Origin of the sequence: Holtiella tumoricola (assembly GCF_027857615.1) — a bacterium.
Lineage (GTDB): Bacteria > Bacillota > Clostridia > Lachnospirales > Cellulosilyticaceae > Holtiella > Holtiella tumoricola.
Genome location: NZ_JAQIFT010000046.1, coordinates 57672 through 173014, shown reverse-complemented (window position 1 = coordinate 173014; position 115343 = coordinate 57672). Strand labels below are relative to the sequence as shown.

The following is a 115343-nucleotide window of genomic DNA, read 5'->3' as shown; positions in this document are numbered from 1 at the left end:
ATGGAAAACAATATTCCAAATGACAGAGCAATTGGATCAATGAACTTTGGTGCACGTGTGGATCAAATCTATACTCAATTTGCACAAGGCTCATTAGTAAAGACAGATGGCTTAGTGGATTTGGCTTTACAAGGAGACGGCTTCTTTACAGTACAAACACCAAATGGAGTGGCTTATACCCGTGATGGGAAATTCTCTATTAATGGTGAGGGTGCACTTGTAACCAAAGAAGGTTATGCGGTTATGGGAGAAGATGGCCCTATTGAGTTTGGAGAAGATTATTTAACCAATGGTGGTAAGCTTGCTGTCGGAGAAAAAGGCACAATTACTGTAGATGGTAGGAAAATTGATACATTAGCTTTAGTAAAGTTTAATGACAATCAAGGTTTAACTAAAAGAGAAGATAATCTTTACTTAGCAAATGGTGGTGCAGAACCTTTTGAAGGTAGTGTAATGCAAGGGTACATAGAAGCTTCAAATGTTAATCCAGTAACAGCGATGGTAGATATGATCACTGTTTCAAGAGCATATGAAGCTAATCAAAAGATGATTCAAGTTCATGATAATTTACTTGGTAAAGCGGTAAATGAAGTAGGACGTGTATAGGGGGTATAAGACAAATGATGAGATCATTATGGACGGCTGCTTCAGGTATGACAGCCCAACAAACAAATGTAGATACGATTTCAAATAACTTAGCAAACGTAAATACAGTAGGTTACAAAAAAGAAACAACTAATTTTAAAAGTTTACTTTATACAAAAATGGGCAATCAAGCAGAAACAAATGCCCCAACGACTATGCAAGTAGGACATGGTGTACGTATCGGTTCAAGTAGTCGTATGTATACACAAGGTACCATCCAAAGAACAGGTAATCCCACGGATATGGCCATTGAAGGTAAAGGTTTTTTCACTATTATGCAAGATGATGAATATATGTATACAAGAGACGGTAACTTCAGAATGGCTATGTTAGATGATGGGAACTATGCTCTCGTTACAACAGATGGACATCCAGTTGTATCTATAGATGAAGAACCTATTGTTGTAGATGGTGGAATTGGTGTAGATAAACTTATCGTTGGTCAAGACGGTATGATTTCTTACATGGATGAAGAGACAGGGATGCGTATGGATATTGCACAATTACGTATTGTACAGTTTTCTAATACAGAAGGTTTAGAAGCAGCAGGAAGCAACATGTTTATGGAGACAGCAGCATCGGGTGTAGCACGTGTTGAAAGTGAAGAAGATGGACTTACAAGAAGTATTATTAAATCAGGTGTATTAGAAGGTTCAAACGTAGATGTAGCTAATGAAATGGTTAATCTAATTGTAGCCCAAAGAGCTTATGAACTTAACTCTACAGCGATTAAAACAGCAGATACTATGCTTCAACAAGCAAATGAACTTAAACGTGGTTAAGTAGGAGGAAGCTAAATGAGTATTTCAGGGATTAATTTAAATGCAACGCTTACAAGTCAACTAGAACTTCAAAAAACACAAAATGAAAATACAGATTTTGAAGCAGTGCTTCAGGATGCTATTGCAAGTAAAGATGATGAAGCATTAAAAGATGCATGTAAACAAATCGAACAATATATGCTTTCTAGCCTGTTTAAACAAATGAAATCTTCAACAGAAATGGGAGAAAGATTGATTCCTAAAGGTGACTATGAAGAGATGTTTGAAAGTTATTTAGTGGATGAACAATGCAAAATTATGTGCGATGCTGGTGGTATTGGTTTAGCTGACAGTATGTATAAACAGATAACAGGTGCTTATAACACACAACAGAACTATAAAAAATAAATTACTTGACAAATAAAAGTAATCACTTATATAATAAACTCAACAATTAAATAGCGATGAGTAATTCTTATCCAGAGAGGTGGAGGGACAGGGCCCTATGAAACCCGGCAACCAGTGTAGATCGCGGGTGCCAATTCCCACAAGTGCAGTAGCATTTGTAAGATGAGGATGTATCGTATTTACGATCAAGCAGACAAGGCCTCATTTAGTGAGGCCTTTATTTTTTTAGCTTAAATCAAGCATTCAACCATCTAACCTTTAAAATACATCGCTTATGTTGAATTCACAACCGTATTAAAGGAGGATTTTGAAAATGGCAAGAAGATTATTTACATCAGAATCAGTAACAGAAGGGCATCCAGATAAAATCGCTGACCAGATTTCTGATTCAGTTTTAGATGCAATTTATGCACAAGACCCACAAGCACGTGTAGCGTGTGAAACAGCTGTCACAACAGGTTTAGTACTTGTAATGGGAGAGGTTACAACAAACTGCTACGTAGATATCAACAAAATTGCACGTGATACAATCAATGAGATTGGTTACAACAACCCAGCCTTTGGCTTTGATGGCAACAGCTGTGGTGTAATGGTAGCGCTTGATGAGCAATCACCAGATATCGCAATGGGTGTAGATACAGCATTAGAAAAAAGAAATAATGAAATGTCAGATGAAAGCATTGAAGCAACAGGAGCAGGGGACCAAGGTATGATGTTTGGTTTTGCTTGTGATGAAACACCAGAGCTTATGCCAATGCCTATTTCATTAGCACATAAATTAACACGTCGTCTTACAGAAGTACGTAAAAACGGTACACTTAGCTACCTTCGTCCAGATGGTAAATCTCAAGTAACTGTAGAGTACGATGGAGATAAAGTAGTAAGAGTAGATGCAGTTGTTATCTCAACACAACATGCTGAAGAAGTTTCACAAGCACAAATTCATGAAGATCTTATGGAACATGTTATTAAACACGTCATTCCAGCAGAACTTTTAGATGATGAAACAAAATACTTTATCAACCCAACAGGTCGTTTCGTAATCGGTGGACCAGTAGGGGATTCAGGTCTTACAGGACGTAAAATTATCGTAGATACTTACGGTGGTTATGCAAGCCACGGGGGTGGTGCTTTCTCTGGAAAAGATCCAACAAAAGTAGACCGTTCAGCAGCTTATGCAGCACGTTATGTAGCTAAAAACATTGTAGCAGCAGGACTTGCAAATAGATGTGAAATCGAACTTGCTTATGCAATCGGTGTAGCACAACCAGTTTCTATCTTAATCAACACACATGGTACAGGCGTAGTAAGTGATGAAAGACTTGTAGAAATCGTAAGAGAAACATTTGATCTTCGTCCAGCAGGTATTATCAAAATGCTTGATCTTAGAAGACCAATCTACAAACAAACAGCAGCTTATGGACACTTTGGTCGTACAGATGTAAGCCTTCCATGGGAACAAACAGATAAAGTAGAAGCGCTTAAAAAATTAGCAGCTCACTAAGATATACAAATAGATATAACGGGATAGATTATGAATAGAAAGGGCCTACTTTGAGGGAAGTAGGCCTTTTAATATTGTAAGAGAAGGCCTCTACATTTCTGTTATGTACTTAAAAAGTTTGTCTACATATGATAAAATAAAAGTACTAATAAAAATAGTAGAGGAGCTTGCATGAATACAATTAAGATTACGAGAGAAAAAGAAGTATCAAGAAGTACCATGTATAACGTACTCTATATCCTTCCATTAGCGATGGTACTCTTTGCATTGATTACAACGAGTCCCAAGGAGCTTATTGAAGGGATAGGAACTATTTATAAGTCAAATGATATTTTACTAACGGATTACTTATTGATTGCTGGAACAGGCGCTACATTTTTGAATGCAGCAGTGGTATTGTTAGTAAATTTATGGCTTATTAAGCGATTGGAATTAAAGCCGAATGGGATCATTATTGCAGCATTATTTTTGCTAACAGGATTTAGCTTTATGGGTAAAAATATGTTTAATATATGGACATTCTATTTTGGGGGCTATATATATAGTAGATATCATGGTATATCTTATAAAAATGTAGTCATCATTAATATGTTTTCCACAGCTTTTAGCCCTGTTGCAAGCCTGATTGGCGAGATGATGGGACCTAATGTAATCGCAGCCTTGGTGATCATGGCATTAGTAGGTGGATTCATTGGATTCATTATGCCAACCGTATCTTCTCGTTTTGTAACATTTCACTCAGGATATAACCTATATAACATGGGAACTGCAGCTGGATTTGTAGGGATGTTAGTCTATGCCTTAATTAATGAAGCAAATATTGTAGTAACAAAAAATTATGCACTACTTGAAAGTAATGATTGGCGTGTGGTTATTTTCTTATTGTTATATTGTATAGCACTGATTATAATAGGTTACTGTATTAATGATAAGAGCTTTAAAGGCTATAAACATTTAATGAAGCATTCAGGTAGATTGATTACAGATATGATCAAGCAAGATGGTTTTGGGCTCAGTTTAATGAATATGGGATTTTTAGGCCTCATGTGTATGGGATTTATATTCATATTAGATGGAAGTTTTAATGGACCAGTTGTTGCAGCGATGCTGACAGTAATGGGATTTGGAAGCTTTGGTAAGCATCCAAGGAATGTATGGCCCATTGTAGCAGGTGTAGTACTCGGATGGCACTTCTTTAAGATAGATACTTCTACCTCTATGTTGATTATTTCAGCTCTATTTGGGACAACCCTTGCACCTATAGCTGGTGAATATGGATCAATTATAGGGATGTTGGCAGGTATATTACATGCTACACTTATACAAAATATAGGTGCTTTGCATGGTGGATTAATGTTATATAACAATGGATTATCAGGAGGTATCATAGCAGCTATTTTAATACCTGTTATTGATGCATTTAAGAAGGAGAATAAAGCGTGAGACATGAAGTAAAAAAGATTTCTAAGATGGTAGATGAATTAACAACCTTTTTCTTAGAACATCAAGCACAAAGTTTAGAGATTAAAATTAATAATTTAGTAGATCGTGAGATCATAATGGTAGAAGCAATAGCCTTAGATGATATAGCACTCTGTGTCAAACGTTTACAACGTTTTCTAAGTTACCCAAGAGAACGAGAAATGGAAGAATACTACTGGGAGCTTGCAGGTGAAACAGATAGTTCAGAGGAATTAGGACTTGTAGGAACCATGATTGATGAAGCAAATATTGGTTATGATGAGGAGAAGATACAACTAGAACTTATACGTAGGAAATAGCAAAGGATAGGGTGGATAAATTGGAAGAACAATTAGTTATAGAAGGTGTCGTCGATGACATCATATATCAAAACGAAGAAAATGGTTATACAGTATGTACAATTGAATATGAAGGAGAAGAAGTGTCTTGTGTAGGAAGTATGCTAGGCATTCATCCTGGAGAAGAAATACGTATTGTGGGCCAATGGGCTACCCACCCTATCTATGGAAAGCAACTCAAAGTGGATACTTTTGAAAGAAGTATTCCAAAGACTGTACAAGGTATAGAACGTTATCTGGCTTCAGGTGCTATTAAAGGGATTGGACCTAAAACAGCAAAGAAGATTGTCAAGCATTTTGGTCTAGATACCTTCCGTATTATAGAAAGTGAGCCAACAGTCCTTTCTCAGATTCAAGGGATTAGTGAGAAAAAAGCGTTAGAGATTAGCGAAGTCTTCCGTGCACAGCATGAACTACGTAATGCCATGCTTGTCTTACAAGAGTTTGGGATTACACCAACCTATGCCATCAAAATTTATAAACGTTACAAAGATAAGACTATAGAAGTGATTAAGAGTAATCCTTATAGATTAGCAGAAGATATCTTTGGTATTGGTTTTAAAAAGGCCGATGAGATTGCCGCACAGATTGGAATCGATAAGAATGATCCACAACGTATTAAGACAGGGATTCTTTATATTCTTAATACGTATACGTTAGAGGGACATACTTATATGCCAAGAGATATTCTTGTAGAGAAGAGTTTACAGTTACTTGGTGTGACAGAAGATTTTGTAGACCATGCCATGATGGAACTTGGAATACAAAAAGCAATCATTGTCAAAAATTATAATAATGTAGCTTGTGTTTTCTTAAGTAGGCTTTATCACTGTGAGGTCTCTATTGCAAGGAAGCTGATCGATTTAGCAGCGACTTATGACAAAGAAATGCCTTTTGACTTTGATAAGGAACTTAAGCAAACAGAGAAAGAACTTTCTATTCAGTTAGTTGAAGAGCAGAGAGAAGCAGTGCGCTACGTATTGATGCATGGGGTCACCATCTTAACAGGGGGGCCAGGTACAGGGAAGACTACAACTATTAAGGCAATCCTTCATATGCTAGAAAAGGCCAATGAAGAAGTACTCCTTGCAGCGCCTACAGGACGTGCGGCAAAACGTATGAGTGAAGCTACTGAGATGAAGGCACAGACTATACACCGTCTCCTTGAAATTGGTTATCTTAAAGAAGATAGTAGTAGACAAATGTTCAACCGTAATGATGAAAATCCATTGGAAGCAGATGTTGTCATCATTGATGAGATGTCCATGGTCGATGTGAATTTAATGTATGCCCTCTTACAAGCAGTACAAGAAGGGCAAAGATTAATCCTTATTGGAGATGCTGACCAGCTACCATCAGTAGGTGCTGGGAATGTACTTAAAGATATGATTAAGAGTGAACGCCTTCCAGTTGTACGCTTAACTCAAATCTTTAGACAGGCACAAGAAAGTGCCATTGTTATGAATGCCCATCGTATTAACCAAGGGAAAGAACCTGTATGTAATGAAAAAGATACGGATTTCTTCTTTATGAATAGAAGTATGCAACAACAAGTTCAAGAGACTATTGTAGAACTGATTATGAAACGTATTCCGAAGTTCCAAAAAGTAGATTTCCTCAAAGATATACAAGTTCTTGCACCTATGCGCAAAGGTTTATTGGGAGTCAATGAACTCAATAAACTCCTCCAAGCAGCTCTTAACCCACCTTCAGTAGGCAAGATTGAGAAGGACTACCGAGATAATATATTCCGTGTAGGGGATAAGGTCATGCAGATTAAAAATAACTACAATACCCCATGGAAGATTTATGCTCATACAGGCTATCCGCTGGATGAAGGGATAGGCGTCTTCAATGGTGACTGCGGTATGGTTAAAGATATTGACCTAGGTAGAGAAATACTAACTGTTATCTTTGATGATCAAAAAACAGTAGAATACGAATTTAACCAGTTAGATGAATTAGAACTGGCTTATGCAGTTACCATTCATAAATCACAAGGAAGTGAATACCCTGTAGTCATCCTACCAATCCATAGCGGACCACCTATGCTTCTTAGCCGTAACTTACTCTACACTGCAGTAACTAGGGCAAAGAAAATGGTTGTCATTGTAGGGATTAAAGATACAGTAGGGCGTATGATTGAAAATAATAGAGAGCTTGAACGTTACTCTAGCTTAGCGATACATTTGAAGCAACTTATATAAAATCTAGGGAGTGAGGGCATGTAGTCAAGCTTGTTGTATTCCAACTTTTAGTCTAACAGTCAAAACTCGAAAAAGAACAACACTTTTTCTCAAACATTTCCCTAAAACCAGTTTGATTACATTTTCTAAGCCTCTCTAAAAAGGTTGCGGAGAAAGTCTCCATACAACAACTTGCCTACAGCCCATCACCTAAATTACTAAGTTTTCACTCCATCAGAAACTTTTAAGAAATGACCCGTTAATTAATGAAATATAAGGAAAGTGGGAAAAGAGATGTTCTTAGAAGTAGTAAGAGAGTGGCTGTGCCCTAATAAATGTATCGTATGCAGGAGTTTTATAAAAGAAAATAGTGAAGTAGGACTGTGCCTTCATTGTGAGGAAGCATTATTAGAAAGGAATCTATGCCCGAGGTGTGGAAAGCCTTATAGTGTGGATTCTAGTGTGTGCAGCTACTGTAATGAAGTGCCAAGAGGTGTAACACGTATTCTGGCACTTTTTCCCTATGTTGACTTCTATAAAGAAAGTGTATTAAGATGGAAATATACGGGTATTCGGAAATATGCAAAAGGTTATAGTGTTCTCATGGCTAATCTTATTCAAAGAGAACATTTAGATATTGATTGTTTAATTCCTGTACCAATTGCTAGGCATAGATATTTTGAAAGAGGTTTTAATCAAGCTTTTGATTTAGCGCACGAAGTGAGTAATGACACAAGTATACCTGTGTTGGAGTTACTTGAAAGAGCTTATGATACAAAGCCACAGTCTGCGTGTAAGAAAGAAGAACGTGCAAAGAACATTCATAAAGCCATTAGGGTTAAAGAGGATACGAAGCAGGACTTACAGATAGAAGGTAATGTGCCGATTAATATTGCACTTATTGATGATATCTATACAACAGGAAGTACTGTAGCAGAATGTATTAGAGCACTTAAACAAGAAACATCTATTCAAATTCAAGATATTTATGTATTAACAGTTTGTTTAGCTATATAGGAGGGATGAAATCATGGAAGTTAAATCATGTAAAAGATGCGGGAAAATCTTTCAGTACATTACAGGTGCACCACTTTGCCCAAAGTGTAAGAAAGATGAAGAAGAACTTTTCCAAGTAGTAAAGGCTTATTTAAGAAAAAATGTAGGTGCTACCATGGAAGAAGTGTGCCATGAAACAGGTGCAAGTGTGAAAATGTTAGAGCGTTACTTAAGAGAAGGGCGTCTAGAAGTTATGCCAGGCTCACCTATTACACTAAGCTGTGAACAGTGTGGTACAAAGATACGTACAGGGAGACTGTGTGATAAATGTCGTGCTAAATTAAGCTCAGACTTAGGAAGTGCAGCAAAAAGTATTAGAGATACACGACTTACAGAACAAGAAGCTACGGCAAAAATGCGTTCTTTTAACCCAGGTGTGAGAAGATAAATATAAAAAGGTACATAAAAAATAAGGATTTAATAGAGTGTATAGTATACAAGTGTATACTTCTCTATTAAGTCCTTATTTATTTTTTAAAAGAAAGGTATACTTTAATATTATAAAGTATCAAGCTAAAGGACCGATATATATAGTACAGTTGAAAAATGGAAGAGAAGGAAGGAGTCTAAGACATGAGAGTGGCAGGCATAAATCGTATTGGAGAAATTTATAAGACTCAACAAATGAAGATGGAACCAATCAAAACAAAAAAGCAAGATGAAGTTCAACTTTCAACGCTAGCAAAAGACTATCAATATGCATTAAATGCAGCAAAAAAACTACCAGATGTGCGTCAAAAGGAAGTGGATACGATTAAAGAACGTATCAGTTCTGGAACTTATAATGTAGACATGCAAGAGGTAAGTGAAAAAATTATGAGTAGATTCGATATGAAGGGCTAGAAAGATAATGGCAGGAATTGTATACGATTTATTAGAAATATTAAAACACCAGCAAGAATGCTACGAGGGTCTTGTGACCCTCGCTACATATAAAACAGAGTCTGTACAAAACAAAAACTTAGAACTCCTTAGTCAAATTGTAGAGAAGGAGGAAGAGTTTATCGGTAGACTGAATCTTTTAGATAAAAAGAGAGAAGGTATGCTGAAGGATATTGCACTTGTAACAGGGCTCAAATATGAACAACTCACTTTAACAAAACTCATGGAAAAGATGGGGATGGAGCTTGAAATTAGCCAAGATTTATTAAAGGTAAGAGAAGAAATCTTAGAGCTTATGGAACAGCTTAAAACTCAAAATGAAATTAATAAGATGGTTCTAGAAGAATCACTGGATTACGTGAACTTTACTATCAATGCTATAAAAAGTACGAAGATGACTCAAATTCCAGTCAATTATGGCAGACCAGGAGAAGAAGAAACACTTCAAACACGTAGTTTATTTGACAAAAGACAATAGGAGGTGGGAAGATGTCATCAATTGCTAGCTTAGGCCGTGTGACATCAGGTCTCAAGGCGGCACAGACCGGGTTACAAGTTACAGGACATAACATAGCCAACGTCAACACAAAAGGTTATACAAGACAACAAGCACTACAACATGATTCAGGCTATATGACGGTAGGACAAAATGGTGGTAGACTTCAGCAAGTAGGGATGGGTGTATCCGTTACAGAAATTAGACAAATCAGAGATGAATTCGCAGATAAGCGTTTTCGTACGGAAAACTCTGTGCTTAATTTCTATATGGCTAAACAAAGTGCTACATCAGAGATTGAATCCATATTAGATGAACCTTATGGGGCATCTATTAGTGGGATGCTTGAAGACTTCTGGAAGCAAGCGCAAAAGTTATCTACCAATCCATCAGGGGTAGAAGAGCGTCTTGCCTTTATTCAAACAGCAGATGTTTTGATGAAGCGTGCCAATCAAATTATGGGTGGCTTAGGTGACTACCAACAACACGTAAATACACAAGTTAAAGATGCTATTAAAGAAATCAATGATATGCTTTATAGCGTTAGAGATTTAAATGATAAAATTGCAAAAGCAGAAGTTAATGGTGATCGTGCCAACGATTTAAGAGATCAACGTAACCTGCTTTTAGATGAACTTTCAAATTACATAGATATTGATTACTCTGAAGATAAAGATGGTAGAGTCAATGTGAAAACAGAAGGAAGAAACTTAATAGATGGACCTTTTGTAGTTGAGTTACAAGCGAAAGTCCTTCCAAATGGTTCAGGATTTGTCGTACCAGTATGGAGTGATACGGGCAAAGAGGTGTACAACCTAAACTCTGTTGTAAGTAGTAGTACAGGTGATGATACAGGTTACTTAAAAGGTTTACTTATAGCAAGAGGGCCTATGGCAGCAGATAGTAATACAAGCTGGGATAATATTGCCCTTAATAATAAAGAAAGTGTAGATAAATTAGGGAATAGCTTCGTTATTCCTAAGTTACAAAAACAACTTTCTGAGCTTGTTGGAGAGATTGCTAATGTAGTCAATGATACGTTAAGTGGAACAGGAATAGGGGATCATAAAGGTGCAATGGGGATTCCTATGTTTGTACCAAAGAATTCTACAGACGGTACCAAGTTACCTGCACAACCAAAACTTGAAGACTATCCAGATGATGTAGAAGCCTACAATCAAGCTATGAAAGATTATCGCGTGGCTATTAAAAAACATCTTACAGCAGGTAACATTCAAGTGAATCCAGAGCTTCTTCAAGATGGTGGCTACAATAAACTTGGAACGGTAGATGGTGATCCAGATAATATTGGTGATAATAGTGTGGTAACCAAGCTTTTAGATGAATGGTCTAAGACACGTGAGTGGCCAAGAGAGCCAGAAGGTGGTTGGGGTACAGCAGATGGTAAGGCACCAACAAGTGCACCAAATGGTAAAAACTCTAACTTCATGGACTTCTATGCTGAGATTGTATCTGAAGTAGGTTCAGAAGGCTCAGAATACAAGAATAAGATCAAAGAGAAAAACACTCTTGTAACAAGCATTGATAATGATCGTATGGCAATGGGGGCTGTTTCACAAGATGAGGAAATGTCTAATATGCTTAAATACCAATATGCCTATAATGCAGCAGCCAGAATGGTCAATATGCTAGATGGGATGATGGATACTATAATCAACAAACTATAGGAGGAACTTATGGGATCGGCTTTTTTTGAAATGAATATAGCGACAACAGGCCTCTTTGCAGCACAAAGAGGGCTAGCTGTAACTTCTAATAATATTAACAATGCAGCAACAAAAGGTTACTCAAGACAAGTACTTGATCAACGTGCTTCTAGTGCTATGCCAGGTTACGGAAGAGGAATGATCGGAACTGGAGTAGATACTACACAAGTACGACGTGTAAGAGACTCTTATCTAGATCAAAAGATGTGGGGACAAAAACCAGCGTTAGGTGAATATAAAATCAAAGCAGAACAAAACAGTATTATTGAAAGCGTATTTGGTGAACCAAGTGATACAGGCTTTACGAAGGTATTTGATGACTTCTTTACAGCAATCGATAACCTTTCTAAGTTGCCATCAGAGGGAGAGCGCCAAGAAGCCCTTAGACAAATGTCTATTAGTTTTACTAAATATTATAATTCTGCAGCACAGAAGTTAACAGAGTATCAACGTGACTTGAACTTTGAGATGAAAGCTAAGGTAGAAGAAATCAACAACCTTGTGACACGTATTACAAGTTTAAATGATCAAATTTATCGTGCAGAGCTAAATGGTGATATCGCTAATACATTAAGAGATGATAGAGAACTCTGTGTGGATCGTCTCTCTCAAATTGTAAATATCGATGCTAAAGAAGTAGATGTTACAAGACCAGATGGTAAGGTGGATAAGCAATTCCAAATTAAGCTCAATGGTCAAGTATTAGTAGATGGCACCTATGGACGTTTACTTAAAGTTTCTGCAAGAACAGAGGGTCAGAAGAAAAATCCAGAAGATGCAGATGGTTTATATGATATTAAGTGGGAAGATGGTCTTCCTTTCTATATGGATGATAAGGACCTTTCGGGAGAGCTAAAAGGGATTATCGACATGCGTGACGGTAGAGGAAGTAGTAGTTTTACTATGAATGGTGAACAACAAGATCCATCTATCACTTACAAAGGTATTCCATACTATATCAATAAGTTAGATCAGTTCGTTCAAACCTTTGCAAAGAGCATGAATGATGTCTATAACCAAGCTGGAACAGATGGCGGACAAGTTTATACAGACTTAACACTAGATGATGGTACAATCATAAAAATTCCCAAGCATGCACTCTTTAGCTATACAGAAGGTAACGGTAAAACACCAGTAAGTATAGAAAATATGCTTTTAAAAGATGCTAAAGGCGATATTATTGTGGACCCAGTTACAGGTGCAGCACAAATTGACTACAGCAAAATGACAGCTAAGCAATTTTCAGTGTCTGATACGGTTTATGAAGGTGCAAGTAATATCCGTACTAACTTTGAACATGACCCAGTTGATGGGAGCAATCCAAATCCAAGTAGCAATGACTTACTCCTTGCTCTAGGTGCACAAAAGAATAACAATAAAATGTTTAAAGATGGCGATCCAAAAGACTTTATGATTTCTATGTTTAGTGAACTTGGGATCAATGCCAAAGAAGCAGCCATGTATCAAAAAACACAAAAAAATGTGACGACAACTATAGAAAATCAAAGGTTAAGTGTTTCTCAAGTAGACCCAAATGAAGAATTTATCAACTTAGTTAAATATAATCAAGCTTATCAAGCAGCAGCCAAAGTACTAACAACGATGGATGGCATTTATGAAACAACTATATTCAAACTTGGTAACTGGTAAGCAAAAATAATAACATAGAGATTTTAGGCACTTGAGTTAGCTATATATGATTTTTAGATAAAAGAAGAGTAAAATAGCACACATTAATAAGAGCAGAGTATGTTTAATTAGAATAGACGACGAGACAAGGTGAATTGATAAATAACCAATTAAGAAAGAAGGTGCAACATGCGAATTACACAAGGAATGATTCAAAACAGCTCACTGAATACGATGTATAACAATATGGGCAATCTGAATAACCTTTATAATCAGATGAACACACTTAAGAAGATTCAACGTCCATCAGATGACCCAATCATTGCAGGACGTTCACTTAAATTAAGATTAAATGTAATGGAAGCTACACAACATGCAAGTAACGTAGATGAGGCTACATCTTGGATGGAAGTGACAGAAGCAGCATTAAAGAATGCAACAGAGATTATTAAGGATATTCGTACACGTTGTGTACAAGCAAGTAATGGGACACTTACATCAGAAGATAGACAAAAAATCGTATCTGATATGAAGCAACTCTATAATCAGCTTAAACAAGAAGCTAATGTTACTTATGCAGGGCGTTATGTATTCTCAGGGTATAAAACAGATCAGCCTGTATTTTTAGAAAAAGAAACAAAGTTAGAAAAAGACTTAGAGCTTAAAGCAGACCTTAAACTTACAGGAGATATGACACTAAAAAGTGATTTAGAGTTATCAGCAGATACTATTGTTACAGAAGATATTACGCTACCAGCTGGTACAAAAGTGACAGTGGATCCAAAGGACTCAAAAAGAGTTGTAGTCAATGATGATGGTACAGTAACGATTAAAGCAAGTACAGCTAACCCACCAGAAAAGCTAGGTGTAACCGTTACGATTCCAGCAGGAACAGAGTTAAAGGTAAATACGACAATACCAACAGGTACCACACTCCCAGCAGGTGAGATGTTTCCAGCAGGGGTACTTAATCCAGCAGTACATGGCTATACAGAGGGGCAACGTATTGAATATGAAATAGGTGTTAATAATACCTTAGACGTGAATACGCTTGGTATGCCAGAGATGATGAATAACTTACTTAATAATATAGAAGGTATGCTAGATAAACTCAGTGATAAGAGCTTAACAGATGAAGAACTCAATCAAATCTTTACAGATATGATTGAACAGATGGATAATCGTCTTAAAGAAACTTCAGAGATGACAGCAGAGTTAGGAAGTAAACAAAATAGACTTGAGTATACACAATCTCGTCTAAAAGATGATAAAACTAACTTTACAGAGCTTCTTTCAAATACAGAAGATGTAGATTTAGAAGAGGTGTATGTAGAATTCAATACCCAATACATGATTTATCAAAGTGGTTTACAAGCAACGTCTAAAATTATTATGAATACCCTTGCAGATTTCTTAAGATAGTAGTAGCTATGATTCTGGTTCTATCTTACTAAGAATCGAGTACTATATAGAAGAAAACGTGAATAGAAACAAAAGGATATCGAATATCTATAAAGACATATAAAATTGCATATAAGATATTGATTTCAAGAGCTATAGTACAAAGAAAATTGTCCTATAGCTTTTTGCATATCAAAACAGTACAATAAGGATAAAGGGACTATCCTAGAATTCAAACGAAAGCTAAACTTTACTCGAATTTAAATAATTAGATAAAATATAAGTATGATGAGAAAAGAGGTAGGAGAGTATATGACACTACAAACACGTTTTGGAAGAATAGAAATTGATAAAGATAAAATCATAGAATTTAAAGAAGGTATCCCAGGATTTGAGACATTAAGAAAGTTCATTCTAATCGAAGATGAAGAGAGTAAGTTCTGTTATTTACAATCTGTTGAAGAAGGGGCAATTGCTTTTACCATTATTAGTCCAGAATGGGTAAAATCAGACTATGCACCATGTATAGGAGAAAGTTATTTTGAGAAACTAGGTGGAGGCAAGACAGAAGACTTTGCACTCTACAATATAGTTGCAGTTAGACAACCTATAGAAGAAACAACCGTCAATCTACAAGCACCATTACTCATACATACAACTAGAAGGCTAGGTGTACAAGCTATTGTAGAAGGTAAAAATTATCAAGTGAGACATAAGTTGATTGAACTGATTCAAGAAAGGGGCTAAAGAGATGCTTGCATTAACACGTAAGAAGGATGAAGCTATTATGATTAATGGTAATATAGAAATACGTATTTTAGATATACGAGATGGAAAGGTAAAGCTAGGGATTACTGCTCCAAAGGATGTAAGTATTCACAGAGAAGAAGTTTATATAGAAATAGAACATAATAATCAAGAGGCACTTATTAGCTCAGTAGATACTATGAAAAGCTTACAACAACTTTTTAAATAAATTTATAAAAAAATTGTCATAGCCTATAAACTTGTCCCGCAATAAGTCGATATATATTTTGAACAAAAGTTAATAGCCATACTTAACTTTTGACAAAACAAATCTAAAAAATAGGCAAGGATGCCGAACATTCCAAGGAGGGAATATTATTATGATTATCAATCACAATATGCAAGCAATCAATGCACACAGACAAATGGGTTCAAACCAAGTAAATGCTCAAAAATCAATGGAAAAATTATCTTCAGGTCTTCGTATTAACCGTGCTGGGGACGATGCTGCAGGCCTTGCAATCTCAGAAAAAATGAGAGGACAAATTCGTGGTCTTGACCAAGCATCAAGAAATGCTCAAGATGGTATTTCATTAATTCAAACAGCTGAAGGTGCTTTAAATGAAACACATTCTATCCTTCAACGTATGAGAGAACTTTCAGTTCAATCTGCAAATGATACAAACACAGATGATGATAGAAAGGAATTACAAAAAGAAGTAAAACAATTAACAGAGGAAATTGATAGAATTGCTAATACAACAGAGTTCAATACTAAAAAACTTCTAAATGGTGATCTAGGTATTGCTGCTAATACAAAAGATGTAAGAGAAGTGGGAGAACTTGGAGAAGGTACATATAAGGTAAATGTTACAACACAGGGAACTAAAGGAAATGTACAAACAGCAGGTGATCTTGATACATTGAATGCAAGTTCAAAAGTTACATTTGAAATTGAAATAGCTGGTGAAAAGAAATCAATTTCAGCCTCAGGAGATACTCTTGATAATTTAGTTAACTCAATAAATGAAGCACTGAAGAAAGAAGGGATAGCATTAAAAACAGAAAAAGCTACTAATAAGCTTAAATTTGTAGCAGAAGAGTTTGGAAAAGATGCGAAGATTACAGTTAAAGATAGTAATATCAAAAATTTGAATGCAGGTTCAGTACTTAATCTTGATAGTACAGAAGTTGTAGTAAAATTAGAAAAACTGAATACGGATGGTCGTACATATTCAGAGGTAGTTAAAGATATTAAAATTAATAATGATATTATGGAATATGAAGGTACAGTTATTAAGTTAGATAATACTAAATTAGGTGCAACGGGAGATGTATTATCATTCGTAGTAAATGATAATAGTGCAAACTTACATATTGGTGCAAATGAAGGCCAAAATATGTCTATTAATATTGGTACTATTGACAGCAACTCTTTAGGTACAGCGGAAACAAGTATTAAAGAAATTAACTTAGAAAGTTCTAAAGGTGCAGACTCTGCAATTAAAGTAATTGATGCTGCAATGAAACAAGTATCAGCACAACGTTCTCAACTTGGTGCATTCCAAAATCGTCTTGAGCATACAATTAATAACTTAGGTACATCATCAGAAAACTTAACATCTGCAGAATCACGTATTCGTGACGTAGATATGGCTAAAGAAATGATGGCTATGAGCAAAAATAACATTCTTCAACAAGCTTCACAAGCTATGCTTGCTCAAGCAAATCAAGCACCTCAACAAGTGCTTCAATTATTAAGATAATTAAATTTAACTCTGTAAGAGGATTGAGAGAATCTCAGTCCTCTTTTTTAAAATAAAATATAAGTGAATACTCTAAAAAAGATTAAACTAAGTCTTGTTTAGAGTGGTTATTTAAAAGGAGAAAATATGAAAAAAATACCTATGCTTATCCCAAAATATATAAAAGAATTTAAATGTACAGGTACAGCATGTGAAGACACTTGTTGTGGATGTTGGAAGATTACAATTGATGAGAGAACGTATAAAAAATATAAAAAGATACCTGATTATGAAATGAGAAAAAAAGTAGAAAAATACGTAGGTAGAAATAGAGTAGGAGGAGATAAACATGAAGTAGCTAAAATAAGGTTACAAAATAGTTATTGTCCATTCTTAAATTCGGACAAGTTATGTGAATTACAGTTAAAACTAGGAGAATCGTATTTATCTAATACATGCGCTATGTATCCTAGATTACATACAAGGGTAAATGGTGTAATGGAGCAAGGTCTGACTTTGTCATGTATAGAAGCGGCTAGAGTTGTTCTGTTAAATCAGGATGTAATGGAATTTGATCAAGAAGAAAGAGAGTTTACAGATAGAGATATTTATCTTCAAGAGTTTAAGACAAGGCCAGAATATCTTAGTTGGAAAGATTATTTTTGGGATATGAGGATTGTAATGATTAGTATACTACAAAATAGAAGCTATACAATAGAAGAACGTTTGTTGATACTAGGATTACTGTGCAAAGAGTTAGATCAATTAGCTAAAGAACAGAAGGTAGATGATATTCCGTATAGTTTAAATAGATTTAAGCAAAAAGTGGATGCCAATTTGTATAAAAATATTCTAGATGATATTCCGTCTATAGTAGAAATGCAATTAAAATTAGGTAAAGAATTGATAGATATACGTTATGAGATGGGTATAAATGATGATAAGTATAATAGATATATATCAGAAATCATAGTTGGTTTAAATTTAACTGTAGATACGTCACTAGAAAAAAGTTCAGATATTTACCGTGAAAGCTATGAAAACTATTATAGGCCATTTATGAATGAACATGGGTATATTTTTGAAAATTATTTAGTAAATTATTTCTTCTTAGAGCTTCTTCCTGTAAATAAGGAATCAGTATTTGAAAGTTATGTAGGTCTTATTTTGCACTATATTATCATCAAATTACACCTTATAGGGGTAGCAAGTATTCATAAAGAATTAGAGGTAGAAAATGTTATAGACCTTATACATGTATTATGTGGTACATATGAGCATAATCCACATTATTTTAACCGAATTTTAAGATTACTAAAAGAAAATGGATATATAGATTTAGCTCATATGGCTATCTTAATTAAAAATTAGATTTTAGCTCACTATAAAATGGAATAGAAATTAGTCGATGTATTAGTAGAAAAAGATTATTTTATATAATTAAGGGAGAGTAAATATATGGGTATTGAATTATTGAATATAGCTACTACGTCTCAAATGACAAACTCATCAGATAATATAAATGAAATGAATAAAATGGTACATTCTATCCAACAAGTTAAACAGCAGATGCAAGTAGACCCATCTTATCAACCAACTTTTCAAGAAAAAACGATTTTAAATGCTATTGAAGAAGTGAATAGTAAGTTAGCGGGAAAAGGAGTAGAAGTTGAAGTTTCATTCCATGAAAAAACTAAAGAAATGTTAGTTAAAGTGGTTAATACAGAAAGTAAAGAAATTATTAGAGAAATACCATCAGAGAAGCTTGTAGATATGATTGTATCTTTTTGTGAGATGGCAGGATTATATGTGGATGAAAAAAGGTAGGAGGAAAGTATATGCGTACAACAAGTATTAAATTTACAGGTATGGCGTCAGGTTTAGATACAGAATCCATTGTTAAGAGTATGATTGCGCCTTATCAAATGAAGGTTGATAGTAAATGGCAACAACAAACCTTAATGGAAATGCAAAAGAATGCTTGGAGAGATATGAATAAGCAAATTTTTGATTTTCATGATAAATATATAAGTAAGATGAGATTAGAAAGTACATTTAATAAGAAAAATATTAGTTTATCAAATCCATCTATAATTACTATAGATAAAAATGCTACCTTACCAGTAGGTACACATACCATAGATAGAATTGATCAATTAGCTGAAGGGGCAAGAATTACTAGTAAAGCAATTAGCGATATTGATACAACAAAAAAATTATCTGAACAAGATGGATATAAAGATTTAGTGGGTAAAAAAATAACTATAAATGGTAAGGAAATTGAAATTACTGAGGAGCATACTATTTCTTCTTTGGCTAAAGAAATGCAACAAGTAGATCCCAATATAAATGTTAACTTTGATACAAATACAAAAGCATTTTTTATTTCATCTAAAAAGACAGGAGAAAGTCATTCTATTGCTTTGGGAGGGGACAAAGATGTATGGAACAAATTAGGTATCTTAGATGCATCGACAACAGCATTAAAGATAGATACAACAAAAGATACTACATTAACTATTAAAGGAAAAGCTATTTCTATTAGCGCAGGAGAAACTCATGAAAATATCATCACTCAGTTAGAGGCAGCATTAAATGATGGAGTAATTGATGATAAAGATAAGTCAAAAGTGATTTATAGAGATGGGAAATTTATAGTAGGAGCAAAACAGAAAGATATTAGCATAATAGGAGATGGCATACAGAAAGAAAATATAAGTATAGGTAAAAATGCTATCTTATCATATAATGGAGTAGAAATTAATTCAGAAGCTAATAACATTAGTGTAAATGGAGCTAATTTTATAATAAATACAATAACAAAAGACCCCATTACACTTGTAGCTACACAAGATACAGATGCTATTGTAGATTTTATGAAAGAGTTTGTAACAGAATATAATAAGTTAATTGAAGATATTCATAATAAACTTGATGCAGCAAGCAGCAAATCATATAAACCACTTACATCAGAACAAAAGAAGGAAATGAGTGAGTATGAAATTGAGGCATGGGATAAAAAAATTAAAGATGGGATATTTAGAAAAGATCCTGACCTAAAATATGTTGTAGATTCTATGAGAGAAGTACTTTCGGGAGTAGTTGAAGGTGGTACATTTTCTTCTTTATCAGAAATAGGTATTAGTACGGGTGATTGGAAAGAAAAAGGAAAGCTCCATTTTGATGAAGATAAGTTTAGAAAAGCACTAGCAAAGGATACAGATGGGGTAATCCAACTTATTGCAGGATCTGGTGATCCTAAAAGTGTTTTTGAAAAGGACTTAGCAAATGGAGTCATATCTAGCACTAAGTCATGGGAAGAGCTAAAAAAATCAGAATTAGAAAATGATAAAGCATTAGTAGCTAAATATGAAAATCGTACAAAAAGTATTGGTGATAGATTATATGACTCTATTAATAACGTGTCACGTTCTACTACATTAAGAAGTGCTTATTCTTTTTACAATGATAAAGCTTTAGATAAAAAGATTACTGTGGCAAAAGATGATGTGAAGAAATTGGAAGAACGTATGTACCGTATGGAAGATATGTATTATAAAAGATTTATGGCTATGGAAAAAATGATGCAAAAACTCAACAGCCAAAGTAGTTGGCTTACAAGCCAAATGGGATAGACCAATAGGAGGACAGTAATGATAACTAATCCATATCAACAATATCAAAACAATTCCGTTATGACAGCATCACCAGGGGAATTAACATTAATGTTATACAATGGTGCAATTAAATTTTGTAACTTAACCCTTGATGCGATGGAACAAAAGGATGTACAAAAAGCAAATCAATCTAATTTACGTGTTCAAGATATTATTACTGAACTTCAAGCAACATTAGATACAAAGTATGAAGTGGGTAAAGAAATGGATAGACTGTATACTTTTATTAGACAACTTTTAATAGAAGGAAACATTCAAAAGAACCCACAAAAGGTTATCGATGCGAGAGAACTCATTCGTGAGTATCGTGATACTTGGCAACAAGTCATCAAGATGGCAAAGTAGTATTAAATAGATATAGATTAAAGGATGTGATCCAATATGGATATCGCAGCATTATCAATGGCACTTAGCCAAATGAACGTAGGCACTCAAGTGGGTGTAGCTGTTACTAAGCTTTCTATGGATATGGGAGAGCAAACAGGACAAGCTATGGCAGATATGCTTAAGAGTATGGAGCTTTCAGTCAATCCGAACTTAGGTAGCACAATTAACGTTAAGCTTTAACGATTACATAACAACAAACAAAAAGAGAAATAGTCTAACTAGGCTATTTCTCTTTTTTATACTGGGAATTATTTTAATCTAATGTGTATTCCATTCATCTCATTATTTCAAACCACAAGAAGCCACCCTAAGACAGTCTTCTCCTCCCTGCTTGCGCAAAGATTGACTTAAGGTGGCTTCTTGTATGGTGTGGCAGGATTATAACTTATAGCATCTTCCGAGTATGTAGCAGTAACCGTTGTATAGACAGAGCTGCTCCGTAGACGTGGTACTCTTGGACTTACCGCGCTACATGCGTTCCACGTTGGTGTGCCTGCAGTGAAAGGGATCCCTAATGGATGTATCATGCCAGGTGTCCAAGGCTGACCGTATGTACGCCGGATTTACCTCATACGTTGTCTGGGTAACAGAGTGTGTATACATTAGGTATGGGCTATTTTGAGGTGGAAGACACTATTTAGTTATAAGGTGGCCAGTGACCTACAGTTGCCACAACCTATAGGACTGGGTGTCTAAGGAAGGTAAGCTTATAAAGGCCAGGGAGGAGGAGCCTTATGTGCTTAATTTTTCTTAGACGGGTATCAGAGGAACAAGGGGCCTAGGACTTGTCCTATAGGATACCTATAAGGTGTTTATACCTTATATATATACATACGCCGCAGCAAGAGAAAATTCGTCGCAAAGCGTTATAAAATTTTCTCTTATTCTGTGGCCTACAATTTTTAGCATGAAGCATGCAACATACCTCACTATAAAAACTGTATACCTATATATACACGAAAAATAAAAAAAGTCTCCCAAATGTAAAGCAAAAAGATTGAATTTGTTAAAAGTGCTTAGATGAGACTAGAGTATACTGTACAAAAACACAACAAAAAGAGAGATTAAATCATAAGCTAATACCATGAGGTAATACATAGAAACAAGCCAATAACTTTTACATTCTTTTTAAATGGGTTATACTGTAAGGATAGGTATTGAACAAAAGAGAATGTGTAAGGAGCAGGCGATGATTACATTAGAAGAGATTAAAGAGATGTGTTCAAGTGCGACAATCTTTAATGATGCTAAGCATTTGTACGGTTTGGGGTTTGTAAAGAATATTCAAGTTTTTAAGTCACCTGAGGGTTATGAAGTCCAAGGGTGTGTAGAAGATAGAGGAAGACTTATAGATGTTTTAGTGAAGCTCAATGATGCAGGACGTGTCACACATAAATGTACCTGTAATGGGCCTTATGGCAATTGGTATATTTGTGAGCATGTGGCGGCATTACTCATTGAGTTTTGTGTGCGTATGAAAGAGGGCTCGGTAGAAGTACAGCCTATCGAGCAGATTTATGGTGCACAGATGTTAGACTTCTATGAGAATGAAGTGACAAAACAAGTACAAGTGTTGAAGAAGGGTTATATTAGTGTACAGCCAAAGCTCAATCATTTATGGGGAGATCGTTACGGTCTCAGTCTGCAAATAGGAGAAGACCGTATGTACATTGTGAAGGATGTCATTGCTTTTGCTTCTGCCATTGTCAATGAGGAGCAGTTAGATTATGGCAAGAACCTTTCTTTTATACATCATATAGAAGCTTTTAAAGAAGAAGATAGACCTTTTGTAGAATGGTTTGTAGATGAGGTTATTGCTAAGCAGATGTTAACGGATCAAATCCTAATGAACGGAAAAGGGAGTCGTATGGATAAGAAGTTGTTAACTTTAACGACTCAAGGATTTGATAAGTTATTTGAACTTTTAGAAGGGAAGAGTATTGCCTATGAAGGGGGCGTAGGGAATAGTTTAACTTTAATAAGAGAGAATCCTGTTTTGTTCTTTAAGGCTGAGCAACAAGACAGTCAATTTATATTAACGTTGAAAAAAGAACCTTGGGAGCTGATTAAATATCCTAAGAGTAGCTATATTATGATGGAAGATAGGCTGTATAAGTGTAGTAAGACTTATGCAGATGCTATTATGCCGATTTTAATCTTTATGCATGACATGCATACTAATGTGTTAGCCTTTGATGAAAGAGGATGGCAGCGTTTTGTGCTGACCATATTACCTAAGATTAAACGTCAAGTGGCATTAGAAATTGATCAAAGACTTTTAGAAGAGTACGATCCACCTAAGCTTGAGATTAAACTTTTCTTAGATAAAGATAGCAACAATAATATAGTAGGAAAAGTCACCTTCAAGTATGGACATACCAGTTTTAATCCTTATGATTCAGGAGATAATGTACAGATTGAAGTAGCACGTGAAGTGGGTAAGGAACATGCCTTTAACAATCTTCTTGCTCAATATCCTTTCAAAAATCGTAATGGACAAATTCATTTAGATGAAGAAGAAGCCATTTATGATTTCTTAAATAAAGGAGTAGAAACTTTACTTGAATTAGCTGAAATTCATATTTCCGAAGACTTAAAGCAGATGAAGTTTAAGAAGCCAACTATAGGTGCCATTGGCATTAAGATAGAAAGTGATCTGCTTAAAGTGAATTTTCAAGAGATCAATATGACCGCTGAAGAAATAGAAGCCGTTATTTTCGCTTATAAACAAAAGAAAAAGTACTATCGTCTTAAAAATGGTGCCTTTATTAATACAGAGGCTCATGATGTGGAGCAATTAGCAGCTATCTTAGAAGGACTGGATCTAGATTATGATACTATCTTGCAAGGGGAAGTGGAACTTCCTAAGTTTAGAGCCTTATACTTAGACCAAATCCTTAAGAAAAGTGATGAGATTCAAGTTGAACGTGATAAGTACTTTAAGCAAATTATAAGGGACATCAAAAATGTAGAAGATACAGATTATGAAGTGCCAGCTACACTTAAACGTATTTTAAGAAGTTATCAAAAAGTAGGTTATAGATGGTTAAAGACTATGGCGGCCTATGGATTTGGTGGCATACTTGCTGATGATATGGGACTTGGTAAAACACTTCAAGTCATCGCACTATTCCTTTCAGAAAAAGCTGAGAAGGCTCATCCAAGTTTAGTTGTAGCACCTACCTCTCTTGTTTTAAATTGGGAACGTGAGATTATGAAGTTTGCACCAGAATTGAGTGTATTAGTACTAGCAGGTGATTTTGAAAGTCGTAGAGAGCGAATAGAAAGCATTGCAAATTATGATGTAGTCATTACATCTTATGATACGTTAAAGCGTGATATCGATTATTATGAGGACTTAAACTTTAGATTCTGTATAGCTGATGAGGCCCATTATATCAAAAATCCCAATACACAAAATGCACAAGCCTTAAAGATGGTTAAGAGTGAAGTGCGTTTTGCATTGACAGGTACACCTATAGAAAATACATTAGCAGAGCTGTGGAGTGTGTTTGACTTTATCATGCCAAGTTATTTATACAATTACTTAAGGTTCAAAGGAAGTTTTGAGACACCTATTGTGAAGTTTGAAGATGAACGTGCAATCAATCGCTTACGTAGTATGGTGGCACCATTTATTATTAGACGTTTGAAAAAAGAAGTGCTTAAAGAGCTTCCAGATAAGACTGAAACCATCATTATTAACCGTATGGAAGAGGAACAAGCAACCCTTTATAAAGCGCATCTTGCTATGATGCAAAAGGAATTTAATAAGGAAGTTAAAGAAAAAGGTTTAGGCAAAAGCCATATCAAAATTTTGGCTATGCTGACACGTCTGAGACAGTTATGTTGTCATCCAGGATTGTTCCTTGAAGATTATGAAGGTGGTAGTAGTAAATTGGATCAATGTCTTGAACTTATAGAAGATAGTATAGAAGCAGGACACAAAATTCTTCTATTCTCTCAGTTTACGACTATGCTTGAGAAAATAGGTGAAGAGTTAGAGAAGCGAGATATTCATTATTATAAATTAACAGGTGAGACAAGGGCAGATAGACGTCTTGCCATGGTAGAAGCCTTTAATGAAGATACCACACCTATTTTCCTTATTTCATTAAAAGCAGGTGGAACGGGACTGAACTTAACAGGTGCAGATATTGTGATCCATTATGATCCATGGTGGAATGTATCAAGTGAAAACCAAGCGACAGATCGTGCGTATCGTATTGGACAAGAGAAGAATGTACAAGTCTTTAAGTTGATTACTCAAAATACGATAGAAGAAAAAATCAAAGAGCTTCAAGAAAGAAAGATTGGTTTAGCGGATAACGTCTTAACAGAAGGACATACATTGATTGGGCAAATGACAGAAAATGAGATAAGAGATTTATTTACCTTAGATTAAGTCTATATAGAACTTCTCCTAATGTGACGATAAATACAATAACAGATTCTATTTATCAGCGGAGGCGTTATGAAACAACAACTTTTAGAAGCAATTTTAGCTCTTACTCTTAAGCAACAATCAGCGTTACAACAAGAAGATTTAGAAGCCTTTGAAAGCTTATTAGAGCAAAAGCAAGAGCAGATAGATGCATTACAGGCACTTCATGAAAAGATGCCAGAGGCAAAAGAAGAAAGACATGAGGATTTACTCAAACAAATCGTGGCATTAGATACAGCCAATAATGCGGAGTTTAATCGTCAATTTGAAGAAGTAAAGGCAAATCTTCAAAAAACACGTCAGCAAATTCAAGATTTACGCCAAAGACAACATGTGAATGATGTTTATAATAACCCTTATGATGTATCCGATGAAGAAGGGATTTTCTACGATAAAAGGTAGGTGAGAGATATGGAAGAACTTTTTGCAAGTCTTAATCAAATCATAGAGTATTTAAACCAAATCTATACGATTACTCAGAACCAAACGACCATATTACTTGATAGTAACCATGCAGGGGAAAGTTTAGATTTAATAGAAGAGATGGCAGCTTATAAAAATGAAGTCACATTAGAATTAGAAAAAACAGAGCAAATTTTCCAAGGGCTTTATAATAGGGATAAAGCTGAAATTACAGACCCAGAAATACAAAAGTTACTTAAGCAAACGGTCTCACATGTTTTAGGACTTAAGGATAAGGTCATTCAATTAGAACAGCAAAATGTCCTTATCATGCAAGATCTTCTAAGACGTCTTACAGAAAAAGTAGAAATCCCTAAAAGTCAGGCTCAAGTTGCAAATGCTTATAAGCAACATAGTAAAGAGTAAAAAATAGAAAAATAGAGTATAAGGTTATATAAGGAGAGGCATAATGGATTATAAAGGTTCAAGATTAGATGAAATTTTAAAGTACAATGCTCAGTTTGTTGATGAAAAAGCTTATGAGGCTTATATAACCACTAAAAATCCTGAGAAGAAGTTAGTTATTCTATCTTGTATGGATACTAGACTTACAGAGTTATTACCTAAAGCGATGAATATCAAAAATGGGGATGCAAAGATTATTAAAAATGCAGGCGCAACGGTTATGCATCCTTTTGGAAGTATTATTCGAAGTATCATAGTGGCAATCTATGAATTTGAGGCAAAAGATGTCATTGTGGTAGGCCATCACTGTTGTGGGATGAGTAATCTAGATAGTGATGTTCTTGTGGAGAAAATGAAACAAAGAGGTATTGAGGAAAATATAATCTCTACGCTTTATCATGCGGGTATAGATGTTAAGAAGTGGCTACATGGATTTGAATCTGTAGAAGAAGCTATTAAGGAAAGTGTAGAGAGTATCAAAAACCATCCATTAATACCGAAGGACATACGTATTCATGGTGTGATTATGGATCCTTATACAGGGAAATTAGATGTTATTGTAAATGGAGATCACTAGTTTATAAGTTGAACACGTAATCTATAAATGAGACATTAGGTTTATAGATTACGAAAGTCCATAGGATTGCATGAATCTTCCTATTGCTAAATACATAAAGTGATGTTAAAATACAAATCACATCACAATTAGTTTTTGAAAGTATGCAAAAAGCTAATAAATGATAAAAATTAACAAATAATTGAGGAATAATCCTCTTGACTGTGTATTTCACAGTATGCTATATTAGACTTGTACCTAAATAGGTCTTTTTTTTATGGCAATTTTTAAGAGCTTTAACTCAAGTGGAGGTGTCAATCGTGAGAGTACAAATTACTTTAGCTTGTGAGGATTGCAAGCGTAGAAACTACACCATGACAAAGGATAAAAAAGCACATCCTGATCGCATGGAAACTAAAAAGTATTGCAAATTCTGCAAAACACATACACTTCACAAAGAAACTAAAAAATAAGAGTGTATGAATCAGTATTAACCAGGGAGGATGAGAAAATGGTTGAATTTTTTAAAGACTTCATAGCAGAAAGTAAAAGAATAGTTTGGCCAAACAAATCAGAACTTATAGTTAAGACTGCAAATGTAATCATATTTGCACTAATAGTTGCAATTATAATTTTTGGAATGGATGCGGTATTTAGTTACGCTCTACAACTGTTACGTCAAGTAGTATAATTGGAGGAACAACAATGGATGAGGCAAGATGGTATGTGGTACACACATATTCTGGATATGAAAACAAAGTAAAAGCTAATATTGAGAAAGCTATTAAAAATCGTAATATGCAAGACTTAATCCATGTGGTTGAAGTTCCTATGCAAGATGAAGTTGAAGAAAGAAACGGAACTACAAGAACCGTACAGAGAAAAACTTTCCCTGGATATGTACTAATCAAAATGGTTATGACAGATGATACATGGTATGTCGTACGTAACACCCGTGGTGTTACAGGATTCGTAGGTCCAGACTCTAAACCGGTATCTTTATCTGTCGATGAAATCAAAAGCATGGGAATTGATATTAGCGTTTTACGCCCACAAGTGGAAATTGGAGATGCAGTGAAGATTTTATCTGGTGCTTTCCAAGATTCTGAGGGAATCGTAAGAGAAATTCATGAAGCAAAAGAGGCAGTTATTGTATCTGTTCATGGATTCGGACGTGAATTCCCAGTAGAGGTAAGCTTCGATCAGATCGAAAGATTTATCTAAAACAAGTTTAGTTTTATAATTTTACAAGCAACGCGCGAGTGGGAGGGAATTCCCCGCGAATACCACATTTTCTTTAGGAGGTAACTAAGATGGCTAAAAAAGTTACAGGAATGATCAAATTACAAATTCCAGCAGGTAAGGCAACTCCTGCACCACCAGTTGGTCCAGCTCTTGGTCAACATGGTGTTAATATCGTTGGTTTCACAAAAGAATTCAACGAAAGAACAGCAAAAGATGCTGGTCTTATTATCCCAGTAGTAATTACTGTATATGCTGACAGAAGTTTTACTTTCATCACAAAAACTCCACCAGCAGCTGTATTACTTAAAAAAGCAGCTAACATTCAATCTGGTTCAGCAGTACCAAACAAAACAAAAGTTGCAAAAATCACTGAAGCTAAAATCAGAGAAATTGCAGAACTTAAAATGCCAGACCTTAATGCATCAAGCATTGAATCTGCTATGAGCATGATTGCTGGTACAGCACGTTCAATGGGAATCGTTATTGAAGGTTAATTCAAAACTAATTTAAAAATAATTTGAGCGCGTATATAGTACGTGGGAGGGCATAGTCCCCGATAACACCACAAGGAGGTAACGTTATGAAAAGAGGAAAAAAATATATCGAAGCTGCTAAACTTGTAGATCGTTCAAGCTTATACGATACAAACGAAGCTTTTGATTTAGTAGTAAAAGCGTCAAGTGCAAAATTCGACGAAACAGTTGAAGCACACATCAAATTAGGTGTTGACAGCCGTCATGCTGATCAACAAGTACGTGGTGCGGTAGTATTACCACACGGTACTGGTAAAACTCATAGAGTACTTGTATTTGCTAAAGGTGCAAAAGCTGATGAAGCTTTAGCTGCTGGTGCAGATTTCGTAGGTGCTGAAGATTTAATCCCAAGAATCCAAAATGAAGGTTGGTTCGAGTTTGATGTTGTAGTTGCTACACCAGACATGATGGGTGTTGTAGGTCGTTTAGGTCGTGTTCTTGGACCAAAAGGCTTAATGCCAAACCCTAAAGCTGGTACAGTTACTATGGACGTTACTAAAGCAATCAATGATATCAAAGCTGGTAAAATTGAGTACCGTCTTGACAAAACAAACATTATCCACGTTCCAGTAGGTAAAGTTTCATTCGGTCAAGAAAAATTACAAGAAAACTTCTCCACATTAATGAGTGCAATCATAAAAGCAAAACCAGCTGCTGCTAAAGGTCAATACCTTCGTAGTATCTCTGTTTCTTCAACAATGGGCCCTGGTGTAAAAATCAACCCAGCTAAAGCTGAATAATTAACAGAAACTGGTAGCTAATAAATGTTGACAACTTAAGATGGACATGTTATCATCTTAAGTGTTGAAAATGAATACTGTACCGCAGACAGTAGGTGCCGAAAGGCATAACGTATACAACCTACCGAGGTCTATATCATACTATGGACGGATGTATCACCACTTTGCCTGCGGAAAAAAGCAAAGTGGTATTTTTTTGACATAACCTGGAATTAGGAGGTGTAACAATGGCAAAAGTTGAACAAAAACAAGTTGTTGTTGATCAAATCAAAGCAAAATTAGAAGGAGCTAGTTCTATCCTTTTAGTAGACTACCGTGGTCTTACTGTAGAACAAGATACAGTTCTTCGTAAAGAACTTCGTGAAGCTGGTGTTGAGTACAAAGTATACAAAAACACTATGGTAAACTTCGCAGTTCAAGGAACAGAATTCGAAGCAATTTCTAAACATCTTGAAGGACCTACAGCTATCGCTATCAGCTATGATGATGCAACTGCTGGAGCTAGAGTATTAGCTAAAGTTGCTAAAGCTAACGAAAAGTTAGAATTTAAAGGTGGCGTAGTAGAAGGTACTTACTATGATGCAAATGGGATGTTAGCTATCGGTAATATCGCACCAAGAGAAGAATTACTTGGTCGTTTACTTGGAAGCATCAAATCACCTATTGCAAGCTTTGCACGTGTTATTAAACAAGTTGCAGAAAAAGACGCAGAATAATCTGCCTAGAGTTAAATTTACATTAATAATTAATTAGTAATTAAAATTACGGAGGTGCTTACAATGGCAAAATTATCAATCCAAGAAATCATGGAAGCTATTAAAGAATTAACAATTTTAGAATTAAACGATTTAGTAACAGCTTGTGAAGAAGAGTTCGGTGTATCAGCAGCAGCAGGCGTTATGGTAGCAGCAGCACCAGGTGCAGCAGCAGAAGAAAAAACAGAATTCGACGTTGAATTAACAAGCGCTGGTTCAGAAAAAATCAAAGTAATCAAAGTTGTTCGTGAAATTACAGGTCTTGGCTTAAAAGAAGCTAAAGAAGTAACAGAAGGAACACCAAAAGTTCTTAAAGAAGGCGTTTCTAAAGATGAAGCTGAAGCAATCAAAGCTAAATTAGAAGAAGTTGGCGCTCAAGTAACTTTAAAATAATTCCGGTTATGCTAAAAGGCAGCAATTGCTGCCTTTTATTTTTTTCCATGAATAATTTAGAATTAAAGAGATAAAAAAGAGGCAGTTACCCCTTGAAAGTAACTACCTTGAATGTTATATTTAAAATTGCTTAGCCAAAAATAAGGAAAAAGGGTTGACTTACCCTTTTTTTTCTGATAGCATATTAGAATGTGTCAGTATGTAAATATTTCTGTAAATATTATATCATACTGGTAAAAACATTACAATACATAATCTAACTTAAATGTATAATGATGTAAAAATCTACAATAGTTTATAAGATTATGTCACTTTAAGATTTACTCGGAATAATGCAGCATGCTGCATGATTTATAAATTTTGCAAGGGGTGAGAGAACACATGCAAAAATCTAAGATTCGTCCAATTAATGTGGGCAAACAAATTCGTATGAGCTATGCTTCAACAGATGAGATTTTTGAAATACCAAACCTTATAGAGGTACAAAAAGATTCTTACAACTGGTTCCTCAAAGAAGGGCTTAAAGAAGTATTCCAAGATATCTCTCCAATTACAGATTTCAATGGCAACCTTAGTCTTGAATTTGTAGATTTTGTTTTAGACAGCAAACCTAAATACACAGTAGAAGAAGCAAAAGAGAGAGATACTAACTATAGTGCCGCTCTTAAAGTAAAAGCAAGACTTCACAACAAAGAAACAGGAGAAACAATTGATAATGATGTGTTCATGGGAGATTTCCCTCTTATGACAGAAAACGGAACCTTCATTATTAATGGGGCTGAGCGTGTTATTGTTAGCCAGTTAGTACGTTCTCCAGGGATCTATTATGCAATCGATTTTGATAAAATCGGTAAAAAGCTTTACTCTGCAACAGTTATTCCTAACCGTGGAGCATGGCTTGAGTATGAAACAGATTCAAATGATATCTTCTATGTAAGAGTAGACCGTACACGTAAAGTACCAGTTACAGTTCTTTTACGTGCATTAGGACTCGGCAGTGATGCTGAAATTCTTGATACATTTGGAGAAGAACCAAAAATTCTTCAAACTATCGAAAAGGATACTACTAAGACATATGAAGAAGGGCTTTTAGAAATATACAAACGTATTCGTCCAGGTGAGCCACCAACAGTTGAAAGTGCGCAAACACTTCTTGGCAATATGTTCTTTGATCCTCGTAGATATGACCTTGCAAAAGTAGGTCGTTATAAATTCAATAAAAAATTAGCATTAAGAAACCGTGTTACAGGTCATAAACTTGCTGAAGATGTAGTAGATATGTTCACAGGTGAAGTAGTAGCAACAGCAGGTGAAAAAATCACAGTTGCTTTAGCTGACAAGATCCAAAACACTGGAGCACCTCATATCTATATCGCAGTAGCAGAAACAGATCGTCCAGTTAAAGTTCTTACTAACCAAACAGTAGACTTTAATCATTTCTTCCCAGATATTAATGTTGATGAAGTAGGCATCAAAGATGCAGTTTACTATCCAGCATTAGTACGTATTATTGAAGAATTTGATGAAGAAGACGATATTAGAGCTGCAGTTATTGCAAGACATAATGAACTTGTTCCAAAGCATATCACTTTAGAAGATATTTTTGCTTCTATTAATTATAATATTCATCTTGAATATGATTTAGGACATAAAGATGACATTGACCACCTTGGTAACCGTCGTATCCGTGCTGTAGGAGAACTCCTTCAAAATCAATTCCGTATCGGTCTTGCTCGTATGGAAAGAGTAGTACGTGAAAGAATGACAGTTCAAGACTCTGAGAGCATCAGTCCTCAAACATTCATTAACATTAGACCTGTTACAGCTGCTATTAAAGAATTCTTTGGTAGTTCACAGCTTTCACAGTTCATGGATCAAAACAACCCTCTTGCTGAGCTTACACATAAACGTAGATTATCAGCATTAGGTCCTGGCGGTCTCTCAAGAGAACGTGCTGGCTTCGAGGTTCGTGACGTTCACCATTCTCACTATGGTCGTATGTGTCCAATCGAGACTCCAGAGGGTCCAAACATCGGTCTTATCAACTCACTTGCTACATTTGCACGTATTAATGAATACGGCTTTATTGAAGCACCATACCGTGTAATTGATAAATCAACAGGTACACCACGTGTAACTGATGATGTAATTTATATTACAGCTGATGAAGAAGAAAACTACACAGTATGTCAAGCAACAGAAGATCTCAATGAAAATGGCGAATTCATCAATAGAAAAGTAAGAGCGCGTCGTCGTGAAGAAATTCTAGAATTCGATTACAAAGAAATTGACCTTATGGATATTTCTCCAAAACAAATTGTATCTGTTGCGACAGCTATGATTCCTTTCCTTGAAAATGATGATGCGAACCGTGCCCTAATGGGTGCCAACATGCAACGTCAGGCAGTACCACTTATCCGTACAAATAGTCCTATTGTAGGAACAGGTATGGAACACAAAGCGGCAGTAGACTCAGGTGTACTTGCAGTAGCTCGTGAAGATGGGATTGCAGAAAAAGTAACAGCAGATGAAATTGTTATCCGTTCAGAAGACGGTAAAAAACACTCATATAAATTAACTAAATTCTCAAGAAGTAACCAAGGTACATGTATCAATCAAAGACCTATCATCAACAAAGGTGATGTGATCAAAAAAGGTGATGTACTTGCAGATGGTCCATCAACAGATCATGGTGAACTTGCTCTTGGTCAAAATCCACTTATCGGATTCATGACATGGGAAGGTTACAACTATGAGGATGCTATCCTTTTAAGTGAAAGACTTATTAAAGAAGATATCTACACTTCTGTTCATATTGAAGAATATGAAGTTGAAGCACGTGATACTAAAGTAGGTCCAGAAGAAATCACTCGTGATATTCCAAACGTAGGTGAAGATGCACTTAAAGACCTTGATGAAAGAGGTATTATCCGTATTGGTGCGGAAGTACGTTCTGGAGACATCTTAGTAGGTCGTGTAACACCAAAAGGTGAAACTGAACTTACAGCTGAAGAAAGATTACTTCGTGCAATCTTCGGTGAAAAAGTACGTGAAGTAAGAGATACATCACTTCGTGTACCTCATGGTGAAGCTGGTATTATCGTAGATGTTAAAGTATTTACACGTGAAAATGGTGATGAATTATCTCCAGGTGTAAACAAAATGGTTCGTTGTTATATTGCTCAAAAGAGAAAAATCTCTGTTGGGGATAAAATGGCTGGACGACATGGTAATAAAGGGGTTATCTCAAGAGTTCTTCCAGTAGAAGATATGCCATTCCTTCCAAATGGTAGAGCACTTGATATCGTTCTTAATCCACTAGGGGTACCATCACGTATGAACATTGGACAGGTATTAGAAGTCCATTTAGGTCTTGCAGCTAAAGCACTTGGCTTTAAAATTGCAACACCAGTATTCGATGGCGCTCACGAGTCTGACATCATGGAAACACTTGTAATGGCGAATGACTATGTTAATAATACATGGGAAGAATTCACTGAAAAATGGAAAGACCGTATTGATGAAAGTGTATACAACTACCTTGAAGAAAACTTAGACCACCGTAAAGAGTGGGAAGGTGTTCCTCTTGACCACACAGGTAAAGTACAACTTCGTGATGGACGTACAGGTGAAGCATTTGATAACCCTGTAACAGTAGGTTACATGCACTACCTCAAACTTCACCATTTAGTTGATGATAAAATGCATGCACGTTCAACAGGACCATATGCAACAATTACACAACAACCTCTTGGTGGTAAGGCACAATTCGGTGGACAACGTTTCGGAGAGATGGAGGTATGGGCACTTGAAGCTTATGGTGCTGCGTACACATTACAAGAAATCCTTACAATTAAATCTGACGACGTTGTTGGTCGTGTTAAAACTTATGAATCAATCGTTAAAGGCGAAAATATACCTGAACCAGGTATTCCAGAGTCATTCAAAGTTCTTCTTAAAGAGCTTCAATCACTCGCACTTGATGTAAGAGTATTAACAAGTGATATGGACGAACTTCAAATCAAAGAAAGTGTTGAAGATGGAGAAATCGTAGCTGTTAATATTGAAGGTATCGAAGATGCACCACAAAATCCAGAGTTTATCGATGATGATGTAGAATTAGCGGAAACTGATTTAGAAGTAGAAGCAGATCTAGAAGAAGAATCTTTAGATTTTGATTTTGATGAGTCAGTTGTCGATGATTTATTCGAAGAACCAGTAGATGATTTTGATTTATAAAAGCTTAGAAGGGAGTAAAGGTCATGACTAATATGGATCAATCAGTCCTATTTGAAGCAATAAGAATTGGATTAGCTTCCCCTGAAAAAATTCGTGAATGGTCTAGAGGAGAAGTAAAAAAACCAGAAACAATTAACTACCGTACACAAAGACCTGAACGAGACGGGCTATTCTGTGAAAAAATATTTGGACCTAGCAAAGACTGGGAATGTCATTGTGGTAAATACAAACGTATCAGATATAAAGGTGTAATTTGTGATCGTTGTGGTGTTGAAGTCACAAAAGCAAAAGTACGCCGTGAAAGAATGGGACACATCGAGCTTGCAGCTCCTGTGTCTCACATCTGGTACTTTAAAGGTATCCCAAGTAGAATGGGGCTTATTCTTAATCTTTCACCAAGATTATTAGAAAAAATCCTTTATTTTGCATGCTATATTGTTACAGATCCTAAAGATACAGGGTTATCATATAAAGAAGTACTTACAGAAAAAGAGTACAGAGAAGCAGAAGAAAAATATGGCTATGGCTCATTTACCGCAGAAATGGGTGCAGAGGCTATTAAAAAACTTCTTCAAGATATCGACCTTGAAGCAGAAAGTATCGAACTTAAAGCAGGACTTAAAGATACTACAGGACAAAAAAGAATTCGTATTATTAAACGCTTAGAGGTAATCGAAGCATTTAGACTTTCTGGTAATAAACCAGAATGGATGATTCTTGATGTTGTACCAGTATTACCACCAGACTTAAGACCTATGATTCAACTTGATGGTGGACGTTTTGCTACATCAGACTTAAACGACCTTTACAGAAGAGTTATTAACCGTAATAATCGTCTTAAACGTCTTCTTGATCTTGGAGCACCAAACATTATCGTTCGTAATGAAAAACGTATGCTTCAAGAAGCTGTTGATGCACTTATCGACAATGGTAGACGTGGTAGACCAGTTACAGGCCCTGGAAATAGACCACTTAAATCTTTATCTGATATGCTTAAAGGTAAAGCAGGTCGTTTCCGTCAAAACTTACTTGGTAAACGTGTTGACTACTCAGGACGTTCTGTTATCGTAGTAGGACCATCACTTAAACTTTACCAATGTGGTTTACCAAAAGAAATGGCTATCGAGTTATTCAAACCATTCGTTATGAAAAAACTCGTATCTGATGGCTTAGCACACAACATTAAAAATGCTAAACATATGATTGAAAGACTTCATCCAGAAGTATGGGATGTTCTTGAAGAAGTTATCCGTGAGCATCCAGTTATGCTTAACCGTGCGCCTACACTTCACCGTTTAGGTATTCAAGCATTCGAACCTGTACTTGTAGAGGGTCGTGCACTTAAACTTCACCCACTTGTATGTACAGCTTACAATGCTGACTTCGATGGTGACCAGATGGCGGTTCACGTTCCACTTTCTGTAGAAGCACAAACAGAATGTCGTTTCCTTCTTTTAGCGCCAAACAACTTACTTAAACCATCAGATGGTGGTCCAGTAGCAGTTCCTTCACAGGATATGGTTCTTGGTACTTATTATTTAACACTTGATAAAGAAGGCGAAGAAGGCGAAGGCAAATTCTTTAGAAATGAAAATGAAGCTATTTTAGCTTATACAAACGGTGTTATTACACTTCATGCACGTATTAAAGTACGTAGAACTATTGAAATCAATGGTGAAATGAAGACAGGTATTACTGAAACAACAGTTGGACGTATTATCTATAACGAAGTTATTCCTCAAGATCTTGGATTTGTAGATCGTACAAACCCAGAAAATGAATTTAAATACGAAATTGATTTCTTAGTTGGTAAAAAAGAACTAGGAAAACTTATCAAAAAATGTATCAATACACATGGTGCAACTAAAACAGCTATTCTTCTTGATAACATTAAAGATTTAGGCTTTAAGTTCTCAACTCGTGGATCATTAACCGTATCAGTATCAGATATGGTTATTCCAGAGAGAAAAGGCGAATACTTAGCTGAAGGTGATGTTGCAGTAGAACATGTAACAAAACTCTTCAAACGTGGTCTTATGACAGATGAAGAACGTTACAATAAAGTAATTCAAGCATGGAATACAGCCAATGATAAGATTACTAAAGCCCTATTTGAAGGACTTGGTAAATATAATCCTATCTATATGATGGCTCACTCAGGTGCCCGTGGTTCTAACAACCAGATTAAACAGCTTGCAGGTATGCGTGGTCTTATGGCTTCTCCATCAGGACGTATCATCGAGCTTCCAATCAAGGCTAACTTCCGTGAGGGTCTATCAGTACTTGAATACTTCATCTCTGCCCATGGTGCTCGTAAAGGTCTTGCTGATACAGCTCTTCGTACAGCCGATTCAGGATACCTTACACGTCGTCTTGTAGACGTTTCTCAAGATGTTATCATCAGAGAAAGAGACTGTCGTCATGACGCAGACGCTACAATTCCAGGTATGTGGGTTCAAGCATTCAAAGATGGTGCAGAAGTTATTGAACCATTAAGCGAAAGACTTACAGGTCGTTTTGCAGCTGAAGCAATTGTTCACCCAGAAACAGGTGAAGTGATTGTAGAAGCAAACAAAATGATTCGTCCACAAGTAGCAGAGTATATTGATGCTATTGGTATTGAAAAAGTTAAAATTAGAACAGCACTTACATGTAAATCAAAAATTGGTGTTTGCGCAAGATGTTATGGTGCAAACATGGCATCTGGTAACGAAGTAAGAGTAGGGGAATCTGTAGGGATTATCGCTGCTCAGTCAATCGGTGAGCCAGGTACACAGCTTACAATGCGTACTTTCCATACAGGTGGTATCGCGGGAGATGACATCACACAAGGTCTTCCTCGTATCGAAGAGTTATTCGAAGCACGTAAACCAAAAGGGCTTGCAATTATTGCAGAGTTCCCAGGTGTTGTAACAATTACAGAAACTAAGAAAAAACGTGAAGTAACTATCACAGATAGTGAAAATGGGCAAGCTAAAACTTACCTTATTCCTTATGGTTCACGTATTAAAGTACTTGATGGTACTTATATTGAAGCCGGTGATGAGCTTACAGAAGGTAGTGTTAACCCACATGATATCCTTAAAATTAAGGGTGTACGTGGCGTACAAGACTACATGCTTCAAGAAGTTCAACGTGTATACCGTCTTCAAGGGGTAGATATCAACGATAAACACGTTGAGGTTATCGTTAGACAAATGCTCAAAAAAGTTAAAATTGAAGAAAATGGTGATACAGATCTACTTCCAGGTAGCTTAGTTGACATTCTCGAATTTGAGGATGTAAACGATAAAATGGCTGCTGAGGGGTTAGAGGTTGCTACAGGTAAAACAACTCTATTAGGTATCACAAAAGCTTCTCTTGCGACAGAATCCTTCTTATCTGCAGCATCATTCCAAGAAACAACAAGAGTTCTTACAGAAGCTGCGATTAAAGGTAAAATGGATCCACTTATCGGTCTCAAAGAGAATGTAATTATTGGTAAACTTATCCCTGCTGGTACTGGTATGGACAGATATCGTAAGGTAGAAGTCGAAGTAACAGAAGGTTAATATTGGAAAAAGGTCGCTCTTTTGGAGAGTGACCTTTTTTTACCATCAAAATTCGACCTTGACATTTGCATGTGAGAATGTTAAAATCGTTCAGTGTGTGATAGTTTGCACAAGTAAATACTGCATAAGCAGGAATTATTCATTAAGCGAGGAGGTGCCAGAATGCCTACATTTAACCAATTAGTTCGTAAAGGCAGAAAATCAATCGAGAAAAAATCTACTGCACCAGCGTTACAAAAAGGGTTCAACTCTTTACAAAAACGCGCTACAGATATCTCTGCTCCACAAAAGAGAGGTGTATGTACAGCAGTAAAAACAGCAACACCTAAAAAACCTAACTCTGCTCTTCGTAAGATTGCCAGAGTACGTCTTACAAACGGGATCGAAGTAACAGCTTACATTCCAGGTGAAGGACACAACTTACAAGAACATAGTGTTGTTTTAATCCGTGGTGGTAGAGTAAAAGACTTACCAGGTACACGTTACCATATCGTACGTGGTACTTTAGATACAGCTGGGGTTGCTAAAAGAAACCAAGCTCGTTCTAAATACGGTGCTAAAAGACCAAAACAAAAATAGTTTTAAGATGAGTGCTTAGCACTTATCGGTGCCCGCTTATGAATATAAACTGCTTACTAAGCGTTTAATATAGATGAGATTAGGGCACGCACGATCCCCCTATAAAGGGGACGAGTACCTATGATTTATCATAAATTTAGTTAAGGAGGGAAGACCGTGCCACGTAAAGGACATGTTGCAAAAAGAGACGTATTAGCGGATCCATTATACAATAGCAAGCTTGTTACTAAATTAATTAATAACATTATGCTTGACGGTAAAAGAGGAACTGCACAAAAAATCGTATACGGTGCATTCGACATCGTAGCGGAAAAAACAGGTAGAGATGCTTTAGAGGTGTTCCAAGAAGCTTTAGAAAACATCATGCCAGTATTAGAAGTAAAAGCACGCCGTGTAGGAGGTGCTACTTACCAAGTACCTATGGAGGTTCGTCCAGAAAGACGTCAAACATTAGGACTTCGTTGGTTAACAACTTACACACGTAACCGTGGAGAAAGAACTACAACAGAAGCGTTAGCTGCAGAGATCTTAGATGCACTTAACAACACTGGTGGATCAGTTAAGAAAAAAGAAGATACACACAAAATGGCAGAAGCAAACAAAGCATTTGCTCATTACAGATTCTAGGTTTTATAACCTTAAGGAGGCATTACCTTGGCAGGAAGAGAATATCCACTTGAGCGTACCAGAAATATTGGTATCATGGCTCATATCGACGCTGGTAAAACAACCCTTACAGAACGTATCCTTTTCTATACAGGTAGAAATCACAAGATTGGGGAAACTCATGAAGGTGGCGCTACTATGGACTGGATGGAACAAGAGCAAGAACGTGGTATCACTATCACATCTGCTGCAACAACTTGTTTCTGGGATAACAACCGTATCAACATCATTGATACTCCTGGACACGTAGACTTCACAGTTGAAGTTGAACGTTCACTTCGTGTACTTGATGCTGCTATCGGTGTATTCTGTGCTAAAGGTGGGGTTGAACCACAATCAGAAACTGTTTGGCGTCAAGCTGACAAATATCATGTACCACGTATGGCGTTCGTTAACAAAATGGACATCATGGGAGCTGATTTCTACAATGCAGTAAACATGATGAGAGAACGTCTTGGTGCAAATGCTGTACCAATGCAATTACCAATCGGTGCAGAAGATGATTTCGTAGGAATCATCGACTTATTAGAAAACAAAGCTTATATCTACAAAGATGATCTTGGTAAAGATATCGAATGTACAGATATTCCAGCTGATATGGCTGATAAAGCTGAAGAGTACAGAGCTGCTGCTATCGAAGCTATCTGTGAAACAGATGAAGAGCTTATGATGAAATACTTCGATGGAGAAGAAATTTCTCTTGACGAGTTAAAAGCTGCACTTCGTAACGCTGTAATCAACGTTCAAATTATTCCTGTATTCTGTGGTACAGCTTACAGAAATAAAGGGGTTCAAAGATTACTTGATGCTGTTATTTCTTACATGCCAGCACCAACAGATATCCCAGCTATTAAAGGTATTGATCCTGATACAGGAGAAGAAATGGAGAAACATTCATCTGATGAAGAACCATTTGCTGCTCTTGCATTCAAGATTATGACTGACCCATTCGTAGGTAAACTTGCATTCTTCCGTGTTTACTCAGGTACACTTGAATCAGGTTCATACGTATACAACTCAACAAAAGGTAAAAAAGAACGTATTAGCCGTATCGTACAGATGCATGCTAACGATCGTAAAGATATCGACAAAGTATACTCTGGAGATATCGCAGCTGCTGTAGGTCTTAGAGGAACTACAACAGGGGATACACTTTGTGATGAAAATCACCCAGTTATCCTTGAGTCAATGGTATTCCCAGAGCCAGTTATCTCTGTTGCTATTGAACCAAAAACAAAAGCTGGTCAAGAAAAAATGGGTATTGCTCTTTCAAAACTTGCAGAGGAAGATCCAACATTCAAGACTTACACAGATACAGACACAGGACAAACAATCATCGCAGGTATGGGTGAACTTCACCTTGAGATCATCGTTGACCGTCTACTTCGTGAATTCAAAGTAGAAGCTAACGTTGGTGCTCCTCAAGTTTCTTACAGAGAAACACTTGGTGGTGACGTTGACATCGATTCTAAATTCGTACGTCAGTCAGGTGGTAGTGGACAATACGGTCACTGTAAAGTTCGCTTCACAAGACTTGATCCTAACTCTGAACACACTTATGAATTCGTTAACTCTGTTACTGGTGGATCTATTCCAAAAGAATACATTCCAGCTGTTGACAAAGGAATTCAAGAAGCACTTTCAAGCGGACCACTTGCTGGTTACCAATTAGTTGGTGTTAAAGCTGAGTGTTACGATGGTTCATACCATGATGTCGATTCATCAGAAATGGCGTTCAAAGTTGCAGGTTCTCTTGCAGTTAAAGATGCTATGAAAAAAGCTGGTGGTATCCTTCTTGAACCAATCATGAAAGTTATCATCACAGTTCCAGATGATTACATGGGTGATGTTATCGGTAACGTTAACTCACGTCGTGGTCGTATGGAAGGGATGGAAGCTAGAAATGGTGCTCAAGAAATTAGAGCATACGTTCCACTTTCAGAGATGTTTGGTTACGCTACAGACCTTCGTTCAAGAACTCAAGGTCGTGGTAACTACTCAATGGAATTCCATCACTATGAACAATGTCCAAAAAATATCCAAGATAAAGTTATTGCGGACAAAAAAGCTTAATTTTTAGATAGATTTACTTTTCCAGCTACTTGCAAAGTGGCTGGAAATTAAATATAATGAAATTAATCTGAGTAAAACTCAGCCAAATAAAAGGAGGAAATTCAAAATGGCTAAAGCTAAATTCGAAAGAAGTAAGCCACACGTTAACATCGGTACAATCGGACACGTTGACCATGGTAAAACTACTTTAACAGCTGCAATTACAAAAACTCTTCATGAAAGATACGGTTTCGGTGAAGCTGTAGACTTCGCGAACATCGATAAAGCTCCAGAAGAAAGAGAACGTGGTATCACAATTTCAACTGCTCACGTTGAATACGAAACACCAGCTCGTCACTACGCACACGTTGACTGTCCAGGACATGCTGACTACGTTAAAAACATGATCACTGGTGCTGCTCAAATGGATGGTACAATCCTTGTATGTGCTGCAACAGATGGTCCTATGGCTCAAACACGTGAACATATCTTATTATCACGCCAAGTTGGTGTACCATATATCGTTGTTTTCTTAAACAAATGTGATATGGTAGATGATGATGAGTTATTAGAATTAGTTGAAATGGAAATTCGTGAATTATTAAGCGAATATGAATTCCCAGGCGATGATACACCAATCATCCGTGGTTCAGCTCTTCAAGCTCTTAACGATCCAATGGGTCCATGGGGAGATAAAATTGTTGAGTTATTCGAAATCGTTGACGAATACATCCCAACTCCAGAACGTGACGTTGACAAACCATTCCTTATGCCAGTAGAAGACGTATTCTCAATCACAGGTCGTGGTACAGTTGCTACAGGTAGAGTAGAATCAGGTGTTCTTAAAGTTCAAGATGAAGTTGAATTAGTAGGTATTCATGAAGAAACTCGTAAAGTTGTTTGTACAGGAGTTGAGATGTTCCGTAAACTTCTTGACCAAGCTGAAGCTGGTGATAACATCGGTGCACTTCTTCGTGGTATCCAAAGAACAGAAATCGAACGTGGACAAGTACTTTGTAAACCAGGTTCAATCACACCTCATAAAAAATTCAAAGCTCAAGTATACGTTCTTAAAAAAGAAGAAGGTGGCCGTCATAAACCATTCTTCTCAAACTACAGACCACAATTCTATTTCCGTACAACTGACGTAACTGGTGTAATCCAATTACCAGAAGGTACAGAAATGTGTATGCCTGGCGATAACATTGAAATGACTATCGAGTTAATTCACCCAATCGCTATGGCTCAAGGTTTACGTTTCGCTATCCGTGAAGGTGGCCGTACAGTTGGTTCAGGTGCTGTTGCATCAATCATCGAATAATTTAAACCTTGTTTATAAAAAGCACATCCTTAGGGATGTGCTTTTTTTATGCCTATTTTAATGTAACAAATAAAATGTAACCTTTCATTACTGGCGAAATTAAGTATATTGTGGGATATCTCAAAAAGGTTAGTATAAGTATATGAGATCTGCCATTATATTGTATATATTTAGGGGAAAGGGGTAGAATTAAAAGAGTGAGTTCGAGTTTCTTCCTATTATAATGAATTATAGGAATGGTAATTACCAAAATCTTTCACTTTAAAAATCCTAAATAACGTATATAATAGAGAGTACATCGAGTTAAACATTCTACCAAAGAAGTTGGAAAAAATTATCGGTGAAAAAAGTAAAAAAAACCTTGTAATAACATGTAATATCATGTATAATCAAGATGTTGTGACATTGAGAACGATGATTCAGAAGGTTACCGCTTATAAAATAAGCAAATTTCTGAGGAGCGAATGTCCGGTTCATGAAACCAGACGACAAGTCACTGTATCATTTATATAGGTTTTGTAAAGCGAAAGTGCATAGGGGTTATCTCTGTGTAAGTTGAGCTTATGAAACACCTGGATGAGTGTACAGTTTCCACTAGTCGTGCTGCTTCAAATAAAGTACGAAAAGGAGGGGACTTTTTTTATGGCAAGCCCAAAAATCCGTATCACATTAAAAGCTTATGATCACAAATTAATCGATCAAACTGCAGCGCAAATCGTTGATATTGCGAAAAAAACTGGAGCAACAGTAAGTGGACCAATCCCACTTCCAACTAAAAAGGAAGTAGTAACAATCTTACGTGCAGTACACAAGTACAAAGACTCTAGAGAGCAGTTCGAAATGAGAACTCATAAGAGATTAATTGACGTTGAAGCTACACCAAAAACTGGTGATGCATTAATGCGTCTTGACTTACCAGCTGGTGTTGATATCAAAGTTGACGCTAGATAGTAAGAAAACACTTAAGGACGGTTATTAATCGTCTAGTATGATTATCCAAAGTGATAATCCGCTGTAGATATTAGGAGGTGTAAAGGATGAAAAAAGCAATTTTAGCTAAAAAAATTGGTATGACTCAAATTTTCAACGCTGATAACATGTTAATCCCAGTAACAGTATTAGAAGCTGGTCCATGTACAGTTGTTCAAAAGAAAACAGTTGATAACGATGGTTATGAAGCGATTCAAGTAGGTTTCGTAGATGCCAAAGAAAAACAACTTATTAAACCACAAAAAGGTCACTTTGCAAAAGCTGGTGTTACTGCTAAGAAACACTTAAAAGAATTCCGTTTAGAAGATATTTCTGCTTACGAAGTAGGCGCTGAAATTAAAGCTGACGCATTCGTTGCTGGTGATAAAGTAGACGTAGTTGGTATCTCTAAAGGTAAAGGTTACCAAGGAGCAATCAAAAAATACGGTCAAAGTCGTGGACCAATGGGTCACGGTTCTAAATCTCATAGAGTTGCAGGTTCAATGGGAGCTGCTACTAGCCCAGGACGCGTTATGAAAGGTAAAGGCCTTCCATCACACATGGGTAGTATTCAAATTACAGTTCAAAATCTTGAAGTTGTAAGAGTAGATGCTGAGAAAAACTTAATCCTTGTAAAAGGAGCTGTTCCAGGTTCAAAAGGAACAATCATTACAATCAAAGACAGCGTTAAAGCATAAGGCTGCTTGAGAAAGGAGGAACAAAGATGGCAAACGTATCTGTTTTAAATATGAACGGACAACAAGTTGGTGAAGTTGAATTAGTAGATTCAATCTTTGCTGTAGATGTAAAAGAAAATTTAGTACACACTGCTGTATTAGCTTACCTTGCTAATAGAAGACAAGGTACTCAAAGTGCTAAAACACGTGCTGAAGTACGTGGCGGTGGTAGAAAACCATGGAAACAAAAAGGTACAGGTAGAGCTAGACAAGGTTCTATTCGTTCACCACAATGGACAGGTGGTGGGGTAGTATTCGCTCCAAAACCACGTGATTACTCATTCAAAATGAACAGAACAGAAAAATTACTTGCTCTTAAATCAGCTCTTACAACAAGAGTTCAAGAAAATAAATTTATCGTATTAGATGAATTAGCATTAGCTGAAGCTAAGACTAAAGCAATGGTTAACGTTTTAACAGCGTTAGAACTTAAAAAAGCTTTAATCGTAACTGAAGATAAAGTATCTGAAGGTAGAGCTGCAGATAATAGTAAAAACGTTATGTTAGCAGCACGTAATATCCAAGGTATTAAAACTGCAAACGTAAACAACATTAACGTATACGACATCTTAAAATACGATACAGTTGTAGTAACAAAAGAAGCATTAGCTAAAATTGAGGAGGTGTACGCATAATGGCAGATTTAAAATTCTATGACGTCATTTTAAAACCAGTCGTTACTGAAAAAAGTATGAACGATATGGCAGAAAAGAAATATACATTCCTAGTACACCCAACTGCTACAAAATCTCAAGTTAAAGATGCAGTAGAAAAAATGTTCGACGGCGTTAAAGTTGACAAAGTAAACACAATGAACTACGATGGCAAAACAAAACGTCGTGGAAGATCAGTTGGTAAAACTAACAAATACAAAAAAGCAATCGTAAAACTTACAGAAGCAAGTAAAGACATTGACTTTTTCCAAGGAATGTAGTTAAATAGTAAAAGATGAAACACACGGCTATGTGTAACTTAAACGATTGAAAGGAGTGAACAGTAATGGGTATCAAAAAGTATAGACCATATACCCCTTCAAGAAGACATATGACTTCTTCAACTTTCGAAGAAATCACAAAAACAACTCCTGAGAAATCTTTAATTGTAACATTAAAGAAAAATTCAGGTAGAAATAATCAAGGTAAAATCACTGTTCGTCATCGTGGCGGCGGTTACAAAGTAAAATACAGAGTAATCGACTTTAAACGTAATAAAGATGGTGTTCCAGCTACAGTAGTAGGTGTAGAATACGATCCAAACAGAACAGCAAACATTGCATTACTTAGCTATGCAGATGGTGAAAAACGCTATATCTTAGCTCCTCTTGGTTTACAAGTAGGTCAAACAGTAATGAGTGGTGAAACAGCAGAAATCCGCATTGGTAACACTCTTAGAATGAGAGATATTCCAGTAGGTCAAACAATCCATAATATCGAAATGAAACCAGGCAAAGGTGGACAATTAGTTCGTTCTGCTGGTATGTCAGCTCAACTTATGGCTAAAGAAGGTAAATACGCAACAGTTAAACTTCCATCAGGAGAAATGCGTTTATTACCAATCGATTGTAAAGCTACAATTGGACAAGTTGGTAACATTGATCACGAACTTATCACAATTGGTAAAGCTGGACGTAAACGTCACATGGGTATCCGCCCAACAGTTCGTGGTTCTGTAATGAACCCTAACGATCACCCTCATGGTGGTGGGGAAGGTAGATCTCCAATTGGACGTCCAAATCCATGTACTCCTTGGGGTAAACCTGCTCTTGGATACAAAACAAGAAAGAAAAACAAACACTCAAATAAATATATTGTACGTTCACGTAACAAATAAATTTAAGTTTTTGAAAGGAGGCATCTTAAATGGCTCGTTCAGTTAAAAAAGGACCATTCGCAGACCAACGCTTACTTAATAAAATCGAAGCAATGAATGCTGTTGATGATAAAAAAGTAATCAAATCTTGGTCACGTCGTTCAACAATCTTCCCTCAAATGGTAGGACATACAATCGCCCTTCATGATGGTAGAAAACATGTTCCTGTATTCATTACAGAAGATATGGTAGGACACAAACTTGGTGAATTCGCATTAACAAGAACTTACCGTGGACACGGTAAAGACGCTGAGAAAAAATCAAGAGTTCGCTAATAAATAATATCGGAAGGAGGTCTTACGATGGCAAAAGGACATAGAACCCAGATAAAAAGAGAAAGAAATCAAAATAATGATAACAGACCAAGCGCAAAAGTAACTTTCGTACGTGTATCTAGCACAAAAGCGAAAATTGTACTTGATCAAATCAAAGGTAAAGATGTACAAACAGCACTTGCTATCTTAGCTTACACACCAAGATACGCTGCTGATGTTATCGAAAAAGTATTAAAATCAGCTATTGCTAACGCAGAACATAACAATGGTATGGACGTAAGCAAACTATTTGTTGAAGAAGCATACGCAACTCAAGGACCAACTCTTAAGAGAATCCGTCCTCGTGCTCAAGGTCGTGCTTACAGCATCCTAAAACAAACAAGCCACATTACTGTGGTAGTAAATGAGAGATAAGGAGGTTCGGTATGGGTCAAAAAGTAAATCCTCATGGATTAAGAGTAGGAGTTATCAAAGACTGGAGTGCTAAATGGTACGCAGATAAAGCAGACTTTGCTAACTACCTAGTAGAAGATGATAAAATTAGAAAATATATCAAAAAGAAACTTTACAGTGCTGGCATCGATAAAATCGATATCGAAAGAATGTCAAAACGTGTAAGAATTCATGTTCATACATCAAAACCTGGTATCGTAATCGGTAAAGGTGGAGCATCAATTGATGCACTTCGTAAAGAAGTAGAAAAACTTACAACATCAAAAGTTTCTATCAACATTGTTGAAGTTAAAAGACCAGAAACATCTGCTCAATTAACAGCAGAAAACATTGCATTACAATTAGAAAACCGTGTATCTTTCCGTCGTGCTATGAAACAAGCAATCGGTAAAGCTCAAAAATTCGGTGCTAAAGGTATCAAAGTTGCATGTGCAGGTCGTTTAGGTGGTGCTGAAATGGCACGTACAGAACAATATTCAGAAGGTACTATTCCACTTCAAACATTAAGAGCTGATATCGAGTATGGATTTGCTGAAGCAGATACAACATACGGTAAAATCGGTGTTAAAGTATGGATGTACAAAGGAGAAGTACTTCCTCAAAAAGTTAAAAAGGAAGGGAGCGATAACTAATGTTAATGCCTAAAAGAGTAAAACGTCGTAAACAGTTCCGTGGACGTATGAAAGGCCAAGCTACCCGTGGAAATAAAATCACTTATGGTGAATTCGGTATCGTTGCAATGGAACCAGGTTGGGTTAGATCTAACCAAATCGAATCTGCTCGTATCGCTATGACTCGTCATATCAAACGTGGTGGTAAAGTATGGATCAAAATCTTCCCAGATAAACCAGTAACAGCTAAACCAGCTGAAACACGCATGGGTTCTGGTAAAGGTTCAACAGAATACTGGGTAGCAGTAGTAAAACCAGGACGTGTTATGTTCGAATTATCAGGAGTAGCAGAAGAAGTAGCAAGAGAAGCGTTAAGACTTGCAATTCACAAATTACCAATGAAATGTAAGATCGTATCTCGTGCTGAACAAGAAATGGCAGGTGATGGTAGTGAAAACTAAAGCATTCTTAGAAGATTTAAGAGCAAAATCAGCTGAAGAATTAAATATCGAATTGGTGAATGCGAAAAAAGAACTTTTCAACTTAAGATTCCAAAACGCTACCAACCAATTAGATAATACAGCAAGAATTAAAGATGTTAGAAAAAACATTGCGCGTATTCAAACTATTATTACACAAAAACAAGCAGTGTAATAGAGAGGAGGAGAAATCGTGGCAGAAAGAAATTTACGTAAAACATTTGTAGGTAACGTAGTTAGCAACAAAATGGACAAAACTATTACTGTTGCCGTAGTTAATAATGTAAAACATCCTCTTTACGGAAAAATCATCAAAAAAACATACAAACTTCATGCACATGATGAAAACAATGAATGTGAAATCGGTGACCGTGTAAGAGTAATGGAAACAAGACCATTATCCAAGTCAAAGCGTTTTAGACTTGTTGAAATCGTAGAAAAAGTAAAATAAGTTTAGTAATCTTGAAAGGAGGGCACTTCTCATGATCCAACAAGAAAGTAGATTAAGAGTAGCAGACAATACAGGAGCTAAGGAAATTCTTTGTATCCGCGTATTAGGTGGCTCTACAAGAAGATATGCAGGTGTTGGCGATATTATTGTTGCTACAGTTAAAGATGCAACACCAGGTGGCGTTGTTAAAAAAGGTGATGTTGTTAAGGCTGTAGTAGTACGTACTGTAAAAGAAATCAGAAGACCAGATGGATCTTACATTAGATTTGATGAAAACGCTGCTGTTATCATCAAAGAAGATAAAAACCCAAGAGGAACTCGTATCTTTGGACCAGTTGCGAGAGAATTAAGAGATAAGAAATTTACAAAAATCTTATCACTTGCTCCAGAAGTTCTATAAGGAGGTGTAAGACATGAAAACTAAGTTAAAAAAAGGCGATAGAGTAATCGTTATTGCTGGTAAAGATAAAGGTAAAGAAGGCAATATCACTTTCATCGATCGTAAAAATGGACGTGTATTAGTTGACGGTGTTAACCAAGGTTTCAAACATCAAAAACCTAACGCAATGGGTCAAGGTGGACGTATTGAAAAAGAATTCCCAATTCACATTTCAAACGTTATGTACTCTTTAAACGGAGCTCCAGCTCGTTTAGGCGTAGAAATCAAAGATGACAAAAAAGTTCGTGTAGCAATTACTAAAAACGGTCGTTCTGTAATTGACTAATTGGCGAAAGGAGGACGTTAAACTATGAGTAGATTAAAAGATATGTACAATGAACAAATCATCGATGCAATGGTAGAAAAGTTTGGATACAAAAACAAACTTCAAGCTCCAAAAATCGAAAAAATCGTAATCAACATGGGTGTTGGTGAAGCGAAAGACAATGCTAAAGTATTAGAAAATGCTATTGGCGATATGGAAAAAATTTCTGGTCAAAAAGCTGTTACTACAAGAGCTAAAAAATCAGTTGCTGCTTTCAAACTTCGTGAAGGTATGCCAATCGGATGTAAAGTAACTCTTCGTGGCGAAAAAATGTATGAATTCCTTGATCGTTTAGTTAACTTAGCACTTCCACGTGTACGTGACTTCCGTGGTGTTAGTGCTACAGCTTTCGATGGTCGTGGTAACTATTCATTAGGTATTAAAGAACAAATTATTTTCCCAGAAATCGAGTATGATAAAATCGATAAAGTTCGTGGTATGGACGTTATTATTGTTACAACAGCTAAAACAGATGAAGAATCTCGTGAACTGTTAAGACAATTCGGAATGCCATTCCAAAAATAAGGAGGGTATCACATGGCAAAAACATCTATGAAAGTTAAGCAAGCTAGACCTGCTAAATTTTCAACTCAAGAATACAGCAGATGTCGCATTTGTGGACGTCCACATGCGTACATTAGAAAATATGGTATTTGTCGTATTTGCTTTAGAGAATTAGCATATAAAGGTCAAATTCCAGGCGTTAAAAAAGCAAGCTGGTAATACCAGAAAGGAGGTAACGAATTATGATGATGAGCGATCCAATTGCAGATATGTTAACAAGAATCAGAAACGCTAACGTGGCTAAACACGATACAGTAGAAGTTCCATCTTCTAAAATGAAAAAAGCGATTGCTGAGATCTTATTAAATGAAGGATACATCAAAGCTTATGATGTAACAGCTGATGGTGTTAAAGAAACTATCCGTATAACTCTTAAATACGGTAAAGATAAAAACGAAAAAGTTATTTCAGGGATCAAAAGAATCTCTAAACCAGGTCTTCGTGTATACGCTGACTCAGAAAACTTACCAAAAGTTTTAGGTGGACTTGGTACAGCAATTATTTCAACTAACAAAGGTGTTATAGCTGATAAAGAAGCTAGAAAACTTAATGTTGGTGGAGAAGTTATAGCATTTATTTGGTAATAAACAGCAAAAGTTTAAGGAGGTGCGAGCATGTCACGTATTGGTAGATTACCAGTTGTGATTCCAGCAGGCGTAACTATTACAGTTAGCGAAGCTAACGTTGTAGAAGTTAAAGGTCCTAAAGGAACATTAACAAAATCATTTGACAGTGCAATGAACATTGCGATCGAAGAAAATCAAGTGGTTGTTACTAGACCAAATGATTTAAAAAGAAATAAAGCTCTTCATGGTTTAACTAGAACACTTATTGCTAACATGATCGAAGGTGTATCTAATGGTTACACTAAAGTGTTAGAAATTAATGGTGTTGGTTACAGAGCACAAAAACAAGGAACAAAATTAATTCTTTCATTAGGATACTCTCACCCAGTAGAAATGGAAGATCCAGAAGGTATCACAACAACAATGGAAGGTAATAACAAAATCACTGTTGCAGGTATCAATAAAGAACAAGTTGGCCAATTTGCTGCTGATATCCGTTCAAAACGTCCACCAGAGCCATACAAAGGTAAAGGTATTAAGTACGTTGATGAAGTAATCAGACGTAAAGTAGGTAAAACAGGTAAAAAATAATCGCAAAGGGGTGAATTAAATGATCAGTAAACAATCACGTAGTAAAGTTCGTGTTCAAAAACATAGAAGACTTCGTAACAAGATCGAAGGTACAGCTCAAAGACCTAGACTTGCCGTATTCAGAAGTGAAAAACACATCTACGCTCAAATTATTGATGATGTAAAAGCTGTAACATTAGTATCAGCTTCTACAGTTGAAAAAGATCTTAACATTAAAGTTGGATCAAATGTTGAAGCAGCAGCAGCTGTTGGTACAGCAATTGCTAAAAAAGCACTTGCTAACGGTATTGAAGAAGTAGTATTTGACCGTGGTGGTTTCTTATACCATGGTAGAGTAAAAGCATTAGCTGACGCAGCTCGTGAAGCTGGGTTACAATTCTAGTAAAGGAGGGAACACAGATGGCTAAAAGACTTAATATTAATCCAAATGCTTTGGAATTAAAAGAAAAAGTTGTTACTATTAAACGTGTAACAAAAGTAGTTAAAGGTGGTCGTACATTCCGTTTCTCTGCTTTAGTAGTAGTAGGAGATGGAAACGGACACGTTGGTGTAGGTTTAGGTAAAGCTATGGAAATTCCAGATGCAATCAGAAAAGGAATTGAAGATGCTAAGAAAAACCTTATCTTTATTGAAAGAAATGATGCTGATAGTATCTACCATGAATTCGTAGGTACATTCGGTAGTGCACACGTTCTTCTTAAACCAGCTAAAGAAGGTACTGGAGTTATCGCAGGTGGTCCAGCTCGTGCTGTACTTGAACTTGCAGGTATCCGTAACATCAGAACTAAATCTTTAGGTTCAAACAACAAGAAAAACGTAGTTCACGCTACAATCGAAGGTCTTGCAGGACTTAAAACTCCAGCAGAAGTTGCAAAACTTCGTGGAAAAACTGTAGAAGAGCTTCTAGGATAGGAGGAATAGTCAGTGGCTAATTTAAAAGTAACTTTAGTAAAATCCACAATCGGGGCAATTCCAAAGCATAAAAAAACTATCGAAGCGCTCGGATTAAGAAAAATGAATAGTACAAACATCCACCAAGATAATGATGCTATCCGTGGTATGATTGCACAAGTAAGACACTTAGTAAAAGTTGAAGAAATCAACGAATAATTACTGATTTAGCAAAGGAGGTGCAAAGAATGAATTTAAGCTCATTAAGACCAGCAGAAGGTTCAAAAAAAGACTCTTTCCGTACAGGTAGAGGACATGGTTCAGGTAACGGTAAAACAGCCGGTAAAGGACATAAAGGACAAAAAGCAAGAAGCGGTGGCGGAGTTAGACCAGGATTTGAAGGGGGTCAAATGCCTCTTTACAGACGTTTACCAAAACGTGGTTTCACATGCCGTAACAGCAAAGATATCGTAGCAATCAACGTAGATATGCTTAACCGTTTCGAAGATGGTGCGGTTGTAACAATCGACGCTATGGTTCAAGCAGGTATCGTAAAAAATACTAGAGATGGTATTAAGATCCTTGCTAAAGGTGACCTTACTAAAAAACTTACAGTACAAGCTAACGCGTTTAGTGCTGGTGCTGTAGAAAAAATTGAAGCTGTGGGTGGAAAAGCAGAGGTGATGTAGGTGTTTAAAACTCTTAAAAATGCATGGAGAGTACCAGAACTGCGAAAAAAGATAATTTTTACCCTATGGATGTTTGCCTTAGTTAGACTTGGAGCTCATGTTCCAGTCCCAGGCATTGATCCAATTGCTGTTGAACAAGTATTAGGTCAAAACTCTAACGGTATGTTAGGGCTTATGAATGCTATTACAGGAGGAGCCTTTAGCCAAATGGCACTCTTTGCCTTTGGTGTAGGGCCTTACATTACAGCATCTATTATTATTCAACTTTTAACTATCGCTATTACTAGATTAGAAGAGCTATCAAAAGAAGGCGAAGACGGTCGTAAAAAGATCAACAAGTATACTAGATATGTAACATTAGTTCTTGCTATCATGCAAGCTGGTGGAACAACTTATATGTTATATCAATCCAATGTTTTGGTTGAGAAAAACTTACTAGTATTTGCTCTTGCATTCATTTCATTTATTGCTGGTTCTATGTTAGTAATGTGGATAGGAGAGCAAATTACAGAAAAGGGTATCGGAAACGGTATTTCCCTAATTATCTTTATTAACATCGTTTCTAGACTTCCACAAGGAGCTATAAGCCTACTAGCATATGATAATTATGTTAAAGTTGCTATTCTAGTTTTATTATTTGTAATTATGATTGGATTCACAGTGCTTATGTCACTAGGTGAAAGAAGAATCTCTGTACAATATGCAAAACGTGTAGCAGGTAGAAAAGTATATGGTGGTCAATCACAAAATATACCTATCAAAGTAAACCTTGCAGGTGTACTTCCTGTTATCTTTGCAATGTCACTTATTCAATTCCCTGAGACAATAACAAATTTATTTGTTAAAACACCAAGTGAATTTTGGCAAACAGCAATACAGTGGCTCAGATGGTCTCATCCATTTGGTGCAGTACTCTATGTAGTATTAATCTTTGCATTTGCTTTCTTCTATTCTACAATTGCATTTAATCCAGTAGAAATAGCAGCAAACCTTAAAAAAGGTGGCGGTTTTATTCCTGGTATTCGTCCAGGTAAACCAACATCAGACTACCTTTCAAAGACAGCAACACACATTACTTTAATGGGAGCTATCTTCCTTGCGATATTAGCACTTTCACCATTAGTACTGGGAGCTATCTTCAAGATGCCAGTACAATTTGGTGGAACTTCACTTCTTATCGTAGTAGGTGTTGCACTTGAAACAGTTAAACAATTAGAATCACAAATGCTAATGCGCCATTATAAAGGATTTCTATAAGAATTAAAATTGGGGGTTGCCGTAATGAGATTAATATTATTAGGTGCACCTGGAGCAGGTAAAGGCACACAAGCAGAAATGCTTATGAAACTATACAATATTCCAACGATCTCAACAGGAAATATTTTTAGAGAGCATATCTCAAAGAATACTGAGTTAGGTCAAGAAGCTAAAAAGTACATGGATGAAGGTAAGTTGGTACCTGATGAGCTCGTATTAGAACTTGTCAAAGATCGTATAGTTCAAAAAGATTGTGAAAATGGCATGATCTTGGATGGTTTTCCAAGAACTATACCACAAGCAAAGGCATTGGATGCAATGCTAAAAGAAATCGGTAAACCAATTGACTCTGTACTCGATGTAGAAGTACCAGACGAAGTTATTATCGAACGTATGGCTGGTAGAACTGTTTGTCCTAGCTGCGGCGCTTCATATCATAAACTATTCAAAGTAGAAACAGTACCAGGTATTTGTAATGAATGTTCTACTCATCTGATTCAAAGAGAAGATGATAAAGAAGAGACAGTTAAGAAAAGATTAGAAGTTTATCATGCACAAACTAAACCTCTTATCGATCACTATCAACAACAAGATAAAGTGCTTGTTATTGATGGAGTAGGAACTGTAGATGAAGTGCGTGCAAGGGTAAAGAAAGCATTAGGAGTGAACTAAAATGCCAATTCCCATTAAATCCGACGATGAAATTAAGTTAATGCAAGAATCAGCTCAGATACTTATTGAGGCACATGAATTGGTGGCTAAGCATATTAGACCAGGTGTAACGACAAAAGAATTAGACCAGGTAGCTTATAAGTTTATTACAAGTAAGCATGCTATACCTTCCTTTAAAGGATACTGTGGCTACCCAGCCTCAGCGTGTATATCTATTAATGAAGAAGTTGTACATGGTATTCCAGGGCCAAGAAAACTCAAACAAGGTGACATAGTAAGTGTCGACCTTGGGGTATACTATAAAGGGTATCATTCTGATGCCGCAAGAACTTATCCAGTCGGAGATGTATCACCTGATGTTTTGAAACTAATTGAAGTTACAAAGCAGTGTTTCTTTGAAGGACTAAAATACGCAAAAGCTGGCAATCATTTAGGACAGATATCTAAAGCTATTCAAGACTATGCTGAATCCTTTGGATACGGTGTAGTAAGAGACTTGGTTGGCCATGGTATTGGTGAAGAATTACATGAAGATCCTCAAGTGCCTAACTATAAGGCACCAGGTCGTGGTGTAAAGCTTGAAAAAGGCATGGCACTTGCTATTGAGCCTATGATTAACATGGGAACATACCAAGTACAATGCTTAGATGATGACTGGACTTTTGTAACTAGAGATGGATTACCATCAGCTCACTATGAGAATACTATTGTAATTACAGATGATGAACCACTTATTTTGACACTCAGATCAGAAGACGAGGGTGATAAATAATGAGAGACTTTGAAGTAGGTCAAGTGGTATTTTCAAAATGTGGCAGAGATAAAGGTCATGCATTTATAGTTATTAGTTTAGAAGAAGAATATGCTTACCTTGCAGATGGAGATCTAAGAAAATTAGCATCTCCAAAGCGTAAAAAGTATAAACATATTCAAGGGACTCTTGAAGTGATTCAAGATCTCAAACAAAATATAATCGAAGAAAACGTATCAGATGCTCATATCCGCAAAGGTATTAAAGCTTATCTGGTAAAGACTTCTATATAGAGGAGGTTTGTAACTTGGCAAAAGGTGATGTTTTTGAAGTAGAGGGAACAGTGATAGAAAAGTTACCAAATGCGATGTTCCAAGTTGAGATTGAAGGCGGTCACAAAGTACTTGCTCATATCTCTGGAAAACTTCGTATGAATTTTATCCGTGTATTACCGGGTGATAAAGTAACTGTGGAACTTTCTCCATATGATTTAACCAAGGGACGAATTATTTGGCGTTCTAAATAAATGGTAAACGGAAAGGAGAGCAGAAAATGAAAGTACGCCCATCTGTTAAAAAGATATGTGAAAAATGTAAAGTAATCAAAAGAAAAGGCCGTGTTTGCGTTATCTGTGAAAATCCAAAACACAAACAAAGACAAGGTTAATGCTTTACGAAATGCATTGATTTATGTCGCAAGTTAATATATAATATTACCTTGTGAGTTAACTTTAAGCGGCTGCGGCATTCATGGTAAATGCTGTATTATATATATATCAATCAATAGGAGGTGCAAATCTATATGGCACGTATTGCAGGTGTAGACTTACCAAAAAATAAGCGTGTTGAAGTTGGTCTTACTTATATCTATGGTATAGGTCGTCCAAGTTCTCGTAGAATCCTTACAGAAGCTGGTATCAATTTCGATACAAGAATTAAGGATTTAACTGATGAAGAAGTAAATAAACTTCGTGACATCATTGATAAAACTCAAATGGTTGAAGGTGACCTTCGTCGTGAAATCGCTCTTAACATTAAACGATTAATGGAAATCGGATGCTATAGAGGAATTCGTCATAGACGTGGCCTTCCAGTAAGAGGACAAAAAACTAAAACGAATGCTCGTACACGTAAAGGTCCTAAGAAAACAGTAGCTAACAAGAAAAAATAGTTAAATAAAGGAGGTTAAGGTCTCATGGCAGCAGCAAAAAAAGTGGCAAAAAAGGGAACAACTCGTAGACGTCGTGACAGAAAACATGTAGAACGCGGTATGGCTCATATCCAATCTACTTTTAATAATACAATGGTTACATTAACTGATACAAACGGCAACGCTCTTTCATGGGCAAGTGCTGGTGGCCTTGGTTTCAGAGGTTCTAGAAAATCAACTCCATACGCAGCTCAAATGGCGGCTGAAACAGCAGCTAAAGCAGCAATGGAACACGGTTTAAAATCAGTTGAAGTAATGGTAAAAGGTCCAGGATCCGGTAGAGAAGCAGCTATTCGTGCGCTTCAAGCAGCTGGTTTAGAAGTAACATTAATTAAAGATGTAACTCCTGTACCACATAATGGATGTCGTCCACCAAAACGTAGAAGAGTGTAATAGGAGGTGTAAATAGAAATGGCTAGATATATTGGAGCTAAATGTAAACAATGTCGTCGTGAAGGTAAAAAATTATTCCTTAAAGGCGAAAGATGCTACACAGCAGCTTGTGCTATTGAGAGAAGACCATATGCACCAGGTCAACATGGTCAACAAAAAACAAAATTATCTGAGTACGGCTTACAATTACGTGAAAAACAAAAAGCTAAAAGAATCTATGGTGTTCTTGAAGGTCAATTCAGAACATACTTTGAAAAATCAGATGCACAACCAGGCATCACAGGTGAAAACTTACTTCGTAATCTTGAACTTCGTTTAGACAACGTAGCTTACCGCTTAGGTCTTGGACGTTCTCGTACAGAAGCTAGACAAGTTGTTCGTCATAACCTTGTTACAGTTAACGGTAAAAGAGTTAACATTCCATCATACCAAGTTAAAATTGGTGATGTAATTGAAGTTAAAGAAGATGCAAAAAGCTTCGAACGCTTCAAACAAATTACTGAAGTAACAGGTTCTCGTATTGTACCAGAATGGTTAGAAGCTGATATCGAAGCTCTTAAAGGTACTGTTAAAGCAGTTCCAGCAAGAGATCAAATCGATACAGATATCCAAGAAACACTTATCGTTGAGCTTTACTCTAAGTAATAGTTCGTCACCCTCGAAAGACTATTTTAATATTAAAGGAGGGTTTATCGGGTGTTGGAATTTGAAAAACCACAAATTGAAATTAAAGAAATGTCACCTGACGGTAGATACGGCTGTTTCGTTGTAGAACCACTAGAAAGAGGATACGGGACAACTCTCGGGAATGGATTACGTAGAATCCTTTCTTCTTCTCTTCCAGGTTCTGCAGTAAGCAGCGTAAAAATCGAAGGTGTACTACATGAATTTAGTAGTATTCCAGGTGTTAAAGAAGATGTCCTTGAAATCATATTAAATATCAAAGGTCTTGCGATCAAAGATATTAGTGATAATATGGAGCCAAAAGTAATTTACATTGAGGCTACAGGTGAAGGTGTAGTAACTGCTGGGGATATTAAATGTCCTGCAGAAATCGAAATCCTTAACCCAGAACATCATATTGCTACATTAAGTGGCGATGCAAACAGTCGTTTATACATTGAACTCACTGTAACTCGTGGACGTGGGTACATTGGTACAAACAAACTTAAAAAGACTGATTTACCAATTGGTGTTATCCCTGTAGATGCAAGTTACACACCAGTAGAACGTATCAACTTTACTGTTGAAGATACTCGTGTTGGTCAACAAACTGACTATGATAAACTTACATTACAAGTATGGACTAATGGTACTTTAAAACCAGATGAAGCAGTTAGTTTAGCTGCTAAAGTATTAAGTGAACATTTAAATCTTTTCATAGACTTAAGTGAAAATGCACGTAATGCTGAAATCATGGTTACTAAAGAAGACGATTCTAAAGAAAAAACTCTTGAGATGACTATCGAAGAGCTTGATCTTTCAGTTCGTTCATTCAACTGTTTAAAACGTGCAGGTATCAACACTGTTGAAGACCTTACAAACAAAACAGAAGATGAAATGATGAAAGTTCGTAATTTAGGACGCAAATCACTTGAAGAAGTGTTCCAAAAACTTGAAGAGCTTGGATTTGCTTTAAAACCAAGCGAAGATTAGTGACAAACTAAAGGAGGTTACGGCATGGCTCAAAGAAAACTTGGTCGTGATGCAGCTGGACGTAAAGCATTACTTCGTAATCAAGTAACAAATCTCTTATACCATGGTAAGATTAAAACTACTACAGCAAAAGCTAAAGAGATTCGTAAGATTGCAGAAGGCTTAATCGCTATGGCTGTTCGTGAAAAAGACAACTATGAAGAAGTAAAAGTTACTGCAAAAGTGCCTAAAAAAGACGTTAACGGTAAACGTGTTAAAGAAGTCGTAGACGGTAAAAAAGTAACAGTATTTGAAGAAGTAGAAAAAACAATCAAAAAAGATAGCTCTACTCGTTTACATGCGAGAAGACAAATGTTAAAGGTATTATATCCTGTAACAGAAGTTAATGTAAACAAAAGAAGACAAGCTAAAACTGTTGATTTAACAGATAAATTATTCAGCGAAATCGCTCCAAAATACGCAGATCGTAATGGTGGTTACACAAGAATCATCAAAATCGGACCACGTAAAGGTGACGGTGCTGAAGAAGTTATCATTGAATTAGTTTAATGTCCAGGGATTAAGAATTTGCTCTTAATCCCTTTTCTGTATACTTTTTTATAATTTGCTATTTACATTAGTAGGTTATCACGTTATTTTATTAACTATAACCTATTTATTTAAGCAGCAAAATTATACAATAGGACTATATAGTAACTTTATATATTGGGTATCACTCCATGAAAGAAAGAGTGAATAGAAAAGAGGAAAGAGCATGACAGAGATTGTAAAAGCGAAAGACTTAACATACGAATATTATATCCACGATGAACAAGGTGAGATTCAGGATAAAATCGTTGCTTTAGATCATATCAATGCGACAATTAATGAAGGTGAATTTGTAGCAGTACTTGGTCATAATGGCTCAGGTAAGTCTACATTTGCCAAACATCTTAATGGTATTCTGTCACCAAAGTCAGGTGTATTATGGGTTAATGGAATCGATTTAAGTAATGGTGAGCATATTTGGGAAGTACGTAAAGATGTAGGCATGGTATTCCAAAATCCTGATAATCAAATTGTTGCAACTATTGTAGAGGAAGATGTGGCATTTGGTCCAGAGAACTTGGGGATAGAATCAAGTGAAATAAGAAAACGTGTGGATGAAGCTTTACATACAGTAGAGATGGATGACTATAAGCGTGTTTCACCAAATCAATTATCAGGTGGGCAGAAGCAACGTATTGCTATTGCAGGGGTTATTGCTATGGAGCCGAAGTGTATCATTTTTGATGAAGCTACAGCAATGCTAGACCCAATTGGACGTAAACAAGTCATGGAGACTATGGTAAAGCTAAATAAGGAACAAGGGATTACGATTATTCATATTACTCATTACATGCAGGAAGCTATTTTAGCAGATCGTATTTTAGTAATAGATGGTGGGAAGGTCATCTTATCAGGTACCCCTAAGGAAGTATTTAAGAACGTAGAACAGATAAGAGCAATTGGTTTAGATGTACCAGATTCAACCTACCTTATTTACTTGTTAAGACAGAAGGGATACAACTTAGATCCTACTATGTTAAGTACTGAGGAGGTTGTAGAAGCAATATGGCAATTAAGATAAAAAATTTAACACATAAGTATAATGAAGGAACACCTTTTGAAAAGGTAGCCCTTAAAAATATTAATATTCATATTAAAGATGGTACATTTCTAGGCATTATTGGTCATACAGGTTCAGGAAAGAGTACATTAATACAAATGTTTAATGGGCTTCTTAAGCCTACAGAAGGTCAGGTATTTGTAAAAGGTATAGACATACATGCTCAAAATACAAATAAAAAGCAAATTAGGCAGTCTGTAGGTCTGGTATTCCAGTATCCTGAATATCAACTATTTGAGATGACAGTATATGATGATGTAGCTTATGGACCTAAAAATTTAGGATTAGAGGGAGATGCACTTAAAAAACGTATTGAACAATCTTTAAGAGCAGTAGGCCTTAAGGAAGAACTATGGCAAAAGTCACCTTTTGAATTATCAGGTGGACAAAAACGCCGTGTTGCTATTGCAGGTGTACTCGCTATGAATCCAGATATTTTAATTCTAGATGAGCCAACAGCAGGCTTAGACCCAAAAGGGAGAGAAGAGCTTTTTGGACAACTTAAGAAGATGCATGAAGAAAGTCATTTAACCATTGTACTTATTTCACATAGTATGGAAGATGTGGCAAGATATGCAGAAGAACTTGTTGTACTTTACCGAGGGGAAGTTGCTTTTAAAGGTGAGACGAGAGAAATCTTTAAACATAGAAGAGACCTTGAATGTATTGGCCTTGGTGTGCCACAAGTAAGGCATATTATGGATGAACTTAAGGAAAAAGGTATGGATATAGATAGTGATGTACTTACTGTAGAAGAAGCAGCTGATAAGTTAGTACAGTACTTAGAAAGAGGGGGAAAGTAGATGATTAGAGATATTACCATAGGACAATACTACCCAGTAGACTCTAAGATTCATCGCTTAGACCCTAGGACAAAGATTTTATTAACTTTTGCCTATATTATTGCACTTTTTTTAGTAGATACCGTATGGGGATATCTAGGAGTAATGCTTTCATTAGCTTTAGCTATTAAGATAAGTAAAGTCCCACTTAAATATATGCTAAAAGGTTTAAAGAGTATTGTTTTTATCCTACTCTTTACAGTAGTGCTTAATATCTTCTTTACACCTGGAGAACATATTATTTTGGAGTGGGGTTTCCTAAAAGTCACATGGGAGGGCATACTGTTTGCTGTTGAAATGGGAACAAGATTAATTCTTTTAATCGTTGGTAGTTCACTGCTTACTTTAACCACTTCTCCAATTCAGCTTACCGATGGTATAGAGAGTCTGCTTATGCCATTTACAAAGATTCATGTACCAGCTCATGAAATTGCTATGATGATGAGTATATCACTTAGATTTATTCCAATTCTTTTAGAAGAGACAGATAAGATTATGAAGGCTCAAACAGCACGTGGAGCAGACTTTGAAACAGGTAATATTATGCAGCGTGCCAAAGCTATGATTCCAATTATGGTACCATTGTTTATTTCTGCGTTTAGAAGAGCAGAGGAATTAGCCATGGCAATGGAAGCAAGATGTTATCAAGGTGGTAAAGGACGTACACGTATGAATAAGCTACAATATAGTGGACGAGATTATATTGCCTTTGGTTGTGGTGTAGCTTATATTGTTATGTGTATCATTTTATAATTGAAGCGTATTTAACAGGATTAGAAGATTTAAGTTGATCATCTATAGAGTATTAATCTTATAATGTTATTTATAGGTGATGAGGTATTATAGATGCGAGTTATTTAACAATATATTTGTTATAAGATGATTTATAAACCGAATTAAGAGAATAGAGTCTACGTTAGGTTGATAACGTAGGCTCTTATTGATGAAAAGATATATAGTAATACTTTTAATAGGAAGAAAGTCGTACTAATATATAAATTAAGAGATTGATAAATTATTTTACATAGAGAAGATAAATAGAGAAATGAGGAGGATCTATGAGGAGAGTACAGCTCATAGTAGCTTATGATGGAACTAATTTTCATGGTTTTGCTAAACAAAATCATGCAGCAACAATTCAAGGAACAATTGAAAAGGCATTATATGAATTAACAAAAGAAAAGATTGATTTAGTAGGATCAGGACGTACAGATGCAGGGGTACATGCAAAAGGACAATGTTGTATTATTGATACCAACACTACTATTCCAACTAAGAATTTAGTAAAGGCCTTGAATGGACGTTTGCCTAAGAGTATTGTAATTAAAGATGCTATGGATGTAAAAGAAGATTTTCATCCACGCTTTATGGCAAAGCGAAAGACATATCGCTATCAAATTTTAACCAGTTCAGTAAATGATCCATTTGTAGGACCATTTAGCTATTTTTATCCTTATCCATTAGATATTGAAAGAATGCAAAAAGCAGCTAAGTATATAGAAGGTGAGCATGACTTTAAAGGTTTTTGTGCATCAGGAAGTTCAGTAAAAGGTACAGTGCGTATGGTATATAGTATAGAAGTTAGAAAGGTAGATGACCTTATACAGATAGATATATGTGGTAATGGCTTCTTATATAATATGGTGCGTATTATAGCAGGTACACTTATCGAGGTGGGCAGAGGAAAGAAGGCTCCTAGATGTATAGCTGAAATGATAGAGAAAAAAGATCGTACATTAGGAGGTCCTACTGCACCACCAGAGGGTCTTACTCTTCTAGAAGTATATTATGATGATGCATTACGTTATGAATAGTATGGAGATATGTTGAAAAATATTATTTAGACTGGAATAATCTTTTTCCTTATTCTATAAAGTATTAAATTATCATAACGTGTAACTACATGAATAGATATGTATTTCTAAGTTTATATAAGACATAAAAAGTAATAACAAGTATAAAATTATACGTTTTAAATGCATAATAATAGTTTAATTTAGACTTATAAATACAAATTCCACAGAGTATGTAGTAAAACTAGAAAAATGTGGATAACTACTCAAAAAAAATGGATAAAATGTGCATAAATAAATGAAGTGTAGTATCTTGACAGGCTATGTGACCTATACTATAATGTAATTTGTGTTAATAAGCCCACTTATAAAATCCAAATAGCCCCGGATTTTATATTAAATAGACGGTTTAACTAGCGAAGACTAGAATCCGAAGGAGGGAATTATATGAGAACAACATACATGGCAAATGCTCAAAATGTTGAAAGAAATTGGTATGTTATTGATGCTGAAGGTCAAACAGTAGGTAGACTTGCAAGCCAAATCGCGGCAGTATTAAGAGGTAAAAACAAACCTACTTATACTCCACACGTAGATTGCGGTGATCACGTTATCGTAATCAATGCAGAAAAAGTAGTATTCACAGGTAAAAAACTTGACCAAAAATTATACAGAAGACACTCTGGATACGCTGGTGGTTTAAAAGAGACTAAAGCACGCGATATGCTTAACACTCATCCAGAACGCGTTATTATGTACGCTGTAAAAGGTATGCTTCCTAAAAACTCTTTAGGTAGACAAATGCTTACAAAATTACGTGTATACGCTGGAACAGAGCACAATCATGAAGCTCAACAACCAGTAGAACTTAAATTCAACTAATAGTATCGAGAGGAGGAAATACAAATGGCAGCAGTTAGATATTATGGAACAGGTAGACGTAAAAGCTCTGTAGCTAGAGTATACCTTGTACCAGGAACAGGTAAAATCACAATCAATAAAAGAGATATCGAAGAATACTTCGGTCTTGAAACATTAAAAGTTATCACTCGTCAACCTTTAGTACTTACAGAAACATTAACTAAATTTGATGTTAGAGTAAACGTTCACGGTGGTGGTACAACAGGACAAGCAGGTGCTATCCGTCATGGTATTAGCCGTGCTCTTCTTCAAGCTGATGGAGAATTCCGTCCAGCTCTTAAAAAAGCAGGTTTCTTAACAAGGGATCCAAGAATGAAAGAAAGAAAAAAATACGGTCTCAAAGCTGCGAGACGTGCACCACAATTCTCAAAAAGATAATTTTACGTGCACACGTATTCAAGAACTCCAAAGAGTTATACTCTTTGGAGTTCTTTTTTTGTGCGTGCATAGAAAAGCTAAAACTGCAAATTATCTTATATAGAGATCACATCTTGAAAGCTTATAGATAGGGGGAAGCCCTTAACTAGAGCTGATTAATGATAATGAGGAGGCAGCACTTTTATGCAGGGCAGCGGAAAATTATTTAAAAAGATTAGGGAGTATGAAGCTTCTATGCTTTCTAAAAAAGATTATCTTACAAAAGAGTTTGAGCTCAAGGATAATGAAGTACTTGTAGATATCAACTTATATGAAGGTCTTACAGTAATCGATCCTTTATCATGGGGTAAGCAAAGTGAGTTGAATGGAGAGATTTATGAGTATATTGACAATAAAACATATATCATTCCTGTAAAATATTCTATTACTTTATGTTTTCATCATGATGGGATTAGTGAAGAGGAGCAGAATAAGATTAGAGAATTGATAGAAGAACATTATATGCTTGTTTTACATGATAAGAAGGTAGACTTAGGTATTAATGCAATAAAGGTACTAGGGCTTGGAATTGTAGGTGCACTTTTGTTAAGTATGTATTTTGTTTTACAAGTAACAAGTATACAGCAACTTTTCATGGAATTTTTAAGTATAGCAGGTACCTTTGCATTATGGGAAGCAGTGGATTTCTATTTATTAGAAAGAAGGGAAATACAGCAAGAGAGGTTAAATGCTGGGCAGATTGTATTAAGTCATGTTATTTTCTCACAAAAGAACCAAGAGGAAGGATAATAATCTTTGAGATGAGTTGACAAAAAGAAGCTTTCTCCTTATACTTACTTATGATAATTACTAATAGTAACTAATTTGGAAAACGATAAGGAACATATTAATTTTAAATTAGGATAGAGGGTTATGGAGGAGGCATAAAATATGAACACAGAAAAAATAAAGGAGCTTTTAAACAGTTGTTTTACTGCCAAAAAGATTACAGAAACAATGGAGGAGCTACCAAAAGGATTTAAGCCAAGGCATATACATGTCATTGATAGTATTTATACTATTGGAGAGCGAAAAGAAGATGTACGTATTAGTGATGTAAGTAAGGAACTTCATATTACGACACCTAGTGTAACAAAGTTAATCAATGAGTTAGAGGCCATGGAGGCAGTCGAAAAATATACATGGAGTGAAGATAAACGTGTGACTTTAGTACGTCTAACCAAACTTGGGCAGTGCTATCAAAAACATTATGTCTTAGAGTACCATGAAGCGTGGGCAAAGGGACTAAGTGACATTACAGATGAAGAAGTGGATCTTGTTGTAAGTGTCATCGAAAAATTGCAGCAAGCTATGCCAAAGCAAGGAGGCGAGCATGAGTAGTCATTCAGATTTTTCAACAGGTAAAATTTCTACAATGATTCTTAAGTTTTCTATTCCAGCTGCCGTATCTTTGTTGATTACAGCAATCTACAATATAGTAGACCGAATGTTTATTGGTAACGTTAATGGAAGTACAGCATTAGCTGCATTATCTATTTGTTTTCCACTTTCTTTTATGATGATTGCATTTGGGTTGATGTGTAGTGCAGGGGGTTCAACACTCTTTACATTACTAAGAGGTAAAGGGGATGAAGCAGGAGCAAATCGTGCATTTAGTTCAGCTTTTTTATTGACGATTCTATTTGAAGTAATTTTATCTATTGTACTATTAGTTTTTGCCCCAACCTTTTTAACGCTCTTTGGAGTTACAGAGACAACTTATGATTTGGCTCTACAATATTATAAGATTGTTAGTTTGGGATGTGTCTTCCAGGGCTTAACCTTTATATTATGTGATTTTGTACGTGTATCAGGTAAGCCTATTATGGGGATGTGGGTAACGACCTTAGGGGCTGTTACAAATATTATTTTAGATGCGGTATTTGTTGCTGGATTAGGATGGGGTGTTCAAGGGGCTGCATGGGCAACTATAATTGGGCAAGTTGTATCGGTAGTATTTGGAGCTTGGATGATCTTCTCAGGAAGGACATTAGTAAAAATTAAGAGTGAAAGCTTTAAGATAGATTCTGCTATTTCAAAAGAACTTCTTAAATGTGGTTTTGCTTTTTGGATTGCTCAGATTGCTATGGGATTTATTGCTTTAGTTTATAATGGACAATTAGGTAAATATGGTGGAGACATTGCTATTAGTGTGTATGCTGTAATTTCAAGTATTATGACCTTTGTTATTATGCCTGCAAGTGGTATTAGTCAGGGAATTCAACCTTTAGTTGGATTTAACTATAGTACAGGGCACTATGATAGAGTTAAGAAAATTTTTCTTCAAGCAACAGCCTTCTCTGTAGGGATAACCCTTATTATATGGAGCGTGACTGAATTGTTCCCAGGTTTTATTATTAATATGTTTGGTGGTGGAAGTGAGTTATTGGAGATAGGTATACCTGCTCTTAGAACTAACTTTATTATTGCACCAGTACTTGGATTTGTTATGCTAGCAACAACTTTCTTCCAATCTATAGGGAAGCCGAATGCTTCTTCTGTGATTACCTTAATAAGACAGGTTGTAGCGCTTATTCCCCTGATTTACTTATTACCTATAGTACTTGGAACAATAGGGATCTTCTATGCACAGCCTATAAGTGATCTACTTGCAACGGTGTTATCATGGGTATTAATACATAAGGAATTTAAGAAGTTAGTTCAGGATAAATGATAGAATCATTTGTATAGCTAGAGGTAATAGAATTATTTACAAAGCTAGCTATAAAGATAAGCAAAAGAGTTAATTTACAATGATAAGTAATAAGGATAGGCTGTAGAAAGAAGTAATTTATAGTGATAACTTATAAGGATAGAATAAAGAAGTAATTTGTAAAGATGAAGTATAAGAATAAGTAATAAAAATAGCTCATAAAGTATAGAAACAAAAATGCCTTCAGTAGACTACTAAGAGTCACTGAAGGCATTTTTTTAAGCACTAATATAGTCTACGACATCCATAAAAGTACAAAATATTTCTATATTTATGCCCTATACCTATGATCGATGACTAGGTTAGAGTAGACCACCATCTAAAGTAAGAATCTGTCCGGTCATATAGCTTGCAGCATTGCTTACTAGGTAGAGACAAGTTTGGGCAACTTCATCAGCTTGCCCTGTACGACAAAGGGGTACTTCATCGATAAAGGCATTGCGATCATCTTCTGTAAAGTGAGCATTCATCTCGGTATCAATCCAGCCACAAGCAATGGCATTGACACGAATGTTAGAAGGCCCTAATTCTTTAGCCAGTGCCTTTGTAAAACCATTAAGGGCACTTTTACTTGTACTGTAAGCTACTTCACAAGAAGCGCCAACATTACCCCAGATAGAAGAAATATTAATGATGCAGCCTTTATGACTTGCAATCATATGAGGCGTAGCTAGGTGGCAGCAGTTATAGGCTGAGTTTAAATTAGTCGTTATGACTTTTTGCCATAGATCAGGTGGTGTATCTGTAAAGAGTCCTACGTGACTGATACCTGCATTGTTAATAAGAATAGTTGGATAGCTTCTAAATACTTCATGGCAGTGGGCAAAAAGTTCTTCGGCAACTTGATAGTTAGAAATATCCCCTAAAAATGAAGTGACATTGTAGCCAGAAGAGGCTAACTCAGTATGGGTATCTATGAGGGCTTGCTGGTTAGAAGCACCGTTAAGTACAACTCGAGCACCGAGCTGAGCAAAATGGGTTGCTATGGCACGTCCAATACCACGGGATGAGCCTGTTACAAGAACAACTTCCTCTTTGTAGTTAGGTAGACTACAAGGACTTTGAATTTGATTAGATTCCATGGCTATTTATTCTCCTTTTAGGAAAGCAATTTCTTCCTTATATAAGTTGGTTTTCTTATCAAGCCAAGGTGTTTCTAAGATAAATGGTCTACCTTGTACTTTAGGATGATGCACAATACGATAGAGGGCGTCACGACCAATTTGATCTTTTCCTTTAGGGTTTTCTTCTGTAGCGCCTAAGTTAGCATGACGGTCTTTACGTGCACCACGTATATTGAGTGAACCATTAATATGGAATACTTTGAGTTTATCCAGCCCGATAATACGGTCAAATTCTTCAATGACATGATCAAAGTTTTCAATAATATCATAGCCGCTATCATGAAGGTGGCAAGTATCCACACAGACACCAACTTTATCAGAGTATTTCACACCATCTATGATCGCTTTAAGTTCTTCGAAGCAACGACCGATTTCACTCCCTTTACCAGCCATTGTTTCAAGGCAGATACAAGGTTTAGTATCTTCTGTAAGGACTTCATTTAATCCGGCAATAATACGTTCTGTGCCGTATTCTAGTGTTTCAGTAGTGAAAGAGCCTGGATGAAGGACTAAATAATCTGAGCCTAGAGCCGTTGTACGCTCGATTTCTAAAGCTAAGAACTCTTTAGCAAGTTGATACGTATCTTCTTTACAAGAGGCTAAATTAATAATATATGGTGCATGGATGACGATATCTGAAAGTCCATAAGCCTCCATAAAGGCTTTTCCTTCTTTAATTTTTAACTTTTCTAGTGGGGAACGCTTTGTATTTTGAGGTGCACCAGTATAAATCATAAAAGTATTTGCACCGTAGGAATATGCTTCTTTTGCTGCACCTAAAAGGCCACCAGACATAGAAACATGAGAACCGATTTTTAACATAATAATCTCCTTTTTTCTAATCTAGTTTAAAATACACCAAATATTTACAATTGAGTATAACTATAGTATACTAATTATTAACATTTAAAGGTTCTAAAATACAAATTTTATTAAATTCGATCTGAACTTTAGAACTCTGTTTATAGTAGCATATAATAAGGAGAATTATAAGGGCATATTATGATTTTAAATCCTAGGGGGAAGTTATATGAAACAAGAGTATGAGGAAAAAGAGGACGAGCTAGAAGCAAACTTTAAAGAACAACTGACCAAAGAAAAAGTAATCAAAGAGGAAGTATTAAAAGACGGATTGCTCAAAGAACAAGTAGAAAGTAGTGTAGAGGTTCACCAAGACTTGGCAGAAAACAAACAGGCTAGCCAAGGAATATTAGAAAATCAGAAGGTGAATCAAGGGGGATTAGAAGAGAAGCAGGCTAGTCTGAAGAGATTAGAAGGCGAGGACACTAATCAAACAGTATTAAAAAATGAAAAAGTTAATCAAAGGTTATTAAAGGAAGAAAAGAGAAGTAGGCATAAAGGTAAAAGAAGTATCACTATGAAGGTACTTTTGTGTACGCTTATTGTTATTTTCCTTTCAGTAGGTTTAATAACAGGAGCAGGTATAGTGGGTTATAATAGCTTGGTATATGATGATGTAGAGATAGTAAAAGTAGAAAGCAGACAAGAGGACTCTAGTGAAGATGCATTAATAAATGAAGACAAGCAAGTAGGTCAAAATGGGACAAGTGTAACCATGCCTTTAAAAGAAGAGAAAAAGCTAGATAAGACAGTTGCAATCTTTGGGACAGACGCCTCAGGTCGATTGACAGATGTAATCTTTTTAGCTCACGTTGATAGCAAGACGAAAGAAGTAAGTTTGATAGCTATACCAAGAGATACAAAGGTAGATTGGACGAAGGAGCAAATGAGTATTTTGCCTGAAAGACATAAGTGGGTGCGTTTTAGTAAAATTAATGAGATGACTAGCTGGGGTGGGATAGAGAATATTAGAGAGCTTACAATTACCACATTAGAATCCATGCTAGGTGTTCCTATTGATAATTATGTGATTGTCAATTTGGATGCATTTAGACAAATTGTAGATGCAATAGATGGTGTGGAAATAGATGTACAACACTATATGGAGATGCGTGATCATAGCCAAGGGTTATCTATTAGCCTAACACCAGGTGTTCAAGTCTTAGATGGAAATAAAGCAGAACAATTTGTAAGGTTTAGAGGCTATCCCAATGGGGATTTAGGAAGAATAGAAGCACAGCAGAAGTTTTTAGAAGCTTTTGCTAAGAAGGTCCTTTCTTTTGAAACTTTAACAAAACTGCCACAACTTGTAGATATTGGTTTTGCTTCAGTTAAAACAGATATAAGTTTAATGGAACTTACGACCTACGTACCGTATGTGAAAGCCTTTAATATGGAGAACCTATCGTTCTATGTATTGCCAGGTGAGGCACGCTATGAGAATAATATTTCTTATTATTTTGCTAACCATGAAAAAGCCTTAGAGATGATTGATCAGATTTTTTATAAAAATATAGAGTAAAAGATAAAGGGATGTCAAATTTTTGATATCTCTTTTTTGTATTTTGTTCATAAATTGAGTTTATAATAAACAAAGATACAATTTCATTTTGTCAAAAATTGTGATATTATAATGCGTGATGTATAATATACATTAGATATGGTATAAAATGGATACATATTTAGCGAATAGACGTCATATAGGGAGTGAAATGGATGAGTACGAAGCGTACTAAGAAGAAAATGAATAAAAAGAAGAAGCTAATGAGAACGTTTTTGTTCTCCATGATGTGGACAGTATTGGTATGTGTAGTAGGTGCTACAACAGTAGTAGGATGCTATAACTATTTCTTTAAACATGATGGTGGTGAGAACAGCGCTCAAGCCGGTAGCAACAAGCCAAACAAAAAAGATGAAAAAGCACCAGACATTTATAAAAATGTAGCGGTATTTGGTGTCGATAAAGATGGTTATCGAACAGATGTTATTTTTGTAGTAAACTTTAATAGTGTAACAAACAAAGTTAAAGTCATCTCTTTACCTCGTGATACAAAAGTTAAATGGAGTGAAGAACAAAAACAAAGCTTACGTGATCTTGGTAAACGTACAGTATCTGTATCTAAGCTGAATGAAATGACAGCTTATGGTGGGATTGAGAATATTCGTTTGTTTACCATTAATGAAATTGAGAACATGTTAGGTATTACAGTGGATAACTATGTAATTGTTAATATCGATGCTTTTAATCAAATTGTAGATGCTATAGGCGGTGTTGATTTATATGTTCCACAAAATATGAAACATACAGATTACGCAGGGGATTTATTCATTGACCTTAAAGAAGGTTATCAACATTTAGATGGTGATAAAGCAGAACAATTTGTACGTTTTAGAAGCTATCCAAATGGTGACGTAGATCGTATTGCAGCACAACAAGTCTTTTTAGATGCTTTTGCTGATAAGGTACTTAGTCCAAGTATCATTACTAAAATACCAAAAATCATGGGTATTTTATTTAGTTCAATTAAAACAGATGCAGAGCTTGGTGACCTTACAGGATATTATCAATATGTAAATAGTTTTAATAAAGAAAACTTAACGTTCTATACACTTCCAGGAGAAGGGCGTTATGAAGGTGGTGCATCATATTTCTTCCCAGATCATGATGAACTTGATAAAGTGGTACAAGAAGTATTCTATGATAAAGTACCAGCTGGTGAAGAACCAGAAGAAGCAGAAGTTATAGTAGATAAAACCGTATCTGTTGTCATATTAAATGGAAGCGGTATTACAGGTGCAGCAGCAACTGCTAGTGAGAAGTTGACAGCAGAAGGTTACGCTGTACAAGAAGTTGGAAACTATACACGTTCAGATGTAACAGCAACCATGATTATTGCTAAAGATGCAAAAAAAGCTGAACAGTTTAAAGCCTATTATCCAAACGCACAAATAACAACAAATGACACATTAACAACTGACATTCAAATTGTACTTGGAGCAGATATTCAATAAATAAAAAATAGAGACCATAAATGGGCTAGAGGAGGGGAACTAGATGAAAGCGAAAAAACTTTGGATCACTTTTGTCGTAAGCAGTGTAATCGCAAGTAGTTTTAACTATTCTTATGCAGCAGTATTACATGAGATTAATCAAACACAACAAGTAACAAATGGGGCGACCCATATATCCAAAGAAATCCTGACGAGTGAAGGATGGCAAGATTTAAATATATTACGTATTGACCTTAGTAACCCGAATGTAGAATTAAAACCTATAACAACTCAAGTATTAGGGGAACGCGATAATATATTAAATATGGCAACACAGCATGGTGCAGTAGCAGCAGTCAATGCAGACTACTTTGATATGAGTTCTAAGACCCCAGCTTTTGGGCCGGTTGTTAGTGATGGGACAATCGATCAAGCTTATAATAATGATTACAATACATTAGGGCCAGCTAAGTATATGGGTACACTTTTAGTAGGTGAAGATGGCACAGCTTCTATGGATTACTATAGTGTGAAAATGTGGGTAGAAATTGATGGTCAAAAAGCATTTGATTTATCGAGTTACAACAGAATACCAAGCAGTGTACGCATACCATTTATTATTGACCGCAGTTATTATACAAATAATCAAGCGCTCATTACGAAATATCAAAGTTCTGTAGGGCTTTACACCATTTTAGTAGAAGATGATGAAGTCACTTATGTTTCTAGCCTAAATGAGGTTGTAGAAGTACCAAAGAATGGCTATGCAATTATGGTAAGTGGAGACAAGTTTAGTACATATGGGCCTTATTTAACAGAAGGTGCAGAAATTAATATCGCTCAAGTTGTTAGCTTAAATAATGCAGTGGTCGAACAAATTGAAAACTTACAAATGGCTGTTGGTGGTGGTGGGCTTATCCTGAAAAATGGTGCAGCTTACCAAGGAGAAGCACATAAGGTTTCAGCAAGTAGCAAGGAACCACGTACAATCGTAGCCAATACATATAAAGAAAATGAAATTTTATTGATTACAATAGATGGACGCTTATCCAATACATTAGGAGCAACCCATCAAGATATGATTACAATTCTTCAGAATTTAGGTGCAAAAGATGCCATGTACTTAGATGGTGGTGGTTCAACCACTTTAGTTGCACGTAATGAAGGGGAAACAACTTTAACCATTCAAAACAGACCATCAGGCACTGTACAAAGAAATGTAGCCAATGGAATTGGTGTCTTTACTACAAATGCTACAGGTGAAGTTGCCAACTTAACGCTAGAACCTTCTAGTGAAAGAACTTTTGTAGGAGAGTCCATTACCTTTAACTTAAAAGCAACAGACAAAAATGGCAATCCAGTGCAATTGAATCAAAAAGAAGTAAGTTTATCTATTGCTGGTGTAACAGGCGACTTTAGTGGCTTTAAGTTCTCACCAAAGACAACAGGAAATGGACTTGTGGTTGCAACAGTAGGTGATGTGAGTGCAACAGCAGAAATTAAAGTGACTCAACCAAAAGGATTAATGATTGAGCCAGCAACACTTCAGTTAGATGAAAATGCAACCAAACAAGTACAAGTTTATGGTGTAGACAGTGAAGGCTATAAAATCCCAATCACAACAGGACAAATAACTTGGAAGAGTAAAAATAGCAAAGTATCTGCAGCAGGTACAACGATTGCAGCTACCAATAAAGCCATTGATCAATTAGAAGCAAGTTACCAAGGGGCAACTGGTAAAGTGAACGTGGTTGTAGGACCATCTGTTGTGGCACTCGAATCTTTTGAAGAAAGTCTAGGAAAATGGGCAGCAGGTGGCAGTACAGTAGAAGGTAAAGTAGAAGCTTCAAAAGAAGTGAAGTATCATGGGAATCAATCCATTAAAATGACATACACCTTTAATAAAGATAGTAATAAGCAAGTGGCTTATACAGTCTTTGATAAGCCTATTGTACTTACAGAAGATGCAAAAAGCTTAAACATGTGGATCTTGGCTAATGGGCAAGGAGATACATTAAAAGTTCAAGTAGAAGATGCTAAAGGCAAAGTACATTATTTAACCCTTGCAGATAGTTTAAATCATACAGGTTGGAAGTATATGAGTGCAGCTTTACCAAATGATATAGCTATGCCAGCAAAAGCAACTAAGCTTTATGTGTATAGTGCTAATGGTTCTAAAGAAAAGCGCACAAGTGCGATTTATATGGATCATGTTTCTATGACCCGTGGGGATAGAAATGCTGAAAATAGTTCTGCAAGATCAGATTATCAATTTGATTCACATTACAAACCAACCCTTCAAGCAGCTACAGGAAACCAATACAGTGTAAAGGTATTAGGACCTACATCTATTTCAGGTATGGTACATAGTGATGAAACTCTTGCGAAGATGTCTAAGAAGGTAAATACAGGTGCATCAATGATTGTTCAAGCATCTAAAAATAATTTACCTTTAAGCTTAAGTCCTAAAGTAGCAACCTATAACAATACTTTTGGTCAAGCTACACAAGGTGCATTAGATGTAATCTTTGTAGGGACAGATAATGGTGGTATCCGTGAAACAAATGGCTCACAATGGGCACAACTGAAACAGTCTTTACAGGCAAGTACAGGCAAACATATTGTACTCGTAATGAGTAAGAATCCTACCACTCAATTTAGTGATGCACGTGAAGGTAAAGCATTACATGACTATTTAGCTGAGTATAAAAAGACAACAGGTAAAAATGTTTTTGTAGTGACAACTGGAAGTACTTCAAAAGAGGTACGAATTGAAGATGGTATTAGATACATAAGGTTAAATGGTTTAGCAACTTCAACAGGTCAAGTTGGAGAAGGTGAATACCTACTCTTCAAAGTCGTAGGAGACGATATTTATTATACATTTGAATCGATGTTATAAGATTGTAACCGGGAACCAATAAGGTTACCCGGTTATCTTTTCTTATATTGTAGGAAAAAATATGGCAGTTGCCATTTTTTATAAGGAGGCTTATATGACAAAAAGAATGAAATTATTGATGCTCACATTAGGGGTACTAGCAGTAGGCACAAGTGCATATGCTGCAAAAGGGGATGCAGGTAGTTCAAATGACCCACTTGTAACAAAAAGCTATGTAGATAGTCAAATAGCATCTGTTTCAGGTGGTGGCTCTACTGCTAAACTTGAAAGTAAATTAGCAGCACAAGAAGAGATGATTTCCGTATTAACACAAGAAATCAACGCACTTAAACAACAAAGTAGTAGTAGCTATACCGTTGTAACAGTACCACAAGGGAGCAGTATTGTAGGTGCACAAGGAACAGAGATTATTGTACGTTCAGGAAATGGCTTAGTTCTTGCAAGTCAAGGTGGTGGCCTACAAGATATGACAGAAGGTACAGATTTATTAGCAGGAAGTGAAGTACCAAAATATCATTTAGTGATTGTACCACGTGAAGATGGTCGAGGAATTTTGGCAACAAAAGATTTAATAGTAATGGTTAGAGGTGGGTATAATATCCAATAATAATGATGGATAGATTACGGAGGACGAGATGAAAAAACAAAGTAAGATAATTATAAGCGTATTGATTGTCATATCTCTATGTGTTTGCGGATTTATAGGGGCGAGACGTATTAATGTAGAACAAAATTATAGAGATATTCAAGTAGCAATCCGCTATAGTGATGTGCTTAACATTGCAAGACAAACCAATGAACCAATAGATGTAGTACTTAAGCATTTTAATGACCTAGGAGCGAATGCACTCTTTGTAAGAGAAAATACAGTGCTACCGATATCAAGTGCTGATTATGTCAATTTTAAAGACCAAGGTAAAGCTACGGTTTATGAAGGTTATGAGTTAGAAAAAGATTATCCTGAAAGCAATAATATTAGAAGAAGTAATCTTTATATAGAAGCTTATGATGAAGAAACATTTAATCTCATTTATAATAACTTAACTTTAAAAGGTATTAGTGCTTATAAAACACTTATTGAAGGTGAAGATTATATAGAAGTAACAGTACCTACTAGTATTTTAACCACACTTGGTGTCGGTTATAACTATGAACACTTACAAGTAGCAGCAGATTTAGGTTATGTGATTTTACCACAGGTTAAGTCTTGGGATCATGTATCAGATGAGTCTATTGAAGCCTTTGTACAACAAATCGAAGCCATTCCTAATTTAGGTACAATTTACTTTGCAGACAGCGCTATCGTAGAACCTAAAAATCCTATGATCGTAGAAATGATTGAAGAACACGGATTAGGATTTGTAGAATTTTTCTCAGAAAAACAAAAAGGCTTTGAAACTTTAGCAAAGACTTCAAGTCAAAAAGGTATAGCTTTTAATGTAGAACGTCTACACACAGTAACAGATGCACAAGTTAAACAGTATACAACAGATGGACTTATGGATCGTTATATGCTTGCTTTAACAGAACGTAACTTACGTACTTTCTTATTTAAAATGCCAAATACTTTAGATATTGAAAAAGATGCAAACTTCTTAGGAACCAATATTTCTACATTTACTGAATTAGCAGAAACAAAAGGCTATACAGTAGTAAACGAAATCAAACCATATAACTTACCAATGGGGAGTTATGTATTAAGTCTTTTAGCTGGACTTGGTGCGATTTTAGTCTTTGTACTTTTATTAGATTATTTAAAACTTACAAAAGTAGGCTATATCTTAGGGGCACTTGGACTTATTGGATATGCTGGACTTTTAAAAGTTTCTCCAGATATGGGGATCAAATTAATGGCTTTATTTGGAGCAGTGATTTATCCTACTTACGGTGTAACCATTGTATTAGATGATAAAGAAAGAAATATTAAAGAGACTATTTTAGCTTTTATTAAATGTAGTGTGATTTCATTTGGTGGTGCCTTAACGATTATTGGGGTATTATCTCGTACAAGTTTTGGACTTGGAATTAATGTTTTTGCGGGTGTAAAAGCAGCTATGCTTCTACCTATCGTGCTTGTACTTCTTATTGCTTACTATGAACGTCATGGATTAAGTTATCAATATTATAAAGACTTATTAAGTAATAAAGTTACTTATTTAGCATTAGGGATTATGGCAGTAGGTGCAGTGGTATTACTTGTTTATACTTCACGTACAGGGAATACAGGAAGTATTTCACCTTTAGAACTTACATTTAGACAATTCTTAGATACAACACTTGGGGTAAGACCAAGAACAAAAGAATTCTTAATTGGTCATCCATTAATGCTGGTACTTCTTTACTATGGTTATAAAGATAAGTACATCCCACTTCTTGTATTAGGAGCTATTGGACAGATTTCATTAGTTAATACGTATGCACATATTCATACACCGGTTTTAATCTCTCTTATTAGAATGGGTTATGGCCTCATCTTTGGTATTGTTATAGGCTTAATCTTTATCGGTGTAACCAAATTAGTAGGTAAGGTGATTAATAAATGGGTACTAAAAAATCAATAGTATTATCAGGTTATTATGGATTTAACAATATAGGTGATGAAGCTGTACTTTCTTCTATTATTACAGCACTACGTAAACAAATACCAGATGTAGAAATAACAGTGTTATCGAATTCACCAAGTCAAACAAAGGCACTTTATGGGGTAGAAGCCATTAATAGATGGGGAATTAAAGACATTATTGCTGCCATTAAGAAAAGTGATGTGGTCATTAGTGGTGGGGGAAGCTTACTACAAGATGTTACAAGTAGTAAGGTTATTCCATATTATTTAGGTGTTGTTAAAATTGCTCAGTTTTACAAAAAGCCTGTTGTGTTCTATTCACAAGGTGTAGGCCCAGTAGCCAAAGGCTTTGGCAAGCTCTTGGTGAAGCAGATTTGTAACAGGGTAACTCATATCTTTGTAAGAGAAGTAGGATCTAAACAACTTTTAGAAAGCTTAGGTGTGAATAAAGCACCGATTACTGTAGCCATTGACCCTGTTTTAGGTATTGAACCTAAACAGGCATTGGTAAGTGATATCCAAGCAAGTTTACCAGAAGGTAAAAAAGTAGGTCTTTATATTAGACCATGGAAAAATGATGAAGAAATGATTGAAAAAGTAGCACGCATTGCAAGCTACATTGAATCAAAAGGCTATGCCCTTTATTTCATTCCTATGTATCATAAGGAAGACTTAAGTATTGCCCAGGAGATCGCAAATCGTGTAAAAGGCGATGTACATGTGATTGAACAAGAAATGACTATAGATGAAGTAGTCGCTTATACTGTGCAATTTGATTTCATTCTAGGCATGCGTTTACACAGCTTAATTATGGCACATGCAGTAGAAGTACCTATGATTGGTTTATCTTATGATCCAAAAGTAGAAGGTTTCTTAAATGAGGTTGGTGCACCATACTGTATGCCTGTTGCTTCAATTAATGAAGAGAAGATGAAAGTCTATATAGATGAACTCATTGAACAATTAGAGACAGAGAGAGAACGCATTCATCTTGTAAACCAAGAGAAAAAACAAAAAGTGGAATTGCCAGCAGTCAAGGTACGTGAGCTGCTAGGTTAGGAGGCAAATATGAGAGATACTATTAATGTATTAGACATACCAGTAGATCGTATTACAATGGAAGATGCAACAAGACGAATTAGTGAATTTGTGAATTCTTCTAATTACCATATGGTCTTTACACCAAATCCAGAAATTGTTATGTTAGCACGTGATAATGCAGATTTTAAAGCAGTTATGCAACGTGCAGATCTTATTGTTCCTGATGGTATTGGTGTGGTACTTGCCTCTAAAATATTACAAGATGCATTACCAGAGCGTGTAGCAGGTTATGATTTAGTACAAAATACAATGAAACAAGCAGCAGATAAGGGATACCGTTATTACTTCCTAGGGAGTAAGCCAGGGATAGCAGAGCAAGCTGCCCAGAAAATGCGTGCAAAGTACCCAGGGATTCAAATTGTAGGTATTCGTGATGGTTATTTTAAAGAAGAAGATGAACCAGCTATTATAGAAGACATTAATAATAGTAATGCAAATATCCTATTGGCTGCACTAGGTGCACCAAAGCAGGAACTTTGGATTGATAAATATAGAGAACAATTACCTAATATACGTGTAGCTATTGGAGTAGGTGGAAGCTTTGATGGTATGGCAGAGGTTGTAAAACGTGCACCAGAGTTTTATCAAAAAGTAGGGTTAGAGTGGTTCTATCGCTTGATGTGTCAGCCAACACGTGCAAAGCGTATGTTGGTACTACCAAAATTCGTAATAGAAGTAGTTAAAGAAAAGTTCCACAAAAAATGACACGAATAATAGGCTATTTAACAACTTTCAGTAGCAGGTTGGTTATATAGTACAGTTTATGGATAAAAAGAGATTAGTTTGTTAACCCTTATTCCACAAAATGCAAATTTTTTTTAGGACTATTAACTAAAATAAATTTAGGCTTTTTATCAAAATAGCGAATAGCTTAGTTAATGGAAATATAGTATATTTATATTATCAAATTAAGCAGTGTGTTTTACAACACGTAAGAGCAATGGATTAAAATAAAGCCAAGGGGGAAAAATCATGGCAGAATTAAAATTAAATAATATTTACAAACGTTATCCTAATGGATTCGTAGCGGTAAAAGACTTCAACCTTCACATTCAAGATAAAGAATTCATTATCTTCGTAGGTCCATCAGGATGTGGTAAATCTACTACATTACGTATGATCGCAGGTCTTGAAGAAATTTCTTCAGGTGAACTTTGGATCGGGGACAAACTTTGTAACGATGTAGCTCCTAAAGACCGTGATATCGCGATGGTATTCCAAAACTACGCTTTATATCCACATATGTCAGTATATGATAATATGGCATTTGGTCTTAAACTTCGTAAAACTCCAAAAGACGAAATCGAACGTCGTGTTATGGAAGCAGCTAAAATCCTTGATATTGATCAATGTTTAGATCGTAAACCAAAAGCATTATCAGGTGGTCAAAGACAACGTGTTGCTATGGGTCGTGCTATCGTTCGTGAACCAAAAGTATTCTTAATGGATGAACCTTTATCAAACCTTGATGCTAAACTTCGTGTACAAATGAGAACAGAAATCTCTAAATTACACCAAAGACTTCAAACAACATTCATCTACGTAACACATGACCAGGTAGAAGCGATGACACTTGGTACACGTATCGTAGTATTAAAAGATGGTATCATCCAACAAGTTGATTCACCAACTAAATTATACGCAAATCCAGAAAACTTATTCGTTGCTGGTTTCATCGGTTCACCACAAATGAACTTCATCGAAACTAAAGTAGTAGCTCGTGGAGAAGACATCGTTCTTACATTCAGCAACTCAGAAGTTGTATTACCTAAAGAAAAAGCAGCTGCATTAAAAGCTGGTAACTACGTAGGTAAAAACATCATGATGGGTATTCGTCCAGAACATATGGCTGATATGGACACAGTAGGTGACCATGAAAAAGCTAAATATGCTGTTGTAAGCGCTACAGTAGAAGTAACAGAAATGCTTGGTTCTGAAACTTACCTTTACATGGTATGTGAAGGCCACAACGTTACAGGTCGTGTACACCCAAGCTGTAAAGCTAAACCAGGTAGCACAATTGCAATCGGTATTGATACATCAAAAATCCATGCATTTGACCTTGAAACACAACTTACAATCACAAACTAATTTAAATATTGAAGCCTGCTCCATGGAGCAGGCTTTTATATTTTTCTTAAAAAATTAATTTTTATTAACAAATAAAAGGCTAACACTTTTTTTTTGTCTGTAAATAGGATAAAATAAGGTATAATGCGATAAAACTAATTTCAAATAAATAAAACTAGGGAGCTGATAAGAGTGATTTCAAACCAAATTTTACAAAACACAATAGACGGCCTAAAGAATATTACAAGACGTGATTTTAACATACTTGATGCAGAAGCAAAAATTGTTGCAACAACTATTGAAAATGCAGTAGGCGAATATGTACCAGAAGTAGAAGCGTTTATTAATTCTCATGCAGATAGTCAAGAGATGCAAGGCTTACATTACTTCAAAATTTATGATGAGTATTTAGTAGAATATGTACTTGCTGTAAGTGGTACAGATGATGAAGCTTACAAATTAGGAAAACTTGCTGCTTTCCAAATCAAAAGTTTACTTGTAGCTTACAAAGAAAGATTTGACAAAGATAACTTTATTAAAAACTTACTTTTAGATAACTTACTCTTAGTAGATATCTATAGTAGAGCAAAAAAATTACATGTAGAAAATACTGTTCCACGTGTGGTTATTTTAATTGAGTCAAATCAAAGCAAAGAAGCAAATATCTCAGAAATCTTAAGAAGTATCTTCCCAGATAAATCTAAAGACTTTGTTACAGCTGTAGATGAAAGAAGCGTTATTCTTGTTAAAGAGGTGGCTACAGGAGAAGAAACAGAAGTAGATAATTACTCTAAAATGATCTATGATACATTAAGCTCAGAAGCTATGAGTAATGTTCACATTGCTGTAGGTACAGTTGTATCTGACCTTAAAGATGTATCTAACTCTTACAAAGAAGCAAGTATGGCACTTGAAGTAGGTAAAATCTTCAACTGTGAAGATAATATTTCAACTTATTCAAAACTTGGTATCGGTCGTATTATTTATCAATTACCACTACCACTTTGCAAAATGTTCATCCAAGAAGTCTTAAAAGGTAAAAAAGTTGAAAACTTTGATGAAGAAACACTTATGACAGTAAACAAATTCTTTGAAAACAGCTTAAATGTATCTGAAACATCAAGACAACTTTACATCCACAGAAATACACTTGTTTACCGTTTAGATAAACTTCTTAAAATGACAGGCCTTGACCTTAGAAAATTCGATGATGCCATCGTATTTAAAATTACAATCATGGTAAGTCAATATATGGAATATATGGAGAGACAAAATTCAGGCAAGCTATAAGATGGGGGTAAGAGCATGATTTACTTAAATAATGTGTCAAAGACCTATCCTAATGGCACAGTAGGTATTAAGCCTACCTCTCTTAGTATAGAAAAAGGGGAATTTGTCTTTATAACAGGGAATAGTGGTTCAGGAAAATCTACTTTATTAAAGCTTATGCTTAAAGAGGTTGAACCAACCCATGGCAAGATTAGTATTAATGGTAGGGAAATTACAAAACTCAAACGTAGACAAGTTCCTTATTTACGTAGAGATGTAGCTGTTGTATTTCAGGACTTTAGGTTGTTACCCAATAAGACTGTTTATGAAAATGTAGCATTTGCTATGCAAGTTGTACAAGCAAGTAGTAAAGAAATCAGAAGAGCAGTCCCAGTTGTACTGGGACTTGTTGGGCTTGCTAAAAAGGCAAGATGTTATCCACATGAACTTTCAGGTGGCGAGCAACAAAGAACGGCTATTGCACGTGCTATTGTTAATAATTCACCCATTTTGATTGCCGATGAGCCTACAGGAAACTTAGACCCATCTACATCTTGGGAGATTATGAACTTACTTCTTGATATCAATATGCGAGGGGTAACCGTTATTGTAGCAACTCATGAACGAGAGATGGTGAACCTTCTCAAAAAGCGTGAGATTGAAGTAAGTAATGGAATTATTGTAAAAGATACTTATGAAGGAGGGTACCATGATGAAGTGGAGTACCGTGAAGTATCTTTGTAAAGAAGGTATTCTAGGCTTATGGAAAAACCGTCTTATGGCACTTGCTTCGGCGGGGACTATTATCCTTTGCTTATTAATTTTAGGTATGTCGTATTCAATTGCTAAAAATATTGAGTCTGTATTACATCAAGTAGAAACACAAATTGGTATTTCAGCCTACTTAAGAGAAAATATTGAACCTACACGTATAACAGAAATTGAAAATAAGATTAAGAATACAGATTATGTTTTAGAAGTAGAGTACATCTCTAAAGAGGATGCCTTACAAAAATTTGCAAGTAGCCAAGAAGATGATACTTTATTTGAACAATTTAAAAATGACAACCCTCTTCCAGCTTCCTTCGAAATCAAAGTAGAGGCCATGCAGTATCAAGAAGAGGTTGTTAAGAAACTACAAAATATACCTGAATTACAAGTTGAATATTTCAAAAATGAAAGTATTATTTTTATGAGTATTAATCATTCAGTCCAATTAATCTCTAGTATTTTAATTGGATGTTTAATTGTGATTGCATTATTACTTATTACAAATACGATTAAACTTACGGTATATGTACGTCGTAAAGAAATCAATATTATGAAATATTTAGGCGCTACGGATACATTTATTCGTTTGCCATTTGTAATTGAGGGGATTTTAATTGGAATTATTGGCTGTATTGTTCCAACTTGGGTCATTAAAGAAGGTTATGTTGTATTTTTAGACTTAATTGGAGACGCATTAGGAAACTTTATGGGTGGTATGCAGTTAGTACCTATAGCAGAAATTATGCAAGGTCTTATACCTATGTTTGGATTAATAGGAATTGGTATTGGGGTATTAGGTAGTGCTATCGCAATACACAAACATCTTAAGGTGTAAGGAGATACAACAATGAAAAGAAGAGTTTTGTTAGTATGGGCACTTATTATAAGTATAGGTATTATACCACTATATGGATCAAGTTTATCCGATAAAAAAAGTGATTTGAAAGAAACACAGCAAAATATTCAAGATTCCAAAAATCAACTTTCTCAAGTAGAAAAAGAACAAACACAGCTTGAAAAAGAAGTGGATGCACTTGATAAAAAAATTGTGGCTGCTGAAGATAAGCTTTTAAAGATAGAAACTGACTTGGAAGCTAAAAAAAGTGAGGTAGAAGTTGCTAAAGAAGAATTAGAAGCCGCTATAGAGAAAAAAGAATATCAATATGAGGCGACTAAAGATCGAATGGTACAGATGTATAAGAATGAAAAATCAGGCTATATTGAACTGATTTTTTCATCAGGAAGCTTAGGTGAGCTTCTAGATCGTACGAAATACATAAAAGTTATATCTGAATATGATAATCAGCTATTAGATGAATATCAAAAGCAAGAAGAAGTCATAGCTGAGAAAAAAGCAACTTTAGAAGTTGAGCAAGTAGCAATAGAAGGATTACGTAGTAATCAAGAAGCTGTTATGAGTGAACTTGAAAGTATGCGAAAGGATAAAAATAAAAAGATTGCTGAAAAGAAATCTAAAGCCAGAACGTTAAGTGATGAGATTGATGAGATGGAAGAAATCTCAAAAGAATTAGAAAAAGAAATTAAACGCTTAACTGAGGCAAGTACAGTCAAATATTCAGGTGGAAAGTTTGAATGGCCAGTACCAGGATACTACCGCCTTAGCTCACAATATAATCCAAGAAATAACCCAATATCAGGGATAGCTGAATTCCATCAAGGGATTGATATACCAGCTCCATACGGAGAAAAAGTCATTGCAGCAGCTGATGGGAAAGTCATCGTATCCGGATGGGTAAGAGGATTTGGAAATACCATTATGATTGACCACGGAAGTGGGATTGTAAGTATTTATGGACATAACTCCTCACTAACAGTAAGTGTAGGAGAATATGTAAGCCGCGGTACACAAGTCGCGCGAATCGGAAGTACAGGGAACTCAACAGGTAATCACTGCCACTTCGAAGTTCGCGTCAACGGCCGCCACACCTCCCCATGGAATTATTTAAATAATTAGGGACGGTTCATTCAGATTCATAAAAGAAAGGGGGAACTAAATAATAGTTTCCCCTTTCTCTACAATTCTATGAATAGGGTATTATTAGAATAAAAATTTAAACATGGTTAATAGACCAACATGATATATACATTATGTTGGTCTATTATTTTTATATGGGAATTAAGAATTAATACTAATAAAATTCTCTATAATAGGCATATCATAAGTAAGGGACATACCCTTAGCAATAAGAGATGAAACTCTAGATCTAGAGATATTGCCAATAAATGCACAGATTTCGAGGTGAGACATATTACAAAATGCGTGTAGCATAAAACAGGTTAAAGCTCTAAGCGAGGTTGCAGATGAAGAATACTTGTAAAATATACATTGACTAGGCTGATTTAGTTGAGTAGAAACATATTGGAGAATCATTTCAGGGTCATGGATACGCGGAATGAATTTACTATTAGTAGGTTCAGAGGTATACAAAGGAAAGTCTGTATCTTTTATGATAGATGTATCTAAAGTTCGACTTATATAATGATAATATTGTTTTCTATTTGTACGATGGTTTAAAGCAAGTAAGGAGATCAGGAATGCGGAGTCTAAAATTTTAAAGCGATTGCAACCTTTTATATAATCTATTAAACTGTTATAAGGATAGTCTAAAAGGGTATCTTGTGATTTTAGAAGATCCTTAGGATTGGCATGGATATATGCGCAAACATTCACTAGATATTTATAAGAATTAACGATTTTACTTTTAAAGCGGTCTCTAAAAACAGGCCCACTTCTGCTATATTTATTGTTATAGTAGATAGAATAGCATAAATTAATGTAGTGCATTACCTTAGAAATATCACTCCCAAAGCTATCAATTACTAAATGAGCATGGGTGGTCATTAAGCAAAATGCATAAACTTTAAAATGAAATTTAGTTTTAGCTTTCTTTATAAGTGCGAGATACATCTCTTTATCTTCTGAATCATTGAAGAGGTTAATTTCAGATAAAGAATGAAGCATAATATGAAATACACTATCATTAGTTTTAATACGAGCTACTCTAGGCATTTTTAAATCCTTTCTTAAAATAGATGTTAATAGAGTATAGCCGGAAATAATAAGGTTCAATCATAGATAGATAAAATGAATGAACCGTCCCTAAAGGAGGCAGCGTAGTGAAGAGAAGATTTGTGGTTGGTATAGTAGCAGGTGTTTTAGTTGGAGTTGCGGGTGTTGGTACCTTGTATGGTATTGGACATTTAAACAGTGCTGCTGGAGAGAGTGGAAGTAGTAGTATTTTAAGCGGAAGCTTTTATAATAAGGCGAAGGCTAATGCGTTGAAGCAGGTCGTACAGGCTAAGTATATTGGTGAGGGCTTAGATGAGGATATGTTAGAGGGAATCTACAGGGGGTATGTATATGGTGTGGGTGATACATACACTTCTTATCTATCAGAAGAAGCTTTTAATAAGGAGCAAACGGAAGCCGCGGGTAACTATTTGGGTACGGGAATCCGCTTTACTTGGGGGATTACGAATCAGTACCTTATCGTAACGGAAGTTATTCCTAATTCTCCTGCTGAGCAAGCTGGTATTATAGTCGGTGATAAAATCTTTGCGGTAGATGGTATTAAGGCATTGGGTTCAAATGAAACTAAGATTTATGAAAAGTTAATTTATAATGGTACAGATCCTGTAGTTTATACCATCAAGAATAATGATGAAACGGAAACGAGAGAAGTGAGTCTTGTCGCAGATGTTGTAAAGATTAACTTAATAGAGAGTAAGTTACTAGATAATGGTGTAGGTTATGTGGATTTAGATGGTTTAGTTGATGGAAGTACAGAGCAAATAAGCGTGCAAATTGATGAACTTATTAATAAGGGTGCAACTTCTTTAATTTTAGATTTACGTAGTGTTTATAGTGACAATCTAGGAGAGGTTCAAAAGTTATGTGATTTATTTTTAGACGAGCAAGTTGTATTCTCTGTAAAACATAAAGATGGTACAGTCACACCCTATAAAACCCAAAATGGTAAATATGATTTACCTCTTGCAGTATTAACAGGAACTTATACAGAGGGTGTTCTTGAAGCCTTTCCAGCAGCTATACAAACTCTTGATAGAGGGGTATTAGTTGGTGAGGAGACAGCAGGTAATGGAACAACTCAAGTACGTGTACCATTAGAGGATGGATCAGGTTTAAGTATTACAACGGGTCTTGTCTTAGATGCAAAGGGAAATCAGATCAAAGATAATGGTGTAGCACCATCTGTGGTTCAAAAAACAATCACAGAGAATAGCTTAGAACTTGTAACAACAGGTACGCTTAAGTTAGAGAATGATGTTATCTTACAAAAGGCAATAGAAGTGTTAAAATAAGGATAAGAAATAGAAAATTGACGTAAGCTATGAATAATATAATTGAGGGATGTGATACAAAGTGAAACAAAAAGGTTTCCTAAAAGGCGCAACGATAGGCTTTGTATTATCAACAGTCATTTTATTTAGCGCAACATTATTTGCTGATAAATATGATTATATTGATAAGAAGTTAGAAGTTATTCAAAGAGCATTAGATGAGTATTATGTAGGCGAGTTAGATCAAACAGCCATGGAAGAGGGCATTTATAAGGGACTTGTATCAGCAGTGGGTGACCCTTATACAACCTATTATACTCAAGAAGAATTTGAAGAAGTAATGGAAAAATCAAGCGGGGTGTATGCAGGAATTGGGGTTCAAATGATGGTAGACCAAAATGATAATAGTATTTTGGTGACAGATGTATTCCCGAGTTCTCCAGCCGAAAAAGCTGGTATGCTTATTAATGATAAGATTATTGGTGCAGAAGGGCAAAAGCTTACAGGCGACGACTTTAGTACAGCACCTAAGATTATTAAAGGTAAACCAGGTACAAAGGTTAAAGTAACAGTTTTTAGACCTTCTACCAATGAAACATTAGAATTAGAAATGAAGCGAGAAAATGTCATTTATCCTTCAGTTGAACATAAAATGTTACAAGAGGACATTAGCTATATCAAAGTGCGTGAGTTCGAAGAACTGACTTATAAACAATTCAAAGAAGCTTTAGACGCAAGTGAAAAAGCAAATGCAAAAGGCTTAATCATTGACCTTAGAAACAACTCAGGTGGGCTCTTAGACATTACAGTAAAGATGGCTGACGAACTGATTCCAGAAGGGATTATTGTTTCAACTAAAAACAAACAAGGTGAAGAGGACGTTATGCGTGCAGATGGTGAGTATATCGACTTACCAGTAGTTGTCCTTGTAAACGAAAAGAGTGCAAGTGCTTCAGAAGTATTATCTGGTGCACTAAAAGACCATAATCGTGCCGTATTAGTAGGTAAGAGAACTTACGGTAAAGGTATTGTTCAAACGATTATGCCACTTACAGATGGATCAGCGTTAAAAGTAACGACTTCCCAATACTTCACACCAAGTGGTGTATGTATTCAAGGAGAGGGAATTGAACCTGATTATGATGTAAGCTTAGCACCTGAACTTATGATAAAACCTGCTTTAGAATACGATGAAGATGCACAGCTTCAAAAAGCTGTAGAGGTATTAAAAGAGCAAATGAAATAAGTTAGGGGGCATCTATGAAAACTTTTGTACAGTATTTGATACTGTATATAGTAGAAAGTATGGGGCTCATTATACGTGACCCCATATTTTTTTTAATGGCGATATACAGTGTAATGGTGTACAAAAGACAAATAGAACAAGTACAAGGTCCACAAAAATTACCTGAGATGATTGCAAGAGCTTTACCTGATATGATACTAGGTATTCTATTAGGAATCACTACAAGCGGTATTTTAGCGTATCTAGGGATTAACTTTTATGTGAGTTTGAATATTTTAGTACTTATTCCAATTGCCATCTTACTTATGCTTATTCATCCGAAATGGGGCTGCTTCTCGTATGTAATCCCTGTAGCTTTTATGATAGAAGGATTGAGTAAGCTCTTTAACCATCCACTTTTTACGTTAGATTATGAAATGTTGATTTACCTAGTGGGGGTATTACATATTATTGAAGGATTGCTTGTACTTATATGTGGCTATAAGCATGCAAAACCAGCACCTTTTTATGAAGAACATAGGCTTACTTATCATCAAGTGTTACAACATATGTGGATGATACCTTTTATGGTGATCTCAACACCACAGGGCATTCCTATGCCACTGTATGCCGTACTTGCTTATGGGGATGAAGCAAGAGTAAGGTCACCCAAAGAACAATCTATGCTAACAGGTACACTTATTCTTGGATTTGGCGCATTGATTTTTCTTTTAGCACATGCCATGCATTTAGGGCATATACAAGCAGGTGGTCTGATATTGATTATGCCAGTTCTTCATGAATTGATTTTTATTGTTGAAATCTATATGAACAAAAAATAGGCTACCACATAAGGGTAGCCTATCTTTATTTAACGTGTTCATGATTTCTTAAGTGATCCATACAGTACTCATAATCGCCGTTACAAGTAGAGCAATATCTAAATTCCATATCAGGATCGTCTAATTCTGTTTTGCCACATGTATGACATTTGTGGAAAGCCACTTTAATTGGTGCACGCTTTTCATAATCCATTTCTCGTTTTGCGGCTTTAAATTGCTTTTGACCAGCATAGCCTTTTTGCTGTACTTTCTTACGTTTGAGTACAGGCATACCGAAGAAGATAAAATATCCAAGTAAAGAAGCAGCAATTAATGCAAAGTTAATAAGTCCACCACCTAGTAAGTCTACACCAATTAAAATGAAGTAGAAGACTAGTAAATATTTTGCTTTAAATGGAATCACAAAATATAAGTAGAATGTTGCTTCAGGCATAAGGGTTGCGTAAGCTAAGAAAAATGAAAGATTAATGTAATACACATCAGGTCTTCCACCAAAGATAAAGCCTACAAGGATACAAGCAATAACACTTGAGAAGTAGAAGAAGTTAAAAGCAAATGTACCCATAATGTGTTCTAATTGTTGTGAGATAGAATAGTAGATAAATACAAGCAATAAGAACATAAGAGGTGAAGTAGAGGTTGGAATAAAGATAAAGGTAAAGATTCTCCAGATTTGACCGGATAAAATGGCACCTCTATTAAATACTAATAAACTTTGAATCCAATAACTACCTGTTAAGTTCGTAAGTAAAAAGACAATTGCCTGTCCCATGAGGATATACATCATCAAATTAGGAATTGCAAATTTGCCAAACTTTTTTTCAAGTTTATATAACCATGGCATAATCAAAGAAGCCTCCTTAAAAATAATTGAAATACATACTGTGTACATATGGTATAATTATAGTATTAAAATATGATAGTAATATAAACAGATTTCTAAGAGTGATAGCATTTTATTTTTTATACTATCTACATTTTAGAAATCCTTATCTAGAGATACTACAACTGTCTATTGCATCTTATAGAAAATACTAAAGTACAGATAGGGGTCACTAGATAAATAAACTTGCTTCAAGTATAGCATAGGAAAAAATGAAGTAAAAGAGGCTAATTCATTAAGAAGGAGAAACTAGATGAGAAAGAGCAACAGAGAAAAGTTTAAAGAGATGAACACCAAGCAAAAAGTAGGGTATATTTGGGAGTATTATAGGTATGCTATTTTAGGAACCATAATTGGTATTTTTTTAGTCAGCCAAATTGTTACAACTATGCTCAAACCAAAAGATAATTTTGATGCTCATGTTGTTGTTACTTCTAAAATGGTTATTGATTCAGCAAAAATGGAAGAAGAAGAGCAGTTCTTTAAAGAAAACTTTAATACAGATTTATATTACTTACCAGCGGACTGGTCTCAAATGGATTCACAAATGGTTCTTAATGACCAACTTATGATGTTGAAAATACAAGTAAGAGAAGTAGATATCTTTGCTATGTCAGAAGACCGTTACTCTAAATATATGGAGATTGAAGGATTTGATCCTTTCTTAGCATTAGATGAAGTACCAGAAATGGCACCACTTCTTGAGCAATATAAAGATAGCTTATTAACAGCTACAAGTTTAGAAGATGGAAAAGAACATGTATATGGAATAAAGGTTGATAAACTAGAGCATCTTGAAGGAGGCATAACAGCAGAGCCACTTGTTATTTCTCTTATCTCAGTTCCAAAGAATATTAATAAGGCTGTAGAAATTATTGACTATCTCATTTAAAGGAGGAAGACATATGAAGAATGACCCAATTGAAACATTAGGCTTAGTAGGCGGTAACCTTTTAGCAGCTATGATTGCAGTAGAAGCCCAAAAAAGAGGCATTCAGACCGTTTTATTAGAGCCAGAAGTGGGAAATATCGCCAGTGAGGTATGTAATACACATATTACGGCACCTATTACAACTGCAAATATTAAACGATTAGCGCTTAAATCGGATGCCATCATTTTTTGTACATCAACAATACCCGTACTTAGCAAAGATATTTTAAAGACTTGCATAACCTATCCTAAAGGTGAAGGCATTGATTTTGTAGCCAACCGTGTACAACAACTTATTGCATGTGATCTTACAGAAGTGCCAGTACCCAACTACTATCACCAAAGCAATAAGCTTACATTCTTTAAACAAATTGCAGATGTAGAGATGCCATTTAGACTTTATCAGCTTTATCCAGATCGCTATGAAGTTATGGATATCTATACAAAAGATGATTTAGAAGAATTTATTTATGAACTAGATGATTCTGCAACAGAATGGCTTATTGAAGAGATTCATGAGTATGATCGTATTTTAAGTATTTCTGTACTAAAAGCAGGAGATAAAGTTTATACGTATCCAATTCAAGAAGAAATTTTAAATGATGAAGCGGTGAAATATATTTATATGCCAGCTTCTATTACTAAGACGATGCAAGGTAAGATTACTAAGTTAGCGAAGAAACTCTTAAAAGAAGTGGGTACAGAAGGTCTTTTCACTCTAAAATTTGGAATGAAAAAGAATAGACAAATAGAACTCATGAATGTAAATCCAGGTATTACAGTGGGAGATATTGCAACTAACCACTATACAGACTTTTCTATTTATGAGCAGTTCTTAAACTTAGTTGAAGGGCTACCAGTAAAAGATGGAGAGCTTGTAAAACCTAGTGTGACAACAGTCATTAAAGAAAGTGATGTTTCACACAGACCAGATTTCCCATACCATCGTTATACATTTGATCGTTATAATAAGTTACCTGTGAATATCTATATCAAAGAAAACATTACAGAAGCATAGAGAAAGTGATGTTTTCTAGATAGTGATTATAAGAAAAAGGGCTGCCTTGTGGCAATGTCATTAAGTGAAGACATTGCCACAAGGCAGCCCTTTTTTAGTATAGGGATAGAGTAATATGTACTTATTAATTACTTATTAGTAGATCATGATAAAGAAAAGTATACTATTCCTCTTTTCAGATTTATAATTCTATAATTTTAGTAGATACATACTCAGGAGAATCTTCCACTATAGAAGAAAACTGCTTCAATACACCAGCTTTTTCTAACTTTTTAGCAATAGCTAAGGCATCATTAGAATAGACTAAAGGATCAATTTCATTGGTATACCCATTCGGGCCATATAAGTAGAGAGAAGCATAGTTATAAGCTTGTGCTGCTCTTTTCTCAGTAGGATAGTTACCAAGATAAATACGTTTTTTATTATAACCAATGATTGCACGATAGCTACTTTGATCTTTTGATACGCCGCGCCATTTCTTACTGGAACAAACACGGTTTTGAGTGGAACGATGAGTAAGCCGCTTAGAGATAACCAATTCATCGTAGAGATCTTGATACTCCTGACGTGTTAAAAAAGGAAATGAATTAAGGGGATAAGGACTATCCTCTAGGCGATAATTAACAAGATCTGCAGCTTTATTATAAGCAATAGCCGCTTGTATCTCAGTTTCATAGTGGCCAATAGTAAGTGAGGTATTTTGTAGAGCGATACGTGCAACATAAGTGGTTTGATTATAACGTTTTTCTTTCTTTACACCATAATAATGATTAATAACTTCTATATTCTCTCGTCTAAAATCATAACGATCACCATTCTTAAAACGATAATCTTTTAAGTAAATCATAGATTTGGTAAAACCAAAACGCCGTAAGATGTTCTCTTGATGATCACCCATATAGGTATAAAGGTAATCACGACGTTTATGAATACGTGTATTAGAGAAAAATAGAAGGTCCTTAAGATCAAAAGTTAAAACTAAATCAGGTTTTAAATAATACTTAAAGCAATCCTTATATACATAGATGGGTGTTTTGAAATAAAAATTTGAATCTCTAAAGTTAATGCAGGAGATAAATTTATCAAAAGAAATAGGTATATCTACTGTATAAGCAGCCACTGTTAAGTCACCTTCAAAGATTTGCTGAACAAAATCATAAGCCAGTGATGCAGATTCAGAATTATTATAAAGACCAATATATATTTTTTTTGTTTTATACAAATAATAAACTCGGAACTTACTGTTCTGAGTAGGATAAATATATGCCATAACAAAACTTCCTTGCCTAATCGATTTAAATTATTTACATGAAATAACTTCCATAATTATATCGGAATTCTAAAGAAGAAAATGAAGAGTATGAATTTGTAGATATAGCTAGAATATCGGTAAAACGTGTATACAATACGAACAAAGCATATTATAATGAACAATAGGTAGAAAAGCTGTATGTATTTTAAGGAGGAAATTTTAAATGAATTTACTAGACCAAAAGACGATCAACACTATTCGTATCCTGTCAGCAGAAGCAATTCAAAAAGCTAACTCAGGACATCCAGGTTTACCACTTGGGTCAGCGCCAATGGCTTATACATTATGGAGCAAATACTTAAAACACAACCCACACAATCCAAATTGGGCTAACAGAGATCGCTTTGTTTTATCAGCAGGTCATGGTTCAGCTTTACTTTATTCTTTACTTCATGTATTTGAATATGGTCTTACAATAGAAGATCTTCAAAACTTTAGACAAGAAGGAAGTCTTACACCAGGACATCCAGAATTCGGTCACACAGTAGGTGTAGAACTTACAACAGGCCCTCTTGGACAAGGTATTGCATCAGCAGTAGGTATGGCAATGGCAGAACGCCACTTAGCAGCACACTTCAATAAAGAAGGTTATGATATCGTTGACCACTATACTTATGCATTAGTAGGTGATGGATGCCTTATGGAAGGTATTAGCTACGAAGCAGCATCACTTGCAGGTACATTAGGTCTTGATAAATTAATCGTACTTTATGATTCAAATAACATTACTATAGAAGGTGATACTCAAATTGCTTTCAAAGAAGATGTTAGAGCACGCTTTGAAGCACAAGGTTTTGCTACATTCTTAGTAGAAGATGGTAATGATGCAGATGCTATTGCAAAAGCAATTGAAGCTGCAAAAGTATCTGGCAAACCAAACTTCATTGAAGTGAAAACAAAAATTGGATACGGTTGTCCAGCTAAACAAGGTAAAGCAAGTGCACATGGTGAGCCTTTAGGTTACGATAACATTGCTGAAACTAGAAAATTCTTAGAACACCACGATCAAGAATTCTTCGTAGAAGATGAAGTAAAAGCACATATCAAAGCACTTAATGAAGAAAATGCAGCTAAAGAAGCAGCATGGAATACATTATTTGCAGCTTATGCAGAAGCTTATCCAGAGCTTGCAAAAGAATGGGCAGTATGGAATGGTAGTGAAACAGTAAATCTTGAAGACCTTTACGCAAACTATGCAGATACTTCAAAATCACTTGCAACACGCCAAACTTCATACGAAATCATTAACCAAATTGCAAACAGAGTAGAAAACTTTGTAGGCGGTTCTGCAGACCTTGCACCATCTACAAAAACATATATGGAAGGTAAAGGCGACTTCTACCAAGGAGATTACGCAGGTAGAAACCTTCACTTTGGTATCCGTGAACATGCTATGGCAGCGATTGCAAACGGTATGGCAGTACATGGAGGACTTAAAGTATTCTGTTCAACATTCTTCGTATTCAGTGATTACATGAAAAACTCAATGCGTTTAGCAGCACTTATGAAATTACCAGTATCATATGTTCTTACACATGATAGTATTGGTGTAGGTGAAGATGGTCCAACGCATCAACCAATCGAACAACTTGCTATGCTTCGTAGTATGCCAAACATGGTAACTATTCGTCCAGCAGATGGAAAAGAAACAGTTGCAGCTTGGGAATATGCATTAAATAGTAAAGAACATCCAGTATCACTTGTTTTAACACGTCAAAACTTACCATACCTTGCAGGTACTGGTTGTGACCTTAAAAAAGGTGCTTACGTAATTGGAGATGTAGCTTCTAAAGATGCTGATATCATCCTTATCGCAACAGGTTCAGAAGTTAACCTTATTGAAACAGCAGCAAAAGAATTAGCAAAAGAAGGTATTAAGGCAGCAGTAGTAAGTATGCCATCATCAGACCTTTTTGAAATGCAAGATACAGCTTACCAAAACGAAATCTTACCAAAAGATAAAACAAAACGTGTCGCAGTAGAAGCAGCAAGCTCATTCGGATGGCACAAATACACAGGATTTGAAGGCGCAGTCATCTCTATGGATACATTCGGTGAATCAGCACCAGCAGATCTTATCTTCAAAAAACACGGTTTCACAGTAGAAAACGTAGTAAAAGTAGCAAAAGAAGTTTTAAAATAAATTTTTTTAAAAAAGAGAGATTGTACATAGATGATGTACAATCTCTCTTTTTTAATGAAATAAATATTTTATGGAGTGAGGATATGCTTATATTTAGTCTACTTAGGTGAGCTGGATAGCTGGATTCTCCTTCACCTGCTTCACTTCGCTTTCAGAGAAATGTAACTCATTCAAAAATAATAACGGTGTGAACTCACTTCGTTCAGACAGCACACCTAAAACCATTATTTTTTCATTTCGAACATTTCTTATCTGAAAGCTACGTAGGCAGGTTCCGGAGAACACACCTATCCTGTCACTTAATCAAGTCTACTAAATATACCCCCCTCACTTTGTGGACTGCGCCAGCGGAGAGATTACTAAACTGCATGTAGCTTATATTCTAAGTCCATTCTCGAAAAAAGCTCCATGGAGGTCACCCACGCATCACCGCCCTTTTCTACTTAAAAAGTTAAGTTTTCACTTTCAATGACATGCCGTGGAGAGGAAAGAAGAGCAAACGTCTCTTCTTTGGAAGGCAAAACCTTGCATGTCCCAATGTCTTTTACTATCTCTCTACCGGAACGGCTATGATGTGATGGGCTGTAAGGTGAGTTATTGTATGCAAACTTTCTCCGCAGACTTTTTAGAGAGGCTTAGTGAATGGAATCAAACTGGTTTTAGGGAAATGTTTGAAGAAAAGTGAACTTCTTTTCTGAGTTTTGACCGTTAGTTTGATGGAATGAACTTAGCCTGTCTTAAAAGGCGAGGACTAGAAGTTGGAATACAATAAGCTTGCCTACATGCCCTCACACTAACCAGATATTTATTTGTTATATATCCATGAAGACTAGTACAGTAGTTTTTGCATAATTATCTATAGGAAGAGTTCACTATGCATAAACATAATTGTAGTTGCAATATAGAAAAAACAAGTTTTATACATATCGTGAATAAGTTATTAACAAGAAAATAATGGTACAAACCTAATTATTTCAAGTTATTAACAGAGTTATACACACTATCCACAGAAAGAACACTCACAAAACATATGTTTGCTTCGGAAATTGTTTCCAAAACTGTTAATAAAATTATAAATAAATTTATTTAAGATAATAAATAGGAATAAATCAAGTAATATCAAGGGGTATAGGGGTTAGGGGTGCTACAATTAAAAATAATATAGATGAAAGTATAAAAAAATGTATTGACTATTAATGCAAATATACTTATAATTATTCATAAGTTAACAAGTTGAAAAATTACTTACATAAAAATATATAATCTATAGGGGGATTTAATCATGAAAAAATTTATGAAAATAAGTGCAGTTATTTTAGCAGGTGTATTAAGCTTAGGAACATTTGTAGGATGTGGTAAACAAGATAGTAATGTTATCGTAATGGGAACTAATCCAACATTTCCTCCATTTGAAGATATCCAGGGAGATGAAATTGTAGGATTTGACGTAGAGATTAGTAAGCTGGTTGCAGAAAAGTTAGGCAAAGAACTTAAAATAGAAGATATGGAATTTGGTCAACTTCTAGGCGCAGCATCAAGTGGAAAAATTGACTTTATTGCAGCAGGTATGACAGCAACCGAAGATCGTGCAAAACAAGTAGATTTTTCAGTACCATACTTTGAATCTAAACAAGTTATTATTGTAGCTGAAGATAATGATTCAATCACACAAGCAGAAGATCTTGAAGGCAAAAAAGTAGGTGTACAACTTGGGACAACAGGAGACCTTTTTGTAAGCGGTTATGAATCAGATGCAGGTGCAACAATCGATGTGGTTCAATTTGATAAAGGTGCTATGGCAGTTGCAGATCTTTCAATTGGTAAGATTGATGCCGTTGTATTAGATGAAGAACCAGCTAAAAAGATTGTAGCAAACTATAAAGGTGTAAAACTTGTAGAAGCACCATTTATTGAAGAAGTATATGCTATTGCTGTTAAAAAAGGAAATGCAGAACTTCTTAATACAATTAATGAAGTATTAAATGAAATTCAAGAAAATGGAACATATGATGCACTTTATGCAGAATACTTTGGTGTAACTGAATAAAAAGAGGTGGATACCACCTCTTTCTTTTTTAACTTATTTAAGTAATTATGTAAAATAAAGATTAAATATAAATATTTTATTTCGTATTTTTGAAAAAGTGTTATAAAGGAATTACCCTAATTTGCTGACATAATAACGGTATAGGGATAATGAATAGTACAAATAAAATTGAATAAAAGTATAAAAATTACTAGAAAATATATATTAAGTTATATATAATAAATAGTAGATTAAGTGAATAAATATTAAACTAAGGGAGGGGTTTTATGTTTAGCTGGGATACAACAGTAGCTTTCTTTGAAACTTTTATAGAAAAAAAATATTATATAACGCTTCTTAATGGAATCCAAGAAACATTACTTTTAACATTGGTTGCAACTATTATAGGTTTAATTATAGGGATTATAGTAGCAATGATTCAAGTTTCTGAGTTTCCTAATCGCTATAAGTGGGTAGGAGCAATTTTAAAAAAGATAACTAAAATTTATGTAGATTTTATTCGTGGAACACCAGCCATTGCTCAAGTAAGTTTTATATGGTTAGTTATATTAGCAAAATCTAATATGCCAAGAGCAGTAGTAGGTGGTATAGCCTTTGGTATTAACAGTGGTGCTTATATGGCAGAGCTTATTCGTGCAGGTATTCAAGGTATTGATAAAGGACAAATGGAAGCAGGACGTTCCCTTGGACTTTCCTATACACAGACTATGAAGATGATTATTATTCCACAGGCATTTAGACATATGTTGCCAGCTCTTGTAAGTGAGTTTATTATATTAATTAAGGAAACAGCGGTTATTGGTATGATTGGTGGACGTGATATTATGCGTGCAGCAAATATTATGATGACAGACTCAGGAAACTTCCTATGGCCAATCTTAATTGCTACAGCAACCTATTTACTTTTAACAAGTACTTTTACATGGATTATGCGTATGGTAGAAAGAAATATTAACAAAGGACGTTTCTAAGGAGGTGAAGAGATGATAGAAGTAAAAGGATTACATAAAAGCTTTGGGAAACTACAGGTCCTAAAAGGTATAGATGATTATATAGCTAAAGGTGAAGTAGTCGTTGTTATTGGACCATCTGGTTCTGGTAAATCTACCTACTTACGTTGCATCAATCGTATGGAAGAGGCTACTTCAGGACAAATCTTAGTAGATGGTGTAGATATTACGGATAAGAATGTAGAGATCAATCAAATTCGTCAAAAGGTAGGAATGGTATTTCAACACTTTAATCTTTTCCCACATATGACCGTTTTGGAAAATATTACCCTAGCACCTATTCAAGTTAAGAAGATGAATCCGGAAGAAGCAAAGAAGGTAGCCTATACACTTTTAGATAAGGTGGGCTTAAGAGAGAAAGCGGATGAATATCCAAATAAACTTTCAGGTGGACAAAAGCAAAGGATTGCAATAGCACGTGCACTTGCTATGAATCCAGAGGTCATGCTTTTTGACGAACCAACTTCTGCTCTTGACCCAGAAATGGTTAAGGAGGTTTTAGAAGTTATTAAAGATCTTGCAAAAGAAGGTATGACGATGATGATTGTAACCCATGAAATGGGATTTGCAAAAGAAGTAGGGACACGACTTGTATTTATGGATGAAGGGAAGATACTTGAAGAAGGAAAACCAAAAGAAGTATTCGATAATCCAAGAGAAGAACGTACACAAATATTCCTAAGTAAGGTTTTATAGAAGGCACTATAAGTAGTTTATATAAGTAGGATTATTCTTTAAATAGGCTTAAGCTAATCTTAATTTTATAGATTAAATAAAAGAGAAATAATATGGGTAAAGGCTATGTATCTTGGGGAAGGTACATAGCCTATTTTAATATTTATAGATTGAAAGCTTAGTGAAGAATAAAGAACATATATAAGCAAACAAATATATTCTAATGTTTAAAGTTATTATATAAGGTTGTCAAAAATAATAAAATTAGGTAAAATGAAATCACTTAATAAATATGTAATAAATGTAATAAGTACATAATAAAATGGTTAAGGAGTTACTTATGAGGAAGACAACTAAAAAATTTATATTATGCACAGCAGTATTAAGTATGATGAGTGTACCTACTTTTGGAAGTATAATAGGGGCTATTCAATCTACAGGTGCAGTAGGATATAATAGTGAGGAACGATACATTATAGAGCTTGCTAAGGGGACACAGCATAAAGTATTAGACTTACAAGAGGATAACGATATTTACCTTATAGATGTAGAAGGTAAATCTGTTTATGTAAATAAAGATTATTTAACAATACGTAAGGTCATTACTCAAACAACCATGGAGGGTGTCAAAGTAAGGGAAATGGCATCTTCAGATGGAAAATTAATTAAAACATTAGGACAAGGTGAGATAGTAAGTGTTCTTTATCAAAACTCCAATTGGTATAACGTAGTGCTAGAAGATGGTACAGAAGGATATATCTATAAAACACAATTAGAAGATCCTGATCTAAAGCTAGTACCTCAAAAAGAGTTCCAAGCTCAAAAGGTTGAGGTATTAAATTGGAGTGTTGCTAAAGATGTAGTACCAAGAGGTGCTATTGTAACGATTGAAGATGTATATACAGGGAAAACTTTTAAAGTAAAACGTACTTTTGGGACTAATCATGCAGATGTTGAAACGTTAACAACGGCAGATACGCAGATGCTAAAAAGTATATGGGGGGGATTCTCGTGGGAGAGAAGACCTGTTATCGTACATATTAATGGACGTATGTTAGCAGCTTCTTTAGCAGGTATGCCTCATGCAGGAGATTCTTTAAATGGCGTTTCTGGAAATGGTATGAGTGGGGTGCTAGATCTTCACTTTGTAGGGAGTAAAAGACATAAAGAAGGAAACATAGCGGCAGTAGTGGATCCTCAGCATCAAGCAGCTATTCAACTTGCAGCTAACTACAAAAAGTAGCCCTATATTAGAAGTCATGAATACATAATGAATTAGAGATTAGATTAATAAAATAAAGGTGCTATGAACAAGGGATTTTACCTTTTATTCATAGCACTTTTTCTATTGCCTATATAAATATTTAATAGCTACTATTTCCTAAAGGTGAGATACAGTAGTAGCCAAATTTATTAATATTACTTTCTAATTCAAGAATGGCAGAGAGTTCTGTCTTTGGTGTAAGATTAGGTAATTTTAAAAGCAACGTATCAAAGAAAGAAAGTGGAGCCTGTTCAATATAATTAAGAGGTAAATCCATAAGATCTTCAGATTCACGCATAATGGTTACTGTATCCTCAAAAGTCCCTAATTGATCCACCAAACCATTTTCTAAAGCTTGTTTAGCTGTATAAATACGTCCATCAGCTAACTTACGAGCTTCTTCAAGAGAGAGATTACGTCCTTCGGATACTACTTCAATAAATTGAGCATGTGTTTCATCTAGCATACTTTGTAAAATAGTACGTTGTTCATCAGTTAGGGGTTCGTATCCACTTCCCATTGCTTTATTTTCACCTGCAGTAATCGTTTCAACCTTAATCCCTAACTTCTCATAAAGACCAGAAATATCTATAATATTTTGCATGATAACGCCAATAGATCCAGTTAACGTATTACGGTTACAAATGATTTTATCAGCGGCACAACCAATATAGTATCCACCAGACGCAGCAGTGCTTCCGAAGCTTGCATAGACAGGACGCCCTGTAGATTTATATTCAAGTAATTTAAGGTAGATTTCATCGGTATGATAAACAGATCCACCAGGTGAATCAATAAAGACAATAAGTCCTTTACTCGAAGGATCATCTATAAGCGTACTTAAACTATTTATGATGAATTGATGATCATAATATGAAGTAGCAAACATACTAGAAGTGGTTTCACCAATAACCCCTTCAATACTAAGAACATCAATACGATCTTCTAACAAGCTAGAAGACTGGTGTGAAATAGAAGAACGTCCAATTCCAACTATAAGATTAACAATGAGTATAACAAAGAGTAAAAAGCAAGCAAGGCAGCTACTAAGAGCAATAATAAGACCAACTTTACGATTTTGCATATAAATCCTCCTAAAAGATTTTAATAAAACAGATGAATTAAAATATGAATGTCTTCTTTATTATAGACTAAAATAAAAGCAAGAGGGAATTAAGATTAATTCCCTCTTGCTTTTATCTGTTTAATTTATAAGTTCAAATGCTTCATTGGTAAGTACAAAGTTTCCTTTGAGGCCTTCAGTGATATAAATCTTTGAGTCTTTACTAATGAAAATAGCATCAACACCAGGAAGTGTTTGGACAAAGGCTAGTCCTTCTTCAAGACCTTTAGAAAAAACAGCAGTAGATAGAGCATCCCCATCAATAGATTTATCACTAATAATAGAAATCCCAGCAATATCATTATCAAAAGGATAACCTGTTTTTGGATCAAGAATATGATGATATTTCTTACCATTAGCTTCAAGGAAGCGTTCATATATACCTGAAGTTACAACAGATTGATCAGCAACAGAAACATAGCCAACAATATTGTTACGATTTTCAAAAGGATCTTGAATACCTACTTTCCAAAGTGAGCCATCTACTTTATGACCTAGAGTATAAATGTTCCCACCTAAATCGACTAAAGCGTGTTCTACACCTTTAGATGCGAGAAGCTCAGCAATAGCATCGGCAGTATAACCTTTAGCGATACCTCCTAGGTCTAGCTTCATATTTGGTTTTTCTAAATAAATAGTAGAAGCATCTGGATCTAAAATAATATTTTCATAACCAATAGTAGGAAGAGCTGCGTCAATCTCTTCTTGACTAGGCACACGCGCTTCAGGGAGTCCGATACTCCAGAGTTTTACGATAGGTCCTACAGATAAATCAAAAGAACCATTTGTAAGTTCACTATAGTAAACACCTTTTTCTACAATATCAAAGAGTGTGCTATTTACCTTATAAGGGGCAGTGCCACTAGAAGCATTAAGTTCTGTAAGTAGGGTACTACTTTTATTTAAACTAAGCTCATTTTCAAGTTCTTTAACTAAGTTAAAGGCATCATTTAAGATTTCTGGGTCTTGATGATCAAAGAGTGTAACAGATACGGTTGTACCCATTAATAATTCAGTACGCTTTAATGGATCTGATGAGGTATTCTTTGATACAGTGTTATTGCAACCTACAAAAAATAGGGAAGTAACTAAGCTTAAGGATATAAGTGATTTAAAAAAAGTCTTCATATTAAAATCTCCTAGTAAATGTATCAGATAAGTAAATCTTTTATATTATATAGTACTATCTTGAAAATAAAAAGATAGGTATAACTCTAGTTTAACATATGAAACAAGGAAGTATCATATGAGATTGTAGATTGAGATAAAAAAAGGATGTTTGACTAGGTCAAACATCCTCAAGAATTTATATATTACTCTGCAGCTGGAGCTTCAACAAGAAGAACTTCTGTGTTACCTTCTTGGATGTTAGCCATAAGAGCTGTAGCTAATGTTGCGAAATCATTTGATGAGCTTGTAGCACCTGTTACAACATCTACTGCAGCAGGATCTTGAGTAGCAACTAAACCTTCAGCTAAAGCTGGAGAGAATTCAGCTGGGCTTGTACCAGCGATATCTTTCATTTTTGCATTGTATTCAGCATCAGCTGATTTTAAAGCGCCTTCAGCATTTGCATAATCGAAAGCAGCAGCAGTGATTTGACCACCTTCAACTGTTACTTCTACGAAAGCTTTCCAACCACGTTCGTCAGCTTCAGCGTATTCAGCTTTGTATGCACCATCTTTTAATGCACTAGCTTCTTCAGCAGGAGCTTCTTCTGTTGTGTTATCTTCAGCTGGAGTTTCTACAGCTGGTTTTTCAGCAGGAGCTTCTTCTTTTGATGAACAAGCTGTAAATGATCCAAGTGCAACTACTGATGCACACATTAATGCGAAAAGTTTTTTATTTTTCATGTTTAATTTCTCCTAATCAATGTTAATTATGTAAAAACAAAGCACTCACTATTCTACTTCTGAAATGTTAATAAAATATGAACTTATACTGAATAAACTATGAACTACTATGAATTGATGTAATAATTTATGGAAATTTAGAAAATAACATAGGATAATATATTGTAAAAGTTAAAAAAGATAGATTATATAATACTTAAATTAAAAATCCTTTAAAATGAAGCGAAATGGGATTATTTTAAAACTAGACAAATATGAAGATGTTGTGTACACTGTATTGGAAAATGGAAAAAAATTATGTTAAGTGGCTAGAAGGAGACAAGACATGGCAGCAACAAATATTGTAATTTTGGGTGCAGGTTACGCAGGTGTACATGCAGCTAAAAAACTAGCTAAAAAGTACAAGAAGAATAATGATGTAACAATCACACTCATTGACAAAAACCCTTACCATACACTCATGACAGAACTTCATGAAGTGGCAGGAGGACGTGTACCAGAAGCATCAGTAAAAGTAGACCTAAATAAAATCTTCCACCGCACAAAAGTAAATGTGGTAGTAGATTACATTGAAAATGTAGATTTAGAAAAACAAGTTGTTAAAACAACTCATGGTTCATATGACTACTCATACTTAATGGTAGGTCTTGGAAGTGAACCAGCATACTTTGGTGTACCAGGTGTAAAAGAACACGGGTTCAGCCTTTGGTCTTTAGATGATGCACTTACTATTCGTGAGCACATTGAGTACCAATTTAGAAAAGCTTCTATTGAAAGAGATGAAAAAGTAAGACGGGAAATGCTTACTTTCATCGTAGCAGGAGCAGGCTTTACAGGTATAGAAATGGCTGGAGAACTTCTTGAGTGGAAAGATACTTTAGCAGCAAAATATCATGTAGATGTAGAAGAAGTTCAAGTATATGTAGTTGAAGCAGCAGGAACAATTCTTAACATGCTTGACCAAAAACAAGCAGCAAAAGCTGAAAAGTATATGGTTAAACATAAAATTGAAGTGCTTAAAAATGCTCCAATTACAGAAGTTAAAGAAGATAGTATTACACTTAAAGATGGTAGAAGTATTGCAACACGTACACTTATTTGGACTTGTGGTATCCAATGTGCAACAAGTGCATCAGATGTAGCAGTAGAAAAAACACGTGCAAACCGTCTTAAAGCAAATGATTATATGCAAGCAGAAGGTCATGAGAACGTGTATGTAATAGGTGACTGTGCATATAATGAAGCGGATGGTAACTGTACTAATCCTCAAATCGTAGAAGCAGCAGAACAAACTGCTACAACAGCAGCTAAAAACATCATTGCATCTATTGAAAACAAAGAAAAAGTTGCTTTCAAAGGGAACTATCATGGATTCATGGTTTCTATTGGTGGACGTTATGGTGTAGCGAATCTTTCAGGCGTTAAGCTTTCAGGTTTCTTTGCAATGGTAATGAAACATATTGTAAACCTTATCTACTTATTTGGTGTATTAAATGTAAACTCTGTATACCATTACTTACAACACGAGTTCTTCGATATGAAACAAAATAGAAATATTATGAGAGGTCATATCTCTTCTGTTGGAAACCGTCTATGGACAGTACCTCTTAGATTATATATTGGTACATTATGGTTAATCGAAGGTCTTAAAAAGTTAATGGGTGAAGGCACATGGGATTCTATGTGGGAAACACTTAAAAACACAGGTGATTTAGCAGTTCAAATTGGTTCAGACAGTTGGATTAAAGCAGGTAACGTAAAAATGCCATTTGATTGGTTATATGATGCAGTTTCATCAGCTTCTCAAACAGGAGATGCAGCATCTACATTTGCAGAACCTATTTTAGATAAAATGCCAGGTTTCTATGAAGCAATCATGAAAATCATGATTCCTACACCAGAGATGGCAGTGTTCTTCCAAACAATCGTTGTTATTACAGAGATTTGTATTGGTCTTGCACTTATCGCTGGTTTATTCACATGGTTAGCATCAGCAGCATCAGCATTTATGACAATTAACTTCGTATTATCTGCTATGGCTGGATGGGAAATCTTATGGTTCTTCTTCGGTGCAATTGCGCTGATGAATGGATGTGGACGTGCATTTGGTCTTGATCACTATGTGTTACCATGGATTAATAAGATAGCTGGTAATTGGTGGCTTGGAGAAAACAAGCATATTTATAAATAAAAAGTGAAAAATAAGATTAGAAAGAGGTGAAGGCATGCACATCATTTGGAACCAGTATCCAGAGATCAAAGAAGAGTTACTTGAAATTATAAAATTAATGGATGAGAATGCAAAATGCAAGGATAAGGTGATTGAGCAATCTATTAAAGATCTTATTCATGCAAACGGCAAGATGATTAGGCCTGCCTTTACAGTTCTTGCAGCACATTTTGGAGAGTATGAACCTGAAAAGGTAAGAGCACTAGCTTCTGTAGTAGAACTATTTCATATGGCAACTTTAGTCCATGATGATGTTATAGATGATGCTAATCTTAGAAGAGGTGTTCCTACAATCCAAGCCAAATATGGAAAAGAATATGCAGTCTATATTGGAGATTACTTATTCTGTATTTGTTTTAAAATTTTAGCAAGTACAGCATCTCTTCAAAGTATCCAAGTAGATAGTTTATCCATGTCTAGAATTTGTCTAGGAGAAGTAGAACAACTTAATTCTAGATTTAATACTGAAGTATCAGTTAAAAATTATTTAAAACGTATTGCAGGGAAGACAGCAGAGCTTTTCTCATTAAGTCTTTATATAGGAGCAGCAGAATCAGGTTGTAGCGATAAGTTAACCAAAAGCTTTTGGCGTATTGGACACCATATTGGAATGGCATTCCAAATTATTGATGATATCCTAGATTATACAGGATGTGAAAAATCAGTTGGAAAAGATCATGCCAAAGATATTCAAGAAGGTGTGTTTAATCTTCCTCTTATCTATGCATTAGAAAAGCAACCTAAAGATTTATTAGCTTTATTAGAAAAGCATCCATATAGCGATACAGATCTAAAAGAAATTGTTCAGCTTGTAGATACTTATGGTGGCATTGATAGAGCAAGAAGATTAGCTCATCAATATACACAAAAAGCTTACAAGCATATAAATAAGCTTCCAGATAATGAATATAAAATGATTCTATTAGAAGTTGCACACAAGCTTTTAGATAGAGCTTATTAAAAATATAAAGACATGTTGAAGCACGTTTTAACTTAGTATACAAACTAAGTTAAAACGTGCTTTTTTATGTTTTAGACTGCAAAGTATTAAGAAAATAAATATTTTATGTAGTGAAAACTTAGTAGTTGAGATAGACCGGTCGGCCCTACGTGTGTGCTCTCCCTTTCGCTTTTGCTCAAATGGACTAAGAATGTGTAAACTCTTATTCAGTCAGAATGTGCGAAAACTCGCTAACGCTCAAACACTCGCCAACCCCCTTCCTTTCTATTCGTTAACACCTTCTAAGTCCATCCTCGAAAAAAGCTCCAGTGAGGTCACCCACGCATCACCGCCCTTTTCTACTCAGAAAGTTAAGTTTTCACTTCTAATGACATGCCGAAGAGAAGAAAGAAGAGCAAACACCTCTTCTTTGGAGAGAATACTTCCAAGTGCTTAATAATACTCTTTCGTAGTTTACTCGTTATCTCAACTTAGGAATGATTAGGTACTTTTATATGAAGGATGTTTAGAAAATAGACCATGTAGTTTTGCTACCTCTCTACCGTCACAGCCCACAAAGTGAGGGGTGTATATTTAGTAGATTTGACTAAGTGACAGGATAGGTGTGTTCTCCGGAATCTGCTTATGTAGCTTTCAGATAAGAAATGTTCGAAATGAAAAAATAATGATTTTAGGTGTGCTGTTGGAACGAAGTGAGTTCACACCGTTATTATTTTTGAATGAGTTACATTTCTCTGAAAGCGAAGTGAAGCAGGTGAAGGAGAATCCAGCTAGACAGCTCACCTAAGTAGACTAAATATAAGCACACCCTCACTCCATAAAATATTTATTATTTAGGTAAGTCTATAGCACAGATTTGCAATAGAATAGCAGATAAAATAAAAACGCATTACATGTGACAAGACATATGTGTTGTAAAAAATATTAAACAGTGGTATATTAACATTTATATGACATACAAGAGAGGTGAACTATGAAAAAGCAAGAACTCATTCAGGCAATACAAACTTTAAAAAAAGAAAAAGATGCTATTATTTTAGCTCATTACTATACAGATGGAGATGTACAAGAAATAGCAGATTATGTGGGTGATTCCTATTATTTATCAAAGATAGCTAAGGAAGCACCACAGCAATTGATTGTTTTTTGTGGTGTACTTTTTATGGGGGAAAGTGCTAAGATTCTTAATCCAGATAAAAAGGTACTCATGCCAGATCCTAAAGCAGATTGCCCAATGGCTCATATGGTGACCTTAGAAGAAATTAAGAGAGTACGTGCAGAGCATGAAGACTTGGCAGTCGTGTGTTATATTAACTCAACTGCAGAGATTAAAGCGTTATCAGATGTCTGCGTAACCTCTGCAAATGCTTTAAAGATAGTAAAAAATATTGAGGCATCTAAGATTTTCTTTATTCCAGATGAGAACCTAGGAAGTTATGTAGCACAGCAAGTACCAGAAAAAGAATTTATTTTTAATAAGGGATTTTGTCCAATACATAAGAGCATGTCTAAAGAATTAGTACAAGAAGCTAAAGCACAGTATCCAGAGGCAGAGATTTTAATCCATCCAGAGTGTACACCAGATGTTGTTGCGTTAGGTGATTATGTAGGAAGTACAAGTGGCATTATTGAATATGCAACGAAGAGTAATAAAGAAGAGTTTATTGTTTGTACAGAGATTGGTATAGAGTATGCTCTTAAACAAAATAATCCTCATAAAGTTTTTCGTTTTGTAGGGGAAATGAAAGCCTGTGCAAGTATGAAATGTGTAAGTTTAGAAACACTCTATGAGACTTTAAAAAATGAGCAATATGAGATAACTTTAGACGAAGATGTTATGAAAAAAGCAGAACATGCATTACTTGAGATGCATCGTTTAGCACAATAAGAATGCTTAAAAAGAAGGGATAATATGAACGACTCATATGATGTAATTATAGTAGGAACAGGGGTATCAGGGCTATTTGCAGCACTTCACTTACCTAGTACTTATAAAATTTTAATGATTAGTAAGGATACATTAGAAGCAAGCGACTCTTACCTTGCTCAAGGTGGTATTTCTACATTAAAACATGAAAATGACTATGTAAGTTATTTTGAAGATACTTTAAAAGCAGGAAGATATGAAAATAACAAAGAAGCAGTAGACATTATGATCAAAGAATCAACACGTACAATTAATGAGCTCATTCAGTATGGTGTAGCATTTGATTCATATGACGGTGAGCTAATTTATACGAGAGAAGGCGCACATTCTACCAATCGTATTTTGCATCATAAAGATATTACAGGCAAAGAAATTACTTCTAAGCTTTTAGAAAGAGTAAAAGAAAAAGAGAATATTGAATTAGTAGAGTTTGTAACAATGATAGACTTACTTACAGTAGATCATACATGTAAGGGGATAGTTGTAAAATATAATAAAGGTCATAAAATGATTTATAGTAAGCAAGTGATCTTGGCAACAGGTGGTATAGGAGGCTTGTTTGAAAGCTCCACAAACTATAAGCACTTAACAGGAGATAGCTTAGCAATTGCTCTAAAGCATCATATTGAATTACAAGATATTCATTACATACAAATCCACCCAACTACTTTATATAGTCGTAAACAAGGACGACGTTTCCTTATATCAGAAGCAGTGAGAGGTGAGGGAGGTATTCTTCTTAATAAGAATAAAAAGCGATTTGTAGATGAACTTTTACCTAGGGATGTAGTAAGTGTAGCAATTTATGATCAAATGGTAAAAGACAAGAGCCCATATGTTTGGCTTTCGTTAAAACATTTAGGTGCAGAGAAAATTAAACAACGCTTCCCTAATATCTATGAGCGATGCTTAGAAGAGGGCTATGATTTAGCCTATGAGCCTATACCGGTTACACCTGCACAGCATTATTTTATGGGTGGTGTGAAAGTGAATATGCATAGTCAAACCTCTATGAAAGCTTTATATGCTGTAGGAGAAACGAGTTGTAATGGTGTACATGGACGTAATAGGTTAGCTAGCAATTCTTTATTAGAAAGTCTTATATTTGCAAGAAGAGCTGCCGAAAGTATTATTAGTGAAATGAATAATATGGATAAACAAGATTACAATGATTCTCTAAAACAGGTTACATATGAGGAAGATAGCAGAAATTTAGAAACACAATACAAAGAACTTATTTTAGGTGAGATTAAGCGAAAGGATGAGAAATTCTATGATCAATGGTGTCACAATGACAATCAATGTGGATGATAAAATACTTTTAGCTTTACAAGAGGATATTACAAGTGAGGATGTTACAACCAATGCTATAGTAAGAAAACCTACACCAGCTCGCGCAGAACTGATTTGTAAGCAAGATGGTATATTAGCAGGGATTGAAGTTTTTAGACGTACTTTTGAACTATTAGGTGATATTTGTTTTACAACAGAGTATCAAGATGGAGCACCTATTAAAAAGGGGGATTTAATAGGTGTACTTGAAGGAGATGCAAAGGTTGTTTTATCAGGAGAGAGAACAGCGCTTAACTACCTTCAACGTATGAGTGGAATTGCGACCATGACAAATGAATTAGTAGCTGAACTAGAAGGTAGCAAGACTAAACTACTAGATACACGTAAAACAACTCCAGGGATGCGCGTATTTGAAAAATACGCTGTAAAAGTAGGAGGCGGATACAATCATAGATTTAATCTATCAGATGGTATTCTTATAAAGGATAATCATATTGGAGCAGCTGGTGGCGTGAAAGAAGCTATTGTAATGGCAAAAGAATATGCACCATTTGTAAGAAAGATAGAGGTAGAAGTAGAAAATCTAGATATGTTAGAGGAAGCATTAGAAGCGGGTGCAGATATTATTATGCTAGATAATATGTCACTAGAGATGATGGAAGAAGCTGTACAAAAGGTTGCTGGAAGAGCACAAACAGAGTGTTCAGGTAACGTATCTAAAGAAAGATTAAAAGATATTGCTAAGGTAGGAGTAGACTATGTGTCTTGCGGAGCACTTACACATTCAGCACCTATATTGGACTTTTCACTTAAAAATTTAATAAATCTATAAAGATGCCAAGATATTACAGAATATCAAAAGATAATCAATGTACTTTTAAAGGATAAATATGTTAATGTCATAGTATAACAAATGCATAGATTTAGGAGGTTGACGTGATATTAACATGAGAAGAGATGACTTTACTGCTGTTTTAGGAAAAACTTATATGAAGATGTGTATGTGGATGCCCTGGATTGCACTAATCCTGATATTAGGAGCTAAAACTTTAAATACATCATTTGAGAAAAGTGTTATTTATGTTGTTGCAACATTACTTATGATCAATGCTTTATATTTAGGATATAAATTTTTAATGTATAAGCAAAGTAAATGTTATAAATGACTGATTATAATTTAGGCATATGTAAAATATCTATATAAAATATTAAAGGGCTACCATGGGGTAGCCCTTTAATATTTTATTGTTACTTAGTAAGGAATTTATTTAAGAAGTCCATATTGAGTAAGAACCTTTTGAAGGACAGCTTCATTTTGTGGTTCCATGTCAATAAGAGGAAGACGGCATCCACCTACATTCATACCCATTAAATTCATTGCTTTCTTTACAGGTACTGGACTTGGTTCGCAAAAGAGTGCTTTAACCATAGGAAGTACTTGAAGTTGAAGTTTTCTTGCAGTTTCAATATCACCATCAAAGAAAGCTTGGCAAAGTGCATGTGTATCACTAGGGATGATATTAGCCATAACAGAGATTACGCCTTTACCACCGAATGCAAGATAAGGAAGTACAAGTCCATCTTCACCGGAATAAATACTAAAATCACTTGGGCAAATATTCATAAGTTCTCCCACATGAGAGAAGTTACATTCTTTAATTGCTACGATATTTTCGATTTGAGCAAGTTTTGCTGTTGTTTCAGGAGCTAAGTCTAATACAGTACGTGAAGGTACATTGTAAAGGATAATTGGTGTAGATACACTTTTAGCAATAGCACTAAAATGTTCATAAAGTCCTTTTTGAGAAGTTTTGTTATAGTAAGGAACTACGCTAAGAATAGCATCTACTCCTACAGACTCAGCATAACGGCTTGTAGCAATAGCATGATGTGTATCATTACTTCCAGCACCTGCAATAACAGGAATACGTTTAGCCACCTTTTCTACAGTATATCGAATAGCTTCGCGATGTTCTTCCATAGGCATTGTAGGGGCTTCACCTGTTGTACCACAAATAATAATGGCATCAGTACCTTCAGCAATGTGCCATTCAATGAGTTCTCCTAATTTATCAAAATCAATACCCGTTTCATTGAAAGGGGTAATAATTGCAACACCAGAACCAGTAAAAATTGGTTGTTTCATAAAAATGTCCTCCTTATAAATAAGTCATTCTAAGATATTATACTATGGGGATTACTAATAGTATATACAGGAATGACATAAGTGGGGCATAGCTCATATAATATTTCTATATATTTTTGTAAATATGGAACATCTTGATAAAAAAATAAGAGTTTAATTTATATTTAAGTATAAAATAATAAAAAAATAAATTAAATTATATATAAAAAAGAGGAAATAGAAATAAAACGTAGAATATATATATTATAAAGCTTACCAAGACAACAAGGTAGTGTATTGAAAGGAGAGATACAGATGAAATACAACATTATAGGTAAAAATATTGAGGTAACAAAAGGTCTTGAAAATGCAGTAGTAGATAAGCTTCATAAACTCGATAAGTACTTCAACGAGGAAACTCCAGTACAAGTGATGCTTAGTGTAGAAAAACAACGACACATTATCGAGATTACCATTCCTTTCAATGGACAAATTTTAAGAGGCGAGATAGATGGCAAAGATATGTATGCAATTATTGATGATGCCGTTGCCATCATCGAAAGACAAGTGGTACGTTTTAAAAATAAATTAAGACGTCGCCATAGAGGCAATCCAATAGGATTTGCAGATGATTTTATGAGTGCAGATTATGATGAAGATGAAACACTTAGAATTGACAGAAGAAAACAATTTGCTGTTAAACCAATGGATATAGAAGAAGCCATTATGCAGATGGAATTAGTGGGACATACATTCTTTGTTTATAGAGATGCACAAACTGAAGAGGTAAATGTAGTTTATAAACGTAAAAATGGAACATATGGATTAATTGAGCCAGTAGTAAGTTAATTCATTCAATAAATAAGTACCTAGGAGACCATTTATAAAGATGGTCTCTTTTTAATTTGGAAATATGATGAATAGGAAATTGGATTACATAAATATAATAAGGGTTTTAGGCGTATAATAATTAAAGTCTATTGAAAATAAGGGGAAGTGCTTGATAAAACTAAGATTAAAAGGTAAAATATTACATAAGCCTTTCTCTACCTTGCAAACTGAATCCGTGACATGATACATTGAAAAAGGTAGATGAAAAAATTTCATACAGGAGGATTATTATGAATAATACACCAACTCCACATAACGGCGCAAAACTAGGTGATATTGCAAAAACAGTATTAATGCCTGGTGACCCATTACGTGCAAAATTTTTAGCAGATACTTATTTAGAGGATGTAGTACAATACAACTCTGTAAGAGGAATGTACGGATATACAGGAACTTATAAAGGAAAACGCGTATCTGTTCAAGGACATGGTATGGGAATTCCATCTATTGGAATCTATACTTATGAGCTTTTCAATTTCTATGGTGTTGAAAATATCATTCGTATTGGTTCAGCTGGTGCGATTGATGAAAGTCTTCACATCGGTGATATCGTAATCGGTATGGGTGCATGTACAAACTCAAACTATGAGGATCAATATAAATTACCAGGTCGTTTCTCTGCAATTGCTTCATTTGATCTTGTAAAAAAAGCAGCAGACGAAGCTGAACGCTTAGGATATACTTACAAAGTAGGTAACTTATTATCAAGTGATACATTCTATGATGATGGCCAAACTCTTAAAGATTGGCAAAAAATGGGTGTATTAGCAGTTGAGATGGAAGCAACAGCACTTTATATGAATGCTGCACGTGCAGGTAAAAAAGCACTTACAATTTGTACAATTTCAGATTGCCCATTCACAGGAGAAGCAACAACAGCTGAAGAACGTCAAACTAAATTCACTCAAATGATGGATGTAGCACTATCATTAATCGAAGAGTAAGATTAAAGGCCGAGTAATTAAACTACTCGGTCTTTTGTTATGTATAGGGATTAGCTTTTGAATTAAGTAGATTATATTTGATTAAAGTATAGAGTTTACATTAGGCATGGAATTGCTATAGGCCATAAAGTAAGAAGATGTAAAAATTAAATGATATAAATTAAATGATATAAATTAAAGATATTGAATAATGAGGTCAATATAGACTACAATAGAAGTAAGTGGAAGAAAATGTATTAAGGCCATTACAATTTTTGAGAACACTTAATGATTGGGGGGATTGAGTACGAAAACATGGTTTAATGGAGACGGTGAAAGTAAGAGGAAGTTTGGGGGTAACAATCGCAGAGGGACTTTAAGTGATGAACTAAATAGAGCCGAACGGATAGGGAAGCAACTTAGGTGTGATGAAGCAGAGCTTAAGCCTATACAAATGTCTATACCAGTTCCGTCCAAACGCGAGTTGGTAATAGAAGAAATAGCCAAAGAAGCAAAGCCCAATTTAAATATAAATGAACCTTGGCAACCACAAAGAGTAGCTATTGACTATGAGATTAGATATGGAAGTAGGGAAGAGGCTCAATTATCACCAAGTACTGAAAAAATGGTATCAGATACTGTATCACCAATTCAGGCAAATATCACAATATCTTTTGACAAAGATCATACAATGGCCTTTAATATGAATATAGAATCTATTATTATGATTTTAAATAGTTCAGGAGAACAATTCGATTTTAAAATCACAAATGATGGTGAAGGTGGGCAAAAATTAAATATTACTGCTCCAACTAAGGTCCTTTATAAGATCTTAGCTTTATTTGAATAACCTAGAAGGATGTGACTATATGGAACTTAAATGCACAAAGGAAGAGTTTAAAGCATTATTAGACTTAGTATATGCAGGGAATTTATTAATTAATGGGATGAGAGAAGTAGATGAACGTATTTTACCTCACTCAGAAATGGAACAAAAGATCTTTGCTATGGCAAAAGAATTTGGCTATGAAGAACTTATTGAGTTTGATAACGAATTTAATGAATATATGCCTACTAGAGCCTATGAAAATAGTGAAGTAAATGACTATATCGATGCATATGAAGATAAAGTATTCTGGGAAGAACTTGTTGTACGTATGGCACGTAGACAAGCGCTTAATGAGTTAGGTGATGAAAATCCTGACATGACAAGTGCAGAACTTAGACAAAGACAAATTGAATTAGAAGAATATTATGAAGATGAATTTATTGAAAATGGTATCTATCATTTAAAATGGATTAGACCTGAAATTCAATCTGAAGAAGCAGCAAAAAAAGGAAGCAAATTAGAAGATTAAAAAAGAGGCGATTACATATTTGTAATCGCCTCTTTCTTTTCATTACACTTAAAGATGGCATGCGTTACTTTATTCATTCATATGAATTAAGATAAGACTATTTTTTTATAGTAATGTAGTTTGTTGGGTCTACAGTTACAT

The 115343-nt window shown here is 35.4% G+C and carries 122 protein-coding genes, 1 riboswitch and 1 other annotated feature (2 of these 124 cut by a window edge); of the genes, 112 read left to right on the top strand and 10 right to left on the bottom strand.

Annotation, left to right across the window (positions count from 1 at the left end):
• The 80 genes from flgF to PBV87_RS12230 form a co-directional block, all read left to right on the top strand.
• Positions 1-606, top strand: partial view of a flagellar basal-body rod protein FlgF gene (gene flgF, locus PBV87_RS12625; RefSeq protein WP_271012517.1) — the 3' portion only. Its footprint begins 162 nt before the window's first position; only the last 606 of its 768 coding nucleotides appear in the window; its start codon lies off the left edge, out of view; its stop codon occupies positions 604-606.
• 14 nt (positions 607-620) lie between these two features.
• On the top strand, positions 621-1427 hold the full coding sequence (locus PBV87_RS12620) for a flagellar hook-basal body protein (protein WP_271012516.1): 807 nt from the start codon (positions 621-623) through the stop codon (positions 1425-1427).
• Positions 1428-1442: 15 nt separating this feature from the next.
• Complete coding sequence (locus PBV87_RS12615) at positions 1443-1814, top strand: rod-binding protein (RefSeq protein WP_271012515.1); 372 nt, start codon at positions 1443-1445, stop codon at positions 1812-1814.
• Positions 1815-1878: 64 nt separating this feature from the next.
• Positions 1879-1983: riboswitch (SAM riboswitch) on the top strand.
• A gap of 144 nt (positions 1984-2127) precedes the next feature.
• The gene (gene metK / locus PBV87_RS12610; protein ID WP_053983191.1) at positions 2128-3318 is read left to right on the top strand and encodes a methionine adenosyltransferase; all 1191 of its coding nucleotides are present in this window, start codon (positions 2128-2130) and stop codon (positions 3316-3318) included.
• Positions 3319-3489: 171 nt separating this feature from the next.
• Positions 3490-4761, top strand: coding sequence for a DUF1576 domain-containing protein (locus PBV87_RS12605; protein WP_271012514.1), 1272 nt, complete (start codon positions 3490-3492; stop codon positions 4759-4761).
• A complete protein-coding gene (locus PBV87_RS12600; RefSeq protein ID WP_271012513.1) occupies positions 4758-5099 on the top strand; it encodes a hypothetical protein in 342 nt (113 codons plus the stop codon). Before PBV87_RS12605 ends, PBV87_RS12600 begins: the two co-directional genes overlap by 4 nt.
• Before the next feature lie 11 nt (positions 5100-5110).
• The gene (recD2, locus tag PBV87_RS12595) at positions 5111-7345 is read left to right on the top strand and encodes an SF1B family DNA helicase RecD2 (protein ID WP_242847644.1); all 2235 of its coding nucleotides are present in this window, start codon (positions 5111-5113) and stop codon (positions 7343-7345) included.
• A gap of 273 nt (positions 7346-7618) precedes the next feature.
• Positions 7619-8341 (top strand): ComF family protein, encoded by a 723-nt coding sequence (locus PBV87_RS12590; RefSeq protein WP_271012512.1) that lies wholly within the window; start codon positions 7619-7621, stop codon positions 8339-8341.
• 13 nt (positions 8342-8354) lie between these two features.
• Positions 8355-8768 (top strand): hypothetical protein, encoded by a 414-nt coding sequence (locus PBV87_RS12585; RefSeq protein ID WP_271012511.1) that lies wholly within the window; start codon positions 8355-8357, stop codon positions 8766-8768.
• A gap of 185 nt (positions 8769-8953) precedes the next feature.
• Entirely contained in the window at positions 8954-9223 is a 270-nt protein-coding gene (gene flgM / locus PBV87_RS12580; protein WP_271012510.1) for a flagellar biosynthesis anti-sigma factor FlgM, read from the top strand.
• A gap of 7 nt (positions 9224-9230) precedes the next feature.
• Entirely contained in the window at positions 9231-9740 is a 510-nt protein-coding gene (locus PBV87_RS12575; protein WP_271012509.1) for a flagellar protein FlgN, read from the top strand.
• An 11-nt stretch (positions 9741-9751) separates the two neighbouring features.
• Positions 9752-11446 (top strand): flagellar hook-associated protein FlgK, encoded by a 1695-nt coding sequence (gene flgK / locus PBV87_RS12570; protein ID WP_271012508.1) that lies wholly within the window; start codon positions 9752-9754, stop codon positions 11444-11446.
• Positions 11447-11455: 9 nt separating this feature from the next.
• Positions 11456-13135 (top strand): flagellar hook-associated protein FlgK, encoded by a 1680-nt coding sequence (gene flgK / locus PBV87_RS12565; protein ID WP_271012507.1) that lies wholly within the window; start codon positions 11456-11458, stop codon positions 13133-13135.
• Between the two features lie 168 nt (positions 13136-13303).
• Positions 13304-14536 (top strand): flagellar hook-associated protein FlgL, encoded by a 1233-nt coding sequence (flgL, locus tag PBV87_RS12560; protein WP_271012506.1) that lies wholly within the window; start codon positions 13304-13306, stop codon positions 14534-14536.
• 291 nt (positions 14537-14827) lie between these two features.
• Entirely contained in the window at positions 14828-15262 is a 435-nt protein-coding gene (gene fliW, locus PBV87_RS12555; RefSeq protein WP_271012505.1) for a flagellar assembly protein FliW, read from the top strand.
• Positions 15263-15266: 4 nt separating this feature from the next.
• On the top strand, positions 15267-15491 hold the full coding sequence (csrA, locus tag PBV87_RS12550) for a carbon storage regulator CsrA (RefSeq protein ID WP_271012504.1): 225 nt from the start codon (positions 15267-15269) through the stop codon (positions 15489-15491).
• Positions 15492-15642: 151 nt separating this feature from the next.
• Positions 15643-17028: a flagellin N-terminal helical domain-containing protein gene (locus PBV87_RS12545; protein ID WP_271012503.1), complete on the top strand. Its 1386-nt coding sequence runs from the start codon at positions 15643-15645 to the stop codon at positions 17026-17028.
• Between the two features lie 126 nt (positions 17029-17154).
• The gene (gene fliB, locus PBV87_RS12540; RefSeq protein ID WP_271012502.1) at positions 17155-18378 is read left to right on the top strand and encodes a flagellin lysine-N-methylase; all 1224 of its coding nucleotides are present in this window, start codon (positions 17155-17157) and stop codon (positions 18376-18378) included.
• Positions 18379-18465: 87 nt separating this feature from the next.
• Complete coding sequence (locus PBV87_RS12535; protein WP_271012501.1) at positions 18466-18834, top strand: flagellar protein FlaG; 369 nt, start codon at positions 18466-18468, stop codon at positions 18832-18834.
• Positions 18835-18845: 11 nt separating this feature from the next.
• Positions 18846-20642 (top strand): flagellar filament capping protein FliD, encoded by a 1797-nt coding sequence (gene fliD / locus PBV87_RS12530; protein ID WP_271012500.1) that lies wholly within the window; start codon positions 18846-18848, stop codon positions 20640-20642.
• Between the two features lie 18 nt (positions 20643-20660).
• Entirely contained in the window at positions 20661-21029 is a 369-nt protein-coding gene (fliS, locus tag PBV87_RS12525) for a flagellar export chaperone FliS (protein WP_271012499.1), read from the top strand.
• 36 nt (positions 21030-21065) lie between these two features.
• On the top strand, positions 21066-21251 hold the full coding sequence (locus PBV87_RS12520; protein ID WP_053983209.1) for a YjfB family protein: 186 nt from the start codon (positions 21066-21068) through the stop codon (positions 21249-21251).
• Between the two features lie 1009 nt (positions 21252-22260).
• Positions 22261-25476 (top strand): DEAD/DEAH box helicase, encoded by a 3216-nt coding sequence (locus PBV87_RS12515; protein WP_271012498.1) that lies wholly within the window; start codon positions 22261-22263, stop codon positions 25474-25476.
• A 69-nt stretch (positions 25477-25545) separates the two neighbouring features.
• Positions 25546-25917, top strand: coding sequence for a flagellar protein FliT (gene fliT, locus PBV87_RS12510; protein ID WP_271012497.1), 372 nt, complete (start codon positions 25546-25548; stop codon positions 25915-25917).
• Positions 25918-25926: 9 nt separating this feature from the next.
• A complete protein-coding gene (locus PBV87_RS12505; RefSeq protein ID WP_271012496.1) occupies positions 25927-26343 on the top strand; it encodes a hypothetical protein in 417 nt (138 codons plus the stop codon).
• Between the two features lie 43 nt (positions 26344-26386).
• Positions 26387-26959 carry a beta-class carbonic anhydrase gene (locus PBV87_RS12500; RefSeq protein WP_053983213.1) on the top strand — a complete coding sequence of 191 codons (573 nt, stop codon included), beginning with the start codon at positions 26387-26389 and terminating at the stop codon, positions 26957-26959.
• A gap of 299 nt (positions 26960-27258) precedes the next feature.
• A complete protein-coding gene (gene rpmG / locus PBV87_RS12495) occupies positions 27259-27411 on the top strand; it encodes a 50S ribosomal protein L33 (RefSeq protein ID WP_053983214.1) in 153 nt (50 codons plus the stop codon).
• Positions 27412-27449: 38 nt separating this feature from the next.
• Positions 27450-27629, top strand: a complete 180-nt coding sequence (gene secE / locus PBV87_RS12490) for a preprotein translocase subunit SecE (protein WP_053983215.1) — start codon at positions 27450-27452, stop codon at positions 27627-27629.
• Positions 27630-27643: 14 nt separating this feature from the next.
• On the top strand, positions 27644-28162 hold the full coding sequence (gene nusG / locus PBV87_RS12485; RefSeq protein ID WP_053983216.1) for a transcription termination/antitermination protein NusG: 519 nt from the start codon (positions 27644-27646) through the stop codon (positions 28160-28162).
• A gap of 89 nt (positions 28163-28251) precedes the next feature.
• Positions 28252-28677, top strand: coding sequence for a 50S ribosomal protein L11 (gene rplK / locus PBV87_RS12480; protein WP_053983217.1), 426 nt, complete (start codon positions 28252-28254; stop codon positions 28675-28677).
• An 86-nt stretch (positions 28678-28763) separates the two neighbouring features.
• The gene (rplA, locus tag PBV87_RS12475; RefSeq protein WP_053983218.1) at positions 28764-29456 is read left to right on the top strand and encodes a 50S ribosomal protein L1; all 693 of its coding nucleotides are present in this window, start codon (positions 28764-28766) and stop codon (positions 29454-29456) included.
• A gap of 64 nt (positions 29457-29520) precedes the next feature.
• Positions 29521-29660: a sequence feature (ribosomal protein L10 leader region), on the top strand.
• Between the two features lie 23 nt (positions 29661-29683).
• Entirely contained in the window at positions 29684-30172 is a 489-nt protein-coding gene (gene rplJ, locus PBV87_RS12470) for a 50S ribosomal protein L10 (RefSeq protein ID WP_053983219.1), read from the top strand.
• Between the two features lie 63 nt (positions 30173-30235).
• Positions 30236-30604 (top strand): 50S ribosomal protein L7/L12, encoded by a 369-nt coding sequence (rplL, locus tag PBV87_RS12465; protein ID WP_053983220.1) that lies wholly within the window; start codon positions 30236-30238, stop codon positions 30602-30604.
• A 381-nt stretch (positions 30605-30985) separates the two neighbouring features.
• Positions 30986-34843, top strand: a complete 3858-nt coding sequence (gene rpoB / locus PBV87_RS12460; RefSeq protein WP_053983221.1) for a DNA-directed RNA polymerase subunit beta — start codon at positions 30986-30988, stop codon at positions 34841-34843.
• A 23-nt stretch (positions 34844-34866) separates the two neighbouring features.
• Positions 34867-38394 carry a DNA-directed RNA polymerase subunit beta' gene (gene rpoC, locus PBV87_RS12455; RefSeq protein ID WP_053983222.1) on the top strand — a complete coding sequence of 1176 codons (3528 nt, stop codon included), beginning with the start codon at positions 34867-34869 and terminating at the stop codon, positions 38392-38394.
• 162 nt (positions 38395-38556) lie between these two features.
• On the top strand, positions 38557-38973 hold the full coding sequence (gene rpsL, locus PBV87_RS12450; protein WP_053983223.1) for a 30S ribosomal protein S12: 417 nt from the start codon (positions 38557-38559) through the stop codon (positions 38971-38973).
• Between the two features lie 156 nt (positions 38974-39129).
• Positions 39130-39600, top strand: coding sequence for a 30S ribosomal protein S7 (gene rpsG, locus PBV87_RS12445; RefSeq protein ID WP_053983224.1), 471 nt, complete (start codon positions 39130-39132; stop codon positions 39598-39600).
• Positions 39601-39627: 27 nt separating this feature from the next.
• A complete protein-coding gene (fusA, locus tag PBV87_RS12440; protein ID WP_053983225.1) occupies positions 39628-41712 on the top strand; it encodes an elongation factor G in 2085 nt (694 codons plus the stop codon).
• A gap of 106 nt (positions 41713-41818) precedes the next feature.
• Positions 41819-43012: an elongation factor Tu gene (tuf, locus tag PBV87_RS12435; RefSeq protein WP_053983226.1), complete on the top strand. Its 1194-nt coding sequence runs from the start codon at positions 41819-41821 to the stop codon at positions 43010-43012.
• 642 nt (positions 43013-43654) lie between these two features.
• A complete protein-coding gene (gene rpsJ / locus PBV87_RS12430; protein WP_053983227.1) occupies positions 43655-43963 on the top strand; it encodes a 30S ribosomal protein S10 in 309 nt (102 codons plus the stop codon).
• Between the two features lie 86 nt (positions 43964-44049).
• Positions 44050-44679, top strand: coding sequence for a 50S ribosomal protein L3 (gene rplC / locus PBV87_RS12425; protein ID WP_053983228.1), 630 nt, complete (start codon positions 44050-44052; stop codon positions 44677-44679).
• 26 nt (positions 44680-44705) lie between these two features.
• On the top strand, positions 44706-45353 hold the full coding sequence (rplD, locus tag PBV87_RS12420; protein WP_053983229.1) for a 50S ribosomal protein L4: 648 nt from the start codon (positions 44706-44708) through the stop codon (positions 45351-45353).
• Positions 45353-45652 (top strand): 50S ribosomal protein L23, encoded by a 300-nt coding sequence (gene rplW, locus PBV87_RS12415; RefSeq protein WP_053983230.1) that lies wholly within the window; start codon positions 45353-45355, stop codon positions 45650-45652. The genes rplD and rplW overlap by 1 nt, the downstream gene beginning before the upstream one ends.
• A gap of 65 nt (positions 45653-45717) precedes the next feature.
• Complete coding sequence (gene rplB, locus PBV87_RS12410) at positions 45718-46548, top strand: 50S ribosomal protein L2 (protein ID WP_053983231.1); 831 nt, start codon at positions 45718-45720, stop codon at positions 46546-46548.
• Positions 46549-46577: 29 nt separating this feature from the next.
• Positions 46578-46862, top strand: a complete 285-nt coding sequence (gene rpsS / locus PBV87_RS12405; protein ID WP_053983232.1) for a 30S ribosomal protein S19 — start codon at positions 46578-46580, stop codon at positions 46860-46862.
• A 27-nt stretch (positions 46863-46889) separates the two neighbouring features.
• Positions 46890-47276 (top strand): 50S ribosomal protein L22, encoded by a 387-nt coding sequence (gene rplV / locus PBV87_RS12400; protein ID WP_053983233.1) that lies wholly within the window; start codon positions 46890-46892, stop codon positions 47274-47276.
• Positions 47277-47287: 11 nt separating this feature from the next.
• Entirely contained in the window at positions 47288-47947 is a 660-nt protein-coding gene (gene rpsC, locus PBV87_RS12395; protein ID WP_053983234.1) for a 30S ribosomal protein S3, read from the top strand.
• A complete protein-coding gene (gene rplP / locus PBV87_RS12390; RefSeq protein WP_053983235.1) occupies positions 47947-48387 on the top strand; it encodes a 50S ribosomal protein L16 in 441 nt (146 codons plus the stop codon). Before rpsC ends, rplP begins: the two co-directional genes overlap by 1 nt.
• On the top strand, positions 48377-48580 hold the full coding sequence (rpmC, locus tag PBV87_RS12385; protein WP_053983236.1) for a 50S ribosomal protein L29: 204 nt from the start codon (positions 48377-48379) through the stop codon (positions 48578-48580). The genes rplP and rpmC overlap by 11 nt, the downstream gene beginning before the upstream one ends.
• Positions 48581-48598: 18 nt before the next feature.
• On the top strand, positions 48599-48856 hold the full coding sequence (gene rpsQ / locus PBV87_RS12380; protein ID WP_053983237.1) for a 30S ribosomal protein S17: 258 nt from the start codon (positions 48599-48601) through the stop codon (positions 48854-48856).
• 31 nt (positions 48857-48887) lie between these two features.
• On the top strand, positions 48888-49256 hold the full coding sequence (gene rplN, locus PBV87_RS12375) for a 50S ribosomal protein L14 (protein WP_053983238.1): 369 nt from the start codon (positions 48888-48890) through the stop codon (positions 49254-49256).
• Positions 49257-49269: 13 nt separating this feature from the next.
• Entirely contained in the window at positions 49270-49581 is a 312-nt protein-coding gene (gene rplX / locus PBV87_RS12370; RefSeq protein ID WP_053983239.1) for a 50S ribosomal protein L24, read from the top strand.
• Between the two features lie 24 nt (positions 49582-49605).
• Positions 49606-50145 carry a 50S ribosomal protein L5 gene (gene rplE, locus PBV87_RS12365; RefSeq protein ID WP_271012495.1) on the top strand — a complete coding sequence of 180 codons (540 nt, stop codon included), beginning with the start codon at positions 49606-49608 and terminating at the stop codon, positions 50143-50145.
• A gap of 12 nt (positions 50146-50157) precedes the next feature.
• Positions 50158-50343: a type Z 30S ribosomal protein S14 gene (locus tag PBV87_RS12360; protein WP_053983241.1), complete on the top strand. Its 186-nt coding sequence runs from the start codon at positions 50158-50160 to the stop codon at positions 50341-50343.
• Positions 50344-50366: 23 nt separating this feature from the next.
• The gene (gene rpsH / locus PBV87_RS12355; RefSeq protein WP_053983242.1) at positions 50367-50768 is read left to right on the top strand and encodes a 30S ribosomal protein S8; all 402 of its coding nucleotides are present in this window, start codon (positions 50367-50369) and stop codon (positions 50766-50768) included.
• A gap of 30 nt (positions 50769-50798) precedes the next feature.
• Complete coding sequence (gene rplF / locus PBV87_RS12350; RefSeq protein WP_053983243.1) at positions 50799-51341, top strand: 50S ribosomal protein L6; 543 nt, start codon at positions 50799-50801, stop codon at positions 51339-51341.
• 19 nt (positions 51342-51360) lie between these two features.
• On the top strand, positions 51361-51723 hold the full coding sequence (gene rplR / locus PBV87_RS12345) for a 50S ribosomal protein L18 (protein ID WP_053983244.1): 363 nt from the start codon (positions 51361-51363) through the stop codon (positions 51721-51723).
• A gap of 17 nt (positions 51724-51740) precedes the next feature.
• The gene (rpsE, locus tag PBV87_RS12340) at positions 51741-52253 is read left to right on the top strand and encodes a 30S ribosomal protein S5 (RefSeq protein ID WP_053983245.1); all 513 of its coding nucleotides are present in this window, start codon (positions 51741-51743) and stop codon (positions 52251-52253) included.
• Positions 52254-52265: 12 nt separating this feature from the next.
• On the top strand, positions 52266-52451 hold the full coding sequence (gene rpmD / locus PBV87_RS12335; protein ID WP_053983246.1) for a 50S ribosomal protein L30: 186 nt from the start codon (positions 52266-52268) through the stop codon (positions 52449-52451).
• A 29-nt stretch (positions 52452-52480) separates the two neighbouring features.
• Positions 52481-52921 (top strand): 50S ribosomal protein L15, encoded by a 441-nt coding sequence (gene rplO / locus PBV87_RS12330; protein ID WP_053983247.1) that lies wholly within the window; start codon positions 52481-52483, stop codon positions 52919-52921.
• The gene (gene secY / locus PBV87_RS12325) at positions 52922-54178 is read left to right on the top strand and encodes a preprotein translocase subunit SecY (RefSeq protein ID WP_271012494.1); all 1257 of its coding nucleotides are present in this window, start codon (positions 52922-52924) and stop codon (positions 54176-54178) included.
• A gap of 24 nt (positions 54179-54202) precedes the next feature.
• Positions 54203-54850, top strand: coding sequence for an adenylate kinase (locus tag PBV87_RS12320; RefSeq protein ID WP_271012493.1), 648 nt, complete (start codon positions 54203-54205; stop codon positions 54848-54850).
• Position 54851: 1 nt separating this feature from the next.
• A complete protein-coding gene (gene map / locus PBV87_RS12315; protein ID WP_053983250.1) occupies positions 54852-55622 on the top strand; it encodes a type I methionyl aminopeptidase in 771 nt (256 codons plus the stop codon).
• On the top strand, positions 55622-55894 hold the full coding sequence (locus tag PBV87_RS12310) for a KOW domain-containing RNA-binding protein (protein ID WP_053983251.1): 273 nt from the start codon (positions 55622-55624) through the stop codon (positions 55892-55894). Before map ends, PBV87_RS12310 begins: the two co-directional genes overlap by 1 nt.
• 14 nt (positions 55895-55908) lie before the next feature.
• On the top strand, positions 55909-56127 hold the full coding sequence (infA, locus tag PBV87_RS12305; protein WP_053983252.1) for a translation initiation factor IF-1: 219 nt from the start codon (positions 55909-55911) through the stop codon (positions 56125-56127).
• Between the two features lie 26 nt (positions 56128-56153).
• On the top strand, positions 56154-56267 hold the full coding sequence (gene rpmJ / locus PBV87_RS12300) for a 50S ribosomal protein L36 (RefSeq protein ID WP_053983253.1): 114 nt from the start codon (positions 56154-56156) through the stop codon (positions 56265-56267).
• Between the two features lie 135 nt (positions 56268-56402).
• Positions 56403-56771: a 30S ribosomal protein S13 gene (rpsM, locus tag PBV87_RS12295; RefSeq protein ID WP_053983254.1), complete on the top strand. Its 369-nt coding sequence runs from the start codon at positions 56403-56405 to the stop codon at positions 56769-56771.
• A 24-nt stretch (positions 56772-56795) separates the two neighbouring features.
• On the top strand, positions 56796-57203 hold the full coding sequence (gene rpsK / locus PBV87_RS12290; protein WP_271012492.1) for a 30S ribosomal protein S11: 408 nt from the start codon (positions 56796-56798) through the stop codon (positions 57201-57203).
• An 18-nt stretch (positions 57204-57221) separates the two neighbouring features.
• Entirely contained in the window at positions 57222-57848 is a 627-nt protein-coding gene (gene rpsD / locus PBV87_RS12285; RefSeq protein WP_271012491.1) for a 30S ribosomal protein S4, read from the top strand.
• A gap of 51 nt (positions 57849-57899) precedes the next feature.
• Positions 57900-58859, top strand: a complete 960-nt coding sequence (locus PBV87_RS12280) for a DNA-directed RNA polymerase subunit alpha (RefSeq protein WP_053983257.1) — start codon at positions 57900-57902, stop codon at positions 58857-58859.
• A gap of 24 nt (positions 58860-58883) precedes the next feature.
• Positions 58884-59408, top strand: coding sequence for a bL17 family ribosomal protein (locus PBV87_RS12275; RefSeq protein ID WP_053983258.1), 525 nt, complete (start codon positions 58884-58886; stop codon positions 59406-59408).
• Between the two features lie 205 nt (positions 59409-59613).
• Positions 59614-60468 (top strand): energy-coupling factor transporter ATPase, encoded by an 855-nt coding sequence (locus PBV87_RS12270; protein ID WP_053983259.1) that lies wholly within the window; start codon positions 59614-59616, stop codon positions 60466-60468.
• Positions 60453-61310, top strand: coding sequence for an energy-coupling factor transporter ATPase (locus PBV87_RS12265; RefSeq protein ID WP_271012490.1), 858 nt, complete (start codon positions 60453-60455; stop codon positions 61308-61310). The genes PBV87_RS12270 and PBV87_RS12265 overlap by 16 nt, the downstream gene beginning before the upstream one ends.
• The gene (locus PBV87_RS12260) at positions 61311-62102 is read left to right on the top strand and encodes an energy-coupling factor transporter transmembrane component T family protein (RefSeq protein WP_271012489.1); all 792 of its coding nucleotides are present in this window, start codon (positions 61311-61313) and stop codon (positions 62100-62102) included.
• A 305-nt stretch (positions 62103-62407) separates the two neighbouring features.
• Positions 62408-63163: a tRNA pseudouridine(38-40) synthase TruA gene (gene truA / locus PBV87_RS12255; RefSeq protein ID WP_271012488.1), complete on the top strand. Its 756-nt coding sequence runs from the start codon at positions 62408-62410 to the stop codon at positions 63161-63163.
• Between the two features lie 426 nt (positions 63164-63589).
• Positions 63590-64024, top strand: coding sequence for a 50S ribosomal protein L13 (rplM, locus tag PBV87_RS12250; protein ID WP_053983263.1), 435 nt, complete (start codon positions 63590-63592; stop codon positions 64022-64024).
• 24 nt (positions 64025-64048) lie between these two features.
• Positions 64049-64441, top strand: coding sequence for a 30S ribosomal protein S9 (rpsI, locus tag PBV87_RS12245; protein WP_053983264.1), 393 nt, complete (start codon positions 64049-64051; stop codon positions 64439-64441).
• 183 nt (positions 64442-64624) lie between these two features.
• The gene (locus PBV87_RS12240) at positions 64625-65230 is read left to right on the top strand and encodes a hypothetical protein (RefSeq protein WP_271012487.1); all 606 of its coding nucleotides are present in this window, start codon (positions 64625-64627) and stop codon (positions 65228-65230) included.
• Positions 65231-65371: 141 nt separating this feature from the next.
• Positions 65372-65821, top strand: a complete 450-nt coding sequence (locus tag PBV87_RS12235; protein WP_053983266.1) for a MarR family winged helix-turn-helix transcriptional regulator — start codon at positions 65372-65374, stop codon at positions 65819-65821.
• Positions 65814-67154 (top strand): MATE family efflux transporter, encoded by a 1341-nt coding sequence (locus PBV87_RS12230; RefSeq protein ID WP_271012486.1) that lies wholly within the window; start codon positions 65814-65816, stop codon positions 67152-67154. The genes PBV87_RS12235 and PBV87_RS12230 overlap by 8 nt, the downstream gene beginning before the upstream one ends.
• A gap of 341 nt (positions 67155-67495) precedes the next feature.
• On the opposite strand, the gene ymfI is transcribed toward PBV87_RS12230, so the two are convergent.
• Together ymfI and PBV87_RS12220 are read right to left on the bottom strand one after the other, a co-directional pair.
• Positions 67496-68275, bottom strand: coding sequence for an elongation factor P 5-aminopentanone reductase (gene ymfI, locus PBV87_RS12225; protein ID WP_271012485.1), 780 nt, complete (start codon positions 68273-68275; stop codon positions 67496-67498).
• Positions 68276-68281: 6 nt separating this feature from the next.
• Entirely contained in the window at positions 68282-69139 is an 858-nt protein-coding gene (locus tag PBV87_RS12220) for a deoxyribonuclease IV (RefSeq protein WP_271012484.1), read from the bottom strand.
• 208 nt (positions 69140-69347) lie between these two features.
• On the opposite strand from PBV87_RS12220, the gene PBV87_RS12215 reads away from it, so the two are divergent.
• The 12 genes from PBV87_RS12215 (at position 69348) to PBV87_RS12160 (ending at position 84820) form a co-directional block, all read left to right on the top strand.
• Complete coding sequence (locus PBV87_RS12215) at positions 69348-70700, top strand: LCP family protein (protein ID WP_271012483.1); 1353 nt, start codon at positions 69348-69350, stop codon at positions 70698-70700.
• Positions 70701-70894: 194 nt separating this feature from the next.
• Entirely contained in the window at positions 70895-72190 is a 1296-nt protein-coding gene (locus PBV87_RS12210; protein WP_053983271.1) for an LCP family protein, read from the top strand.
• A gap of 43 nt (positions 72191-72233) precedes the next feature.
• On the top strand, positions 72234-75071 hold the full coding sequence (locus PBV87_RS12205) for a phosphodiester glycosidase family protein (protein ID WP_271012482.1): 2838 nt from the start codon (positions 72234-72236) through the stop codon (positions 75069-75071).
• Between the two features lie 94 nt (positions 75072-75165).
• Positions 75166-75678, top strand: coding sequence for a hypothetical protein (locus PBV87_RS12200; RefSeq protein ID WP_053983273.1), 513 nt, complete (start codon positions 75166-75168; stop codon positions 75676-75678).
• Positions 75679-75706: 28 nt separating this feature from the next.
• Positions 75707-77632 carry a DUF5693 family protein gene (locus PBV87_RS12195; RefSeq protein WP_271012481.1) on the top strand — a complete coding sequence of 642 codons (1926 nt, stop codon included), beginning with the start codon at positions 75707-75709 and terminating at the stop codon, positions 77630-77632.
• The gene (gene csaB / locus PBV87_RS12190; RefSeq protein ID WP_271012480.1) at positions 77611-78693 is read left to right on the top strand and encodes a polysaccharide pyruvyl transferase CsaB; all 1083 of its coding nucleotides are present in this window, start codon (positions 77611-77613) and stop codon (positions 78691-78693) included. Before PBV87_RS12195 ends, csaB begins: the two co-directional genes overlap by 22 nt.
• A 9-nt stretch (positions 78694-78702) precedes the next feature.
• A complete protein-coding gene (locus PBV87_RS12185; protein WP_053983276.1) occupies positions 78703-79440 on the top strand; it encodes a WecB/TagA/CpsF family glycosyltransferase in 738 nt (245 codons plus the stop codon).
• A 267-nt stretch (positions 79441-79707) separates the two neighbouring features.
• A complete protein-coding gene (locus PBV87_RS12180; protein WP_053983277.1) occupies positions 79708-80826 on the top strand; it encodes an ABC transporter ATP-binding protein in 1119 nt (372 codons plus the stop codon).
• 171 nt (positions 80827-80997) lie between these two features.
• Positions 80998-82095, top strand: a complete 1098-nt coding sequence (locus PBV87_RS12175; protein WP_053983278.1) for a PucR family transcriptional regulator — start codon at positions 80998-81000, stop codon at positions 82093-82095.
• 15 nt (positions 82096-82110) lie between these two features.
• Positions 82111-82818: a cell division ATP-binding protein FtsE gene (ftsE, locus tag PBV87_RS12170; RefSeq protein WP_271012479.1), complete on the top strand. Its 708-nt coding sequence runs from the start codon at positions 82111-82113 to the stop codon at positions 82816-82818.
• Positions 82784-83680, top strand: coding sequence for a permease-like cell division protein FtsX (gene ftsX, locus PBV87_RS12165; RefSeq protein WP_198524852.1), 897 nt, complete (start codon positions 82784-82786; stop codon positions 83678-83680). Before ftsE ends, ftsX begins: the two co-directional genes overlap by 35 nt.
• 12 nt (positions 83681-83692) lie before the next feature.
• A complete protein-coding gene (locus PBV87_RS12160; protein WP_271012478.1) occupies positions 83693-84820 on the top strand; it encodes a murein hydrolase activator EnvC family protein in 1128 nt (375 codons plus the stop codon).
• 162 nt (positions 84821-84982) lie between these two features.
• Here PBV87_RS12160 and PBV87_RS12155 read toward each other — a convergent pair whose 3' ends face one another.
• A complete protein-coding gene (locus PBV87_RS12155) occupies positions 84983-85876 on the bottom strand; it encodes a transposase (protein ID WP_271012477.1) in 894 nt (297 codons plus the stop codon).
• A gap of 107 nt (positions 85877-85983) precedes the next feature.
• On the opposite strand from PBV87_RS12155, the gene PBV87_RS12150 reads away from it, so the two are divergent.
• From PBV87_RS12150 to PBV87_RS12140, 3 genes are all read left to right on the top strand, one after another.
• Positions 85984-87189 carry a S41 family peptidase gene (locus PBV87_RS12150; RefSeq protein ID WP_271012476.1) on the top strand — a complete coding sequence of 402 codons (1206 nt, stop codon included), beginning with the start codon at positions 85984-85986 and terminating at the stop codon, positions 87187-87189.
• Between the two features lie 61 nt (positions 87190-87250).
• Positions 87251-88414, top strand: coding sequence for a S41 family peptidase (locus PBV87_RS12145; RefSeq protein ID WP_053983284.1), 1164 nt, complete (start codon positions 87251-87253; stop codon positions 88412-88414).
• A 14-nt stretch (positions 88415-88428) separates the two neighbouring features.
• Positions 88429-89235, top strand: a complete 807-nt coding sequence (locus PBV87_RS12140) for a hypothetical protein (protein WP_271012475.1) — start codon at positions 88429-88431, stop codon at positions 89233-89235.
• A gap of 25 nt (positions 89236-89260) precedes the next feature.
• On the opposite strand, the gene PBV87_RS12135 is transcribed toward PBV87_RS12140, so the two are convergent.
• Entirely contained in the window at positions 89261-90079 is an 819-nt protein-coding gene (locus PBV87_RS12135) for a rhomboid family intramembrane serine protease (protein ID WP_271012474.1), read from the bottom strand.
• Positions 90080-90371: 292 nt separating this feature from the next.
• On the opposite strand from PBV87_RS12135, the gene PBV87_RS12130 reads away from it, so the two are divergent.
• Both PBV87_RS12130 and PBV87_RS12125 read left to right on the top strand, forming a co-directional pair.
• A complete protein-coding gene (locus PBV87_RS12130) occupies positions 90372-91010 on the top strand; it encodes a hypothetical protein (protein ID WP_053983287.1) in 639 nt (212 codons plus the stop codon).
• Between the two features lie 13 nt (positions 91011-91023).
• Positions 91024-92067, top strand: coding sequence for an ATP-grasp domain-containing protein (locus tag PBV87_RS12125; RefSeq protein WP_271012473.1), 1044 nt, complete (start codon positions 91024-91026; stop codon positions 92065-92067).
• Between the two features lie 181 nt (positions 92068-92248).
• Here the strand turns inward: PBV87_RS12125 and PBV87_RS12120 are convergent, their stop codons facing one another.
• A complete protein-coding gene (locus PBV87_RS12120) occupies positions 92249-93337 on the bottom strand; it encodes an AP2/ERF family transcription factor (RefSeq protein ID WP_271012472.1) in 1089 nt (362 codons plus the stop codon).
• Positions 93338-93542: 205 nt separating this feature from the next.
• On the opposite strand from PBV87_RS12120, the gene tkt reads away from it, so the two are divergent.
• From tkt to PBV87_RS12095, 5 genes are all read left to right on the top strand, one after another.
• Complete coding sequence (tkt, locus tag PBV87_RS12115) at positions 93543-95522, top strand: transketolase (protein WP_053983290.1); 1980 nt, start codon at positions 93543-93545, stop codon at positions 95520-95522.
• Positions 95523-96804: 1282 nt separating this feature from the next.
• A complete protein-coding gene (locus PBV87_RS12110) occupies positions 96805-97569 on the top strand; it encodes a basic amino acid ABC transporter substrate-binding protein (RefSeq protein ID WP_271012471.1) in 765 nt (254 codons plus the stop codon).
• A 266-nt stretch (positions 97570-97835) separates the two neighbouring features.
• A complete protein-coding gene (locus PBV87_RS12105; RefSeq protein WP_271012470.1) occupies positions 97836-98540 on the top strand; it encodes an amino acid ABC transporter permease in 705 nt (234 codons plus the stop codon).
• 12 nt (positions 98541-98552) lie between these two features.
• Positions 98553-99275, top strand: coding sequence for an amino acid ABC transporter ATP-binding protein (locus PBV87_RS12100; protein ID WP_271012469.1), 723 nt, complete (start codon positions 98553-98555; stop codon positions 99273-99275).
• A 319-nt stretch (positions 99276-99594) separates the two neighbouring features.
• Positions 99595-100497 (top strand): SH3 domain-containing protein, encoded by a 903-nt coding sequence (locus PBV87_RS12095; protein ID WP_271012468.1) that lies wholly within the window; start codon positions 99595-99597, stop codon positions 100495-100497.
• Positions 100498-100618: 121 nt separating this feature from the next.
• On the opposite strand, the gene sppA is transcribed toward PBV87_RS12095, so the two are convergent.
• From sppA to PBV87_RS12080, 3 genes are all read right to left on the bottom strand, one after another.
• A complete protein-coding gene (gene sppA / locus PBV87_RS12090; RefSeq protein ID WP_271012467.1) occupies positions 100619-101602 on the bottom strand; it encodes a signal peptide peptidase SppA in 984 nt (327 codons plus the stop codon).
• 120 nt (positions 101603-101722) lie between these two features.
• Complete coding sequence (locus PBV87_RS12085; RefSeq protein WP_271012466.1) at positions 101723-102769, bottom strand: FAD:protein FMN transferase; 1047 nt, start codon at positions 102767-102769, stop codon at positions 101723-101725.
• A 185-nt stretch (positions 102770-102954) separates the two neighbouring features.
• Entirely contained in the window at positions 102955-103494 is a 540-nt protein-coding gene (locus PBV87_RS12080) for an FMN-binding protein (protein ID WP_053983297.1), read from the bottom strand.
• A 325-nt stretch (positions 103495-103819) separates the two neighbouring features.
• Here PBV87_RS12080 and PBV87_RS12075 point away from each other — a divergent pair, with 325 nt between their 5' ends.
• The 6 genes from PBV87_RS12075 to PBV87_RS12050 all read left to right on the top strand — a co-directional run bounded on the left by PBV87_RS12075 (position 103820) and on the right by PBV87_RS12050 (position 111071).
• Positions 103820-105685: an FAD-dependent oxidoreductase gene (locus tag PBV87_RS12075; RefSeq protein WP_271012465.1), complete on the top strand. Its 1866-nt coding sequence runs from the start codon at positions 103820-103822 to the stop codon at positions 105683-105685.
• Between the two features lie 34 nt (positions 105686-105719).
• A complete protein-coding gene (locus PBV87_RS12070) occupies positions 105720-106685 on the top strand; it encodes a polyprenyl synthetase family protein (protein ID WP_271012464.1) in 966 nt (321 codons plus the stop codon).
• A gap of 973 nt (positions 106686-107658) precedes the next feature.
• Positions 107659-108573 (top strand): quinolinate synthase NadA, encoded by a 915-nt coding sequence (gene nadA / locus PBV87_RS12065; RefSeq protein WP_271012463.1) that lies wholly within the window; start codon positions 107659-107661, stop codon positions 108571-108573.
• Between the two features lie 24 nt (positions 108574-108597).
• Positions 108598-109923, top strand: coding sequence for an L-aspartate oxidase (locus PBV87_RS12060; RefSeq protein WP_053983301.1), 1326 nt, complete (start codon positions 108598-108600; stop codon positions 109921-109923).
• Positions 109886-110737: a carboxylating nicotinate-nucleotide diphosphorylase gene (nadC, locus tag PBV87_RS12055; RefSeq protein WP_271012462.1), complete on the top strand. Its 852-nt coding sequence runs from the start codon at positions 109886-109888 to the stop codon at positions 110735-110737. Before PBV87_RS12060 ends, nadC begins: the two co-directional genes overlap by 38 nt.
• Positions 110738-110852: 115 nt before the next feature.
• Positions 110853-111071: a hypothetical protein gene (locus tag PBV87_RS12050; RefSeq protein ID WP_053983303.1), complete on the top strand. Its 219-nt coding sequence runs from the start codon at positions 110853-110855 to the stop codon at positions 111069-111071.
• Between the two features lie 98 nt (positions 111072-111169).
• On the opposite strand, the gene dapA is transcribed toward PBV87_RS12050, so the two are convergent.
• Positions 111170-112051 carry a 4-hydroxy-tetrahydrodipicolinate synthase gene (gene dapA / locus PBV87_RS12045; protein ID WP_053983304.1) on the bottom strand — a complete coding sequence of 294 codons (882 nt, stop codon included), beginning with the start codon at positions 112049-112051 and terminating at the stop codon, positions 111170-111172.
• 294 nt (positions 112052-112345) lie between these two features.
• On the opposite strand from dapA, the gene hpf reads away from it, so the two are divergent.
• From hpf to PBV87_RS12025, 4 genes are all read left to right on the top strand, one after another.
• Positions 112346-112879 (top strand): ribosome hibernation-promoting factor, HPF/YfiA family, encoded by a 534-nt coding sequence (gene hpf / locus PBV87_RS12040; protein WP_053983305.1) that lies wholly within the window; start codon positions 112346-112348, stop codon positions 112877-112879.
• A gap of 272 nt (positions 112880-113151) precedes the next feature.
• Positions 113152-113865, top strand: a complete 714-nt coding sequence (gene deoD, locus PBV87_RS12035; RefSeq protein ID WP_271012461.1) for a purine-nucleoside phosphorylase — start codon at positions 113152-113154, stop codon at positions 113863-113865.
• 280 nt (positions 113866-114145) lie between these two features.
• Entirely contained in the window at positions 114146-114694 is a 549-nt protein-coding gene (locus PBV87_RS12030) for a hypothetical protein (protein ID WP_053983307.1), read from the top strand.
• 19 nt (positions 114695-114713) lie between these two features.
• Positions 114714-115202 (top strand): hypothetical protein, encoded by a 489-nt coding sequence (locus PBV87_RS12025; protein ID WP_271012460.1) that lies wholly within the window; start codon positions 114714-114716, stop codon positions 115200-115202.
• Positions 115203-115299: 97 nt separating this feature from the next.
• Here the strand turns inward: PBV87_RS12025 and PBV87_RS12020 are convergent, their stop codons facing one another.
• A protein-coding gene (locus PBV87_RS12020) for a bifunctional metallophosphatase/5'-nucleotidase (RefSeq protein WP_271012459.1) crosses the window boundary here: on the bottom strand, positions 115300-115343 show its final stretch. 1471 nt of this gene lie beyond the right edge of the window; only the last 44 of its 1515 coding nucleotides appear in the window; its start codon lies off the right edge, out of view; it ends in the stop codon at positions 115300-115302.

Coding starts and splice junctions, on each gene's coding strand:
- PBV87_RS12620 (WP_271012516.1), top strand. CDS start 621: ATGATGAGATCATTATGGACGGCTGCTTCAGGTATGACAGCCCAACAA.
- PBV87_RS12615 (WP_271012515.1), top strand. CDS start 1,443: ATGAGTATTTCAGGGATTAATTTAAATGCAACGCTTACAAGTCAACTA.
- metK (WP_053983191.1), top strand. CDS start 2,128: ATGGCAAGAAGATTATTTACATCAGAATCAGTAACAGAAGGGCATCCA.
- PBV87_RS12605 (WP_271012514.1), top strand. CDS start 3,490: ATGAATACAATTAAGATTACGAGAGAAAAAGAAGTATCAAGAAGTACC.
- PBV87_RS12590 (WP_271012512.1), top strand. CDS start 7,619: ATGTTCTTAGAAGTAGTAAGAGAGTGGCTGTGCCCTAATAAATGTATC.
- PBV87_RS12585 (WP_271012511.1), top strand. CDS start 8,355: ATGGAAGTTAAATCATGTAAAAGATGCGGGAAAATCTTTCAGTACATT.
- flgM (WP_271012510.1), top strand. CDS start 8,954: ATGAGAGTGGCAGGCATAAATCGTATTGGAGAAATTTATAAGACTCAA.
- PBV87_RS12575 (WP_271012509.1), top strand. CDS start 9,231: ATGGCAGGAATTGTATACGATTTATTAGAAATATTAAAACACCAGCAA.
- flgK (WP_271012508.1), top strand. CDS start 9,752: ATGTCATCAATTGCTAGCTTAGGCCGTGTGACATCAGGTCTCAAGGCG.
- flgK (WP_271012507.1), top strand. CDS start 11,456: ATGGGATCGGCTTTTTTTGAAATGAATATAGCGACAACAGGCCTCTTT.
- flgL (WP_271012506.1), top strand. CDS start 13,304: ATGCGAATTACACAAGGAATGATTCAAAACAGCTCACTGAATACGATG.
- fliW (WP_271012505.1), top strand. CDS start 14,828: ATGACACTACAAACACGTTTTGGAAGAATAGAAATTGATAAAGATAAA.
- csrA (WP_271012504.1), top strand. CDS start 15,267: ATGCTTGCATTAACACGTAAGAAGGATGAAGCTATTATGATTAATGGT.
- PBV87_RS12545 (WP_271012503.1), top strand. CDS start 15,643: ATGATTATCAATCACAATATGCAAGCAATCAATGCACACAGACAAATG.
- fliB (WP_271012502.1), top strand. CDS start 17,155: ATGAAAAAAATACCTATGCTTATCCCAAAATATATAAAAGAATTTAAA.
- PBV87_RS12535 (WP_271012501.1), top strand. CDS start 18,466: ATGGGTATTGAATTATTGAATATAGCTACTACGTCTCAAATGACAAAC.
- fliD (WP_271012500.1), top strand. CDS start 18,846: ATGCGTACAACAAGTATTAAATTTACAGGTATGGCGTCAGGTTTAGAT.
- fliS (WP_271012499.1), top strand. CDS start 20,661: ATGATAACTAATCCATATCAACAATATCAAAACAATTCCGTTATGACA.
- PBV87_RS12520 (WP_053983209.1), top strand. CDS start 21,066: ATGGATATCGCAGCATTATCAATGGCACTTAGCCAAATGAACGTAGGC.
- PBV87_RS12515 (WP_271012498.1), top strand. CDS start 22,261: ATGATTACATTAGAAGAGATTAAAGAGATGTGTTCAAGTGCGACAATC.
- fliT (WP_271012497.1), top strand. CDS start 25,546: ATGAAACAACAACTTTTAGAAGCAATTTTAGCTCTTACTCTTAAGCAA.
- PBV87_RS12505 (WP_271012496.1), top strand. CDS start 25,927: ATGGAAGAACTTTTTGCAAGTCTTAATCAAATCATAGAGTATTTAAAC.
- PBV87_RS12500 (WP_053983213.1), top strand. CDS start 26,387: ATGGATTATAAAGGTTCAAGATTAGATGAAATTTTAAAGTACAATGCT.
- secE (WP_053983215.1), top strand. CDS start 27,450: ATGGTTGAATTTTTTAAAGACTTCATAGCAGAAAGTAAAAGAATAGTT.
- nusG (WP_053983216.1), top strand. CDS start 27,644: ATGGATGAGGCAAGATGGTATGTGGTACACACATATTCTGGATATGAA.
- rplK (WP_053983217.1), top strand. CDS start 28,252: ATGGCTAAAAAAGTTACAGGAATGATCAAATTACAAATTCCAGCAGGT.
- rplA (WP_053983218.1), top strand. CDS start 28,764: ATGAAAAGAGGAAAAAAATATATCGAAGCTGCTAAACTTGTAGATCGT.
- rplJ (WP_053983219.1), top strand. CDS start 29,684: ATGGCAAAAGTTGAACAAAAACAAGTTGTTGTTGATCAAATCAAAGCA.
- rplL (WP_053983220.1), top strand. CDS start 30,236: ATGGCAAAATTATCAATCCAAGAAATCATGGAAGCTATTAAAGAATTA.
- rpoB (WP_053983221.1), top strand. CDS start 30,986: ATGCAAAAATCTAAGATTCGTCCAATTAATGTGGGCAAACAAATTCGT.
- rpoC (WP_053983222.1), top strand. CDS start 34,867: ATGACTAATATGGATCAATCAGTCCTATTTGAAGCAATAAGAATTGGA.
- rpsL (WP_053983223.1), top strand. CDS start 38,557: ATGCCTACATTTAACCAATTAGTTCGTAAAGGCAGAAAATCAATCGAG.
- tuf (WP_053983226.1), top strand. CDS start 41,819: ATGGCTAAAGCTAAATTCGAAAGAAGTAAGCCACACGTTAACATCGGT.
- rpsJ (WP_053983227.1), top strand. CDS start 43,655: ATGGCAAGCCCAAAAATCCGTATCACATTAAAAGCTTATGATCACAAA.
- rplC (WP_053983228.1), top strand. CDS start 44,050: ATGAAAAAAGCAATTTTAGCTAAAAAAATTGGTATGACTCAAATTTTC.
- rplD (WP_053983229.1), top strand. CDS start 44,706: ATGGCAAACGTATCTGTTTTAAATATGAACGGACAACAAGTTGGTGAA.
- rplW (WP_053983230.1), top strand. CDS start 45,353: ATGGCAGATTTAAAATTCTATGACGTCATTTTAAAACCAGTCGTTACT.
- rplB (WP_053983231.1), top strand. CDS start 45,718: ATGGGTATCAAAAAGTATAGACCATATACCCCTTCAAGAAGACATATG.
- rpsS (WP_053983232.1), top strand. CDS start 46,578: ATGGCTCGTTCAGTTAAAAAAGGACCATTCGCAGACCAACGCTTACTT.
- rplV (WP_053983233.1), top strand. CDS start 46,890: ATGGCAAAAGGACATAGAACCCAGATAAAAAGAGAAAGAAATCAAAAT.
- rpsC (WP_053983234.1), top strand. CDS start 47,288: ATGGGTCAAAAAGTAAATCCTCATGGATTAAGAGTAGGAGTTATCAAA.
- rplP (WP_053983235.1), top strand. CDS start 47,947: ATGTTAATGCCTAAAAGAGTAAAACGTCGTAAACAGTTCCGTGGACGT.
- rplN (WP_053983238.1), top strand. CDS start 48,888: ATGATCCAACAAGAAAGTAGATTAAGAGTAGCAGACAATACAGGAGCT.
- rplX (WP_053983239.1), top strand. CDS start 49,270: ATGAAAACTAAGTTAAAAAAAGGCGATAGAGTAATCGTTATTGCTGGT.
- rplE (WP_271012495.1), top strand. CDS start 49,606: ATGAGTAGATTAAAAGATATGTACAATGAACAAATCATCGATGCAATG.
- PBV87_RS12360 (WP_053983241.1), top strand. CDS start 50,158: ATGGCAAAAACATCTATGAAAGTTAAGCAAGCTAGACCTGCTAAATTT.
- rpsH (WP_053983242.1), top strand. CDS start 50,367: ATGATGATGAGCGATCCAATTGCAGATATGTTAACAAGAATCAGAAAC.
- rplF (WP_053983243.1), top strand. CDS start 50,799: ATGTCACGTATTGGTAGATTACCAGTTGTGATTCCAGCAGGCGTAACT.
- rplR (WP_053983244.1), top strand. CDS start 51,361: ATGATCAGTAAACAATCACGTAGTAAAGTTCGTGTTCAAAAACATAGA.
- rpsE (WP_053983245.1), top strand. CDS start 51,741: ATGGCTAAAAGACTTAATATTAATCCAAATGCTTTGGAATTAAAAGAA.
- rplO (WP_053983247.1), top strand. CDS start 52,481: ATGAATTTAAGCTCATTAAGACCAGCAGAAGGTTCAAAAAAAGACTCT.
- PBV87_RS12320 (WP_271012493.1), top strand. CDS start 54,203: ATGAGATTAATATTATTAGGTGCACCTGGAGCAGGTAAAGGCACACAA.
- map (WP_053983250.1), top strand. CDS start 54,852: ATGCCAATTCCCATTAAATCCGACGATGAAATTAAGTTAATGCAAGAA.
- PBV87_RS12310 (WP_053983251.1), top strand. CDS start 55,622: ATGAGAGACTTTGAAGTAGGTCAAGTGGTATTTTCAAAATGTGGCAGA.
- rpmJ (WP_053983253.1), top strand. CDS start 56,154: ATGAAAGTACGCCCATCTGTTAAAAAGATATGTGAAAAATGTAAAGTA.
- rpsM (WP_053983254.1), top strand. CDS start 56,403: ATGGCACGTATTGCAGGTGTAGACTTACCAAAAAATAAGCGTGTTGAA.
- rpsK (WP_271012492.1), top strand. CDS start 56,796: ATGGCAGCAGCAAAAAAAGTGGCAAAAAAGGGAACAACTCGTAGACGT.
- rpsD (WP_271012491.1), top strand. CDS start 57,222: ATGGCTAGATATATTGGAGCTAAATGTAAACAATGTCGTCGTGAAGGT.
- PBV87_RS12275 (WP_053983258.1), top strand. CDS start 58,884: ATGGCTCAAAGAAAACTTGGTCGTGATGCAGCTGGACGTAAAGCATTA.
- PBV87_RS12270 (WP_053983259.1), top strand. CDS start 59,614: ATGACAGAGATTGTAAAAGCGAAAGACTTAACATACGAATATTATATC.
- PBV87_RS12265 (WP_271012490.1), top strand. CDS start 60,453: ATGGCAATTAAGATAAAAAATTTAACACATAAGTATAATGAAGGAACA.
- PBV87_RS12260 (WP_271012489.1), top strand. CDS start 61,311: ATGATTAGAGATATTACCATAGGACAATACTACCCAGTAGACTCTAAG.
- truA (WP_271012488.1), top strand. CDS start 62,408: ATGAGGAGAGTACAGCTCATAGTAGCTTATGATGGAACTAATTTTCAT.
- rplM (WP_053983263.1), top strand. CDS start 63,590: ATGAGAACAACATACATGGCAAATGCTCAAAATGTTGAAAGAAATTGG.
- rpsI (WP_053983264.1), top strand. CDS start 64,049: ATGGCAGCAGTTAGATATTATGGAACAGGTAGACGTAAAAGCTCTGTA.
- PBV87_RS12240 (WP_271012487.1), top strand. CDS start 64,625: ATGCAGGGCAGCGGAAAATTATTTAAAAAGATTAGGGAGTATGAAGCT.
- PBV87_RS12235 (WP_053983266.1), top strand. CDS start 65,372: ATGAACACAGAAAAAATAAAGGAGCTTTTAAACAGTTGTTTTACTGCC.
- PBV87_RS12230 (WP_271012486.1), top strand. CDS start 65,814: ATGAGTAGTCATTCAGATTTTTCAACAGGTAAAATTTCTACAATGATT.
- ymfI (WP_271012485.1), bottom strand. CDS start 68,275: ATGGAATCTAATCAAATTCAAAGTCCTTGTAGTCTACCTAACTACAAA.
- PBV87_RS12220 (WP_271012484.1), bottom strand. CDS start 69,139: ATGTTAAAAATCGGTTCTCATGTTTCTATGTCTGGTGGCCTTTTAGGT.
- PBV87_RS12215 (WP_271012483.1), top strand. CDS start 69,348: ATGAAACAAGAGTATGAGGAAAAAGAGGACGAGCTAGAAGCAAACTTT.
- PBV87_RS12210 (WP_053983271.1), top strand. CDS start 70,895: ATGAGTACGAAGCGTACTAAGAAGAAAATGAATAAAAAGAAGAAGCTA.
- PBV87_RS12205 (WP_271012482.1), top strand. CDS start 72,234: ATGAAAGCGAAAAAACTTTGGATCACTTTTGTCGTAAGCAGTGTAATC.
- PBV87_RS12200 (WP_053983273.1), top strand. CDS start 75,166: ATGACAAAAAGAATGAAATTATTGATGCTCACATTAGGGGTACTAGCA.
- PBV87_RS12195 (WP_271012481.1), top strand. CDS start 75,707: ATGAAAAAACAAAGTAAGATAATTATAAGCGTATTGATTGTCATATCT.
- csaB (WP_271012480.1), top strand. CDS start 77,611: ATGGGTACTAAAAAATCAATAGTATTATCAGGTTATTATGGATTTAAC.
- PBV87_RS12185 (WP_053983276.1), top strand. CDS start 78,703: ATGAGAGATACTATTAATGTATTAGACATACCAGTAGATCGTATTACA.
- PBV87_RS12180 (WP_053983277.1), top strand. CDS start 79,708: ATGGCAGAATTAAAATTAAATAATATTTACAAACGTTATCCTAATGGA.
- ftsE (WP_271012479.1), top strand. CDS start 82,111: ATGATTTACTTAAATAATGTGTCAAAGACCTATCCTAATGGCACAGTA.
- ftsX (WP_198524852.1), top strand. CDS start 82,784: ATGATGAAGTGGAGTACCGTGAAGTATCTTTGTAAAGAAGGTATTCTA.
- PBV87_RS12160 (WP_271012478.1), top strand. CDS start 83,693: ATGAAAAGAAGAGTTTTGTTAGTATGGGCACTTATTATAAGTATAGGT.
- PBV87_RS12155 (WP_271012477.1), bottom strand. CDS start 85,876: ATGCCTAGAGTAGCTCGTATTAAAACTAATGATAGTGTATTTCATATT.
- PBV87_RS12140 (WP_271012475.1), top strand. CDS start 88,429: ATGAAAACTTTTGTACAGTATTTGATACTGTATATAGTAGAAAGTATG.
- PBV87_RS12135 (WP_271012474.1), bottom strand. CDS start 90,079: ATGCCATGGTTATATAAACTTGAAAAAAAGTTTGGCAAATTTGCAATT.
- PBV87_RS12130 (WP_053983287.1), top strand. CDS start 90,372: ATGAGAAAGAGCAACAGAGAAAAGTTTAAAGAGATGAACACCAAGCAA.
- PBV87_RS12125 (WP_271012473.1), top strand. CDS start 91,024: ATGAAGAATGACCCAATTGAAACATTAGGCTTAGTAGGCGGTAACCTT.
- PBV87_RS12120 (WP_271012472.1), bottom strand. CDS start 93,337: ATGGCATATATTTATCCTACTCAGAACAGTAAGTTCCGAGTTTATTAT.
- tkt (WP_053983290.1), top strand. CDS start 93,543: ATGAATTTACTAGACCAAAAGACGATCAACACTATTCGTATCCTGTCA.
- PBV87_RS12110 (WP_271012471.1), top strand. CDS start 96,805: ATGAAAAAATTTATGAAAATAAGTGCAGTTATTTTAGCAGGTGTATTA.
- PBV87_RS12105 (WP_271012470.1), top strand. CDS start 97,836: ATGTTTAGCTGGGATACAACAGTAGCTTTCTTTGAAACTTTTATAGAA.
- PBV87_RS12100 (WP_271012469.1), top strand. CDS start 98,553: ATGATAGAAGTAAAAGGATTACATAAAAGCTTTGGGAAACTACAGGTC.
- PBV87_RS12095 (WP_271012468.1), top strand. CDS start 99,595: ATGAGGAAGACAACTAAAAAATTTATATTATGCACAGCAGTATTAAGT.
- sppA (WP_271012467.1), bottom strand. CDS start 101,602: ATGCAAAATCGTAAAGTTGGTCTTATTATTGCTCTTAGTAGCTGCCTT.
- PBV87_RS12085 (WP_271012466.1), bottom strand. CDS start 102,769: ATGAAGACTTTTTTTAAATCACTTATATCCTTAAGCTTAGTTACTTCC.
- PBV87_RS12080 (WP_053983297.1), bottom strand. CDS start 103,494: ATGAAAAATAAAAAACTTTTCGCATTAATGTGTGCATCAGTAGTTGCA.
- PBV87_RS12075 (WP_271012465.1), top strand. CDS start 103,820: ATGGCAGCAACAAATATTGTAATTTTGGGTGCAGGTTACGCAGGTGTA.
- PBV87_RS12070 (WP_271012464.1), top strand. CDS start 105,720: ATGCACATCATTTGGAACCAGTATCCAGAGATCAAAGAAGAGTTACTT.
- nadA (WP_271012463.1), top strand. CDS start 107,659: ATGAAAAAGCAAGAACTCATTCAGGCAATACAAACTTTAAAAAAAGAA.
- PBV87_RS12060 (WP_053983301.1), top strand. CDS start 108,598: ATGAACGACTCATATGATGTAATTATAGTAGGAACAGGGGTATCAGGG.
- nadC (WP_271012462.1), top strand. CDS start 109,886: ATGATCAATGGTGTCACAATGACAATCAATGTGGATGATAAAATACTT.
- PBV87_RS12050 (WP_053983303.1), top strand. CDS start 110,853: ATGAGAAGAGATGACTTTACTGCTGTTTTAGGAAAAACTTATATGAAG.
- dapA (WP_053983304.1), bottom strand. CDS start 112,051: ATGAAACAACCAATTTTTACTGGTTCTGGTGTTGCAATTATTACCCCT.
- hpf (WP_053983305.1), top strand. CDS start 112,346: ATGAAATACAACATTATAGGTAAAAATATTGAGGTAACAAAAGGTCTT.
- deoD (WP_271012461.1), top strand. CDS start 113,152: ATGAATAATACACCAACTCCACATAACGGCGCAAAACTAGGTGATATT.
- PBV87_RS12025 (WP_271012460.1), top strand. CDS start 114,714: ATGGAACTTAAATGCACAAAGGAAGAGTTTAAAGCATTATTAGACTTA.